Source organism: Streptomyces sp. NPDC039424, assembly GCF_055639495.1.
The window spans coordinates 1-111,034 of sequence record NZ_JBVKAI010000008.1; the positions used below are offsets into that span (position 1 = coordinate 1).

Below are 111,034 nucleotides of genomic sequence, written 5' to 3' on the forward strand. Positions count from 1 at the left end.
TTGAGTTCCCGGTATGTGAGGGTGGTGTCGCCGCTGACCACGGCGACCGTGTCGGGCGTCTCGTCGGCCCGCGCCTCGAACAACCCCGGCAGGGTGGCCTCCGTCGCCGCAGGGACGGCCTCGGGCACGGCCAGTAGCGTCGCGCGCTCCTCGTCGGTGAGCAGGTCGATCCGGCCGATCGGCCGGGAGGGCTCCGACGCCGCGACGGCCCGCAGCACGGTGAGCAGACGCCGATGATGAGCGGCCAGCTCCTGTTCCGGGCAGATCTCGGGATGGGCGTTGAGGTCGACCGTCAGCCCGGTGCCGTCACGTCGGTCCCACACGGCGAGCGTGAGGTCGCCCACCAGGCCCGAGGAGAGGTTGTGCGCGGTGGTCGGCAGACCGGCGAACGTCACCGCGTAGTCGAAGGACATGACGTTGACGACCGGTGCGTACCAAGTGCCCACGCTGCCCGGCAGGTCGAGGTCCCGCTGCAGGTCCTCGGCCCGGTAGCACTGGTGGCTGCCGAGCTCCAGCACCCGCTCCCCGATCTGGCCGAGGAGCTCGCCGAGCGTCAGGTCCGGCCGGAGCGCGAGCCTGAGCGGGAGGACGTTGGAGGCCGTGCCGGGCGTCCGGCGCTGCAACTGGTCCAGGCGCGCCGTCACCGGCAGGCCCAGCACCACGTCCGGCGTACCGGTCATCCGGTGCAGATAGACGGCCGTGGTGGCGATGACCAGGTACGACCAGGGGGTCCGCGCCCGCCGCGCCGCGTCGCGCAGTTCCGTCAGTTCGGCAGGGTCCAGGGAAGCGGTCTGGCGGAGGTAGCGCTCCGGGGTGATCGACGGGCGTCCGACGATCCCGGTCGGCTCGGGGCGGTCGGCGAAGCGTTCGGTCCAGTAGGCCCGGTCGGTGGAGAACCGTTCCGAATCCCGGTACTTCCGGTCGGCGGCCAGCAGATCGTCCAGGGATCCGAACGGGCTGGGTCCCGCCGGGCGCCCCTGGGCGAGGGCGGTGTACACGTCCGCCACCCGACGGGTGATCAGCAGTGACCCGAAGGCGTCCATCACGGCGTGGTGGTAGCCCTGGTACCAGTAGAAGCGCTCGGCATCCAGCCGCAGCAGGGCGTACTCGAACAGTCGGTCCTCGGCGAGGTTCATCGGCCGGGCCACCGCGGCGTCCAGCCAGTCGAGGGCAGCCCTTTCGGGGTCCGGCTCCGCGCTGAGATCGACGAGTGCGGGCGACCAGTCGCCGAGTTCGTGGACCACCTGCCGGACCTCGCCGCGTTCCTCGACGAAGCGGACGTGCAGCGCGTCGGCCTCGGCGACGACCAGCAGCAGGGCCTGCTCGAACAGCACCGGGTCCACCCGTCCGTGGATCTCCAGGTACTCACCGACCCGGAAGACGTGGTTCGTTCCCTCCAGGCGCTGCTCGGCAATCCATATCTCGCGTTGGGCAGCCGTGACGGGCAGCGTGGCGCCAGCACTGACGGACAAGTCTCCACCTCCGAAAATTCCCCCGCGCGGACGGCCGGAGAGACAGGAATGAAAAACTCGCAATGGCCCGGAAAAAGCGTTGGAAATTCCACCGGGCGACAGAGGGACGGTGGCGTTCGCACAAACGGCGCGACGGGCCGTCATGCGCACCGAAATCGGGCACAACGGCCCGGAATCACAGTCAGGGCAACCTAACCCGGGAGCTCTTGAAGGGTCAAGGGAGATCAAACGGCTATGCCAGGCGCATGTCCGCCCGTTGTCCCGCCGGCGGGACAACGGTCCCGCTCCGCAGCCACGGCACGGAGGCGTCCGCCCCGGCCACGAAGGTGCACGGCAGGGACGGTGCCCTCGTGTCGCAGCGTGCTGCATTGATCGTCGGAGCGCTTGCCCGCCGTTTCGCGGCAGTGTTAGTTTCGGCATCGAACGTTTCGCGAACCTGTTTTCGCAAAAGGAAGCGTGTATGGCGAATACATGGTGGGGAAGTCATCTTCTGAACCGTGGCGCGGACGACGAGATGTGGGCCATTTCCAGCGCGCCGGTCACCCGGGGGCAGTTACGTACAGCGGTTGCTGATCTCGGGAGGCGTTTTCGGGAGCAGGGTGTGGGGGAAGGGAGCTCGGTTCTTCTGCGTATGAAGCCGAGTTTCACTTATCTCCAGGTGTTGTTCGCCCTGTGGAGCTGCGGCGCGCAGGTGGCGCTGGTCGACTTCCGGCTGAAACCGGCCGAGTACGAGCCGCTGGCCGAGCTGGTGCGCCCCCAGTACCTCGTCACCGCGGCCGGGGCGGACGGACCGGTGGCCGGATTCCGGCAGGAGTCCGGCTTCTCGGTCCAGCGGCTGCCCAGTGGCCGGCCGGCCCTCGAGGGCATCCGTCTCGTGCAGTTCAGTTCGGGCTCGACGGGCCGCCCCAAGGTGATAGGCAGGCCGGCCGACTCCGTGCTGGCCGAACTCGACCGGCACACCGCACTCCCCGGAGTCCCCGGCAGGGGCGACCGGCTGATGCTGCTGAACTCGGTCATGCACAACATGGGCCTGGTCAGCGGCGTGCTGCACGCACTCGCGGCCGGGGCGACGCTGATCGTCCCGCCGACGCTGCGCCCGGCCGAGGTGCTGCGGACGATGGCACGCACGGAGGCGTCCGCCGTGTACGGGACACCCGTCCACTACGAACTGCTGACCCGGATCGGCGGCCGGCCCGAACTGCCCGCGCTGCGCCTGGCGGTGTCCGGGGGCGAAGGGGTGCCGCAGGAGGTTTTCGAGCGGTTCGGCGCGCACTTCGGCCTGCCGATCAGTCAGGTCTACGGCCTCACCGAGATCGGGCTGATCGCGGGTGACCTCACCGGCACCTGCGAGCCCCCACAGGTGGGGCCCCCGGTGCCGGGCGCCGAGGTCAAGGTGGTCGGCGAGGAGCTCTTCGTCCGGATGGACCGATCGCCCTATCTGTACGGCGAGCACGCCGACCGGTTCACCGACGGCTGGCTGCGCACCTTCGACCGGGTGCACCAGGACCCGGTGACGGGGGTGCTGAGCATGCTCGGCCGGGCGGACTCACTGGTCGTCGTCGGCGGGCTGAAGGTCGATCTCACGGAAGTGGAGACCGTCCTGCTGGGCCATCCCCGGGTGGCCGAGGCCGTGGTGACCCATGGGGAGGTCATCGAGGCCTTCGTGGGCACCGACCAGGCACTCACCGCGCAGGACCTCACGGCCTGGTGCCGGGAGCGGCTCAGCCCGGTCAAGGTCCCCAAGCGCTTCCTCGTCACACGGCAGCTGCCACGGAACTCGATGGGAAAGCTGGTCCGCGACCGTGCGCTGATGCACGAGCGCATCACGCCGCACCCGTCGGCACGGGCATAGCCACAGCCACAGCCACATACACAGCTACAACCACCGCCACAGACACAGGGGGAACCGTGATCTCGAAAGACCACATCAGAGCGATCCTCTCCGAGAACGCGGGGCTCGGACCGCCCGAAGAGCTGTCGGACGACGCGGAGTTGGTGGTCGACTCGCTCACCCTGGTCGTCCTCCAGCACGGGCTGGAGGAGAGGCACGGCGTGGTCATCGACCCGCAGTTCGAGGACATGGCGCTCTTCACCTCGATCAACGGCATTCACAAGTACGTGACCAGGGTCCTGGAAGAGACGTGACCACCCCCTTTCCCCTCTCGACCCCTCTGCCCAGGGAGCATTGATGAGCAACCCCTTCGAGAACCCGGACGGCACCTTCCTCGTGCTGGTCAACGACGAGGGCCAGCACTCGCTGTGGCCCGCGTTCGCCGAGGTGCCCGCGGGCTGGACCGTCGCCCTCGCCGAGACCGACCGCCAGACCTGCCTCGCCTACGTCGAGGAGCACTGGACAGACATGCGCCCGCTGAGCCTCGTTCGCCGATAGGAGACCGCGATGGACGACGTCGCATTTCAGCAGCTGCTGCTGAGCGAGGAGGATCTCGAGGAGTCGTTCTTCGGCGAGGAGCCGAGTGCCGCCTACGATCCCGTCTTCGTGTCCGGCCACGAGTCGGGGCGGGTGCTCGTCGACCTGACGAACATGCTCACGCACGGCACGCACCCCGAGACGACGCACCACGCCTCCGCGCTGTTCACGAACATCGTGGGGTCGGTGGTGTTCCACCATGTGGCGCAGTTCGGGAACGGAGCCGGCCGCGAGGTGTACCGGCAGCTCTTCGACGCGGTGCGCGACTGCGCGCACTACCGGATGGAGCTCAACGACGGTGTGCAGCTCGACATCACCAGGCTGAACGTGGGGCCGGTCGCCCTGGGCGACAGCGGATTCGTGGTGCGCTGGCTGTCCACCGTCGACCATTTCCGTATCGAGACCACCTGGGTGATCGTCACGAAGGGCGACATCCTCAACTTCATCAACACCCGCATCCCGGACGAGGCCGAGGTCCATCGGCTTGCACGCATCGCCGTGGACCGCGTCTCCGACCTGACGGGCACGTCATGACTCCCACCGCGACCCTCGTCGACTTCGCGTCCGCGCTCGATTCGGTGGACTCGTGGCTGACCGAGTACATCTCGGCGAACCACCCGGAGATCGGCCGCACGGGGCCGATCTGCCCGTTCGTGTCACCGGCCCGCAAGAACAGGACGCTGGAGATCCGGATACGACTGGTCGGTCATGCCCCGAGCCTCGAACTGGTCGAGGAGATCGCGCGCGGCAGTCTGCGCGAATACGAGCTGACGACCTGGCAGGGCAGGAATCCCATGCTGCAGGCCATGGTCGTCGTCCTGCCCGATCTCCGCGGCGAGGACACCGGACTGCTCGACCAGGCCCAGGAGCGTGTGAAGGACGACTTCGTGGCTCAGGGCCTCATGATCGGCCAGTTCCACGAGAACTGCGAGGTGACGGCGGCGCGCAACCCCCGGTTCGCGGTGAGCAGGGCGCCGGTGCCGGTCCTGGCGATCCGCGCCATCGCCCTGCACGACGTCTTCTTCCTGTCCGACCGGCCCCACTGGTTCGAGAAGTACCGGGAGAAGTTCGGCAAGTTCTTCGGACCCGACTCCACGGTGATGGACCCGCTCCTGGTGGAGCGCTATCGCCAGGGCGAGCAGGCCTACGGCTTCTCGTCCTGATCCCCGCCGATGCCTCTCACTCGGTAGCCGCCACTCCGATGCCGAGGGCGATGAAGAGGCAGCCGGTGACCCGTTCCCAGCGGCGGCGCCAGGCCGGGCGGCCCAGCACCGCCCGCAGTCGTGCGGCGACTCCTACCAGGGCCAGCCAGTAGGCGATGCCGATCACCACGTCGAGGAAGCCGAGCAGGAAGATCTGCCCGGTCAACGAGGTGCTCCGGTCGACGAACTGGGGCAGGACGCTGAGGAAGAACAGGGCCGCCTTGGGATTGAGGACGTTGGTGAGCAGCCCCTGGACGAAGCTCTCCCGGCGACTGTCGCGACGGGCCTCCGTCGGCCGTTCCTCGTACCCGCCGCCGACCTTGCGGGCGTTCAGCAGAGCTCGTACACCCAGGTACATCAGGTACGCGGCACCCGCCAGCTTGATCACGGTGAAGGCGTAGGCCGACCGCGCGGCGAGGACCGACAGCCCGAGGGCCGCGGCGCACATGTGCACGCACAGTCCCGTCTGCGCCCCCAGGGCAGCCGCCCGGCCCAGGGCGCGCCGCCGCGCCGCGGCCCGCACGACCACCAGGAAGTCCGGGCCGGGCACCAGGTAGGCGAGCACCACCACCCCGAAGAACCCCACGAGATCGCCCGACATGTGCCGCTCCGTCCCGTGTCCGACCGCCGGACATACCGTGCGAGTTCCACCGCTGCCTCACGTCATGCGGCTCCCCCGGTCACCTCCTGGTCGTCCCGGGCGCGGCCACCAGGCCCAGTTGCTGCGCGCGCAGGACGGTGCTGATGCGGTCGCGGGTGCCGAGTTTGCGGTAGATGTTCTCGATGTGCTTGTGCACGGTACGGGAGGAGATGCCGAGGCGGCGGCCGATCGCGGCGGCGGTGAGGGCGTCGGTGAGCAGGAGCAGCACGGCCGTCTCACGGGGGGTGAGGTCACCGGTCGCCGCGGGCTCGGGCGGGACGGCGGCCGTCGCCCGCCAGCGTTCCAGGAGTTGCCGCTGCTGGTCGACGGCTGCCAGCAGCGGTTGCAGATGCTGGGCGATCCGCAGGTGGTCGTCGGTGAAGTCCGTACCGGAGCGGTAGACGAGACATCCGGTGACCGGGGCGGCGGACCGCGGCAGGGGGAGTCCCAGTACGTGGTCCATGCCCATGGTGTCGGAGATCAGCCGGGCGGTCGGGCTCGACGGCCACGCGCGGCCCGCGGCCCGGCGCGCCGTGACAGGCGTCCGGTCGTCGTCGTCCGCGTAGTGGTGCGCGAACGGGTAGCCGGTGCGCAGCAGCCCCAGGGCCTCGTCCCCGAACCGGTCGAACTCCGCGGCGACGCCCGGTGACATGCCGACCGTGCCCTTGCCCTCGCTCCAGTCGTCCAGCTTGTAGATCAGCGCCTCTCCGCCGCACAGCCCGGGCAGGGCGGCGGCCATCAGGGGCCACAGGCGCTCGGGTTCACGCTCGTGGAGCGCCGCGACCGCGACCGCGAGCATGCGCTCGTAGGCTCCGTCCAGGCCGTGTGCCACTGTTCCTCTCCGGTTGTCCGTGTACGCAGTTGTACCCATACCCGCACGGCACCTCACCGTTCACACTTCAACCGGGCGACACCGGCACCGTTCGGATGTCTCCCACCATGGTGCGGGCCGCCGGTACGGGGGAGCGGCGGCCCGCACCATGTGGTGTGTCCCCATGGTGCCCTCACGCGCCCCACGCCGCGGCGCACAGGGCCCGGTCCACCTCTTCGGTGTAGAGCGCGGCGGCGAGCCAGGCGCGGGCGAAACGGTCCGTGTCGGCCGGGAGAAGGCGGCCGAAGGGGTCGCGGGAACGGTCGGCCGCGGCGGACCGGAGCTCGCCGAGCAGGTCGCCCGCCGTCGCCAGGCCGTGCTGCCGCAGGCGCCGACCGTCGACGCCGCCGTCCCCGGGGAAGGCCAGCACGCGCCGGCCACCGGAGGCGGCCTGGTGGACGCGGCGGCGCAGGAGATGCAGCGGGGCTTCGTCCGGGACGGGAACGGCGGGAACGGCGTGAACAGCGGGGACGGCGGGCGCGGATGCCTCGGCGGGCAGGTCGGCGCGCTGGAGACGGTCCAGGCCGAGGTCCACACGTGCCCCGGGATCGGTGGGGTGCTCGGTGGCGAGCAGCAGGGCGCGGGGCCGCGGGGCCGGGGCGAGGCGGGCGACGATCCGCAGCTTCCTGCCCCGTGCGGCGGCCAGCAGGCGGAGGTTGTCGCGGTGGGGGAGCGCGGGGTGGTCGTGGGCGGCGGCCAGCCGGAGCGTCAGTCCGTCGCAGTCGGCCAGCAGACAGTCGCCCGCCGCCTCGCGGACGGTGCCGGTGAGGGTGACGTCCAGGAAGAGCAGGTCGTGATCGCCGTCCAGGGCACGGCGGACCTGGTCGCCGATGGGCACGGCCCACAGCCGGTCGAGGGGCTCGCCGCCGAGGCCGGCGCCGGAGGCGCGTACCGCCCGTACCCCCGCGCCCGCCCCCAGCCGCCCCGTCGGCGAGACGGTGGCGCCGGACACCGCGAGGCCGGCCCGCGACAACTCGCGGTGCGTCAGTGCCGTGTCACCGATGCGTACGGCACGGTCGGCCGCGCCCACCGCCCGCCCGGAGCCGCCCGGGGCCACGTCCGAGACCGTGTAGAGGCGGCCGTCGGCATCGGCGGTCCAGGTGACGGCGCCCGCGTAGCCGGTCGCCGTCAGGACCGGTTCGGAGAAGACGCCGTACAGGCGCAGTGAGCCGTCCGGCGTGTACGGCTGCCGCACGGTGCCGCGCAGGGCGACCAGCTCCGGGCCGGTGGCGGACGGCAGGCGGTGGGCGACGGCCAGGACCTCGCGCAGCGCGGCGCCGAGGTCGTCGAGGCGGTACGCCGGATCGGCGGAGCGGGCTGCGCGCACCGCCGTGACCACGGAGACCGCCGAGGCGGCGGCCCGGGGCAGGCCCGCCAGCCGTGCGGTGTGCGCGGCCCGCAGCAGCTCCGCCTGGAGCACCGCGCCGGCGCCGTCCGTGCCGGCCTCCAGCACGGCCGCCGCCGCCTCGTGCACGGCCCGGGCGGCGGCGCGTTGCGCGTCGGTGGGCTGCTCGGGCTCCGCGACGGACTGTTGCCCCTCGGTGGGCTGTTGCTCCTCGGTGGCGGAGGGTGCTTCACCGGCGGAGTCGGCCGCGGCCTCGGCGATCGGCGCCGCCGAGGCCGCCGCGGCGCGGTGCAGACAGCCGGGGGCGAGCAGACAGCCGCACCGGATCGCGTCCGCGCGGGTCACCGAGCCACCGGGCGCGTGCAGTTCGAGGTGGGTGTCGTCGTCGACGGCGATGCGCACGGTGTCGCCGTCGACGACGACGGGCCGGGCGGCCAGCTTGGTGATGCCCGCGTCGAGCCGCTTGCGCAGCCGGGGCGAGAGCGCACCGACGAGTTCGGCGGTCACGGACGGGGCGACCGGAGGCAGGTCCGGGCTCATGCGATCTTCTCCCCTACCCAGCGGGCGAGTTCGAGCGGGCTGAGGGCGGCGACGGGCATCCCCGCGGCGACGAGCTGTCCCGCGACACCCGTGGAGTACCGCGGTCGGCCCGTGTCGTCGAGGCTCGCGCAGCCCAGGACGTGGCAGCCGGCCCCGACCAGGGCGCGGACCTCGGCGAGCAGTCCGCCGAGCGGGTAGCCCTCCTCGAAGTCGCTGACGACCACGACGAGGGTGCGGGACGGCACGGTCACCAGCTCACGGGCGTGCCGCAGCCCGGCCGCGATGTGCGTGCCGCCGCCGACGCTCACCTCCAGCAGCAGCGACAGCGGGTCCCCGACATGGTCGGTGAGATCGATGACCTCGGTGGAGAAGGCCAGGAAGTGCGTGGAGAGGGTCGGAACCCCGGCCAGCACCGAGGCCGTGAGGGCGGCCCAGACCGTGGACGCCTCCATGGACCCCGACACGTCGGTGACCAGGATCAGCCGCCAGTCGGCGGCCCGTTTGGCACGCGTGCGGAAGACCGGCCGCTCGGGGATCACCTGGATCGTGCCGTCCGGGCCGCGCCGCGCGGTCGCCAGGTTGGCCCGCAGTGTGCGGGGCAGGTCGAGACCGCCGCCCGGGCGCCGGCTGGGGCGCGGCAGGGCCGTGCCGTGCAGGGCGGGGCGCAGCCGCGTGGCCAGCTGCCGGGTCAGGGCGTCGACCAGGCGCCGCACGAGCGGGCGCAGCGCGGCCAGCCGGGCCTCGGGCAGGCCGCCCGCGTGCCGCAGCACACTGCGCAGCAGGTCGACCGAGGGCCGCACGCTGTCCGGGTCGAGCTCGGTGAACACGTCCCGGCGGCCCGCCGAGGCCGCCGCCGCCAGGACCTCCTCGCGGATGCCGGGCCCGAACAGGGCCGCCAGCTCCTGCGACCACTCCCGCACACCGGGGTACGGCGCCTCCCGCCCGCCGCCCAGGCCCGCGCCGGTGAGGTCGCCCCGGCTGCCCTCGCCGCGTCCACTGCCGTACAGCTCGTCCAGCGCGGTGGCCAAGGCCGCCGCCGACCGGGGCAGTCGGTCCGTGCGGCGGCCCAGCAGCAGGCGCCAGCGGTCGGCCGGGGCGAGCCGGTGTTCCTCACTGGATGCGCTGGATGCACCGGATGTCCCGAATACGCCGGTCGTGCCGTCTGTACCCGTGGTGTCGGACGTCTCGGTCGCGGTTGTGCCGGAGACCGGCCCGTCCCGCTCCTCGGTCCCGGGCGGGGGCAGCAGTCCCATCGTCCGCAGGACCTCCCGGGCCGCGAGGTCCGCGCGTGTCCAGGTGGCGAGGGCCGCGGGGTCGACACCGGCCGGGTCCGCCAGGTGGCCGGTGCCGAGGCGCTCCTCGACGCCGGACAGAAGCCGGTCGCGGGCGGCCGGGCTGAGCGTGTCGAACCCGCCCCTGAGTGCGGGCAGCCGGTCGAGGAAGTCCCGGTCGGACAGCTCCGACACGCGGGTGAGCAGCGGCTCCAGGGCAGGGGGCGCGGCCTCCAGGAGCTGGCCCGCGGCGGTCAGCAGCCCGGTGAGCCGGGCGGTCAGCGCGGACCGGGACTCCGGATCGCAGGCGCTGTCCACCCAGGACGCCACGCGCCCGCCGAGCGCCCGCGCGTCCTCGTGCCCGAGGAGCACGCGTACGGCCCCGGCGGCACCGCGCATCAGCGGGGAGCCGTCGGCGGCCAGACGGGCGAGCGCGTCGGCGAGCCGGATGCCGCCCAGCTGATCGGCGCGGTGGGCCAGGCCCAGCAGGGCGTGGGCGTCGGCGGGATCCTCCGAGCCGGTGAGCCCGTCCACCTGGCGCACCGCGGCGGCGGTGAGCAGCCCGGCCACGGCCGCCGTCCGGGCCGTACGGTCCTCCTCGGCGCCGAGTCCGGCCACATGGCCGGACCGCAGCCGGTCCAACAGGGCGAGGCCGGCGAGGAGTTCGGGCAGCGTGCCGGAGTGCGGCAGTACTTCGGCGGTGTCCTCGAGCCGTTCGTCCGCGAGAGCGGGCAGCCCGCACCCAGCCGCCTCTTCGAGACCGCGCAGGGCCTGCGCGGCGGTGGGGCCGCCCTCGTCCCGCTCCACGCGGCGCCGCTCGCGCAGCACGCCTTCGGCGGCCTGGGCCGAGGTGACCCCGCGCACCCCGGCCGTGGCAAGCATGGCCGCCGTGGCGGGCGTCCAGCGCACCTCCCAGCGCGAGGTCAGGGCCTCGGCGTTGCCCGCGCCGACGACCTCCTTCGCCTCCGCGTACGGCACGCCGCACACCGTCAGGCGGCGCAGCAGCAGTTCGCGGCGGCGGTCCAGGCCGGAGCGGAGCGGGTCGAGGCGCAGGTCCCGGGCGGCGCCGGACGCGCCGGCCTCCGGCCCGGGCAGGCCCAGCTCGGCGAGCTCCGCCTCCACCGCGGGGGCCAGGCCGCTGCGCGGTGCGCCGGGCGCGGGACGTCCGGCGCGCGTGCCGACGAGCACGCTCTCCATCGCCCGGGCGACGGCCCGGCCCCGGCCGTACGGCTCGCCCTGCGCCAGTACCGTCTGCACCGCCTCGACCAGCTCGCCCCGGCCCGCCGTGGGCAGCCCGCGCAACCGGGCGAGGTCTCCGGCGAGTCGGCTGATCTCGCGGGCGTCGGCGGGCCCCGACGGATGGCCGAGCGCCCGCAGCCGCGCGCACACCCGGACGGCCGCCCGGGTCAGTGCCTCCTCCAGCGCGGCCGGATCGCCCGCGGCCTCCAGCACCAGGTGCTGCCACTCCGGGTCGCGGATCCCCGCGGGGTAGCCGGAGCGTTCGTCCAGGAGGGCGTAGGTGTACGGGATGAACGAGGTCGTCCAGACGGGACGGGTGCCGGGGCGGGGCGTGTCAGCGCCCGCGGCGGCGGCCGAGGCCCCCTGCTCAGGCCCCGCGGGGGCCGGGAACTCCGGGCCTGCCCCCGCTTCCACGGGCGGGGACACCAGCGCCGGTGCGTGGAAGGCGCCGACGACCACCGCCGCCCGCCGGCCGTCGGCGGTGGCGTCGGCCAGACGGTCGCGCATCCACCGCTCCCGCCGCAGGTCCACCTCGGGGACCCCGCTGGAGGCCAGCGCGTCCTGGCGCAGCGCCCACCCCGCGAGCAGCGCGGCCCGCCGCACCGCCTCGGGCGGCGAGCCCGGTGCGGTCGCCTCGACGAGACGGTCCCACAGGTCGTCACCGGGGCGGCCGGTGAGTCGGGACCGCAGGGCGACGGCGAGGCCGGGCCGACCGGACGCATCGCCCCGGTCACGCCGGTCCGTCTCCCACGCCCGGTCCGCCAGCGGCAGGTCGCAGGCGACGACCGGGACGTCATGCCGGGCGGCCCAGCGCACCGCGGCGAGTTCGGGGGAGAAGTCGGCGAACGGGTAGAAGGCCGGCCCACCGCCTCCTCCGTCGCCGGGGGCGGCGGCGAGGGCGACCGGGGCCCGGGTCTCCTCGTGGCCGAGCCAGGGCAGCCACTCCTGCAGCTCGGCGGGGAGTTCGACGAGCAGCACGTCCGGCTCGGCCGCGTCCAGCAGCGCGGGTACGGCCGCGGCCAGCGAGGGCGCGTGGTGCCGTACACCGATGAGAAGTGGCGCCGCCGGGTCGGTGAGGGCCGCGAGGGCTTCGTCGGGGGAGAGGGGCACGGCCGTCAGCCCTCCAGGACCGTGCGCAGGTCCCACAGGGTGCGCCAGGTGGCGGAGCCCTGCTCGGCGCGGCGCCGCACGGGACCGTCCCAGTAGCCGCGCAGCCGGGCCGCGTCGGCCGGGTCGTCCTTGCGGACCACGCCGAGGAGGTGCCCGGGCAGCAGCCCGAGCACATCGCGGTCCCCGGGGAAGTAGGCCGCGGCCAGCCCCAGCGCGCCCGCGACGGACACGGCCTCCGCGGTGCTCATCACCGTGGAGGGCCGCTCCACCTCCCAGCCCTCCGCCGACCGGCCCTCCCGCAGATCGCGGAAGGCGGTGACGAGGGCCTCCAGGACGGCGTCGTCCACCTGGAAGGGCGCCCCGGCCCGCTCCACCGAGGCCCGCGCCTGGCCGCGCACCAGCGCGGTCTCGGCGTCCAGGTCCGGGATGGGGCCTACGGCCTCGAAGTTGAAGCGCCGCTTGAGCGCGGCGGACATCTCCGAGACGCCCCTGTCCCGCAGGTTGGCGGTGGCGATGAGGTTGAAGCCCAGCGCGGCGTGCGCCAGGGCGTCCTCGGTGCCCGCCAGTTCGGGGACCGCGATCCGCCGCTCGGAGAGCAACGACACCAGCGAGTCCTGTACTTCGGGGAGGCACCGGGTGACCTCCTCGACCCGGGCGATGCCCCCGCGGCTCATCGCCGTGAGCACCGGAGAGGGCACGAGCGCCTCCCGGCTGGGGCCCTTGGCGAGCAACAGGGCGTAGTTCCAGCCGTACTTGAGCTGGTCCTCCGTGGTACCCGCCGTCCCCTGCACGACCAGGCCGCTGGTCCCGCACACGGCGGCGGACAGCAGCTCGGACAGCATGGACTTGGCGGTGCCGGGCTCGCCGACGAGCAGCAGGCCGCGCTCACCGGCGAGGGTGACGACGCACCGCTCGACCAGCGCCCGGTCGCCGACGAACTTGCCCTCCACCACCAGCCGGCGCGGGACGCCGTCGGGCACCTCGGCGTTCTCGCGCAACCGCAGCGCCTCACCGCCGCTGCCCATGACGAACGTGACCACGGCACGCGGGGTGAGCCGCCAGGCGGGCGGGCGCGGCCCGTCGTCGTAGGCGGCGAGGAAGGCCAGCTCGGTGGCGTACCGGTCCTCGGGCGGCACGATCTGCCGGGTGGCGTCGGGGACGAGGGTGGTGGTCATCGGCGGGTGTCCTTCGGGGCGGTGGCAGGGATGGTGGTACGGGCGGTGGTCGGCGGCCGGTGTCGGCGGGCGCTCATCGGCGGCGCCCCTTCCGCGTGGCCCGCGTGGTCAGCTCCTCGTAGGCCGGCGCGTCCCCCGCGCGTACGCGGTCCCAGGCGCGGGCGAACAACTCCGGCACGGGGATCAGCGGTACGGCGTGGCCGTAGGTGGCAACCGGGTAGAGACCCTCCTTCCAGGTCTCCACCGGCAGCGCCGGGGACTTGAGGTCGTACCAGCCGCACGGCAGGAACAGGGTCCGCCCGGCGCGCGGGCGCTTGGCCTCTACGACCAGGTCGGTCGCGGCCAGTTCGGCCCGGGCCTTCTTCGTACGGGCGGGCTTCCAGCCGGTCCAGCGGGCGCAGTTGCGGTCCGTCGGGTCGGGCAGGGCCAGCAGCTGCAGATAGAGCGCCGCGGCGTCCTCGCCCAGGCCGTGCGACGCGGCGACCTCGGCCACCAGCGCGGGCACGCTGACCGTGGGGTCCTGGGCGTGGCCCGTGGGGCCTTCGGCGCCGGTGCCGGCCGCGAGGGCCCCTTCGAGTCCGTCGCCGAGGATGGTCCGCAGGGTTCCCAGGCCCTCGCCGCGGTGCGGCCCGACCAGGCCTTCGAGGAGCAGCAGGACGTCGTCGTCCGGGCCGGTGAGAGCGGCCGGCCGGATCAGCACGTTCTCGTTCTCGCCGTACCAGGGACGCAGCACGAGCGCCTCGCCGACCCGCGTCAGCCCGTGCGCGTCGGCTCCGCCGGTGGCGGGCAGCCCGTACGCCTTGCGGAGCTCGACCGCGGTCGCACCGCCCTTCTCCGCCCAGGCGACGTTCAGTTCGAGCAGCAGCTCCGGGTCGGCGAGGCGGCGGCGCAGCGCGGCCAGGCCCTCCGGCAGGGCGGCGCGCAGCGGGTGTCCGTACGGCAGGCCGTAGGCGAGCGCGGCGAGGGCGGAGACGGCGCCGGTCAGCTCGAACCGGCTGGGTATCGCGCTGGGGTCCGCCCAGGTCAGGTCGCCGTCCTTGTCGGGCCGCAGGACCGAGGTACGGCTGAGCCACGGGGTGCGGCCCGGGTTGAGCACCGCGTCGGCGGCGCCGGCGCCCACCGGGAGGCCGGCGGCGATGTCCTCGGGCAGGCGGACGAGCGAGCCGAGCCGCTCGGCCCACACCCGGCCCGCGGCCTCGGTGTCCGGCCCGTTCGTCCACAGGTCGGCCGGGTCCGCGGGCAGCAGGGCCCCGGCGAGCGCGGCCCGGTCGTCCGCGCCCAGGGAGCCCAGCATGCCGTCGCCGAAGTCCTTCTGCCGGGACTTCAGCCCGATCGTGGCGAGTGCCTGGGCGTCGGCGCGGTGCGGCAGACCGGCGAGCAGCACGGTGGTCTGGACCGGACCGAGGCCGCCCCGGGTCGCGGCCGTGAGCGCGGCGGGGGCCTCGGGCCGCCAGGGCGCGGCGCCCTTGTCCCGGATCAGCCGGGTGAGGGCGGCCAGCCGGTCGGCGGGCAGCGCGGGCGTGTGCCGGGTCTCCTCGTCCAGCGTGAAGTGGGCGATCGCGCCGAACACGCCGGTCGGGTCGTGGTCCAGGGCCAGCCAGTCCACGCGGTCGCGCTGGGTGTCGATGCGTCGGCAGCCGAGGACGACCACCGTGCGGCCCTCGCGGCGCAGCACCTGACCCGCGCGCTGCTGCTTGTCGTGCGGCTCGCTCAGCACGATCTCGCGGAGCGTGCCCCCGGCCGCGAGGAGCGGCCCTTCGGTGAGGACCTCGAACAGCACCAGCAGCGCCTCCCGTTCGGCGTCGGGCACGGCGGGCGAGGCGGCACGGTAGGCGAGCGGGCGCAGCGCGGACAGCACGGAAGGCCACACCATGCCGATGCCGGGGATGACGAACTCGTCGCTGCGCCAGCCGTCGCCGAGTGCGGCCAGCCGCTCGGCGGCCGGCAGGGGCTTGCCGTCGGCGGGCTTCCCGGACAGTACGTGGTTCACGGACCGGATCTGCCGCAGCACGCTCCACCGTTCGCCGCCCGACCACCCGCTCAGCCGGGCCAGTCCGCTGATCGCCGTGTTCAGCGCCTGGTCCTCGCCGAACTCGGGGCAGTAGTCGGCGAACATGCCCTTGGTCCGGCGGGGGTCCGACTGAGGCCGCTCCACCGACGGTGCCGCGAAGGCCGCGGCCGACTCGGCGATGCGCAGGGCGCTGCGGACGAGGGCGGCGACGCCGATACGCATCCGCTCGTCGGCGAGGCCCGGCAGGGCGCGGGAGACGGCGACCAGGGCGACCTGGTCCGCGGTCGGCACGGCGGGCTTGCCGTCGGCGCCCGACTCGCCCGCGGCGCGTGCCCGGGCCACCTGCTCCTGCCGCTCGGCCAGCGCCGCGGCCGTGACCCGCAGCACCTCGGTGATCTGCTCGTCGGTCAGGGCGCGCAGCACGGCGGACGACCGCTCGTCGCGGGGGCGCAGGGCGTGCCAGAAGGCGACCGGCGGCACGAACCGGGTGCCGGCGGCGAACTCGCCGCCCTGCTCCAGCGCGACCACCCGGCCCAGTACCCCGGAGGCGGAGGTGTCCTCGGCGGCGCACAGGAAGAACGTCATGGCGGCCTGTGCGACCACGGGTTCGGCGCCGCCGGGCAGGCGCAGCGCACCGAGCGGGACACGGCGCCCGGCCCCGTCCTCGACGGGCAGGCTGACGGTCCGCCCGTCCGGGGTGCCCGCGGTCCGCAGAGCCCCGGGGCCCTGGCCTTCCGCGCGCACCCAGCGACCGAGGACCGCGCCGTCGGTGCCGAAGGGACTGTGCTCCAGGCCGGGTTGCAGGGGCAGGACCTCGCAGTCCGAGGGCAGTAGGGACGCGTCCTCACGGATGCCGGAGCGCAGGAAGGCGGGCAGTGAGGCACGGCCGTGCGTGCCGGTCGCCGGGTCGTACTCCAGCCACATCGTGTGCCTGCCCTGCCTGCCTTCGCGCCAGTAGGTGGTGCCGTCGCCGATGACGGCCCGGCTGGGCGGCAGGACGGTGTCCCCGGCGTGCAGCGTGCGCCCGCCGGTGGCCCGGCCGCCGTCGGGCAGCGGGATGGAGGTGTTGCCGGTCTCGTGGCTGGACCAGTAGCCGGGCAGCTGCTCTCCGGTGAGCGGGAACACCTCGGACGGCCGGGCGGACCAGTATCCGAACTGCTTGCCGCCGTGCCGCCACATCACCAGCAGCTCCCCGTCGGTGTAGCGGAACCGGGGGCGCTGCCAGCGGTCGAGGTCGTCGGGGAGGCGCAGGTCGTGCTCGAGCAGGATCTCCTCGGGGCCGACGACGACCGCCTTGTGCGGGCGGGCCAGGATCAGCGTGGGCCAGGCCTCGGTGACGGTCAGGGTGTTGTCCTCGCCCTTGCGGGGCTTGCCGTCGAGCAGTCGCAGCCCCTGCTCCAGGGCGGGCCAGCCCAGCTCGTCCAGGATGCCCGCGCGCAGCGTACGGCCGAGCAGCGGCGCGATCGCGTGCTCCGCGACCCGGGCGACGGCGCCGGGGCCGACCTCGCGGGCGACCGTACGGAAGGGGCGCATCCGGTCCAGGGCCGCGCGGGCGCCGGGCAGTCCGACCGCGCGGGTGAACTCCGCCGCCGCCTCGTCCAGCCACTCGCGCAGCACCTCGCCGAGCACGGGGTGGACGGCGAGGGCGGCCAGCACCTCGGGCGTCGCCCGCTGCCCGTTCCCCAGCGTCCCCACGGACCGGTGCAGCAGACGCCGCAGGCCCGGGTCCGCCGCGGTCGCGACCAGATCGCGCCGGCCCGGCCTGGTGTCGGGCAGCCAGCGCTCCAGGGCCAGATACACGTTCACGTGCGGGGCGGGCATCGCCAGCGGGATGCCCTCCGCCACGCACAGGTCCAGCAGATCGAGGTCGGCCCCGGCGTGCCAGCGGCCGGCGAACAGGTCGACGGGCCGGCCGGCGGCGCGCAGCTTCGGCGCCATCCGCTCCACCAGCGCCAGGGTGGCCGCGGACGGCCGGGAGTAGGCGCTGCCGTGCTTGCGGTGCAGCGCCCAGCGGCTCAGCCAGTCGGCGGCGTCGACCCCCTGCCCCGCCTCGTCGTCCTCCCCGGTCAGCAGCCGGTCCGCGCCGCTCTCCGCGAGCAGCGTGAGCCAGAACTCGTCGTCCTCCACCTCGCGGCCCAGCCCGGCCGGCATGATCTCCAGCAGCCGGGCCCGGACGGCCGGTCGCCGCTCGGCGAGGACCGTGAGGGTGGCGCGGTAGGCGGTCCAGAAGGAGGCCGGGGCGCGCACGGCGGCGGGCGAGGCGAGCAGGTCGGCGACGAGGGCGCACTCCTCGGTGACCCGGTCCAGCCCGGCTGCCTTGATCAGGCCGCGGGCGTCCTGCGGCAGCGAGGCGTACGGCGGCATCCCGGCCGCACAGCGCTCCACCGTCAACTGCCGGAACTGCGCCCACGCCCGGGCCGGGTCGAGGCGCCGCGCGAGGTCCTTCACATGCTCCTTGAGGGCCTTGACCGTCAGCGCCCCGGCGAAGGCGAACTCCAGGAACACCGCCCGCTGCCGCTCCTCGTCGACGGCCAGCGCGTGCACCCGCTCGGCCTCGCGTGCCTTGCCGAAGAAGGCGGAGGCGTACGTGGTGTTCTCGTACTGGAGGAAGACCCGGGCGGCCTGTTCGTAGAACGTCGGCAGGAAGTGCGGCACGGTCCGGCCGAGCCGCACGCCGAGCGCCTCGAAGCCGTCCTTGGCGTTGCCGGGGCGGGACTTGGCCTGGCGCGCGAGCCGCTCGACGTCCTTGACCAGGGCCAGCGCGTGGTGCCCGTTGGCCGGGTCGTTGACCAGCGCCCAGGCGGGGAAGCCCAGGGTCTCCCGGCGCACCTGACCGACCTCGGGCGTCTCGGGCTCCCGGTCCAGGCCGAGGAACTCCAGCGCGAGGTCCTCCGCCTCACCGAGGGTGCCCGGCACGAGCCGGACCACGCGCCGGTCGTCCAGGGCGGGGTGGGTGTAGGTGCGGACGGTGAGGGTGTCGGCGTCCTCGCGCAGGGTGCTGCCCGGGGGCAGGACGGCGCCGGAGTCCAGCAGCGCGGCGGTGGTGGTCTCGTCGTACGTCGTCATGCCGCCCGCTCCTCGTCCTCGATGTCGCGTCCGGCGTACAGCGCGGCCGCCATGCGCATGCCCTCCGACCAGGCCACCGGCCCGACCTGACCGAGCTTCAGCACCCGGCCGGCGGTGTCGCTCCACAGCAGCGGGCCGGTCTCGGTCTCCTCGTAGCCGTCGTAGTCACCGATCCACACCCGGGCCTCGACCGCGCGGCCGTCCTCCAGCACGGAGCACACCGAGTTGCCGCCGCGCACGCGGTAGCCCAGCTGGCTCGCCCGGCCGTGCAGGAAGCGCAGTTCCTTGAACGAGCCGCCCGCGTACTCCTCGACCTGCGTGCCCTCGGCGTCTACGGCGGCCGGGCGGAGGAACACCTCCCGGAAGAGCTGCTGGGCCCGCTGCTCCACGCCGAGTTCCACGGCGAACTCCCGCAGGTCCGCCAGATCGTCCAGGAGCACCGGGTGCGGGATGCGGACCAACTCTGGGGACACGCGCACGGTGTCGCCGTCCAGGTCGACCAGACCGAGGCCGCGCTCGGGGTCGGCGTCCCGCAGGAATCCCGCGACCGCGCCGTCGGCGCCGGTGACGACGAGGTCGCGCAGGGCGGCCTGCCAGGCCGGGTCCGGCCACACCCGGGCGATGACGGCCAGGGGCACCGGGAGCGAGCGGATCATCCATCGCTCGACGTCGGCCAGGCACTGCCGCTCGTGCCGCTCCAGCCACTCGGTGAGCTGCCTGAGACCCACCACCGCCGGATCGTCGGCGAGCTTGGCGGGGACGGACTTCAGCCGCCGTCCGGACGTGTTGCGGCACACCACCTTCCCGCTGTCGAGGGCGACCTCGTAGTCGCCCGCCCGCACCCACCCCATACGTGCCTCCCCGCACCGCAGTGATCAAGTGACGGGAACTCTAGGACAGGGCACTGACAACGCCCCTTCGCCCCCTGGGGAGCTCTGGCGGGGGGCGGACGCGTTCACGTGACGCGGCTGCGACGGCTGTTCGAGGAGGATCGCGGGGACCCCGCAGATCGTGTCCGCGGCCGCGATCGCCAAGTCCCCCGCCCGCCCGGCCGAGGAGGCGACCGCTCGCGGACCACGGCCTCGGCCGAGGCCGCCGCAGAAGGAGACAGGTGATGGCACAGCCACTGAGCGCGTCGAAACTGCTGGAGATCCTGCGCGCCGAGGGTCTCACCGTCCACGAGGTGCGTGACTGGCGCAACCACAACCGCAACTCCAAGGGGCCGTGGGGCCCGGTGAACGGCGTCATGATCCACCACACCGTCACCTCCGGCACGGCCACCTCCGTCGACATCTGCTACAACGGCTACTCCGGCCTGCCCGGTCCCCTGTGTCACGGCGTCATCGACAAGCAGGGCCATGTCCACCTCGTCGGCAACGGCCGCGCCAACCACGCCGGCCTCGGTGACGGCGACGTCCTGCGCGCGGTCGTCGACGAGGCGAAGCTGCCGCCCGACAACCAGGCCGACACCGACGGCAACAGCCACTTCTACGGCTTCGAGTGCGTCAACCTCGGCGACGGCGAGGACCCTTGGCCCGAGGAGCAGAAAGAGGCCATCGAGAAGGCCGCCGCCGCGATCTGCCGCCACCACGGCTGGACCGAGCGGTCCGTCATCGGGCACAAGGAGTGGCAGCCGGGCAAGCAGGACCCGCGCGGCTTCACCATGGACGGGATGCGCAAGCGGATCGCCGAACGGCTCGCCTCACCGGCGCCCCAACCGAGGTACGAGCCGTTCCCCGGCAGCGGCTTCTTCCGCGCCGGGCGGAGATCGTCCCTCATCACGGCCATGGGCCGCCGCCTCGTCGCCGAGGGCTGCGGCCGCTACGAGTCCGGCCCCGGCCCCGAGTGGACCGAGGCCGACCGCAAGTCCTACGCGGCCTGGCAGCGCAAGCTGGGGTACAGGGGCGACGACGCGGACGGCATCCCCGGCAAGTCCAGCTGGAACAAGCTGAAGGTGCCGGCCCAGGACTAGGCCCCTGGGCGACCGTCACCAGCGGGGCAGCCGCGGCTCGTACTCCGGGTGGATCCGGCGCAGGGGCTGCCAGGGGAAGGCCTCGGCCGGCGCCCGGATCGCGGCTGTCTCCTCGTCGGGCGGGAGGACGCCGCATCTCACAGGGGCCGCACGCACAGCACGACGCCCCCACCGCCAGGGGATCGGCGGTGGGGGCGTCGGAGCCGTGCAGGTGGTGAGGGGCGCGGTTACTCGGCTCGCTCGGCGTTCTTCGCCTTGACGCGGGCCGCTTCCTTGCGGACCTCCGCCTGGGTGGCGCGCTCCTTCTGCAGCCACTCGGGGCTTTCCTGCTTCAGGGTCTCGATCTGCTCGGTGGTGAGGGCCTCGGTGACCCCGCCGCGCGCCAGGCCCGCGATGGACACGCCCAGCTTCGCCGCGACCACCGGGCGGGGGTGCGGGCCGTTTCGTCGCAGCTCGCGCAGCCACTCGGGCGGATCGGCCTGGAGCTCGTTCAGCTCGGCGCGCGAGACGACACCCTCCTGGAACTCGGCGGGGGTGGCGGGGAGGTACACACCCAGCTTCTTCGCCGCGGTGGCGGGCTTCATCGTCTGGGTGGTCTGGTGCGACTTCATGGGGTCCAGGGTATCGGCCGCGTTCGAGACGTCCGACCACGGCCGGTAACCTGGCGGCGTGACAGGCTCGCAGGAATCACCGTCGTTCCGGCTCGCGTACGTCCCCGGAGTGACGCCCGCCAAGTGGGTGCGGATCTGGAACGAGCGCCTGCCCGACATCCCGCTCACCCTCCTCCAGGTGACGACCGCCGAGGCGTCCGAGATGCTGCGCGCGGGGGAGGCGGACGCGGGTTTCGTACGGCTGCCGGTGGACCGTACGTTCTTCAGCGCGATCCCCCTCTACACCGAGACCACGGTGGTCGTCGTCCCCAAGGACCACCTGATCACGGCGGCGGACGAGGTGTCCCTGGCGGACCTCGCCGACGAGGTGCTCTTCCATCCCCTCGACGACGTGTTCGACTGGGACGGTCCCCCCGGTGAGGCCGCCTTCGAGCGTCCCGCCACGACGGCGGACGCCATCGAGCTCGTCGCCGCCGACGTCGGCCTCCTCGTCGTCCCCCAGTCGCTGGCCCGACTGCACCACCGCCGGGACCTCACCTACCGGCCGGTCGTGGACGCCCCCCAGTCGAGCATCGCCCTGTCCTGGCCGGAAGAGGCCACCACCGACCTGGTCGAGGACTTCATCGGCATCGTCCGTGGCCGCACCGTCAACAGCACCCGGGGCCGCACCGCCCAGCCCGATCCCCAGCGCAAACGCCCCGACACGCCCGCCGCCCGGAAGAAGCCCACCGCGGGCAAGACGACCGGCCGCACCCCGAAGCGGAGCTCCGGCGGCGCCAAGAGCCCGAAACGCGGCAAGCCTCGCCGCCGCTCCTGACCGAGGACACGGACGGGGCCGGGAGGCCACTGTCACGGCGCCTCGTCCGCCAGGGCCTGCCCGACCATTTCCCGCCTGCCTCGCGACACCCGGCACGCACTCTCCACGCTCTGTGCATCTCGGGGCAGCGCTGGTATCAGGTGAGGGCCGTGACCAGCAGGGTGAAGGCGGCGATGATGACGGCGACGCGGACGTAGTGAAAGCGTTCCCAGCGGTGCAGCTGCTGCTTCCAGTCGGCGGGCCGGTTGTCGGGGGTCCACGTCTTGTTCCGGTTGTTGATCGGGACGAGCAGCAGAATCGACATGACCACGCTGACGATCAGCAGGCCCGCGGCGGTGACGACGAGTCCGGCGCCGTGGTGGTGCCATCCGGCGATGGCCCAGATCGCGCTGAGGACGAGCGAGCCTATGTACCAGAACGGCATCAGGGCGCCGAGCATCCGGCCGCCGTGGGCGTGGCCGAGCTGGCCGCTGTCCTCGGGAAGCGCGTCCAGGATCCGGTTCATGATGAAGGCGACGGAGAACTCCACCCCCACCATCAGCCCGACGATGACGGTGGTGACGACCTCGAGTGCGTTGAGCATGACGATTCCTCCGTGAACTAGCGTTGCTAGCTGATGAGGCAACGCTAGTACTACTGCCGCTCGATTGTCTAGCGGTGCTAGGATCGAATCATGTCGGTACAGGAACGCAAGCAGCGCGAACGGGCGGAGCGTGAGCGCCTCATCGTGGCGACGGCCCGCGAACTCGCCGAGCAGCAGGGCTGGGACGCAGTCACCACCCGCCGGCTCGCCGAGCGCATCGAATACAGTCAGCCCGTCCTCTACAGCCACTTCCGCGGCAAGCGCGAGATCATCGGCGCCGTCGCCCTTCAAGGGGCCGCCGAACTGGCCGCAGCGGTGCGGGCCGCGACCTCCGCCGCGGACGGCCCGCGCGCCCGGGTCGCCGCCCTGGCCCGCGCCTACCTCGACTTCGCCGCACGCAACCCGGCGGTCTACGACGCCTTGTTCCAGCTCGACGGCGGCCTGGCGTACGCGCAGGAGGACACCCCCGAGCCGCTGAAGGACGCCTTCGCCGCGCTGATGGAGAGCCTCGGCGAGGTCGCCGGGGACGGCGTCGACCCGGGGCTGTTCACCGAGGTGTTCTGGGCGGCCCTGCACGGCCTTGCGACCCTGACCCGCGCGGGCCGCCTGCTGCCCGAGGACGCCGAGCCGAGGGTGGAACTGCTGGTGGACCGGCTCGCCATGGTCTGACACACCGTCCCGGCGGGCACGCAGCCGGGGCCCTCGCGCCCCGCCGCTGCCTGCCTGCGGCAACGCTTCCGGTCACTCGCGTCCACACGGCGCAGCCGCAGATCGCCGGGCCCCGCCCCCCGGACGGGGCACCCGCCTGGGAGGCCGCGATGCTCATTGATCACGAGCCGATACGCTCCCTAGCCCTCCGCGGAGCGCTCCCGCAGGTCGGCCACCGCCAGGGCCAGGCCCAGCAGGACGAACAGGAGGGCGGTCGCCAGGCCGATCTGGAGTGCGCCGGTGACGTGGCCGTAGGCGGCGAGGTGGGCGAAGTACACGGCTCCCACGGCGGCGATCCCGGCGGCGGAGCCGATCCGCTGGCCGGTCTGCAGCACGCCTCCGGCGGCCCCGGCGCGGCGGACCGGGACGCGGCCGAGGGTGAGGGTGGTGTTGGGGGAGACGGTGAGTCCCGAACCGATCCCGGCGACGAGCAGGGGCAGTGCGGCGGCCCACGCCACGTCCCGGTCCGGGACGAGCTGAACGGCCACGACGGCCCCGATGAGGCCCAGTGCGACACCGCACAGTCCGTAGACCACCAGCCTGCGGCCGTAACGGACGACCAGCCGCCCTCCGGCCAGGGCGGCGGCCGCCGAGCCGACCGCGAACGGCGTCGCGGCGATCCCGGCCGCGAGCGCGCTGTAGCCCAGGCCGTTCTGCAGGAACAGCGTGTAGACGAAGAAGACCGAGGTGAAACCGGCGAAGTACACAAGGCTCAGCAGCGCCCCGAGTGTGAACGACCGCCGGGTGAACAGCCTCAGGTCCACCAACGGCGCCCGCCCGCGCCGCCCCTGCCGCCGCTCCCACAGCCAGAACGCCGCCAGCAGGATCGCGGCCACGGGAACCAGCGCCCACTTACGCCGTCCGGGCCACTGCTGCTCCTGCACCAGGGGCAGCATCAGCGCGAGCGCACCGGAACCCAGCAGCAGCACGCCGGGCACGTCGAACCCCTCCCGCGGACCTTCCCGGGGCAGGGTCCGGGGCAGCAGCCGCAACGCCGCGGCGAACACCGCCACGCCGATCGGCAGGTTGACGTAGAACACCCAGCGCCAGCCGTCGTCGCCGCCGGACGCCTGGATCAGCAGACCGCCCGCCAGCGGCCCGACCGCGGTGGAGACGGCGACGACGCTGCCGAACATGGCGAACGCCCGGGCCCGCTCGGCGCCGTGGAACATCTGCTGCATCAGCCCCGAGCTCTGCGGTGCGATCATGCCCCCCGCCAGGCCCTGGAGCAGCCGGAAGATCACGAGCCATCCGGCGGCCGAGGTGAGCCCGCACGCCGCCGAGGCCAGCGTGAACAGCGCCACCCCGACGAGGAAGGCCCCCTTGCGGCCCCAGATGTCCCCCAGTCGGCCCGCCGGCACCAGCATCAGCCCGTATGTCAGGGCGTAGCCGGAGGCCACCCACGACAGGTCGGCCTGGGTGGCACCGAGCCCCCGGTGCATCGACGGCAGGGCCACGTTCACGATCGACGTGTCCAGGAGGGTCATGAACCCGGCGGTGAGGCACACCCCGAGAGCCTGCCAGCGCCGGTCATCGACGCTCGGCTCGGACGACCGTGCCTGGACTGTGGTCATGCGGCCACGCTAGGCAGCCGAGCCGCCCCTCGCACGGGGAGCGCGGCCGGGTGGTGGCGTCCCCGCCCCCGCGAGCCACTCGTAGGCGGCCCGCGCCGTGAACTCCGCCTGGCCGCCGCGCACGAGCAGACCGGCGGTGGCGAACTCCGGCGCGCCGGCCTGCGCGGCGACGTACGGGATCGCCACGCACCGCATCCCGGCCGCGTGCGCGGCGGCGGCGCCCGGTGCCGCGTCCTCCACGACCACGCAGTCCGCCGGGGCCGCCCGAAGGCGCCGGGCCGCCTCCAGGAAGACGTCCGGCGCGGGCTTGCCGCGGGCCACCTCGTCGGCCGAGACGACGGTGCGCAGGTGGGCGTCCAGGCCGGTGCCCGCGAGGATCGCCTCGATCGCCTCGGGGGAGGAGCCCGAGGCCACGGCCATCGGGACGCCCTCGGCGGCCAGCAGCTCCACGAACTTCCGCATCTCGGGGTACGCCCGCGTATCGGCCCGGGCCAGCTCCAGATAGCGCCGGTCGGTCGCGGCGAACAGCTCCTCCACGGGGGCGCGCAGCCCGTACCGCTCCTTCCAGAGGGCGGCCGTCTCCAGGGTGCTGATACCGACGTAGCTCTCGTGGTCCGCCCAGCCGAAGTCCCGGACGCCGTGCTCGGCCAGGGTCAGCCGGCCCGCTTCGTAGTAGTTCGGCTCGCTGTCCACGAGCGTGCCGTCGAGATCGAAGATGACCGCGATGTCGCCCAGGGTGCTCATGGCTTCCAGCATGCCAAGCGCTACGGGCGGCCGGCCCTGCCCAGCGACTCCACCAGGGGCAGCAGCCGGTGCGGGACGCGCTCGCGCAGGGCCACCTCCGTGCGGGTGCGCACCACGCCCGGCAGGCTGATCAGCTTCTGGATCACGTCCTCGAGATGGGCGTTGTCCCGCGCCACGACCCGGGTCAGCAGATCCCCGCCGCCCGTGATGGAGAACGCCTCCACGATCTCCGGAACGGCGGCCAGCGCGTCCCCGACATCGTCCAGGTGGCCCTGGGTGACCTCGATGTGCACGAACGCCAGCACCGGATGGCCGAGCGCGGCGGGGGAGAGCGAGGGGCCCGTGCCGGTGATCACGCCGTCCCGCTCCAGCCGGTCCAGGCGGGCCTGGAGGGTGCCGCGGGCGACGCCGAGGATGCGGGCGTACTCGCGCACGCTGGTGCGCGGCTGCTCCAGCAGCAGCCGCAGGATGCGGGTGTCGAGCTCGTCCACGGTCATGATGTACGACTGTACCAATGGCTCAGCGACGGCCGATCCAGATGTGCCGTCCGACCTGGTCCAATGGCCTGCCGACGGATGGGCGCCGGGATGCGATGATGCGCCAATGGCACAGTGATCCAGCGAACACTTGAGCCAGCGACCTCTGTGGTGCTCTCATGGGCATGTCGATGGCGCTGCGGATCCCCGCGGCGCCTTTTGTGTGCCGGTTCCGTACCGGTGTTCCCAGGGGTGGCAAGCAGTGCTGAAGAGGGTGTTCGTGGCTCCGGACCCGGGGCGGCTGCGGCTCAGGTTCGCCGCGCGGGCCGTACTCGGCGTCGGGTCGGCGGTCGTGGTCTGCGGTCTCGCCGGACACTCCCTCGTGGGCGCCGTCACCGGTGGGCTCGCCGCCCTGCTGGCCCTGTTCACCGTCACCGATGCCACCGTGCGGGGGCAGGCGGTCACGACGGCGCTGCTGCCCGTCGTGGGCCTGCCGGTGCTCACCGCGGCGGCCGAGCTGCACGACCACCCGGTGGCGCGGGACCTCGCGTTCCTCGCCGTGGTCGGCGCGGGCGTGTACGCGCGCCGCTGGGGCCCGCGTGGCCACAGCCTCGGCGTGTTCGCCTTCATGACCTTCTTCGTGGCCCAGTTCCTGCACGCCACCGCCGGGCGGCTGCCCGAGCTGTACGCCGCCGTCCTGCTGTCCGTGCTCACCGCGGCGGCGGTGCGCTTTCGGCTGTGGTGCTACGAGCGCCGGCTGCCCCCGGCCGCGGTGCCCGCCGCGCCCGGCGGGAGCGGACTGGCCCGGGTGACCACCCGGCAGGCGGTGCAGGCCACCGCGGGCGCCGGTTTCGCGCTCGTCGCGGGCCAGCTGGTGTCCGGGCAGCGCTGGTACTGGGCCGTCGGAGCCACCTGGTGGATCTTCGTGAACACCGCCTCGCGCGGCGAGACGCTGGTCCGCGGCTTCCGGCGGGTCCTCGGCACCGTCCTGGGCATCGCCCTGGGCCTGCTGGTCGTCGTCCCGCTGCACGGGTCGCCGCTCGCCACGGCCGTCCTCGTCGCCGCGGCGGTCTTCGGCATCTTCTACACGGCCGCCCTGTCCTACACCTGGATGATGCTCTGGGTGACGCTGCTCGCCGAGCTCCTCTACGGCCTCCTCGGCGTCCTCAGCCCCGGCCTGCTCGGTCTGCGCCTGGCGGAGACCGGCGTGGGCGCCCTCGGCGCCGTGCTGGCGGTGCTGCTCGTACTGCCCGTCACCACGCACACCACCACCGACGCCTGGATCCAGCGCGCCCTGCGCTGTGTGCACGCCTGCACGGCGGAGGCCGCCGCCCGCCTCGCCGGTACCGACGAGACGGCGGACCCTGCGCGCCGGGTCACCGAACTCGAACAGCTGCTCGGCCGGGTACGACTCTCGGTCGCCCCCCTGGTGCACCCCCTGAACCCCCTGCTCGGCCGCAAGCGGCGCGCCCGCCGGGTGCTCGCCCTGCTCGACGACTGCGCTCGCGAGATCCGCGGCCTGGTCGCGGTCGCCGCCGACCCGGAGGCCTCCCACGACGCCCGGCTCGCCGCCGCCTGCTGGCGGGTGGAGGCGGCGGTCGAGGCCCTCACCGAGGGCGGCCCCGGCCACGTCACCCACGCGGCCGAGCCGCCCGCCGAGCCCGCCCTGGCCCACCTCCACGGCCTGGAGCGCGCCCTGGCCGACCTGGCGGAGCCCCTGCGGACCCCGCCGGGGACGGGGCTGGTCGGAGCCTGAACAGCGGCGGCCCCGGCGTCCCCCCGGTCCGCCACGCCGTGGTCCTCCCGGTCCGCCGCGCCATGACCCCCCGAGTTGGTCTAGACCGCACGTGATCGACTGCTACCGTCGGCCACGCGGGCGACGGACGGGCGCGGCGAGAGGGGACAGCGGTGGCACACGGCGGAAGTCGGCGGCGGAGGGCGTTCATCGGGTCGTTCACGGCGGCGGGCGGGGCCGGGGTCGTGACGGCGGCGGTCCATCCGGACAGCGGTGCGCTGCACCTGCTCGGCAGCGTCGACGGCGTCCCCGACCCGTCCTACCTGGCCCTCTCGCCCGGCGGGGACACGCTCTACGCGGTCAGCGAGACGGCTGAGGGCGCCGTGGCCGCGTACCGAGTGCACGGCGACCAGCCGGAGCTCACCGGCCCCCCGGTGCCGGTCGGCGGCAGCGGACCCACGCACCTCAGCCTCTACGACGGGCACGTCCTGACCGCCAACTACGGCTCGGGCTGCGTCACCGCCGTCCCCCTGCGCGCCGACGGCACGCTCGCGGGCGCGCCCTCGGGCCGTCTCCAGCACACCGGTTCCGGCCCGCACGAACGGCGCCAGCGCAGGCCGCACGCCCACCAGGTGCAGCCCGCCCCCGGTGGCCGCTGGGCGGTCAGCGTGGACCTCGGCACGGACTCGGTCCGGGTGTGCACTCTGGAGGGCGGGGTCCTGGCGGTGCACCGCGAATTCGCGCTGCGGCCCGGCTCCGGCCCCCGCCACCTGGCCTTCCATCCCGACGGCCGGTACGCCTACGTCGTCAACGAACTCACCCCGACCGTCACCGTCTGCCGCTGGGAGGGCGACAGCGGCTCCCTGAAGCCGCTGATGGAGACGCCGGTCCTGCCCGACGTCCCGGCCGGCGACGCCTACCCCTCCGGCATCGTCGTCTCGCCCGACGGCCGCTTCGTGTGGACCGCGACGCGCGGCGAGGACGTGCTTTCCGCGTTCACCGTCGAGGGGGAGACGCTGCGGCTGATCGGCACGGTCCCCTGCGGCGGCCACTGGCCGCGCGCGCTGACCGAGTCCCGGGGTGTCCTCTACTCGGCCAACGAACGCTCCGGAGACGTCACCTGGTTCACGATCGACCGGGCGACGGGCATTCCGCGCTACGAGGGCTCGGTGGCGGTCCCCGCCGCGTCCTGCGTGGTGTTCGACTGAACCCGCCCCTCCGTCTCCCCGGCACGGCGAAGGGCCCGCCCCTCGGAGGGGAAAACGGGCCCTTCGCCATACCGCTCGTGCGGGTCGTGCGGGGTACAGGTCGTGCGGGTCGTGGGGGGAGGCGTCAGGCCGCGTCAGCGGACCGGCGCGCCCTGCGGCTGCTGCGGGGCGATGCCCAGCGCCGTCGTGTACTTGGCCAGGGCGAGCTTGCCGATCGCCGGGTAGGCGCCGAGCGGCTCCGCGATGGCGCAGCCCGCCTCCGCGGCGGCCGCCTGCAGCAGGCCCGCGTCGATCTCGGGGCCGATCAGATACGGCGCGAGCGCCAGCTGCTGCGAGCCGGAGGAACGCAGCTGGTCGGCGACGGAGGCGATCGAGCCCTCCTGGTCCAGGGCGGCCGCCATCACCGGCACGGCGAGGCGCGCGGCGAGCAGCATGCCCGTGATCCCGGCCGCCTGCACCGCCTCGTCGCCACCCACGGAGGCCAGGACGATGCCGTCCGCGGCGGTCGCCACGGTGAACAGACGGGCCCGGTCGGCACGGGCCAGGCCCGCCTCCGACAGGCGCACGTGCAGCGCCTCGGCGAGCAGCGGGTGCGGGCCGAGGACGTCGGTCAGCTCGGCGGCGACCCGGCTCTCCATGAGGGCCTGCCGGACCTGGCGCAGCAGCGCGCTGTCCGGACCGGCCAGCAGCGGGACGACCACGGCCACCGGGCCGTCGGGTTCCTTGACCTCGACGCCCGCGGCGCGGGCCTGCTCGTAACGGGCCGTGCGCTCGTCGGCGGTGTGCGCCAGCACCGACCTCAGGGCCGGGAACTCCGCGTCGTCCCCGTCCAGGTACCCGATCCGGGCGTCCAGGCCGGGCAGCTCGGAGCGGGCGATGCTCACGACCTCCTCGGCGAGGCTGCGCGTGGCGGCGCTGGGCGTGCCCGGCACCGCGAGGACGAGCGCGGGCGCGCCCTCGGGAGCCACCAGCGGTTCGGGGCGGCGGTGCCGTCCGGGCTGGCGGGGTCGCGGCATTCGTACTGGCAGGCCGGACTCGGGTCCAGTGGGGGAGCTCATGGCGCCGCATGTTACTGGTTTCCTGGGCTTCTCTGTTCGGGGAGGGTGCAGGTGAGCGGTTTCCGTCCTGTTTTGTCTGATGAGTTACGGGCGGATCAGAAGTGATCCCTGTACGTTCCGGACAGTTACTGCCCCGAGGGAAGCAATCCCGTTATGTCGTCACGGTATACAAGATCGCATCATCGCCGGGCAGGGTGAGCTGCCCGGCCGCCAGATCGGTCGCGAGCCGTACCGCGCCGTGCAAGGGATCCCCCTCGGCCGGGACATGACGCGCGTGCGGCAGCCGCCCGGCCAACTCCTCGCCCAGGGGTACGAGGAGCGGGGCGCCCATCCCGACCAGACCGCCGGTGACGGCCACTCGGGGCTCCCCGGCCGCCGGGCAGACCGCGGCGGCCGACTCGGCGATGTGCCGGGCCGCCGCGCGCAGGATGCCGGCCGCCACGGGGTCGCTCGCGGCGCAGGCGGCCACCCGGGGCGCGAAGGAGGCGAGCACGGCGGGGCGGTCCGCGCGCGGGTAGAGCATGCCGGGCAGGCCCGGCAGCGGACCGAACTGGTCCTCGGCGCACGCGTGCAGGGGGGCGGACCCGCCGTCCCGGCCGTCGTGGGCGCGCAGCGCGGCCTCCAGGCCCGCCCGCCCGATCCAGGCGCCGCTGCCGCAGTCGCCCAGCAGATGCCCCCAGCCGTCCGCCCGCCGCCAGCCCGTCAGATCGGTGCCGAGCGCGATCAGTCCCGTGCCCGCGGCGACCACGGCACCGGCCCGCGGCCCCAGCGCGCCCACATAGGCGGTGACGGCGTCGGCGGCGAGCGCGACGGCCCGCACGCCCAGTTCCCGGGCCAGGGCGGCCGGTAGCTCGGCGCGCAGCGCGTCGCCCAGGGACGCGAACCCGGCGGCGCCGACGACCGCCGTGTGCAGCCCGCTCACTCCGGCCTCGGCGGTCAACGCCCGGGCCATCGGCACGAGCTGCTCCATCAGATGCCCGGGGTCGATTCCCCGCGCGCCGATGCGCACCGGCTCCCGCGACTCCCGCCGCGCGGCCGGACCACGCCCTGGCACGCCCACGACGACCCGCAGGCCGGAGCCGCCCGAGTCGACGGCCAGGAAGCCGGGCCCGGCCCCCTGCCGGGTCATGGCAGGCGCCAGTCCACCGGCTGTCCCCCCTGCCGGATCAGCAGGTCGTTGGCCCGGCTGAACGGACGGGAGCCGAAGAAGCCGCGGTCGGCCGACATCGGCGACGGGTGCGCGGACTCCACCGACGGCAGGTCGCCCAGGAGCGGACGCAGATTGCGGGCGTCCCGGCCCCACAGGACGGACACCAGCGGCTTGCCGCGCGCGGCCAGCGCGCGGATGGCCTGCTCGGTGACCTCCTCCCAGCCCTTGCCGCGGTGGGCGGCCGGACTGCGCGGGGCCGTGGTGAGCGCCCTGTTGAGCAGCAGCACGCCCTGCCGCGTCCACGGGGTGAGATCGCCGCTGGACGGCTGGGACACCCCCAGGTCCGCGTGGAGTTCGCGGAAGATGTTGATCAGGCTGGGCGGCAGCGGGCGTACGTCCGGCGCGACCGAGAACGACAGCCCCACCGCGTGCCCCGGTGTGGGGTACGGGTCCTGGCCGACGATCAGGACGCGGACGTCGTCGAAGGGCTGCTGGAAGGCCCGCAGGACGTTCGGCCCGGCCGGGAGGTAGGTGCGTCCCGCCGCGATCTCCGCGCGCAGGAAGTCGCCCATCGCGGCGATCCGTCCGGCCACGGGTTCCAGGGCCTTCGCCCAGCCCGGTTCGACGATTTCATGCAAGGGTCGTGGTGCCACGGGCGTCACCCTACTGCCGTACGCGGTACGGCGATCACACGGTGGTCCGAGGCCGACCGAGGATGACCGAACCGTCGACACGGGTGACTTGAACCTCCTTCCTTCGCGGTCGTGTTCCTTGCCGCTGTGCTCCTCAGCCCACGACCGCGGCCCGCACACACAGCACGTCCGGCAGATGGGAGGCCAGCAACTGCCAGCTGTCACCGTCGTCGCCCGAGGCGTACACCTCGCCGTTGCGGTTGCCGAAGTACACGCCCGCCGGGTCCGCGTCGTCCGTGCGGAGCGCGTCGCGCAGCACCGTGCCGTAGTGGTCCTCCTGGGGCAGCCCGGCGGTCAGCGGCTCCCAGGTCTTGCCCGCGTCCGCCGTGCGGAAGACCCGGCAGCGGTGGTCCGCGGGCACCCGGTCCGCGTCCGCGTTGATCGGGAAGACGTACGCCGTGTCGCCGCGGTGCGGGTGGGCGGCCACCGCGAAGCCGAAGGTGGACGGCAGGTCCGCGCCGATGTCCGTCCAGTGCGCGCCCGCGTCGTCGCTGCGGTACACCCCCCAGTGGTTCTGCAGGTAGAGCCGGTCCGGATCCCGGGAATCCTGCGCGATCTTGTGCACGCACTGGCCGAACTCCGGGTTGGGGTCCGGCAGGAACACCGCGGACACCCCGGAGTTGGACGGTGTCCAGCTCGCCCCGCCGTCCGTGGTGCGGAACACCCCGGCCGTCGAGACCGCGACGGTCACCGCCCGCGGGTCGCGCTCGTCGGTGACCACCGTGTGCAGGCCCTCACCGCCGCCGCCCGGCACCCACTGCGCCCGGGTGGGGTGCTCCCACAGCGGGCGGACCAGCTCGAAGCTCTCCCCGCGGTCCTCCGAGCGGTACAGCGCGGCCGGTTCCGTGCCCGCGTACACCACGTCCGGCTCGGCGGCTGCCGGGTGCAGCTGCCAGACCCGCTCCAGTGAAGCGCCGGTGTCCTTGGGGAACTTGACGGCGGGCCGGGCCGGTTCGGTCCAGGTGCGGCCCAGGTCGTCGGAGTGGAACACCGACGGGCCCCAGTGCGCGCTGTCGCCTCCGGCCAGCAGCCGCGGGGTGCTTCCGCGGGTGTCGACGGCGACCGAGTAGACGGCCTGTGCGTTGAAGTAGGGACTTTCGTCGAACTGCCAGGCGCCACCTCGCCGCCGCCCGATGAACAGTCCTTTTCGGGTACCCACGGCGAGCAGTACCTCGGTCATGCCGATCACCTCCGGGACATCTTTGTCGCAGGTAGTTTTCAGACACCGGTCAGTCTGCACCCCGGCACTGACAGTCACCTCTGGAAGCGTCATCTCCGCAGGTCAGTGCGGTGGCGTGGGCCTGTCGCGGAGATCGCTTGGACGTGTTCCCGTCAGACGCCTGCACGGACCGGGACTCTCGTGCGACCGTCGAAGCGGGGGGCTTCGTGAGCAAGACGGGGACGCCCCCCGTATGGGAAGGCGGTCGGGAAGGCGGCCGGTCTGTCCGTGCGCTCGTGAGGAGGATGCCTTTGAAGGCGTTCCGTGGTCCGAAGGTGTGGCTCTGGCGCTGGCGGCGCAACCCGCTCAAACGCAGGGCCGACACGATGGAGGCCTGGCTGGTGCTGGGCGCCTGGCTGCTCACCGTCCTGGCCGGGGTCCTTTCGGGACTCGCGGCGGCAGGCTCGGTGGAGCACGGGCTGGCCCGGGAACGCGCCGAGTGGCGGCCGGTCGTGGCCCGGGTCACCGAGAAGGCCCCGGGGTCGGCGAACACCGGCGAGCAGGTATGGGCCAAGGTGCGCTGGACCGTGGCGGCCGGCTCCTCGCACACCGGCCAGGCCCGGGTCGCGCCCGGCAGCGAGGCGGGCACCCCGGTCACCGTGTGGACCGACCCGCAGGGTCACCTGGTCACCCACCCCGCCTCCGTCTCCCAGGCCCACCTGCGCGCCGGCCTGATCGGCACGCTCGTCGGCGTCAGTACCGCCGCCGTCCCCTTCGTCGCCGGCCTGGCCCTCCGCGGCCGGCTGGAACGCCGCCGCATGGCCGAGTGGGACGCCGAATGGGCCCGACTGGGGCCGCAGTGGGGCCGGATGACCGGCTGAGGAGCGGGGCCGTCCCCGGGAACGGGCCGGGCGGCCCCTCATCCTCCCGGTCCTCCCGACGGCACCCCTCTGCACACCCGGAGCAACTCCTCGTCCTTCTGAATGTCGTGGCTTCCGTACCCGCCCGCCCGCGCCGTGTGGCGCCGCGCCCCGGCCAGTTCGGCCCGCAGGAGGTCCCACAGCGGGGCGCCCGCCGGCCCCATGCCGGCGACACAGGCGGCGATCGTGCCGCGTGTGCAGGGGTTCTCGGCCCAGGCCGCGCGGAACACCGGGAGAACGGGGTCCGGATCCCCGGCTGTCCGCCACAGCGCGAGTGCGGCCGAGGTCCGTTCCCACACCCGGCTCGCCCCGGTCATGCGGTGCAGCGCGGGCAGCGCGGAGCGGGCCGCGGGCCCCAGCCGGGCCACTTCCCGGGCGGCCGCCCGCCGGCGTCCGGACTGCTCGTGCGCCAACTCCCCCAGCAGGACCGGAAGTACGACGGCCACGTCCTCGCCCGTCGACCACAGCGCCCCCGCTGCCGCCGCCGCGTACCCGCTGCCGAGCAGCCCCCGCAGCACCGGCGCCGCCTCCCGCGCGGCGGGCCCGAAGGCGTCCAGCGTGCGGATCGCGTACCCCACGGCGGTGTCCCCCGGCCCAGGACGCTCCGGCGCGGCGCGCAGCAGCCGCAGCACCTCGGGCACGGCCGCCGCGTCGCCCAGGGCCGTGAGCGCCGACAGCAGGGGCACGGCACGGCTCCTGCTCGCGGGCGAGTCGAGCGGGAGCCGCCCGAGCCGGCGCCGCAACGCGGGGGCGAGCGGGGCCGCGGCCCGTCCCAGGGGGCCGACCACGTGCCCCAGGTCGTCGGGCGGAAGCGGTCCCGCCAGCAGCTGGGCGAGGACGGGGACCACCCGTGCGTCCCCGCTGCGGGCGAGGGCCTTGAGCGGGCCGCCCAGCGCGGACGCGCCGCGCTCCCACCCGCGGACCCACAGGTCGGGCCGGGAGACGACGAGGGCGTGCAGGTGGTCGGCGGCGGGTGCGGCCAGGCCGAACAGCTCGGCCAGCACCGACACCGCCGCATCCCGTAACGGATCGTGTTCCTCGCTCAGTTGGGCGCCGAGCAGGGCCACGGGCCCGGTGTAGTCGGCGCGCCACTCGCGCAGCAGCCCCGCCGACATCCACACCGCGTTGCACCGGTCGACCGGGGCGGGGCTGGTCAACTGCCCGGTGAGCAAGGCGATCCGGTCGTCCACCCGGTCGTCCAGCGCGGTGTGCAGGGTCCGCAGCAGATACGAGCCCTCCTCGTCGGAGGGCCGCAGCCGCCGTATCCGGCCGACGAGGGTGTCCGTACCGGGGCGGTCCGGCTCCTCCGGCCGCCCCCCGGACCATTGTTCGGACCTGTCCCTGAGCAGCCGGACCACCGTCGGCACCAGGTCGGCCGGGAGCCGGCCGGGCGCCCCGAGCGCGAGCTGGCCGAGGGCCGCGAGCCGCAGCCCGGGCCCGTACGGCGGGGCGCTCTGCGCGGCCAGCAGGTCCACCGCCGCGGCGGCGTGCCCGGGATGCCGCCGTACGAAGAGGCCCAGGCCCTCGGTGAGGGCGAGCAGGACCCGGTCGTCCCGCTCGACGGTGATCCGCTCCCGCAACAGGCCCAGCACCTTCGCCGGATCGTCGAGGAACCGCACGAGCGCCGCCGGCGTGGCGCGCCGCACCCCGGCGTCCGGGTCCGCGGCCAGGGTGACGAACGCCTCGGCGCCGGAGCGCACCGCGGCACGCGCCGGCGTACCGCCGTCCTCGGCGTCCTCGCCCTCCGTGCCGATGCTCACCAGCAGCTCGACTATGCCGCCCCGGTCCGGCACCTCCGCACGGGCCGCGAGGGCGAACAGGAACGGAACGCAGGCGAGGGTGGAGTCGTACACGTTCCCCTGGTGGTGCACCGAGCCGTACATCCCGTCCAGCGCGCCCTCCCGCTCGGCCGGGTCCGCGGAGGCCAGCCCCCGCAGCAGTCCGGGCACGTCCTCCGCACTGCCGTGCGCATGCCGCAGCGAGGCCCAGTCGACCTCGTCGATCCCCGTGAACACGTTGTCCTCCCCAGACGAGTGCCACCTGATCGCGAGTCTGCACCACGGCACTGACAACGAAGCGGAATCAGGCGGCGACTGTGTGCGATCCGTCGGCTGTCACCGGCCACGGACCGCGAGCGGGGGAGGGGAGGAGAGAGGAAGGCGAGGGGAGAGGAGATGAGGGTCAGTGCTCGCCGGGCAACGCCCGTTCCAGGACCGCGCCGACGTCGGCCGTGCCGGGCAGTGTGCCGAAGGCGTACCCCCAGTCGCCGCCGAGCCGGGTGGCGCAGAAGGCGTCGGCGACCGCCGGCGGGGCGTGCCGGACCAGGAGCGAGGCCTGGAGGGTCAGGGCGGTCTGCTCGACCAGCCGGCGGGCGCCCGCCTCGTCGGCCTCGGCCAGGCGGTCCTTCAGCCGGGTCACGGCCGCGTCCAGCCGGGCGTCCGCCCCGCGCGCCAGGGCGAGTTCGGCGAACAGCGCCTCCGCGGTGGCGGGTTCCCGCCCCAGCGCCCGCAGCACGTCGAGCGCGTTGACGTTCCCCGAGCCCTCCCAGATGGACAGCAGCGGAGCCTCGCGATAGTGGCGGGGCATGCCCGACTCCTCCACGTAGCCGTTGCCGCCCAGGCACTCCAGGGCCTCCGCGGTGAACGCCGGGCCCCGCTTGGTCACCCAGTACTTGCCGACGGCGGTGGCGATCCGCCGGAAGGCCTGTTCCCCGGCGTCCCCGCGCACCGCCCGGTCCGCCGCCCCCGCCAGCCGCAGCGTCAGCGTCGTCGCGGCCTCCGACTCCAGCGCGAGGTCGGCCAGGACGTTGCGCATCAGCGGCTGGTCCAGCAGCCGGGCGCCGAACGCGCTGCGGTGACGCGCGTGGTGTCCGGCCTCGACGAGCGTCTTGCGCATCAGTGCCGCCGACATCATCACGCAGTCCAGCCGGGTGCAGTTGACCATCTCGATGATCGTCTTCACGCCCCGCCCCTCGGGGCCGACCAGCCAGGCCACGGTGCCGTCGAACTCGGGCTCGGAGGAGGCGTTGGACCGGTTGCCCAGCTTGTCCTTCAGCCGCTGGATGCGGAAGGCGTTGCGGGTGCCGTCGGGCAGCACGCGCGGCACCAGGAAGCAGGACAGGCCGCCGGGCGCCTGGGCCAGCACCAGGAACACGTCGCACATCGGCGCCGACGTGAACCACTTGTGCCCGCGCAGCGTGTAGAGGCCGGGTTCGGCGGTGGGCGTGGCCACGGTGGTGTTGGTCCGGACGTCGGAGCCGCCCTGCTTCTCGGTCATGCCCATCCCGGCCAGCAGGCCGCGCTTCTCGGTGGGCACCCGCAGTTCGGGCTCGTACTCACGGCCGGTCAGCAGAGGCTCGTACACCTTCGCCAGGTCCGGCTGGGCGCGCAGCGCGGGGACGGCCGCGTACGTCATCGACGTCGGGCAGCCGTGCCCCGCCTCGGTGTGCCCCCACACCAGCCCGCCCGCGCTGCGGGCCACATGGGCGCCCGGCCGGTCGTCCGCCCAGGGCGCGCCCGCCAGTCCCTCGGCGACCGCCGCCCGCATCAGGTGGTGCCAGCTGGGGTGGAAATCGACCTCGTCGACGCGGTTGCCGTACCGGTCGTGCGTGCGCAGCTCCGGCTCGTGCCGGTTGGCCAGTTCGGCCCACTCCTGCGCCTGAGCGCCGCCGGCGCGCGCCCCCAGCCGCCGGATGCCCTCCTCCGCCCAGTCCGCGCCCTCCCGGCGCAGCCCCTCCAGCAGGGCCGTGTCCTCGGCAGCGTCGTAGGGGGCCAGGGGCGGGGGCTGGTTGGTGACGAGGTGCGTGACGTGCTGCGGGTGCGCGGATGTCTCGGCCATACGCTCAGTGTTGCACTATTTCTACAGTCGCAGCAATGATGCAACATCAAGGCCGCCCGTACAGTACGTCTCCATGCACAAGAACGTCGGCGGGAAAGCGCCGGTCGGCTCCGGGGAGATCGACCTGCGCCCCCTGTCCGCCCGCTCGGTGGTCCTGAGCCTGCTGCTGGGCACGCACCCGCCCGAGCTGCCGGTGAAGGAGCTGGTGCGCGCGGTCGAGCCGTTCGGCGTGGGCGGCTCCACCCTGCGGGCCGCGCTCAGCCGGATGGTGGCCGCCGGGGACCTGCGGCGCACGGAGGCCGTCTACCGGCTCAGCGACCGCCTGCTCGGCCGCCAGCGGCGGCAGGACGAGGCCGTGCACCCGGAGATCCGGCCCTGGGACGGCGACTGGGAGATGGTGGTCGTCACCGCGACCGGCCGCGGCCCCGCCGAACGCGCCGAGCTGCGCGCCCGGCTGACCGGGCTGAGGCTCGCCGAGCTCCGCGAGGGCGTCTGGCTGCGGCCCGCCAACCTGCGCCGCGCCGGTCCCGGCGACCTCGGCGACGTGGTCCGGCACTTCACCGCCCGTCCCGAGGAGCCCGCCCGCGAACTGGCCGCGGCCCTGTGGCCGCTGGACGCCTGGGCCGGCACCGCCCGGGCGCTGCTCGCCCATGTCGCGGCCACCGACCGGCCGGCCGACCGCTTCACCGCCCTCGCGGCCGTCGTGCGCCACCTCCTGGCCGACCCCGTCCTGCCCGCCGGACTCCTGCCCGCCGACTGGCCGGGGGCCGAGCTGCGGGCCGCCTACACCGACTACCGGCGGGAGCTGACGGCCGCGACGCTCGGCGGGGCCGGGTAGCGGTGGAAAGCGGTCGTACGAAGCGCCGTCAGGTGCGCCTCGCACGACCGCCGTCGGGGAGGGGCGCTACTTGTACGTGATGTCGGACGACGCGTACTTGCAGTAGGTCCCGTCGGCGCCCGTGCCGTTCTTGCTCGGCTCCGCGCCCGTGTTGTTGCCGATGTACTTCTGGCAGGGAATGATCTTCTTGCCGGTGTCACCCACGATGGTGATCTTCTTCAGGGTCGCGCTGTCGCCGTAGTTGGTGTTGATGCCGACGAGCCGGCCGCCCTTGTAGGTCGCCTCGATGGTGTTGAGGTTGATCGTCCGTTTGTACTGGCCGCTCTTGCAGTTGCCGCAGGACCGGACGAAGGTGCCGAAGTTCTGCACCGCGAAGTTCGAGACGTTCAGTGTTCCGGCGCCGTTGAACTGGAACACCTTGTCGCCGGCCTCCTTCGCGCCACCGCCGGAGACGGTGTACACGTTGGACGACGAGGAGCCGAGGAACGTCGCGGCGTCCTCGCCGACGTCCTCCCACCAGACGTTCTGCAGCGTGCAGCTGCCCAGGCAGTGGACGCCGTCGGCGGCGGGGGAGCCGATGATGACGTTCTTCAGGACGGCGCCGGGGGCCAGTTCGAGGAGCGGTCCCTGGTCCTCGTCCTGGCCGCCGGTGCCCAGGTCGCCACTGCCGTACAGGCGCTTCATCCCGTAGTCCTTGGTGCCCGAGACCGGGATGGTGGAGGTGACCGCCTGGCTGCCGTTGGCGGTGGGCCAGGTCGCGGCGCTCGCCGGGGTCAGTGCCCCTTCCGTCATGATCATGGCAGCCGAGGGACCGATCGCGGCCAGTGCGCCGGTCAGGGCGTGCCCGTGGGCGCGCGGTCGTACCGAAGAAGTCATGTCCCGATTCCCTCTTCCTGGATGGGGGAAGCGCGCGGCCATGTGTATGAACGTTGTACGTCATGCGGAACTCCACGCGGGAACGAGTCACCGTATGGGCCCAATATCGGACCGCGCGGTCACGCTGTTGAACGGACCGTAGGATGCAAGCGCTTTCTAGTCAACGCTTCGCGCAGAACCTTTCGGGTCGGCGGAAGTGGTGTGGGAGCGCTTCCATGGCGGCCATGTCCATGCCACGATGCCCCGGATGCTTCCCTTACGAGAGGGGCGAGTCGATGAGGACTCCGCGCATGCGCACGCTCCTGGGCGGACTGGTCCTGCTGCTCCTGGCGGCCGTCACACTGACCGGACCGCCCGCGGCCGCCCGAGGCGGCGACGGTTCGCCACCGCGGCGGGCAGCCCCGTTGCCCGGCTCCTTCACCTGGTCCTCCAGCGGTCCGCTGATCGCACCCAAGCCGGACGCCACCCACCCGATCGTGTCCGTGAAGGACCCGACGGTGTTCCGCTACCAGAACCGCTGGCACGTCTACGCCACCACCGCCGACACCTCCGGTCGGTGGAGCCTCGAGCACACCAGCTTCGCCGACTGGTCGCAGGCCGCCGCGGCGCCGCAGACGTTCCTGGACACCAACCCCGACATCGGCACGCGCTACGCCGCCGCGCCGCAGGTGTTCTACTTCGCCCCCCAGAAGAAGTGGTACATGGTCTACCAGACCGGCCCGCCGTCCTTCTCCACCACCGACGACCCCGCCAAGCCCGGCAGTTGGAGCGCCCCGCGCACCTTCATGGACACCGAGCCGCCCGTCGTCACGCAGAACAAGGGCAGCAGCGGCGCCTGGCTGGACTTCTGGGTGATCTGCGACAAGACCGACTGCTACCTGTTCTTCTCGGACGGCAACGGCCACGAGTACCGGGCGCGGACCACGGTCGGCGAGTTCCCGAACGGACTGCGCGACACCACGATCGTGCTGTCCGCACCGAACCGCTTCGACCTGTTCGAGGCGAGCAACGTCTACCGGCTCGGCAACAGCGGCAAGTACCTGATGCTGGTCGAGGCCCTGGCCACCGGCTCCGACTGGCGGCGCTACTTCCGGGCCTGGACGGCCGACAGCCTGGGCGGCACCTGGACGCCCCTGGCCGACACCGAGGCGAACCCGTTCATCCGCGCCACCAACGTGACGTTCCCCTCCGGACAGTCCGCGTGGACCAAGGACTTCAGCCACGGCGAGATGATCCGCGACGGCGTCGACCAGACCCTCACCATCAATCCGTGCCGCCTGCGGTACCTCTACCAGGGGATGGATCCCGCCGCGAGCGGCGACTACTCCCAACTCCCGTGGCGCCTGGGTCTGCTGACCCAGACCAACTCCTCCTGCTGAACCAGGAAGGGACAAGGACATGCCCCCCACCGTGCCGTTACGCCGCACACTGACCGCCCTCCTCGCGGCGCTGCTCCCGCTGCTCGCGACGCTGTTCCTCACCGCGCCACCGGCAGCCGCCCGGACGGAGTCCCCCGCGGCCCTCCCCACGGCCACGCTCACCGAGGTCACCGGCTTCGGCGACAACCCCAGCAACCTGCAGATGTACATGTACGTGCCGAGCGGCGTCACCGCGCACCCGGCGGTCGTGGTGGCCGTCCACTGGTGCGGCGGCTCCGCGTCCGCGATGTACTCCGGCACCGAGTGGGCCTCGCTGGCCGACCAGTACGGGTTCGTCGTCGTGTACCCGTCGGTGACCCGGGCCAGCAAGTGCTTCGACGTCTCCTCCCCGCAGGCGCTGCGCCACGGCGGCGGCAGCGACCCGGTCGGCATCAGGTCCATGGTCGGCTGGGCGACCCGCACCTATTCGGCCGACACCGGCAAGGTGTTCGTCACCGGCATCTCCTCCGGCGCGATGATGACGAACGTCCTGCTCGGCGACTACCCGGACGTGTTCGCCGCGGGCGCCGCGTTCTCCGGCGTGCCCTTCGGCTGCTTCGCCACCACCGACGGCTCCGAGTGGAACAGCACCTGCTCCGGCGGCACCCTCACCCACACCCCGCAGGAGTGGGGCGACCTGGTGCGCGGCGCCTACCCCGGCTACACCGGACCCCGGCCGCGGATGCAGCTGTGGCACGGCACCGAGGACGACGTGCTGCGCTACCCCAACTTCGGCGAGGCGATCAAGCAGTGGACCAACGTCCTCGGCGTGAGCCAGACCCCGGCCGCCACCGACACGCCCCAGTCCGGCTGGACCCGCACCCGCTACGGCGCCACCGGTGACCAGGCCCCCGTCGAGGCCATCAGCCTCCAGGGCGTCGGCCACAACCTCTACGCCTACGGGATGGTGGCCCGCGCCCTGCGCTTCTTCGGCCTCGACGGCGGCGGCACCGTGCCCCCGGCCCCGGCCGGTGCCTGCAAGGTGACCGTCACCACCAACGCCTGGAGCACCGGACTGACCGCCTCCGTGACGATCACCAACACCAGCACGACGGCGGTGAGCGGCTGGAAACTGGGCTTCACCCTGCCCACCGGCCAGACCATCACCAACGGCTGGAGCGCCACCTACAGCCCGTCCTCCGGTGCGGTGACGGCCGCCAACGTCTCGTACAACGGCACCATCGCGCCGAACGCGAGCGTCAGCATCGGCTACCAGGCCACGCACACCGGCAACAGCGCTGCTCCGACCGCCTACACGCTCAACGGAACCGCCTGCACGGCCGGTTGACCGACCCGGGTGCGCGCCGGAGGGGAGTACGGCGCGCACCCGCCCCCCCCGTCCCCTTGTCAGGAAGGGCCCCGTGAAGCCGCCCAGACGAATCCCGCTCGCCCCGCTGATCAGCGCCTGCGTCCTCGCCCTCGCCCTCGTCGTGACGTCGTCGGCGGTGACGGCACTGGTCAGGAGCTCCAAACCACCCGCCCCGCCCGCCGCTTCGCACCCGCCCCCCGGCAGGCACTGGGTGAACACCTGGACCGCCATGCCGCAGCTCACCGAGCCCGCCAACCTGCCGCCCGCGCCCTTCACCGGGCAGAAGTCCGTCCTGGCCGACACCACCCTGCGGCAGACCCTGCGGGTGTCCACCGGAGGACACCGCGTCCGGCTGCGCTTCTCCAACGCCTACGGCGACACCCCGCTGCCGCTCACCGCGGTGACGGTGGCGCTGCCCCAGGACGGCCGGGTGGGCGTCAGCGCGATCGAACCCGGCAGCACCCATCCGATCACCTTCTCCGGGCACGCCGCCACGACCGTCCCCGTGGGCGCCCAAGTCGTCTCCGACCCACTGGACTTCGACCTGCCGGCCGGATCCGCCCTGACCGTCACGGCCTACCTCGCCCAGGGCCAGCCGTCGCTCGCGCTCACCTCGCACCCGGGCTCGCGCACCACCTCGTACCTCGTCGGCGGCGACCACACCCAGGACCAGGACCTGCCGGGCGCCACCCCGGTCAACCACTGGTACCTGCTGAGCGACGTCGAGGTGCTGTCACCCGGGACCACCGAGGCGCTGGCGGTCCTGGGTGACTCGCTGACCGACGGCCGCGGCTCCACCACCAACGGCAACGACCGCTGGACGGACCAGTTCTTCGACCGCCTCCGCACCCGCCCCGCCACCTCGGGCATCGCCGTCCTCAACCAGGCCGCCGGCGGCAACCGGGTCCTCAACGACGGGCTCGGCCCCAACGTCCTGGCCCGCCTCGACCGCGACGTGCTCGCTCGCAGCGGGGTCTCCTGGCTGATCGTCTTCGAGGGCGTCAACGACCTAGGCACCGCCGACGCCACCGCCGACGCCCAGCGCCGGGTCACCGACGACCTGATCGCCGCCTACCGGCAGATCGTCGTCCGCGCCCACGCCCAGGGCATCCGCGTCTACGGCGCCACCCTGACGCCCTTCGGCGGCAGCACCCTCTACGACGACCCGGCGGGCGAGCGCGAGGCCTCCCGGCAGCGCGTCAACGCCTGGATCCGCACCCCCGGTCACTTCGACGCGGTCATCGACTTCGACCGCGCGGTCCGGGACCCCGACAACCCGCGGCGCCTGCTGCCGACCCTGCACGACGGCGACTGGCTGCACCTGAACCCGACGGGCTACAAGGTGCTCGCCGCCGCGGTGCCGACGGGGCTGCTGCGCAGGCCCTGAGCTCGCATACCGCGTGCGAACGGGGCGCAGGGCCCTTCAGCTCGCCGGACCGGGGTGCGCAGCCTCCCCGCCCCCGGCGGGCAGGCCCTCCGCCCCGACGTCGGTGGCCGAACCGGACCGCGCCGGAAGGTGGTTGAACAGCAGGTTCAGTACGATCGCGGTCAGGCACCCCGCGCTGATGCCGCTGTTCATCACCGTCTGGAACCAGTCCGGGAACTTGGCGTACACGGTGGGCACCCCCACTGGCAGGACGCCGACGGCGACCGAGACGGCCACCACCGTCAGGTTGTGGTTGTCCCTGAAGTCGACCCGCGCCAGCGTCCTGAGGCCGCTCGCCGCGACCGTCCCGAACATCACCAGGCCCGCGCCGCCGAGCACCGGTGCCGGGATCGCCGCGACCACCGCGCCCAGCTTGGGCAGCAGACCGAGCAGCACCAGGATGCCGCCGGCCGCCGCGACCACCCAGCGGCTGCGCACCCGGGTCATGCCGACCAGGCCGACGTTCTGCGCGTACGCCGTGTACGGGAAGGTGTTGAACACACCCCCGAGCACGGTGGACAGGCCGTCGGCGCGCAGCCCGTCCGCGAGGGAGCGCGGCTCCACCTTCCGCCCGGTCAGCTCGCCGACCGCGATCAGGTCACCGGTGGTCTCCGTCATCGTCACCAGGGCCACCACCAGCATGGACACGATCGCGGACACCTTGAACGCCGGCGCCCCGAAGTGGAACGGGGTGCTGATGCCCAGCCAGTCGGCGTCCCCGACCCCGCCGAAGTCCGTGAAGCCGAAGGGCACGGCCACCGCGAGCCCCACCGCGATGCCGACCAGCACCGCGATCCGGCTCAGGAACGCGGGCGCGAACCGCTGGACGCCGATCACCACGGCCAGCACGAAGGCCGCGAGCGCCAGGTTCTTCGGCTCCCCGAAGTCCTTCGCGCCGACGCCGCCCGCCGCCCAGTTGCCCGCGACCGGCAGCAGCGAGAGACCGATGATCAGGATCACCGTGCCGGTGACCAGCGGTGGGAAGAAGCGCAGCAGCCTGCCGAAGACCGGCGCCAGCAGCATGATCGCCAGTCCCGCGACGATCACGGAGCCGTAGATGGCGGGCAGCCCGCCGCCCGTCGTCCCGATCAGCACCATCGGCGACACGGCCGCGAACGTACAGCCCTGCATGATCGGCAGCCGCACACCGAACCGCCAGAACCCGACGCACTGCAGGAGCGTCGCGATCCCGCACACCAGCAGGTCGGCGGTGATCAGGTAGGCCAGGTCCGCGGGCGACAGCTTCAGCGCCCCGCCCACGATCAGCGGAACCGCGACGGCGCCCGCGTACATCGCGAGGACGTGCTGCAGACCGAAGGCGGTCAGCTGCCGTCCGGGTGGGACCTCGTCGACGGGGTGTACGGGTGCGGTCGTGGCCATGGGCACTCCAGAGCGGCGGGTGGGGGGGCGACATCCGAACAGCACGAGACCGTAAACGGCTTGAACAGTTTGTTGATTTCGCGGCTGTTGCCGGTGTGTGTCCTGCCCACCCGGGCGCGCCCCACTCTGCTAGGAGGCCGCCGTCCGCGCCGCGGCCAGCAGGGAGTCCCAGTCGGCCAGCTTGACCACGCTGCGCCCGAGCGAGGCCCCGAGCTCCGCCTCGGCCCGCTCGATCGCCTGCCACCCCGCCCACGGCACGGGCTCGATCCCGGCCGCCCGCAGCACCGCGACGGGATCGTCCGGCACCGGCTTGCGTACGAGCACGGGGGCGTCCGCGAGCATGGAGAGCACCGTCTCCTTGGCGCACGGGCGGTTGGTGCCGATGACGCCTGTCGGGCCGCGCTTGATCCAGCCGGCCACGTACTCGCCCGGCGACACGACGGACCCGCGCACCACCCTGCCCTCGCTGTTCGGCACGGTGCCGCTCGCCGCGTCGAACGGCAGCCCCTCCAGGGGCACTCCGCGATAACCGACCGAGCGCAGCACCAACTGCGCCTCGACGACCTCGAAGAGGCCGGTGCCCTTGACGCCGCCCTGTCCGTCCGGAGCGGTCCGCTCGAAGCGCACCGCGCCCACGTGCCCTTCGTCGGCGAGAAGTTCGACGGGACGCAGATGGAAGCGCAGCCGGATGCGGCGCGCCGCGTCCTGGGCCGGCCGTGCCGCCCAGCCGCGCAGCACCTCCACGTTGCGCCGCTGCGCCGCGGGCAGCCCGGACGGGTCGACGTACGCCGGGTCGAGCGCCAGCTCCGCCGGGTCCACGAGGACTTGGGTGCCGGGCAGGGCGCCCAGCTCGCGCAGCTCCTTGGTGGTGAAACGGGCCTGCGAGGGGCCGCGCCGCCCCGCCATCTGGACCTCCCGCACCCCGCTCGCCGCCAGCGCGGTGAGCGCCGCCTGCGGCATGTCGGTCGGGCTCAGCTCCGCCACGCCCCGGGCCAGCATCCGGGTGACGTCCACCGCGACATTGCCCACGCCGATGACCACCGCCGACCGGACTCCCCGCAGGAAGCCGTGCTCGGCGGAGTCCGGATGCGCGCTGTACCAGGACACGAACTCGGTCGCCGACCAGCTGCCCGGCAGGTCCTCGCCGGGAATGCCGAGATGCCGGTCGGTGGCGGCGCCCACGCAGTACACCACCGCGTGATAGAGCTCCCTCAGCCGCTCGACCGGCAGCCCGCCGGGGCCGCCGACCCTTATGCCCCCGAGGAACCGCACCCGGTCGTCTTCCAGGACCGTGCGCAGGCTGCCCTGGAGCGACTTGATCTTCTCGTGGTCCGGGGCCACGCCGTACCGCACCAGGCCGTACGGGCACGGCAGCCGGTCCAGGACGTCGACGTGCACCTCGGGATCCAGCTGAATCAGGCTCTGGGCGGTGTAACACCCGCTCGGCCCGGAGCCGACGACGGCTACACGCATGGCTCCAGCATCCCACCGCACCGGCTCCACTGACAGGGGCCGGTGGGGTGATGTCCTCCGAAGGGGTGGCTCGTCGGCCGGTGGTGCTAGAGGGCGCCCGGCCCGTCGCCCGCCCGTCCGTCCGGCACGGCACCCGACCGCTCCTCCGTGGCGAAGAACCGCGAAAGATCCTTCTCGCACTCCCCCTCGGCCGCCGCCCCGGCCCCGGGCGGCACGCCCAGCTCCCAGTCGAGCCGGTAGCGTTTGAACAGCTCGTCCCGCAGGGTCGGAATCGGCATCGGCACCCCGGGCACCAGCGCCGCGTACACCGCCCCCATCAGGAGCGCGCGCAGCATGGGGTAGTCCGCCTGGACGTCCTGGGAGCCGTACCGGACGACGGTGTCGCTGAGCAGCTCGGACAGCCGCCGCTGTTCCGGGCACCGCACGAAGCCCTCGGCCTGGAGGAGTCCCGCCATGTGCTGGCGCATCAGCACGGGCCGGTCCCGGGCCAGGCCCAGGATCGCGTCGATCGCCCGCGCCAGCCGCTCCCGGCCGTCGTCGGTGCGCGGCTCGCGCTCCAGCGCCTCCTCCAGCGTGCGGTGCATCAGCCGGTGCACGGCGGACTGCAGGAGCTGGCGTTTGCCGGGGAAGTAGTACGACACCAGTCCGCGCGCCGAGCCCGCCCGGTCCGCGATGTCGCCCAGGGTCGTGGCCTCGTACCCGTGCTCGCCGACCAGCTCGACCGCCGCCTGGAGGAGCCGCTCCCGGGAACGCCTTCGCAACTCTTCGTTGACCGAGGCGCTGCGCGGGGACATGCTGTGACTCCTGCGTTGACTGGCTGCCAGCCAACTATACTCAACGCATCGGCCCCGGCTCCGCGCGGGGCCTGCTCAGGGCTGCCGTCCGCCTGGGGCGACACGGGGGATCGTCTCAGGCGGCCGGTCACCGGAACGGGGCTCAGCCCACCAGGTCCAGCACCGGCAGCAGCGCGTCCGGCCGCTCGGACACCGGCAGGTGGTCCACGAAGTGCACCCGGCAGCCGAGGGCCGCCGCACCGCCGTCCGCCGGCCTGCTGTCACCGACCATCAGCACGTCCCGCGGATCGACACCGAGCGCCGTACAGGCCGTGGAGAACAGCCGCGGGTCCGGCTTCTGGACGCCGTGTTCGTACGACAGCACGTACGCGTCCACGTACTCGTCGAGCCCGTGCTCGCGGAAGACCGGGCGCAGGTCCCAGCCGATGTTGCTGACCACGCCCACGCCGATCCCGCGCTCGCGCAGTGTGCGCAGCACCTCGGCGGCGTCGGGGTACGGCGACCAGGCCCGCGGGGACATGTGCCGCTCGTACAGCGCCTCGTGCAGCGCGGGATCGGGCAGCGGTACCCGACGGGACAGGCCGGTGTACGCGGCCCGGTGCAGCGCGGCGCTCTCGTCCCGGACCGCCCACACCTGAGCGAGCTCCGCCGGCGGTTCGACCGGTGCCACCCCGCCCGGCAGCACCCCGGCGGCCTCCAACGCCCGTGCGGCCTCCGCCAGTTCCGGCTCGGGGAGTTCCAGCGAGGACTCGGCCAGGACGGCGCGCAGCCAGGACTCGGTGGACTCGACGCGGAACAGGGTCCCGGAGAAGTCGAAGAGGACGGCAGCCATGCGGTGGACTGTACCCGGCGCTATGTCGCCCTTCCGTCCGGTGCGTGGCTGCTGTCGGTGCGCGTCAGTTCAGCGGGGCGGGCGGCGGGGTGCCGTAGAACCTGATGGCCGGCCAGCCTCGGGAGGTGACGAATTCGTTGAGCAGCTCGGCGACCTCCACGGGATCGATGACCTTCGCCGCCGGCGCCTGGTTCGTCTGGACGCTGAACCTGATCTGCAGGTCCGCGTCGATGTCCCCGATGGTGCTCTGGCCGGTGAAGAGCGTCCCCGGCTGGAACTCGGTCGACGCGGTCTCCGCCTGTGCTTCCTGGGCCTGGGCGGGCTGCGCGGACGCCGCACCGCCGATCGCCGCGCTCGCGGCGGCCGTCCCCGAGTATCCGAGCAGTGATCGTCTGGACATGCTGGACAAGGTTCCCCCATGCTCCGGTGGCCCTGCGGGCGTCTCCCGAGGGCGCCGCACGAGCGTATGCATGTTCGATGCGCGGCGGGGCTGAACCGGGTGGTCCGCTAGTGAGGATCGGCCCGGCCGCTCGGCGACCACCCGTACGCCAGCACGGCCACCGCCACGACCAGCCCCCCGAGCAGCCACCCTCCGAGCACGTCCGACAGCCAGTGCACGCCGAGCCACACCCGGGTCAGGCCGACCCCCACCACGGAGACCACGGCGACGGCGACGGCCGTACGCCACAGGGCGCGTCCGGCGCCGAAGTGGTGGAGCAGCCAGAGCAGGAGGCCGCACACCACCGCGGCGGTCATGGCGTGACCCGAGGGGAAGGCCGCGTAGTGCGCCGAGTCGACGGGGTCCGGCCAGACCGGGCGGGGGCGGGCGACGGCGGCCTTGACCGCCTGCTGCGCCACCGTGGTCAACGCGCAGGCCACCGCCAGCCACACGGCCGCCCGCCACGCCCCGTGGCGCCACACCAGCCACACGGCGACCGCCCCGCACACCAGGCGCATTGTCAGCGGGGCCCAGACCCAGTCGGTCAGGACGCGGAAGACATGGGTGAGGCCGCTTTCCTCCACCGCCCAGCGATGGGTGGTGCGGGCGACGTCCCCGTCCACGGCGATCAGCGGGTGCCATCTGGTCGCGACCAGCGTCAGCAGCAGTACGGAACACGGCGCGAGGACCCAGGCGGCGCGAGCGGCCGCGCGGTACTCCTGCGGGCGGGGCGGGGACTCGACGGACGGGTGGTGCATGCTGCGATCTTCTCCGACGCGCGGTACGGGAAACCAGCCCCGGGGCGTGAGTGGTCCGTCGCCGGGGTGGAGGCGCCCGCCGGAGGCACGCGTGCCGGTGCCTACCCCAGTGCTCGCAGGCTCGGTATGAACGCCACCAGTACCGGGATCACCGGGACCAGGGCCGCGGCGGCGGTCAGGCGCAGGCGGTGCATCGCGGTGAGGCGGTCCGGGGGAGTGAGGAGGCGGTGCACGCGCTGGGGGAGGTGGGCCTGCGGGGTGGGGCCGGGGCCGAACACACCGCGGTCCTCGTTGAGTTCCACGAGGGCCAGCGCGGTCGTGAGGCGGCCGTGGCGGCGGGAGGCCATGTCGTCGGCGGCCAGTTCGACCAGCCGGTGCATCTCGTCGCGGAACGCGGCGAACACCGGCACCTGCGGAAACCCGACAGCCAGCGCGCCCGAGCAGTGCAGCAGCCAGTCGTGCCGGGCCTGCGCGTGCCCCTGCTCGTGGGCGAGGACCGCGTCCAGCCGGCGCCCCTTCAGGCGGCGCAACGCGGCCGTGGTGATGACCAGTTGGGGCGTGGCACCCGGCAGCCACCAGGCGTCGGACCGCTCGCCCTCCAGTACGACCAGTCGGCCGCCCGCGGGCTCCTCCCCGGGCAACAGCGGCGCGCGTACGAGGAGTTCGGCCCGCCGCAGGCGCCGCCGCGTCCGGGCCCGCGCGACCTCGCGGACCAGCATCGCCGCGGTCCACAGCCCGCCGCACGCGAGCGTCACCGCGGTGGTCGCCGCCCATGGACCGGCCGTGCCGAGGGCGTAGGCGTCCACCACCGCCCGCGGCGCCGGCCCGAACACGTGCCCGCGCACCGCCTGCCAGGCCGCCGCCGCGCTGAGCGTCATCGACAGCGCGCAGCACAGCAGGACGGCCGCCACCACGCACTGCCACGCCCACAGGGCGACCACCGGTTCACGGTCCGGCCAGTCGGCCCGGGCGAGCAGCCGGGGGGCGACGACGGCGGCCAGGGCGCCGAGCAGCAGCAGTGCCGCGGGGACCATCATGGTCGGCAGCCTATGAGCGGTGGGCTACTCAGGGGTACGGTCCGGCACGGCAAAGTGACGCAGACAACGCTTGCCCGAGGGCCTGCGTCAGAGTGTCAGCAGCATGGCGACCATGGCGATCCCCATCGACAGCCGGCACGCCCGCGCCAGCTCCGGCCGGTCGCCCCACCGGACGGTCCTCGTACCGGTGACGGCGGCGGCTGGGACCAGCCGGACGCCGGAGAGCAGCACGTAACCGGTGAAGTAGAGGAGCAGCGCACCGGTCAGCAGGGGAACCCCCGTGCCGCCGTGCTCGTGGTGGGAGCCGGGGGAGCCGGCCATCGTGAGCGCCATGTACACCATGGCCGCGCTGCCCACCAGGTGGTGCAGATGGTGCGGGCTGCCGCGCGCGGTCCACAGGGCGCGCAACGCCGCCGCGCCGAACACGACGGCGTACAGCGGCCAGGCCCACGACGGCGGGCTGAACACCGTGCCGGGTACGGCCATCGCGGCCATGCCGAACCCCATGAGCGCCTCGCCCCCCGCGGCGCGCCGCTGCTCCTCGACCCTGCTGCGCATCCGCAGCAGGCAGTACGCCCCGGTCGCCGCGCACAGCACCACCAGGAGCCAGCCGGTCGACGCCGGTCCGTGCACGCGCACCTCCCCGCTCGACGGTCGGTCGAGGGATGCGATGCCCGCCCCTCGGGGCGCGCACGCGAGCGCAAGGGGGTGCACGGGAGCACGAGTGATGTTTTACATGTAAAACACGTGCTAAATTTGATGCCATGAGCAGTGCGACCCCCCACCGTCTCCCCCTCGCCGGCGTCCTGCGCCTCGGCCGCCCCTCCGACATCTGGTTCAAGCCCGCGCTGAGCGTGGTCGCCGCGGTCGCCCCGCCCAACCTGACCCTGCTGGCGCTCGGCCGCCTCGACCTGGCGATGTACACGATGGCCGGGTCGCTGTGCGCGCTCTACGGCCACAACCGCCCGTACGCGGCCCGGGCCCGCGCCCTGGCCTGGGTGGTGCTCGGCATGATCGGCGGGCTGGCCGTCGCCCTGCTCACCGCGTCGCTCACCACCGACGCCGTCGCCCTGGTCACCGTCGGCGCCCTCCTGGCCGCCGCGCAGAAGACGCTGTGCGACGCCACCCGCACCGGCCCGCCCGGGAACGTGGTCCTGACCTTCATCAGCTCCGCGTCCCTGTTCGTACCGCAGACCCTCGCCCAGGTCCCCGGTCACCTGGCGCTGGCCGTGGCGGCGGGCGCCTGGGCCTGGCTGGTCGGGATGGCGCCCGGCCTGCTCCGCCCGCACGGCCCCGAACGCCGCGCCACCGCGCAGGCGCTGAACGCCGCCGCCGCGTACGCCGCCACGCGCGGCACCGGCGACGGGCACGCCCGTACCCGGGCCGCCGCTGCCGCCGCCGTGCAAGCCGCCTGGCAGTCGCTGCTCTCCACCGGCGCCCGCGCCGACCGCACCCGCCGCGCCCTCGAACGCCTGCTCGTCCGTGCGGAGGTCGCCCTCGCCGCCCCCGCGGGCACCGACCCCGAGCGGCTGCGCGGCTGGGCGCGGGCCCTGCGCGGCACTGGCCCCGTCCCCCGGGCGGACGTCCCGCAGGCCGCCGACGCCGACGAACTCCTCGGCGTGGACGCCGAACGCGCCGCCCCGCACCCCGCCTGGTGGCGCGCCCTCGGCCCGCTCGCCCCGATCGCCGCCCGCACCGCGATCGGCTGCGCGCTCGCCGGATACGCCTCCCTCGCCCTCGGTGCCGGCCGCCCCTACTGGGCCCTCGTCACCGCCGCCTCCCTCTACCAGGCCAATGTCACCCTCACCTGGAGCCGGGGCGTCCAGCGCGTCGTCGGCAACCTGGTCGGCGTGCTGCTCTTCGCCGCGCTCGTCCCGCTGACCCATCCGCACCCGGCGGCCCTGGTGCTGTGCTGCCTCGCCCTCAACTTCGGCGCCGAGGCGCTGATCGCCCGCAACTACTGGCTCGGCAGCGTCTGCGTCACCCCGATGGCACTGCTCATCACCGAATTCGCCCGGACGCAGGACCCCCGCACGCTGATCACCGAGCGGATCGGGGACACCCTGGTCGGCGCGCTCGTCGGCTTCGTCGCCGCCGTGGCCGTCACCAACCGGCGGGCGGGCGACCGCCTCGCCCACGACCTGGCCGCCGCCGAGCGGGCCCGCGAGAGCGCCGCGCGCCTGCTCGCAGAACCCCACCCCGAGCCCCGCGCCCTCGAAACGGCCCGCCGCTCGCTGGCCGCCGCCCTGGTCCAGCTGCGCGCCACGGCCGACGCCGCGTCCGGCGAGTGGTGGCAGCGCGCCCTGCCCCAGGAGCGGGTCGTGCTCGCCGAACAGTCCGGACACCGTACGCTCGCCGCGACGGTACGACGCCAGGGGCTCCACCCCTCGGCTCAGACGAGGACAACGGAGGACGTACGGCCATGACGGCGACGAACGGACAGCCGGGGGCCGGGGGCGAGGCGGCGAGGGGCGACACCGTCGCCGCGGTCGTCCGGCAGTGGCGGGCCGTCCACCCCGAGCTGGACACCGGACCCATGGAGGTCATCGGCCGCATCAACCGTTGCGCCGCCCTCCTGCAGCAGGCCGAGGACGCGCCGCTGCGCCGCGCCGGCCTGAGCCGCCCCGAGTTCGATCTGCTCGGCGCGCTGCGCCGGACCGGTCACGAACTGACCCCGAGCGAGCTGGCCCGGGAGACCTTCTCCTCGGGCGCGGCCGTCACCAAGCGCCTCAAGCAGCTCACCGAGCGAGGCCTGGTCGAGCGCCGCGGCGACACCCGCGACCGCCGGGTCGCCCATGTCCGGCTCACCGACGCCGGCCGGGGCCTGGTGGACGGCATCCTCCCCGAGCAGCTCGCCTACGAGACGGCCGTCCTGTCCGTCCTGGCCCCGGAGGGCCAGGGGGAACTGGCCGGCCTGCTCGCCGAGCTGCTGACCCGCCTGGAGGGACGGATGGGCGCCCTGCGCGCGTGAGCGGCGGCTGTCGCGACCGTTGACGCGGGCCGGAGGTGATCCTTACGGTCAGTGCCGTTCGGTTCGCCGACTGGCGTACGAAATCACGAACAGGGGATGATGTCGTGACCGCCGCAGCCTCCGCCACCTCCGCCGACCAGGCGCTCACCGTCGACCTCGGCACCGACACCGGCCCCGTCCACGGCGGCGCGAGCGGCACCCTGTACGGGCTGTACGGCGACGGCGTGCCGAGCCGCAACGTCGTCGAGGGCATGTACGTCCGCACCGTCTCCACCAAGGCCCAGGACGGCACCCAGCACCCCGGCGCCGACGCCCTGGAGATCCTGCCGTCCTTCGTCGAGGCGGGCGGCCGGGAGGTGTACGTCTACATGACCGACATCTATCGCGGCTTCCCCTACGAGTGGCCCGGCGCCACGGGCGAGGAACGGCTCGCCGGCTTCCGGGCCCGGGTCCGCCGCCAGGTCGAACAGGTGCTCACGCTGGGCGCGCTGAAGTCCCACGTGGTCTATGTGCCGTTCAACGAGCCCGAGGGCAACATGTTCGGCACGGGGGAGTGGAGCTACGACACCGTCTCCTGGCGGGACGACCCCACCCGCTACTTCGCCGCCTGGAAGGACCTCTGCGAGCTCATCCGGGCCCTGCACCCCGACGCGCGCATCGCCGGGCCCAACACCAGCATCCTCTACGACGAGGTCCGGGGCTTCCTCGAGTTCGCCCGCGACAACGGCGTCCTCCCCGACGTGGTCACCTGGCACGAGCTGTCGTCACCGGACGAGATCCGGACGAACGTCGCCAAGTACCGCCGCATGGAGCGGGAGTTGGGGATCGGCCCGCTGCCGGTCAACATCAACGAGTACGCCCACAACTACCACTTGTCCGTGCCCGGCCAGATGATCCAGTGGATCGCCGCCCTGGAGGAGTCCAAGGTCGACGCCGACATGGCGTACTGGAACATCGACGGCAACCTCAACGACTCGGCGGTGGAGGCCAACCGGGGCAACGGGCAGTGGTGGCTGTTCAACGCCTACGGCCGGCTCACGGGCAGCACGGTCCGGGTCACCGCGCCGCGGCCCAACGTGCAGTACACCCTCCAGGGCGTCGCCGCACTCGACCGGGACAAGCGGCAGGCACGGGTGCTCTTCGGCGGCGGGAGCGGTGCCGCGGACCTCGTCGTCGAGGGCGTCGACCCGGAGCTGTTCGGCACGGCCGTGCACATACGGCTCCTGGAGATCCCCTGGACGGGACAGCTGGGCGAATCGGCGCAGCCGTCGCGGCTCGCCGACCTGGAACTCCCGGTGACCGACGGCAAGGTGACGGTGCGTCTGGAGGAGCTGGAGGAGATGTCCGCCTACCAGGCGATCCTGTCGCCCGGCGGCAACGGGAGCGCTCCGGTGCCGCCCTCGGTCGGCTGGCGGCGGGCGTACGAGGCCGAGGACGCGGCCCATACGGGTGACGGCCATGTCGTCCACGGGCCCGAGGGGTCCCCGGCCGACGTCGGCAAGTTCGCCACCTCCGGCGGCCATCACGTCGGCGGCCTGCGCACCGGCTCCGACCTGGTCCTCGCCTTCGACGTCGAGGTCCCGCGCGACGGGACGTACGACGTGCGTGTCCTCGCGAACTCCGACAACCTCGCCGAGGCGGTGCGCGAGCAGGGCCCCACCAATGTCTTCCTGCGGGTCGACGGTGAACGGCCGCAGGAACTGCGGCTGCCCCTCGGCTACAAGTGGGCGGTGTGGGGCCGCACCGACACCCGGGTGGAGCTGACCGCAGGCCGGCACACGCTCACCCTGGCCGCCCGCGACGCCGACCTGGGCGTCACCCGGGGCGACGCGGTCGTCGACCGGCTCGACCTCGCCCTCCGCGACGACCATGTGACGGCGCCCGCGCTGTACGACGCCGAGTACGCGTCCCTCGGCGGCGGGGCCCGGGTGAGCTACACGCACCGCGGCGCCTCCGGGCCCGGCGCGGTCGTCCTGCCGCGCGGCGGCACCGCCACCTTCTGGGTGCACGCGTCCGGCGACGGCGAGGCGACCGTCACCGTCGCTCTGCTCGGCCCCGGCGAGGGCCTGCTGACGGTCAACGGCGAGGAGACCGGCCCGGTCGAGCGCACCGCCGTACCCCTGTTCCTGGCCGGCGGCATCAACAAGATCACGGTCACCGGCGCGTCGGAGCAACTCGTCCTGGACCGGCTGCTGGTCGCGCCGTCCCGCGGCCTGCTGCCGACCGCCGCGTACCCGGCCGAGGAGGGCGTCCCGACCGGCCGGGCGCACGTCACCGGCGCCCACACCTTCGCCACCGGCGGCAAGGCGGTGGACGGCATCGGCGGCGGTCCGGCGAACGCCCTCACCCTCACCGTGACCGCCGAACGGGCCGGACGGCACGCGCTGACCATCCGCTACTCCAACGGCGAACAGGCGCCCGCGACCCACTACAACCCCGACCCGGTCTGCCGGCACGCGGACATCTCCGTCAACGCAGCCGCCCCCCGGCGCGTGCTGTTCCCCACCACCTTCCACTTCAACAACTTCTTCGAGCTGTCCGTCCCCGTCACCCTGCGCGAGGGCACCAACACCCTCACCTTCACCGCCGACGAACTCCCCGACCACGACGGCACCGGCCGCAACCCCTACGGCCAGCGCTCCGCGTACGCCCCGGTCATCGACCGGGTGACGGTGACACCGCTCGCGTGACGGACCCGGCCCCGCGCGCGCCTCAGCCCGCCTCGCCCACCCGGTGCACCCCGAACGCCGCGCCCTGCGGATCCCGCAGCACCGCGATGCGCGGGCCGTCCGGGACGGTCGACGGCTCCATGACGACGAGACCGCCCGCCCGCACCGCCACGTCCGCCGTCGCGTCCACGTCCGCCACCGCGAAGTACGGCATCCAGTGCGCCGGCACCTCGGGCGGGAACCGGTCGCCCATCGCCGCCATACCGCCGAAGTCCTCCCCGTCGACGCCCCACTGCGTGTACCACTCGGAGGCGTTGACGCTCCAGCCGAAGACCGTGGTGTAGAAGTCCCGGGCCCGCTCGGTGTCCCGGGTCGCCAGCTCCACCCAGCCCAGCGAGCCCGGCGCGTCGAACAGCCCGGCGCCCGGGAAGGTCCGCGCCTGCCACAGCTGGAAGGCGGCGCCGGTCGGGTCCAGGGCCACGGCGAAGCGGCCCACGTCGAAGACGTCCATCGGGCCGAGGACCACCGTCCCGCCCGCCTCCTCCACCCGCCGCGCCGCCGCGTCGGCGTCCGTCACCGCGAACGACACGTTCCACGCCACCGGCTGGGACTCCTGGTACAGCGGGGTGAGCGCGGCGACCGCCGCGTCCCCGAGGTGCGCGACCGTGTAGCCGCCCGCCTCCTGCCGCGGATCGGTCTCCGGACGCCAGCCGAACAGCTCCGTGTAGAACCGCTTGGCACCCTCCAGGTCACTGGTGCCCAGTTCCGTCCAGCAGGGTCCGCCGGTCACCGGCTTGTCGGCCTTCATGGCAGCACGCTAGCCCCGCCCCCCGGCCCCGGCCATCCGAAACCCCTCGCGCCCGCCCGTCCCGCGACGTACCCTCGTGCCCGTACCGCATCGCATGGCGGCCTCCCCTCACCCTTCCGACCGGAGGTCACGCATGCCCCAGGTACGCCCCTTCCACCGCGACGACCGCGACCAGTTGACGGAGTTGGTCAACGCGCACGTCGCCGCCGTCGTCCCCGGTGTCTCGGTCTCCGTGAACACCGTGCTCAGCGGCCTGGAGCGACAGCCGGAGGAGTTCGTCACGGACCCATGGGTGGGGGAGCGGGTCACGCTCGTCGCCGAGAGCCACGGTCACGTGGCCGCCGCCGCCCATCTCCTGCGCTACCGCGCCGACGCCGAGGTCGGCGAAGACCACCGAGACGCGGGCGAGATCGCCTGGTTCCTCTGGCATCCGCCCGCCTCCTTCCGGCCGCACACCGACCAGGCCGCCGACCTGCTCATGGCCGCCTGCCTCGCCCAACTCGCCCGCTGGCGCGTCCGGGTCCGCCACGCCTCGGGCGACCTGCCCGCCCCCGCCGTCTACGGCCTGCCCCGCAACTGGCCGCACGTACGGGCCGTCTACGAGCGCGCCGGGTTCCGGCACACCGGGCACACCGAGGTGATCCTCCTCGCGCCGGTGTCCGAGCTGCCCCGGCCGGAGCCCCGCCCCGGGATCACCGTCGAGCGCACGCTCGGGGAGTGCGGGACCCGCCTCACCGCGTACGCGGAGGGACACCCCGTCGGCTTCATCGAGGTCGACACCTCCCTCGCCCGCCCCGAACGCCACGCCCGCGCCGCCGGCCTCGCCGACATCGGCAACCTCCACATCGACCCCGCACACCACGGAGTCGGCTGGGAGCACCAGCTCCTGGCCCACGCCGCCGACTGGCTGCGCCTCTCCGGCGCCGACCGCCTCCTCGCCTACGAACACGCCGACGACACCACCCCACTCCACACACTGCGCACCGCGGGCTTCACCGAACTGACCCGAACCGACCGGGGCTGGCAGCACCGGCCACGTTGACGGCGCCGGGGCCCTGCCGCCGCGCAGGCCGCGAGCGGGGCCCTCGGCACGGCCCCGGACCGCCGGGCTCGGCCCGCGCCGGGGCCACCACCGCCCGTCGCCGCCCCCGGATGGTTCCGGTCGGTCCGGCCTGCCGGGCACCGGGCCCCGAGGCGGAGCCCACATGCGTGGGTTTACCTGAGCCGAGATGGTCGGCCGCATTGACGGTGCCGGAAGCCCTGCCGTCGTTCAGCCCACCGGTGCGGCGGCCCCGGCACGGTCCACGAACCGCCCGGCTCCGCTCGCGCCGGGGCCACCGCCCGTATCGGCGCCCGTCAGATCCCGGGCCGGTACCGCAGTGGATGTTCGTCGGGGATCTGCACCAGCACGATCGGGACGCCGTCCGGATCCGCGATCCACATCTCGACCAGTCCCCAGGGCTCGCGCACCGGTGGCCGGACGATCTCGACCCCCTTCGCGAGCAGTTCCTCGTGGGCCGCGGTCACGTCGGCGACCTGGAGCCACAGCCGCACGGACGGGGACGGCGGGGTCGGGGAGCGTCCGGAGACCTCCAGGAAGCCGCCGCCGAGGAAGTAGACGGTCCCCCGCTCCGGCCCCGTACCGAACTCGCGGTAGACGGCGAGTCCGAGCCGCTCGCCGTAGAAGGCCCGGGAGCGCTCGGGGTCGGTCGGGCGCAGAAGTGTCCGGCTGCTGAGTACGTGCACCATGCATCCGGAGAGTAGTGCCAGGGTTAGTCTCGTTCCTGCCCTGCCGCGCCAGAGATCGGAGACGTACACCCATGGACACCGCCGCTGCCGGACTGATCTTCCGCGATGCCACCGACGCCGACGTGGACGCGCTGGTCGCACTGATCGAGTCGGCGTACCGGGGAGACTCCAGCCGGGCGGGGTGGACCACCGAGGCGGACATCCTCGAGGGGCAGCGGACGGATCCGGAGGGGGTGCTGGCGGTCATAAAGTCGCCGGACAGCCGCCTGCTGACGGTGGAGCGCGACGGCCGGGTGGTCGCCTGCTGCCAGCTCGAACACCGCGGCGACCACGCCTACTTCGGCATGTTCGCGGTCAGCCCCGCGCTGCAGGGCGCGGGCCTGGGCAGGGTGATCATCGCGGAGGCGGAGCGGCAGGCCCGCGCGACCTGGGGCGTCACGGAGATGCACATGACGGTGATCTCCGTACGCGACGACCTGATCTCCTGGTACGAGCGCCGCGGCTACCGCCGTACGGGACGGATGACCCCGTTCCCGTACGGCGACGAGCGCTTCGGCATCCCGCAGCGCGACGACCTGCAGTTCGAGCTGCTGGTCAAGCCGCTCGCCTGATCGTCACGCCGTGAAGCGGCCGGTGCGCTTGATCTCGGGATAGTCGGTGGTCGCGCCGTCCAGACCGAGGGCGCGCACCAGCCGCAGATGGTCCTGGGTGTTGACCACCCAGCCGATGATCCTGAGGTCCGCCTCGCGGGCGAGTTCGACGACCTCCAGGGTGAGCCGGCGGATGTTGAGGCAGACGGTCGCGGCACCGGCAGCCACGGCCCGCTCCACCACGTCGGTGCCGTAGCGGCTGGCGATCAGCGCCGTGCGGACTCCGGGCACCAGACGGGCGATCTCGGAGATCGCCTCGTCGTGGAAGGAGGACACCTCCACCCGCGAGACCAGGTCCCGCTTGTGCATCACCTCGGCCAGCGCCCGCGCCGCGGCCACGTCCTTGATCTCGGCCTGCAGCGGCGTCTTCACGGCGTCCAGGACCTCCTCGAAGACCGGTACCCGCTCGCCCTGGCCCGCGTCCAGGGTGCGCAGCTCGGCGAGGGTCTTCTCGGCGATCGGGCCCGCGCCGTCGGTCGTGCGGTCCACGTCCGCGTCGTGCATGACGACCAGGGCGCCGTCCTTGCTCAGGTGCAGATCGAGTTCGATCAGGTCGAGGCCGGCCTGCTGGGCGGCGACGAAGGAACGAAGGGTGTTCTCGGGCTCGACACCCATGACCCCGCGGTGACCGATGGTAAGGAAGTTCAAGGTTCAACTCGCTTCCGTCGACGGCGGCTCGGCACGCGCGCGGACCGGAGGGACGTCGCTGTCCACGCGGCAGGCTCGCAGCCTAATGGCCTGGTCCCGGGTTGAACCCGCACGTACACGGGGGATCGGGGAGACGACCGAGGCGTACCGGGCCCGTACCCTTCGCGGCGGTCACCCGGGCGTGGGCGAGTCCTCCGGTGATTGACCGGCTGGATCCGGTCGGTCCCGGCTTCTACCCCGGTACGGCGTCGTCATGCCTCCGGCTGTAGCGGAAGTGTGCGTCCGTCGCATGTCCGGCAGGAAAAAGAGCGGTGACCAAGGGGGTGACGCAGGATAATTTCCGGAGCCTCCTCTTGCTGGGAGAAACCCCGTATGCGTACGGTGTCCTTACGCGAGCTTCTCCCGTGGAGGATGGGACATGACGGAAATTCTTGTGCAGGTGGGTGTGGAGGGGCAGATTCCTCCCGCGACCAGGGTGGTTGAGCACCCTGGGTGGCCCGTGCTCAAGGATGCCGTGGAGCAGATCCGGCCATGGCAGTCCAAGGACGGATCGATCGATTTCGACGCCGTCGGCGCCCCGGATCCGGCCGAGGCCGAGCTCGCCGTGCGCCGTGTGATCGACGCCGTCACCGAGCTGTCCCCGCTGCTCCCGCACGACGCCGCCTACCACGAGGCCCTCGTGACGGACCTGCGCCGCTGGGCCGACGGCGGCTTCGGGGTGCCGGACTTCCTGGACTCGCTGCTGGCCTTCCAGCCCGCCGCGCACCGCACGGACGGCCTGCAGCACCTGGTCGTCTTCCCGATGTACACGCAGAACGGCAACCCCGACCGCAACCTCGAGGCGGTCGTGCTGCGCATGGTCTGGCCGGACTGGCTGGCCGAGCTGGAGCGCACCCGCTACGACAACCCGCTGTTCTGCGGCATCAAGTTCGAGGACTTCACGTCCGGGTACGACACCAACTCCGCCGTCCTCTTCCCCGAGACGATCGCCGTGCGCGAGGCGCCGGAACGATTCTCCTGGGGCGGCATCTTCTGCGACCGCGAGGCCGCCCGCTTCCGCCGGGTGACCGACGCCGCCGTGGGCATCCTGGGCCTGGAGCTGCCCGAGGACATCGCCGCGATGGTCCACGACCAGAAGCGCTGCGAGGAGGCCTTCGTGCTGTGGGACATGGTCCACGACCGCACCCACAGCCACGGCGACCTGCCCTTCGACCCGTTCATGATCAAGCAGCGCCAGCCGTTCTGGATGTACGGCCTGGAGGAGCTGCGCTGCGACCTCACCGCCTTCAAGGAGGCCGTGAAGCTGCAGGCGGACGGCGTCCCGCAGGCCCGTGACGTGCAGTACGCGGTGCTGTTCGACCGGATGTTCCGCTTCCCGGTCACCGGTGAGCGCGTCCGCAACTACGACGGCCTCGGCGGCCAGCTGCTCTTCGCCTACCTGCACAAGCACGACGTGGTCCGCTGGACCGACAACAAGCTCTCCATCGACTGGGAGCGCGCCCCGCAGGTCACCAACCAGCTGTGCGCCGAGATCGAGCAGCTGTACAAGGACGGCATCGACCGCCCGAAGCTCGTGCACTGGTTCGCCGGGTACGGGCTGGTCTCCACCTACCTCGCCCCGCACCCCGGATCGAAGTGGGCCAAGGGCCCCGACGCCCTCGACCTGACCCAGCCGCCGCGCAAACTCGTCGATGACGTGCTTCCGGACGAGTTTCCGCTGAGCATGTTCTATGAGGCCCTGTCCAAGAAGCTGAAGAACGTGATCGCCTCCACCAAGGGCATCACCGCGGACGGCGCCGAGCGGATCGCCGCGTGAGCGGGCGCACCACCGACACAGCGAACACTGCTCAGCAGGAGGCGAAGATGGGGAACGGGAACGGGCCACTGAGCGGTGCGGTGATCGCGGTGGCCGGCGCGGGCGGACCCGCCGGCCGGGCGACGCTGCTCCGGCTCGCCGAGGCGGGAGCGACCGTCGTCGGGGCGGACAACGACCCGGAGCGGCTCTCGGAGGCCGTGGACGCGGCCCGGTACGCCTCCGGTGGCGCCACCGTCACCGGGGACACGGTCGACCTGCTCGACCTGCAGTCCACCCGCGACTGGGCCACCCACGTCGAGAAGGACTTCGGCCGCGTCGACGGCCTCGTCCACCTCGTCGGCGGCTGGCGCGGCAGCGAGACCTTCACCAAGACCAGCCTCGACGACTGGGACTTCCTGGAGCTGCTGCTCGTCAAGACCGTGCAGCACACCACCCTCGCCTTCCACGAGGCGCTGCAGCGCAGCGAGCGCGGCCGGTACCTGCTGATCAGCGCCGCGGGCGCGAGCAAGCCCACCGCGGGCAACGCCGCCTACGCCGCGGCCAAGGCCGCCGCCGAGGCCTGGACGCTGGCCCTCGCCGACTACTTCCGCAAGGCCGGGGGCCCCGAGGGGCCGACGTCGGCGGCTGCCATCCTGGTGGTGAAGGCGCTGGTGCACGACGCGATGCGCGCCGAACGCCCCAACGCGAAGTTCGCGGGCTTCACCGATGTCAAGGACCTGGCCGAGGCCATCACCGGAGTCTGGAGCAAGCCCGCCGCCGAAGTGAACGGAAACCGTCTGTGGCTGACCGAGAAGCCGTGAACCCTCCCAGGACCGACGCCCGTCGCCACCACGACCCGCAGGTCCGCGGTTTCGCCAGCGACAACTACGCGGGGGTCCACCCCGAGATACTCGCCGCCATAACCCTGGCCAACGGCGGCCACCAGGTCGCGTACGGCGAGGACGACTACACCGAGCACCTCCAGCGGATCATCCGCAGCCACTTCGGTGCCACGGCGGAGGCGTTCCCGGTGTTCAACGGCACCGGCGCGAACGTCGTCGCGCTCCAGGCGGTCACCGACCGCTGGGGCGCTGTGATCTGCGCCGAGAGCGCCCACATCCACGTCGACGAGGGTGGCGCCCCCGAGCGCATGGGCGGCCTCAAACTGCTCACGGTGCCCACCCCGGACGGCAAGCTGACCCCCGAGCTGATCGACCGGCAGGCGTTCGGCTGGGAGGACGAGCACCGGGCCATGCCGCAGGTCGTGTCGCTCGCCCAGAGCACCGAACTGGGCACCGTCTACACGCCCGACGAGATCCGCGCGATCTGCGAGCACGCCCATGCCCGCGGCATGAAGGTGCACGTGGACGGGTCCCGGCTGGCCAACGCCGCCGCGTCCCTGAACGTCCCGATGCGGACGTTCACCAACGCGGTCGGCGTCGACATCCTGTCGCTGGGCGGGACGAAGAACGGCGCGCTGTTCGGCGAGGCGGTCGTGGTCATCAACCAGGACGCCGTCAGCCACATGAAGCACATCCGCAAGATGTCCATGCAACTCGCCTCCAAGATGCGCTTCGTGTCGGTGCAGTTCGAGGCACTGCTCGCCAGGGACCTGTGGCTGCGCAATGCCCGCCACGCCAACGAGATGGCCGAGCGGCTGGCGGAGGGCGTGCGGGCGGTGCACGGGGTGGAGCTCCTCTATCCCGTCCAGGCCAACGGGGTCTTCGCCCGGCTCCCGCACGACGTGAGCGAGCGCCTGCAGAAGCGGTTCCGGTTCTACTTCTGGGACGAGGCCGCGGGCGTCGTGCGCTGGATGTGCTCCTTCGACACCACCGAGGACGACGTGGACGCGTTCGTGGCGGCGGTCAAGGAGGAGATGGCGCGCTAGGCGCTGCTCTTGCATAAGTATGCGGTCGCCCGAAAAGTCATTGACTGTCGGGTGATCGCATTCCTATGCTCTGCGGGCATGGAGCTGATCCAGGAAAACCCTGACCTGTCCGCGTATTTGGCCGCCGACGAGGCCATCGACCACCATCACCCGCGCGTCCGGGAGACGGCCGCACGTCTGGCGAGGGACGCCGAGGACTCGTATTCCTATGCGCGCCTGGCGTTCGAGTTCGTGCGCGACACCATCCCGCACTCACAGGACTCCGGCGACCCGCGGGTCACCTGGCGCGCCTCGGACGTGCTGGAGCGCGGCACGGGCATCTGCTATGCCAAGGCCCACGCGCTGGCCGCGCTGCTGCGGGCCGAGGACATCCCCACCGCGCTCTGCTACCAGAAGTTCGAGGTGGTGCACGGGCTGGTCGCCGTGCGCTTCAACGGTGCCTGGCACCGGCAGGACCCGCGCGGCAACAAGCCGGGTGTGGACGCCCAGTTCTCCCTGGACGGCGAGTGGCTGGCCTTCGAGCCGGACCCGGAGTCCAATGAGATGGACTACCCGGAGCTGTACGCTGAACCCCATCCGGTCGTGCTCGCTGCCCTGAAGGCCGCGCCCGACCGGGCGTTCCTGTGGAAGACGCTCCCCACCGCACTCTGAGGCGAGACAGATGACTCTCACGCTCACCGTGTCCGACGAGGTACGCGCCCTCGCGCCCGGCTTCACCCACGTCGCCGTCGAAGCGTCCGGCCTCGCGGGCGGACCGAGCACGGAGGCCGGTTCGGCGCTCCTGGACGACGCGGCCCGCCGGCTCGCCGTACGCCTGGACGGGCGCGCCCCGCACGAGGACCCGCACATGGCCGCCTGGCGCGAGGTGTACACGGCGTTCGGCTCCAAGCCGTCGCGCACCCGCAACTCGGCCGAGGCGCTGGCCAGGAGGGCGCTGTCCGACGCCGGTCTGCCCCGGATCAACCTGCTCGTCGACCTCTACAACGCCGTCAGCGTCGCCCACCTGATCCCGGTGGGCGGTGAGGACCTCGACCGCGTCGAGGGCGGGATGCGTCTGGTGCGCGCCACGGGCGAGGAGGACTTCGTGACCGTCGCCGGGGGTGAGGAGAGCGTCGAACACCCCGACCCGGGCGAGGTGGTGTGGCGCGACGACGCGGGGGTGACCTGCCGCCGCTGGAACTGGCGCCAGGGCCCGCGCACCCGGCTCACCGAGGCGACGGCCTCCGGCGTCTTCCTGCTGGAGAGCCTCGCCCCGATGCCGGTCGCCGAGGTGGAGGCGGCGGGCGCCGAACTCGCCGAACTGCTGGAGAAGTTCAGCCCCGGCGCGCGGATCACCCTCCACCCCGCTGTCTCGGCACGCACTCTGCCGCAGGAGTGATCGGCGGCGATCACCGCACCGGCGACGGCCACCGCCGTACCACTGCTCGGCCGGAGCCGTGTCGTCGCGCCGCCCGCACTGGCACGCCCTCGGGCTCTAGTGCGCCTCCGCCGCCCGCAGTTGCTCCTGTGTCGGGGCCGTGCCGCCCAGGTGGGCCGGGAGCCACCAGGTGTCCTCGGGGCCCTTGGGGCGGGCGGGGTAGGCGCGCTGGGCCGCGTCGAGGAGCTCCTGGACGCGTTCGCGCAGCTTGCGGGTGATCGCGCCCGCGTACAGGTCGCGGGAGGCCTCGATGGCTTCGCCGACGCGGATGGTGACCGGGGTGTGGCTGCGCTTGAAGTTGCGCGGGTGACCCTTGGTCCACAGTCGCTGGGTGCCCCACACCGCCATCGGGACGAGCGGGACGCCCGCCTCCTGGGCCAGGCGCGCGGCACCGGACTTGAAGCTCTTCAGCGTGAAGGACTGCGAGATCGTGGCCTCCGGGAAGACCCCGATGACCTCACCGGACCTCAGCGAGTCCAGGGCGTGCGCGTACGCCGCCTCGCCCTGGTTGCGGTCGACCGGGATGTGCTTCATCCCGCGCATCAGCGGACCGGAGATCTTGTGGCGGAACACGGCCTCTTTCGCCATGAACCGCACCAGCCGCTTCTGCGGAAGCGCCGCCAGGCCGTTGAAGATGAAGTCCAGATAGCTGATGTGATTGCTCACCAGCACGGCGCCGCCCGAGCGCGGGATGTTCTCCGACCCCTTGCAGTCGATCTTGAGGTCCCACGCCTTGAACAGGGTCAGGGCGAGGCCGACGACGGGGCGGTAGACCAGTTCTGCCATGGGCGGGGTGGGCCCTTTCTGCTCTGCCTGGGAAAGGGGGCTCCCGGCGGGAGGTTACGCAGCCGTAGGTTTACGGCGTCTCGCAGATCGTGCCCGAAGAACGGTCGGGTAGCCAGTCCTGGTGCCCCGCGGCGGCGAGATTCTCGTCACGTCGGCCTATGATCCACCTCGGTCTTTTAAGTCCCCTTTACTGCGCACGTACCGTCATCCGACGGACGAGCAGGAACATCTCGCAGCCCAGGCAGTACCCGAACGCCGCGTTCAGGAAGGCGGCGGCGAGCGCCGCGCCGGTGGCCGCGAGCCCCAGCCACTGCGGCCCGAGCGCGTACCCGACGAGCCCGAGGCCCGCGAAGACCAGCCCTACCGCCTGGGCGAACCGCGGCGGCTCGGGCGCCTCGAACTCGGTCGGCGGGCCGATCCGGGGGCGTACGGCCTTCCGGAACACCCACCCGTACGGCGACCGGCCCACACCCCCGGCCGCGCCCAGCGCGAACGCCAGGGTCTGCCAGGCCAGCAGCCACCCGCTCCCGGTGACCAGCACCGCCGCCAGTACGACCGCCGTCACGGCCGCCCCGAAGCGCGGCCCCCTCACGTCAATGTCCATGAATCAAGCATTCCGCAACGGAAACTCCTCAGGGAGGCGGGAATCCTTGCAGTCTCATGAATGCTTGTGCAGATGATGACCGGAGTGGTGGTGTGCGTGGCGGTGCTCGCTGTGGCGGGCGCCTACGGAGTGCTGCAGCGGCGGCGGAGCGGGAGAGTACGGGTGCGCGGGCGGGACGACGGCAAGCGGCTCGGGCCGGCGGAGCTGGGCGGGGAACTCGGCGAGCGGGCCACGCTCGTGCAGTTCTCCAGCGCCTTCTGCGCGCCCTGCCGGGCGACCCGGCGGGTCCTCGGCGAGGTCGCCGGTATGGTCCCCGGCGTCGCCCACGTCGAGATCGACGCCGAGGCCCACCTCGACCTCGTACGCGAACTCGCGATCCTCAAGACCCCCACCGTGCTGGTCCTCGACGCGGAGGGGCGGGTGGTGCGGCGCGCCACCGGCCAGCCGCGCAAGTCCGACGTGATCGCGGCACTCGGAGAGGCGGTGTGACGGCCGTGCCCATGACGGCGAGGCAGCTTCCAGATCCCGGACCGTACTTGACTGCGCGCACCACGTATCGTCAGCCTGACCGTATGCCTGAGGAACTCCTTCTCGTCGGACGGGCGCACGTCGACCTGGCCCGCACCGCGAGCGCGCGCTGTCCGGGCTGTTGAGCAGCGACGGACCGGCTTCTCGTCTCTCCCAGAAGGACAACTCCGTGACGGCCACGCCCGATCTCGCCACCTACCAGCTCGCCTCCCCCGACCTCCTGCGCTCCGTCTTCCGGCGGCATGCCGCGGGCGTCGCGGTGATCACCGCCCGCGGTGACGCCGGCCCGGTCGGCTTCACCGCCACCTCCCTCTCCTCCGTCTCCGCCGACCCTCCGCTTCTCTCCTTCGGCATCAGCACCGGCGCCTCCAGCTGGCCGGCGATATCGGAGGCCGAACACGTCGGCGTCCACATACTCGGCGAGCACCAGCGGGAGCTGGCCGCCACCTTCGCCCGCAGCGGCGCCGACCGGTTCGGCGCGCCCACGGCCTGGCGTGAGGGCCCGGAAGGCGTACCGGTGCTGGACGAGGTGCTGGCCTGGCTGGTCTGCCGGGTGATCGGGCGGGTCCCGGCCGGGGACCACCGCATCGTGCTCGCCGAAGTCGTCCTCGGCGACCCCACCGGGGCCGGGCGCCCGCTCCTCTACCACCAGGGCCGCTTCAACGGTCTGCGGGATTGATCACGCGGCGGCTCTCCTGCGGAGCCGTCGGATTCCGGTTACGCTGCGTTGCGAAGGTCACAGTTCAAAGCGCTTGCTTAGCGGGAACGAACTGGGTGTACTGACGAGTAATATTTCGATCGGAGCGCGCGGCCGCCCCGACCGGGATCGGCCGCTTCAGGCGCCTATGCTGCCTGCAAGAGGCAGCCCAGAAATGACGATGCAGTAGGAGAGCCGGCGTGAGCTTGAGGATCGTTGTCACTGTGAAGTACGTGCCCGACGCCACTGGCGACCGGCACTTCGCCGATGACCTGACCGTCGACCGGGACGACGTCGACGGTCTGCTCTCCGAGCTGGACGAGTACGCGGTCGAGCAGGCCCTGCAGATCGCCGAGGACGCCGACGACGCCGAGGTCACCGTGCTGACGGTGGGCCCGGAGGACGCCAAGGACGCGCTGCGCAAGGCGCTGTCCATGGGCGCCGACAAGGCGATCCACGTCGAGGACGACGACCTGCACGGCACCGACGCCATCGGCACCTCCCTGGTACTGGCCAAGGCCATCGAGAAGGCCGGCTACGACCTGGTGATCTCCGGCATGGCCTCCACCGACGGCACCATGGGCGTCGTACCCGCCCTGGTGGCCGAGCGCCTGGGTGTCCCGCAGGTCACCCTCCTGTCCGAGGTCTCGGTCGAGGACGGCACGGTCAAGGGCCGCCGCGACGGCGACGCCGCCAGCGAGCAGCTCGAGGCGCAGCTCCCGGCCGTCGTCTCGGTCACCGACCAGTCGGGCGAGGCGCGCTACCCGTCCTTCAAGGGCATCATGGCCGCCAAGAAGAAGCCGGTGGAGTCCTGGGACCTCTCCGACCTCGACATCGAGGCCGAGGAGGTCGGTCTCGACGGCGCCTTCACCAAGGTCGAGGCCGTGGCCGAGCGTCCCGCGCGCACGGCCGGCACGATCGTCAAGGACGAGGGCGAGGGCGGCAAGCAGCTCGCTGAGTTCCTCGCGGGCCAGAAGTTCATCTGAGCCCAGCAGTCGCTGACCGCCCCTCAACTTCGTTTCGCAGGAGAGCAATCCCATGGCTGAAGTCCTCGTCTACGTCGACCACGTGGACGGCGCCGTCCGCAAGCCCACCCTGGAGCTGCTGACCCTGGCCCGCCGCGTCGGCGAGCCGGTCGCCGTCGCGCTCGGCAACGGCGCCGCCGACACCGCCGCCACGCTCGCCGAGCACGGCGCGGTGAAGGTCCTCACCCACGAGGCGTCCGAGTACGCCGACTACCTGGTCGTCCCGAAGGTGGACGCCCTGCAGGCCGCCGTCGAGGCCGTCTCCCCGGCCGCCGTGCTGGTCCCGTCCTCCGCCGAGGGCAAGGAGATCGCCGCCCGTCTGGCGCTGCGCATCGGCTCCGGCATCATCACCGACGCCGTCGACCTGGAGGCCGGCGACGAGGGCCCGGTGGCCACTCAGTCGGTGTTCGCCGCGTCCTTCACCACCAAGTCCCGTGTCATCAAGGGCACCCCGGTCATCACGGTCAAGCCGAACTCGGCCGCCGTCGAGGCCGCCCCGGCCGCCGGTGCGGTCGAGGCCCTGTCGGTGTCCTTCTCCGACAAGGCGACCGGCACCAAGGTCACCGGCCGTACGCCGCGTGAGTCGACGGGCCGCCCGGAGCTGACCGAGGCCGCGATCGTGGTCTCCGGTGGCCGCGGTGTCAACGGCGCGGAGAACTTCTCGATCATCGAGGCGCTCGCCGACTCCCTCGGCGCGGCCGTCGGCGCCTCGCGTGCCGCGGTGGACGCGGGCTGGTACCCGCACACCAACCAGGTCGGCCAGACCGGCAAGTCGGTCTCGCCGCAGCTGTACATCGCCTCCGGCATCTCCGGCGCCATCCAGCACCGCGCCGGTATGCAGACCTCGAAGACGATCGTGGCGATCAACAAGGACGCCGAGGCCCCGATCTTCGACCTGGTCGACTACGGCGTGGTCGGCGACCTGTTCGACGTCGTCCCGCAGCTGACCGAGGAGATCAAGACCCGCAAGGGCTGACCCTCCCCGCATCCGTTCGAGGCCCCCGTGACCGCTCCGCCGGTCACGGGGGCCTCGGCTCATCCCAGGGTCACGGACGCCTGGACGGGAAGGTGGTCGCTGGGGAACCGGCCGTCGCGCGAGAAGGTGTTGACCGACGCCCGGTGTGCCGTGACGCCCCTGGCCAGGATCCAGTCGATGCGGTCGCCGTCCGGAACGAGTGCCTTGTAGCCGTGGAAGGTCCCGTAGAGCTTGCCGCGCTCGGCGGCCGAGTCCCAGGTGTCGGCGAGTCCGGCGCCGAGCAGAGTGTCGTGTACCGGGTTCTTGTGGGCGGCCGAGTTGAAGTCGCCGGTCACGAGCAGGGGTAAGGACCGGTCCAGCCCCGCGAGGTGCCGCGTGACGAGCGTCGCGGCACGCTCGCGTGCGTACTGGCTCGCGTGGTCCAGGTGGGTGTTGAGGACGTGGAACTCGCGGCCGCCCGCACGGCGGTCGCGGAAGCGGACCCAGGTGGCGATGCGGGGCAGGGCGGCGCCCCAGGTGTTCGAGCCGATCGTCTTCGGTGTGTCGGAGAGCCAGAAGGTGTCGTGCTCGTCCGGAGCCAGGCGCCGGGCGTCGTAGAAGACCGCCACGGACTCGTCGTGGCTGCCGCCCTCGCGGCCGGTGCCGATCCATTCGTAGTGCGGTCCGAGGTCGGCGGCGATGTCGCGCAGCTGTGGGTAGAGGCCCTCCTGGGTGCCGATGACATGGGGCGCCTCGCGGCGCAACAGCTCGCGCATCACTGGGCGGCGGGCCGCCCAGCTGTTGGGCTCGGCGGTGCTCGCGAAGCGCAGATTGAACGTCATGACGTCCAGCCGCGGGCTGTCCGGCTTGGCGGCGGACGCCGACACCGTGGCGGCCAGCGGCAGGGTGAGCGTGGCGGCCAGCGCCGTTCTCAGGCCCGTGCGACGCGTCACTCTGTGGGTCTCCGACATGTGAATCCCTCCCGAGGGGTCAGGATGAGGGTGTGAACCGGAGGATGAAAGAGGGCGTTGAGGTTCTCGGCAGCGCGAGTGAACCCGGTGGATCACGCTGTGGACGGGGTGTTGACCCGCGAGAAGCCGTCCGGATAACTTCGTTCTACGGATTGTTGATTCCGTACAGCGGAAAGTCGGAGGGCGTGGGATGGGTCAGGGCCGACAGGAGCAGGTGGCGACAACCCTCGCGGGCGCCGTCAGCGAGGAGATCAGCGCCTCCCTCGCACCGGTCGACGCCGAACTGGAGCGCCGCTACCCCGGAGACCCCGGCACCCGCCAGCCCGTCCACACCGTGTACGTCCCCGGCGACCTCTTCGCCGCCGACACCGTCCGCGACTGGGGCGACCGGGCCCTCGCGGCTCTCGACGAACACGCCCCGGACGCCGCCTCCTTCGCCGCAGTCCTCGGGCTGAGCGAGGAACTCGCCGCCCCCGTCCACGACCGCGTCCGCGCCAAGCTGGAGCGCGAGCCCGTGGAAGACCTCCGCGTCGACTTCGAGGACGGTTACGGCTCCCGCCCGGACGCTGAGGAGGACGAGGCGGCGGCCCGCGCGGCCCGGCTGATCGCCGAGGCGTACGAGAAGGGGACCGCGGCGCCGTACATGGGCATCCGTATGAAGTGCATGGAGGCCGCGGTGCGCGACCGGGGCATCCGCACCCTCGACATCTTCCTCACCGGCCTGATGGAAGCCGGCGGCCTGCCCGACGGGCTTGTGCTGACCCTGCCGAAGGTGACCTACCCCGAGCAGGTCACCGCCATGGTCCGGCTGCTCGAGGCGTTCGAGAAGGCGCGCGGCCTGGAGCCCGGCCGGATCGGCTTCGAGATCCAGATCGAGACCAGCCAGTCCATCCTGGCCACCGACGGCACCGCGACCGTCGCCCGGATGATCCAGGCCGCCGAGGGCCGCGCCACCGGACTGCACTACGGCACCTTCGACTACAGCGCCTGCCTCGGCGTCTCGGCCGCCCACCAGGCCAGCGACCACCCGGCCGCCGACCACGCCAAGGCGATCATGCAGGTCGCGGCGGCGGGCACCGGCGTACGCCTCTCGGACGGCTCGACGAACGTCCTCCCGGTCGGCCCCACCGAAAAGGTCCACGACGCCTGGCGCCTGCACTACGGCCTCACCCGCCGCGCCCTGGCCCGTGCCTACTACCAGGGCTGGGACATGCACCCCGGTCACCTCCCCACCCGCTACGCGGCCGTCTTCGCCTTCTACCGCGAAGGCTTCGAGCAGGCGGCGGCCCGGCTCGCCCGGTACGCCGACCGGGCCGGCGGCGACGTCATGGACGAGCCCGCCACCGCCAAGGCCCTCAGCGGCTATCTGCTGCGCGGCCTGGACTGCGGCGCCCTCGACCTCGCCGAGGTGGCCCGCCCGACCGGGCTGACCCGGTCCGACCTGGAGGGCTTCGCGGCGCCGCGCCGGTAGCGCGTACGTCAGCGGGGGCCGCCTCCGGGGACGTACCGTTCGAGTCCGGACGGCGTCACCCACTTGCGCTCGGCGAACAGCCGCGTGCCCCGCGCGCACAGCTGGGGGTCGGCCCGCGCCCGCGCGCTGAACTGCTCGGGCGTGACACCGAACAGTTCACGCAACTCGGCCGATCCCACCAGGAGTTCGGTGAGCAGCGCCCGCTGCCCCGGATGCCCGCGGGGCGCACCCGTGCCGTCGTGCAGGACACCGTGCCGGTTGACGTAGGCGTACGCGCCGGGCAGCGTCGAGCCGTCCGGCAGTTCGACGCGCACGTCCGGCGCGGGCAGCCAGGCGCGGTGGTAGTTGCCGTGCGGCAGGGGCACGCCCTCACTGGCGTCGATCACGGCCAGCTGCCGCGCGTCCAACCAGATGACGAACAGCTCCCGTGACGTGCGCGGTGCGCCGACGGGGGAGGCGGAGACGTAGCCCATGCGGCTGACGTGCGCGGAGACGCCCACGTCGAGTCCGGTCACCCGCGCCTTCACCATCGGCAGGGCGGTGCCGACACCGAACTCCGCCAGCTTGTGCCGCAGTTGCCCGGGGCAGGCGTTGGAGCCGATCGCCACGACCGGCGTCCGGTCCTCGTACACCAGGCGGTCCAGCGGCAGCATCCGGTCTCCGTGCAGCAGCCCGGAGTCGGCGGGCCAGGCGCCCGGATAGCTCAGCGGATGGTCGCGCGGCGCCTCGGCGAGACCGAGTTCCTCCAGGGTGAGGCCCGCCATCCGCCGCTCAGTCCGCCGGCGGCAGCTCGCCCGAGCCGCGGGTGATCAGCCGGGTCGGCAGCTCGATGCGCTCCGGGGTGACGAGGGTGCCGTCCAGCTGGCCGAAGAGACGTTCGGCGGCGGTACGGCCCAGGGCGGCGGAATCCTGGGCGACGACCGTGATACCCGGCTGGAGCAGGTCGGCGAGCTCGAAGTCGTCGAAGCCGACCAGGGCGACCCGGCGGGACTGTTCGGCCAGGACGCGGATCACGGTCACCGTCACCCGGTTGTTGCCCGCGAAGACGGCGGTGACGGGGGAGGGGCCGGTGAGCATCTCCTCGGCGGCCCGGCGGACCCGCCGCGGATCGGTGGCGCCCAGGGACATCCAGGGCTCCGCCACGGGTATCCCCGCGTCCTCCATGGCCGCCCGATAGCCGCGCAGCCGCTCGGCCGCGGTGTGGATGCGGGGCATGTCGCCGATGAACCCGATCCGGCGGTGGCCGTGGGCGATGAGGTGGGCGACGCCGTCCCGGGCGCCGCCGAAGTTGTCGGACAGCACGACGTCGGCGTCGATCCGGCCGGCCGGGCGGTCCACGAAGACGGTCGCCACGCCCGCCCTGATCTCCGGCTCCAGATACCGGTGGTCGTCCCCGGCCGGGATGACCACCAGCCCGTCCACACGCCGCGCGCACAGCGCCAGCGCCAGTTCCTGCTCACGCTCCGGGTCCTCCGCGCTGGAGCCGTTGATCAGCAGCGCGCCGTGGGTCCGCGCCACCTCCTCCACCGCGCGGCTGAGCGGGCCGTAGAACGGGTCGGCGAGGTCCTCCAGGACCAGGCCTATGCTGGCCGTGCGGCCCTTGCGCAGCACCCGGGCGCTGTCGTTGCGGCGGAAGCCCAGCGCGTCGATGGCCTCCTGGACACGGCGTTCCGTGTCGGGGGTGACCCCGGGCTCGCCGTTGACCACACGGGAGACCGTCTTCAGGCCGACACCGGCCCGTGCCGCCACGTCCTTCATGGTCGGACGGTTGCCGTAGCGGGTCCCGGAGAGGCTGTCTCCACGGCGGATGGTCTCGGGCACGATGCGCTGTCCTGTCCTGTCGTCCCTGTGGTCCACGGGGGTGGTGCGTCGGTCCATGGGGTTGTATGAGGATGTGGCGTCGAGCATAGAGCCTGGACAACGTTGTCAGCTGCGGGGGAGACTGTCCACCGCAATCCACGGCCCGCGCCCCCACCGCGACCGGCCGGCCCTTTCCCGCACGGCTGACGGAGATCCGACACTCATGCACACCGACCTAGTGGCCGCGCTCGACATCGGCGGCACCAAGATCGCCGGAGCGCTGGTGGACGCCCACGGCGCGATCCTGGTCCGAGCGCAGCGCGCGACGCCCGCGCAGGAGGACGGCGAGACCGTCATGCGGGCCGTGGAGGGGGTGCTCGGTGACCTGACGGGGTCGCCCCTGTGGATACGCGCGGGCGCCCTCGGTATCGGCAGCGCGGGGCCCGTGAACGCCTCCACCGGCACGGTGAGCCCGGTGAACGTGCCGGGGTGGCGGGACTTCCCGCTGGTGGAGCGGGTGCGGGCGGTGGGTGGAGACCTGCCCGTGGAGCTGATCGGCGACGGCGTGGCGATCACCGCCGCCGAGCACTGGCAGGGCGCCGCCCGGGGCCACGACAACGCGCTGTGCATGGTGGTCTCCACGGGCGTCGGCGGCGGCCTGGTCCTGAACGGGCGGCTGCATCCCGGCCCGACCGGGAACGCGGGCCACATCGGCCACATCAGCGTCGACCTCGACGGCGACGCGTGCCCGTGCGGTTCGCGCGGCTGCGTGGAGCGCATCGCGAGCGGTCCGAACATCGCCCGGCGCGCGTTCGAGAACGGCTGGCGGCCCGGTCCGGACGGCGACACCTCCGCCGCCGCGGTCGCCGCCGCCGCCCGCGCCGGTGACCCGGTCGCCGTGGCCTCCTTCGAACGTGCCGCGCAGGCCCTGGCGGCCGGGATCGCGGCGACCGCGAACCTCGTCGAGATCGATGTCGCGGTGATCGGCGGAGGCGTGGGCAAGGCGGGCGACATCCTCTTCGCGCCGCTGCGCGAGGCGCTCGCCGACTACGCCACGCTGTCCTTCGTCCGGCGGCTGACCGTGACCCCCGCGCAGATGGGCACGGACGCCGGGCTGGTGGGCGCCGCCGCGGCGGCGCTGGCCCGGAGGCCCGACCCGACCGCGGCGGGCGTCTGACGCCGGGCCAGGCCTCGGCGGGATCCTTCATCTGCGCGGCGGCCCCGGGTGGGACCCTGGATCACCGGAACTCGTGGACCACCTGGATCGTGCCGACGAGGTGGGCGTTGAACTCGTCCAGCTCCCCGGCGGGCACCCAGAGCTCCAGGATGGTCTCGCCGCCCGCCTGCCGGACCGGATACCGGCTCACGAACTCGGAGTCGACCTCGAAGCGGGTCACGAAACCGGCGCCGTCGTGCTTGACGTTCCAGTCGCGGGCGATCCTGATCGCGTAGTCCTCGTTCAGGACCGGATAGAAGATCGGCTGCTCGGGCAGCCGGGGCGGCCAGGCCCGCCAGTCCAGCTCGCGGACCAGATCCAGCTCCTTGGGGCCGGTGGGGCGCCACAGGGTGGTCGTCGGTCGCGTGCCGCTCATGGGAGTCGCTTTCGTCTCGTGGCCCGCGCCGGTTCCGGCAGGCCGTGGCCTCGGACGATACCGGCGGCGCGAGCACCCTTGCGAACCGTTTCCGCCGCGCCCTCCGGGGCCGCCGCGGGACCCCTGAGCGCCCTCCTGGCCGACGCCGTGGGCACGCCCTCTACTGGGCGTGGTTTCCGTGGCAGTGTGGAGCGGGCAAGCCACAGGGGGCCAACAGAAGAGGGGGAACTGTCCGTGATCGTCTGGATCAACGGCGCGTTCGGTGCGGGGAAGACCACGACCGCACGGGAACTGATCGAACTGATCCCGAACAGCACGCTCTTCGACCCCGAGGTCATCGGCGGAGCACTCAAGTACCTGCTCCCGCCCAAGCGCCTCACCGAGGTCGGCGACTTCCAGGACCTGCCGATCTGGCGACGGCTCGTGATCGACACCGCGGCCGCGATGCTCGCCGAGCTCGGCGGGACCCTCGTGGTTCCCATGACCCTGCTGCGTCAGGAGTACCGCGACGAGATCTTCGGCGGCCTCGCCGCCCGCCGCATCACCGTCAGGCACGTCCTCCTCGCTCCGGCCGAAACGATCCTGCGTGCGCGCATAGCCGGGCGGGAGGTCCCCCCGGACCTCCCCGACGGCGAGTTGCGGGTGCGGCAGTGGTCGTACGACCACATCGAGCCCTACCGTGCCGCCCTGGCCTCGTGGCTCACCGCCGACGCCCATCTGGTCGACACCAGCCGCCTCACCCCGTACGAGACGGCCGTCCGGCTGGCCGAGGCCGTCGGCAGCGGGGACGTGCCGGTCCGCGACATCGTGCAGACCCCGGAGCCCACCGCCGAGACCCTCGCCGCCGGGGTGCTGCTGTTCGACGAGCGGGACCGGGTGCTGCTGGTCGACCCCACCTACAAGGCCGGCTGGGAGTTCCCCGGCGGAGTCGTCGAACCCGGCGAGGCACCCGCCCGGGCCGGTATGCGCGAGGTCACCGAGGAGACCGGGATACGGCTGGACGACGTGCCGCGGCTGCTCGTCGTGGACTGGGAGCGGCCCGCACCCCCCGGCTACGGCGGACTGCGGTTCCTCTTCGACGGCGGACGGCTCGACTCCGCCCGCACCGGCCGGCTCCTGCTGCCGGGTCCCGAGCTGCGCGACTGGCGCTTCGTCACCGAGCAGGAGGCCGCCGACATGCTGCCGCCCGTCCGCTACGAGCGGCTGCGGTGGGCCCTGCGGGCGCGCGAGCGCGGGGCGGCGCTCTATCTGGAGGCGGGCGTACCCGTCGGCTGAGGCCGGTCGGCTCCCCTCGTCCGGGTAGGAGGTCGTCACGGCGAGCGGCGCGTGGTGCTCGACCGGTGCGGCGGCGGCCCGGGGGATCCTCTCGGGCCGCGTGCGGTCGTGGTCGGTTTGTCCGGCAAGGGCTGGGGCGGGTCGGGCAGGAGCCGCCGGTGGTGCGGCGGCGGGGCGCCCGAGGGCGCCCGGCCCGCGCCTGAGGCCGGTCGGCTCCCACCCGGCGGATGAAACGGCGCGGCCCGACTCCTCGTCCGGGTACGGGTCGTCATGGTGAGCGGCGCATGGTGCTCGACCGGCGCGGCGGCGGCCCGGGGGATCCTCTCGGGGCGCGCGTGGTCGTGGTCGGTTTGTCCGGCAAGGGCTGGGGCGGGTCGGGCAGGAGCCGCCAGTGGTGCGGCGGCGGGGCACCTGGGAGGCGCCCGGCCCGCGCCCAGTCCGTCGTCGGCGCCCCGTTTCACGGGCACCGGCGCCACCGGCGGTGATCCGTACGGCTCCGCAGCCGATGCCGTTGCCGAGGCGGACGCCCGCCGCGAGCCGCTCGAAGGGCTCTGCGGCGCCGAGCAGGCGGAGGGAGGCGGAGGTGCCGCCCCTGGGCCGCGAGGCGTGCGGGGGTGGATGTGCCGTCAGGATCGGCGCGGGGTGCCGTAGCCGTCCGCCGCTTTCCGCAGGACGGCCGACGCCTGCTCGGTCACCGGGTCGCCGTGGCCGAAGCAGGCCACGTCCGCGTCGAGGTCGGCCAGCCGGTGGAAGGAGGCGACGGCCTGGGCCCGGTCGAGGTTGAACACGCCGAGGATCACCGTCCCGGTGCCCGGAGCCGCGGCCACCGCGTCGCCGGTGAACAGCACGCGGGCCTCGGGCAGATGGACGGCGACGCTGCCGTGGGTGTGACCCGGGGCGTGGACGATCCGGGCGCCGCCGCCGAAGTCGAGCACGTCGCCGTCGGCGAGTTCGGTGACGTGCTCCGGCCGGACGGGCTCGCCCCGCGGCAGGTGCCGTACGGCCTCCGCGTGGATCGGCCGTTCCCAGTCCTCCAACACCGGTGGCGGGCCGGGGACTTCACCGCGGACGGCCGGCGCGTCCAGGCGGTGCGCCAGCACCTCGGCACCGGTCAGCGCCGCGAACTCGCCCGCCCCGCCCGCGTGGTCCTCGTGGAAGTGCGTCAGCACGATCCGCCGAACGGCCGACGGGGCCCGTCCCAGGGCCGTGACCGCGTCGGCGATCGCCCTGCCGGAGCCGGCCAACCCGGCGTCGATCAGTGTCAACTCGTCGCCGTCGCGCCAGAGATAGGCCTGGCCGACCGGGAAGCGCAGCAGATGGAGGCGCGGGAGGAGCTCTATGACGTCCATGCGCCGACCGTAGGCAGGGCCCCTGTCGGTGGACGAGGGCCTTCTGCCGTGGGCAGAGCGGTTCAGCCCGCCGCGTACCCGCGCAGGAAGTGCGCCTCCGCCACGGCCAGCCGCTCCAACTCCTCGGGGGAGACACTCTCGTTGACGGCGTGGATCTGCGCCTCCGGCTCGCTCAGCCCGATGAGCAGGATCTCCGCGCGGGGGTAGAGGGCCGCGAGGGTGTTGCACAGCGGGATGGAGCCGCCCTGTCCGGCGTACTGCATCTCCTGGCCCGGGTAGGCGACCGCCATCGCGTCGGCCATCGCCTGGTACGCCGGGCTGGTGGTGTCGGCGCGGAACGCCTGACCCTGGCCGACCTGCTCGACGCCCACCCGCGCGCCCCACGGCGTGTGCGCCTCCAGATGGGCCTGGAGCAGCTTGCCAGCCTCGGCCGCGTCGACGCCCGGCGGCACCCGCAGGCTGATCAGGGCGCGGGCGCTCGCCTGCACGGACGGGGTGGCGCCGACGACCGGCGGGCAGTCGATGCCGAGCACGGTGACCGCCGGGCGGGCCCAGATGCGGTCGGCGACCGTGCCGTCGCCGATCAGCCCCACCCCGTCGAGCACCTTGGCGTCGGCGCGGAACTGCTCCTCGTCGTACTGCAGACCCTCCCAGCCGGTCTCGGGGTCGAGCCCGTCGACGGTGGTCGAGCCGTCCTCGGCGCGCAGCGAGTCCAGGACGCGGATCAGCGCGGCCAGCGCGTCCGGGGCGGCGCCGCCGAACTGGCCCGAGTGCAGATTGCCCTCGAGGGTGTCGATCCGCACGCGGACCAGGGTCATACCGCGCAGGGTGGTGGTCACGGTCGGCAGGCCGACGCGGAAGTTGCCCGCGTCGCCGATCACGATGGTGTCGGCGGCCAGCAGCTCGGGGTGCTGCTCGGCGTACCGCTCCAAGCCGCCCGTGCCCTGCTCCTCGGAGCCCTCGGCGATCACCTTGACGTGCACCGGGACGCCGCCGTTCGCCTTCAACGCACGCAGCGCCAGCAGGTGCATGATCAGGCCGCCCTTGCAGTCGGCGGCCCCGCGGCCGTACCAGCGGCCGTCGCGCTCGGTCAGTTCGAAGGGCGGGGTGGTCCAGGCAGCCTCGTCCAGCGGCGGCTGCACGTCGTAGTGGGCGTAGAGCAGGACCGTTTTGGCACCCTCCGGGCCCGGCAGGTACCCGTACACCGACTGGGTGCCGTCCGGGGTGTCCAGCAGTGCCACGTCCTCGAAGCCCTCGGCCCGCAGCGCGTCGGCCACCCAGTTCGCGGCGCCCTCGCTCTCGCTCCTGGGGAACTGGTCGAAGTCCGCGACCGACCTGAAGGCCACCAGCTCGGTGAGCTCCGCCCTCGCCCTGGGCATCAGGGCGGCGACGGTCTCGGCGAGCGGATTCGACGACATGGGCACGCTCCTTGTGGGTGCGACGTTGTACCGGTGAGGCCGATCCTCCCACAGTGGCCTGCGGCGACGTCCGCCGTAGGATGCGGAGGACAGGTGCGGCAGACGGCTTGATCGGAGCAGCGGACCATCGTGAGCGGCGAGAACTCTTCGGCGGACGACGTGCAGCGGGTGTGGGACGTCGTCGTGGTGGGCGCGGGACCCGCGGGGGCCTCGGCCGCCTACGCGGCGGCGGTCGCGGGACGGCGCGTACTGCTCCTGGAGAAGGCGGAGCTGCCCCGCTACAAGACGTGCGGCGGCGGCATCATCGGTCCCTCGCGCGACGCGCTGCCGCCGGGCTTCGAGCTGCCGTTCCGGGACCGGGTGCACGCCGTCACCTTCTCCAGCAACGGGCGCTTCACCCGTACCCGCCGCTCCAAGCAGATGCTGTTCGGCCTCATCAACCGGCCCGAGTTCGACCAGCAGCTGGTCGAGCACGCGCAGAAGGCGGGCGCCGAACTGCGTACGGGCGCCACCGTGTCGCGGGTCGAGCAGCACGGCTCGGCGGTGCCGGACCGCCGTACCGTCGCCGTCGTCCTGCAGGGCGGCGAGACGCTGTTCGCCCGCGCGGTGGTCGGCGCCGACGGCAGCGCCAGCCGCATAGGGGCGCACGTCGGGGTGAAGCTGGAGCAGGTCGACCTCGGCCTGGAGGCGGAGATCCCGGTTCCGGAGACGGTCGCCGAGGACTGGAAGGGCCGGGTCCTGATCGACTGGGGGCCGATGCCCGGCAGTTACGGCTGGGTCTTCCCCAAGGGCGACACACTGACGGTCGGTGTGATCTCGGCGCGTGGCGAAGGCGCCGCCACCAAGCGGTACTTGGAGGACTTCGTCGCCCGGCTCGGGCTGGCGGGCTTCGAGCCCAGCATCTCCTCCGGGCATCTGACGCGCTGCCGTGCCGACGACTCGCCGCTGTCCCGCGGCCGGGTGCTGGTCTGCGGCGACGCGGCCGGGCTGCTGGAGCCGTGGACCCGCGAGGGCATCTCCTTCGCCCTGCGGTCGGGGCGGCTCGCGGGGGAGTGGGCGGTCCGGATCGCCGAGGCGCACGACGCCGTGGACACCCGCCGCCAGGCCCTGAACTACGCCTTCGCGATCAAGGCGGGGCTCGGGGTCGAGATGAGCGTCGGCAAGCGGATGCTGGCCGCGTTCGAGCGCCGGCCCGGCCTGTTCCACGCGGCCCTCACCGGCTTCCGCCCCGCCTGGAAGGCCTTCAAGGACATCACGCAGGGCTCCACGTCCCTGGGCGAGATCGTCCGCGGTCATCCCATGGCCCAGCGCGCCCTGACCGCGATGGACCGGCGGACCGCCGCGCAGGGGGACTCGGTCACTTCCTGACGGTGATCCGGAAGACGGGGTGGTCGGCGGCAGCCGCCGTGATCTCCTCGTCGGAGGACTTGGCCGTGACCCCCTTGAAGTACTGGTTGACCTCCCAGCCCCACTTCTCCAGGTAGGTCCGCAGGACCGGGAGCTTCTCCGCGTCGGGAAGCTCCACCGCGGTGAACTCGCGGACCCTGCGTCCCACGCGCAGTTCCCCGCCGCCGGCCGCGCGCATGTTGCGCACCCACTGCGAGTGCCCGCGGGCGGAGACGAGGTACCGCGCGCCCTCGTAGGTGTGGGGGTTGACGGGGATGCGCTGCATCTGACCGCTCTTGCGGCCCCGCACCGACATCTCCGCGGTGCCGGCCAGGCTCAGGCCGTGCCGGGCCAGCCAGCCGATGACACTGTTGAGGCGGACGGCCATCGGGCTGCCCTTGAGGTAGTACGGCGCGGACGAGGACGACGACATGGTGACCCCCACGGATTGGGAGAGCGGTGCTCTCGCTTGATTCCAGTGTGCGGGAGATGGGTGCTCCAAAGCAAGAGCACCGCTCTCTTTTGTGTGCAGTGCTCTGTCTTCGTGTCACACTGCTGTCCATGAGCACCGCACAGGGCGCCCGCGCGCGGGCCAGGATCGAAGTCACCGCCGCCATCAAGGACGAGGCACGCAGACAGCTCGCCGCCGACGGCGCCGCCAAGCTCTCGCTGCGCGCGGTGGCCCGTGAGCTCGGCATGGTCTCCTCCGCGCTCTACCGCTACTTCCCCAGCCGCGACGACCTGCTGACCGCGCTCATCATCGACGCCTACGACTCCCTCGGGGAGGCCGCCGAGCAGGCCCGCGACGCGGCCTCGGACGCCCCGCCCGCGGCCCGCTGGACGGCCGTCTGCGAAGCGGTGCGCGGCTGGGCGCTGGCCCACCCGCACGAGTACGCGCTGATCTACGGCTCACCGGTCCCCGGCTACTCCGCCCCCGAGACCACCGTCCCCTCCGCCTCCCGCGTCGGCCTCGTCCTCATCGGCATCGTCCGCGACGCCCACCAGGACCCCGGCCTCGCCGGCCTCCCGCTCCCCGCCGAACTGCGCCCCGAGGCCGCCCGCATGGCCGCCGACCTCGCTCCCGGCCTTCCCCCCGAGGCGGCGGTCGCGCTGGTCGCGGCCTGGGCCCAGCTCTTCGGGCTGGTCGGCTTCGAGCTGTTCGGGCAGTTCAACCGGGTGGTGGAGGACCGGGAGACGTTCTTCCGGCATGCGGTGACGGGGCTGGCACACGGGGTGGGGTTGCGTTAGACCCCGTACGGGGACGAGCGCCGTACTCCCCGGGGAGTACGGATGATCACCCCGCTCGGCTGACGCTCTCCCCGGGCGGCGGCGTCTAGCGTGGCCGTCATGGAACAGCAGCGCGGGCGCCGCGTCCGGTCACGGCGGGGGGACGGCCGCAGACGGCGGTACGGGCCCGTGCGGTGGCACGGCCCGGACGACGCCGAGGCCCGCGGCCTTCACTGGCCCTGGCGTTCCACCGTGCTGATCACCGCCTTCGTACTGATCGGCTCCACCTTCGCGGAACACCAGCAGCCGGGCCGCGAGACGCTGGACGCCCCCGGGCGCGTGCTGCTGCTCGTGGCCTCGGGGCTACTGCTGTGGCGGCAGCGGTACCCGGTGTTCGTGGCGTTCGCCACCGCGTCGGCCGCCCTGGTCTACCTGGTCGCCGGCTACCCGTACGGGCCGGTCTTCCTGGCCGTCGCCGTGAGCTGCTTCAGCGCGGTCGTCACCGGGCACCGCCGGGCCGCCTGGACGTCCATCGGGCTGCTGTGGGCCGGACACGTCCTGGTCGCGCTCTGGCTGTACCGCCGGCTGCCGCCGCCGCACGACAGGGGAGCGGGCATCGGCCAGGAGATCGTCGTCGCCACCTGGGTACTGGCCGTCGTCGCGCTGTCGGAACTGGGCCGGGTACGGCGCGAGCAGCGGGCCCGGGAACGCGCCGACCGCGCCCAGGCCGCCCGGCGGCGCGCCGACGAGGAGCGGCTGCGCATCGCCCGCGAACTGCACGACGTCCTCGCGCACAGCATCTCCGTCATCAACGTGCAGGCGGGCATGGGCCTCGCGCTCCTGGACACCGATCCGGAGCAGGCGCGCACGGCGCTCACCACCATCAAAGCCGCCAGCAAGGAGGCGCTCGGCGAGGTGCGCCAGGTCCTCGACACCCTGCGCGCTCCGGGGGACGCCCCGCGCGCCCCCGCGCCCGGCCTGGACCGGCTGCCGGAACTGGTGGAACAGGCGGCGAGCGCGGGCCTCACCGTCGAGGTCGAGGGCGAGCCGCCGCGCCTGCCGCCGGGCGCCGACCTCGCCGCCTTCCGCATCGTCCAGGAGGCCCTCACCAACGTCGTACGCCACTCGGGATCACGGCACGCGCGCGTGCACCTCGGGCAGGAGGGCGGCGTACTGCGGCTGCGGATCGACGACGACGGGCCCGCGACCGGCGCGGAAGCGGGCGGCAGCGGGAACGGGCTGGCGGGAATGCGGGAGCGGGCCGCCGCGCTGGGTGGCACGATCGAGGCGGGCCCGCGCCCCGGCGGAGGCTTCCGGGTGCTCGCCGTACTGCCCTTGCACCCCAGGGAGGATCAGTGATCCGGGTACTGCTCGCCGACGACCAGTCGTTGGTGCGGGCCGGTTTCAGGGCGCTGCTCGACGCGCAGCCGGACATCGAGGTGGCCGGCGAGGCGGCAGACGGCGCGGCGGCCCTCAGCGAGGTGCGCGAACTGCGCCCGGATGTCGTCCTGATGGACATCCGCATGCCCCTGCTGGACGGCCTGGCCGCGACCCGCGGCATCACCGGCGACCCGGAGCTGAAGGACGTCAAGGTGGTCATGCTCACCACCTTCGAACTGGACGAGTACGTCTTCGAGGCGATCCGCTCGGGCGCCTCCGGATTCCTGGTGAAGGACACCGAGCCGGACGAACTCCTGCGCGCGGTACGGGCGGTGGTCCAGGGCGACGCGCTGCTGTCGCCCGGCGTGACCCGCCGCCTGATCGCCGAGTTCGCGGCCCGCTCCAAGGAGCCCGCCGCGGCCGACGCCCTCGCCGCGCTCACCGAGCGGGAACGAGAGGTGATGGCCCTGGTCGGCATCGGCCTGTCCAACGAGGAGATCGCCCGCCGCCTGGTGGTCAGCCCGCTCACCGCGAAGACCCATGTGAGCCGCACCATGGTCAAGCTGGGCGCCCGCGACCGGGCCCAACTGGTCGTGCTGGCCTACGAGTCGGGGCTGGTCCGGCCCGGCTGGCTGGGCTGAGCCCGCTGCTGGAAACGCACCAGCACGCTCACCGTCCGGGCGACGAAGACCAGGACCGCGAGTGCCCAGCCCACGCGCAGCAGCCCCGCCGACACCGAATGCGGCAGATCGAAGAGCAAGGCCGGCCCGCCGATCGCCCCGAACAGGACCGCCGCCGCGAACACCGCGCTGACCAGCGCGTATCCGATCTCCACGGTCATCGCGTCCTGCTCGGCCCTGGTCCGCCGTCCCCCGTACCCGTCCATCCCCCCAGTCTCACAGGCGTGCGCCCGGCGGAGCAACCAACTCCGGCCGGGCACACGCTGGACACGACCTAGTCGCGGACCGCTGCCACGGGCTCCGCGCCCGCCTCCTCCACAGCGGACCGGGCGACCACCACGGTGTGCTGGTCGGCGCGACGGCCGCGCAGCCCCGTGAGGGTGATGAGGAGTCCGGCGAGGGCGATGCCCGTCACCACGAGCAGACCGGGCCGGTAACTGTCGAGTACGGCCTGCGGGGTCGCGTGGGCGGGGGAGTGTGCGGTGACCACCGCCGTGACGACGGCCAGGAAGATCGCGCCGCCCACCTGGACCGAGGTGTTGAGCAGTCCGGAGACCATGCCCTGCTCGTGGTCCTCGACCCCGTTGGTGGCCTGGATGTTGAGCGAGGGGAAGACCAGCGCGCAGGCCGCGCCGATCAGCAGCATCGACGGCAGGATGGCCGCCGCGTACACCGGGTCGAGGTCGACGCGCAGGAACAGCGCGTACCCGGCGACCATCAGCGCGAAGCCCGCCGCGATCAGCCGCTGGGTGCCGAACCGGTCGACGATCGAACCGACCTTCGTGGAGGACACCGCCACCAGCGCACCGGCGGGCAGGAAGGCGAGCGCCGTGTGCAGCGCGGACCAGCCGAGCAGCGACTGCATGTACAGCGTGACCAGGAACTGGAAGCCGACGTAAGAGCCGAAGAACGCCATCGCGCCGAGCTGCGCCCGCACTTGATGGCCGGAGCGCAGTACACCGAGCCGGATCAGCGGCCCGGGCGAGCGCCGTTCCACCAGTACGAACACGGTCAGCAGCACGGCGACGGCGAGGAAGGACAGCAGCGTACGGGCCGACGCCCAGCCGGCCTCCGGCGCCTGTACGACGGTGAAGACCAGCAGCAGCATCGAGGCGGTGCCGATGACGGCGCCGGGAATGTCGTACCCGTCGTGGTCCTTCTCCCGTGCGCTGCGCGGCAGCAGCTTCAGGCCCGCGAGCAGGGCGGCGAGCGCGATGGGCGCGGGCAGCAGCATGGTCAGCCGCCAACTGGCCTCGGTGAGCAGGCCGGAGAGCACCAGGCCCATCGAGAAGCCGGTCGCCGCGCAGGTGGTGTAGATCGACAGGGCGCGGTTGCGCAGCGGGCCCTCGGGGAAGGTCGTGGTGATGATGGACAGGCCGGCGGGCGCGGTGAACGCCGCGCTCAGTCCCTTGATGAAGCGGCTGGCGATCAGCAGCGGCCCGGAGTCGACGAGCCCGCCGAGCAGCGAGGCGAGCGCGAACACGCCCAGGGCCACCAGGAACACCTGGCGTCGGCCGAGCAGGTCGGCGGTCCGGCCGCCGAGGAGGAGCAGCCCGCCGTATCCCAGGATGTAGCCGCTGACGATCCATTGCAGCGTCGACGTGGACAGGTCGAGGTCGGAGCCGATGGAGGGCAGGGCCACGCCGACCATCGACACGTCGAGCGCGTCCAGGAACATCGCGGCGCAGAGCACCAGCAGGGTGCCCCACAGCCGGGGAGTCCAACGCCCCTGGGACGCGGAGGTGGTGAGCGGAGAGGTCATGCGGAAGACACTACATGCACACGCATGAGATGCAAACGCATTTAATTCCGATGCAATAAATTCGTTTCTCTGCTACGGTGCCGCCCATGGCGGCGAAGAAGGCCGAGCAGGAGCTCGTGAACCAGTGGCGGGACATGCTGGCGCTGCACGCCCGCACCCAGTGCGAACTCGACCGCGCCCTGCACGGACACGGCCTGTGCGCCAGCGACTTCGAGGTCCTCGACCTGCTCGCCGAGGGCTCCGCGGCGGACGGTGGCTGCGCCTACCGCGTACAGGAGATCGGCGACCGGGTCCACCTCAGCCAGAGCGCGCTCTCCCGCCTGATCGCCCGCCTGGAGAAGGACGACCTCCTCCAGCGGGCCATGTGCGCGGAGGACCGGCGGGGCGTGCGGGTGGCCCTCACCGAGAAGGGGCGCGCGCTGCACGGCGAGGTGCTGCCCGTGCAGCGCGCGGTGCTGACCCGGATGCTGACCGAGCCGGACGGCTGACCGGCGAGGTCAGATCGTCGATTTCTCGCGCCACAGCGCGGCGAGCGCGGCGTCCCCGGTCACCCTGGGCACGGGCAGCCGGTTCCACAGCGCGAGGTACAACCGGTCGGCGGGGCCGGCCAGTTCGGCGTCGGCCTCACCGGTTTCGTCCCGGCTGGTCACGGGTGGCTGATCGGACAGCCGTACGGTCCACGCCGCATCCCCCTCCACGTCCAGGGCGCGCACCCTGAGGACGCGCGGCGCGTCGGTGCGGACCCGGCTCCTGGGGCGGGCGTGGAAGCCGCGCAGCAGTTCGTCGATGCCGTCCACGGCGAAGTCCGGGGCGATCGCGGACGCCGTGCCGCCGAGCGCCGACTCCGCGTCGTAGCGGTGGACGGCCGTCTCGTGCGCCTGCCGCCGGGTCCAGAAGGCCAACGGCGAGGCGACGGGCGCCGAGTGGAAGGTGAAGCACACCACGTCGGGCGGCGCGGCGGCCAGCGTGTCGACGAGCCGCCGGTGACTGTCCCGGTACCAGGCCACCAGTGCGTCGCCGTCGAGGTCGGGGGCGTCACCCAGCGGACGCGGCTCACCGTGCCCCTCGGCGACGAACCCCGCCGCCCAGCGGTGCACCGTGCCCGTGTGCCGCAGCAGATCCCGCACCTGCCACTCCGGGCAGGTCGGCACCTTGGCGTCGGTGCCCGCCTCGGCCGCGGCGGCGGCCAGCAAACGGCCCTCGCGGTCCAGGAACTGAAGGTACTCGGCTGTGTCCATGCTGATGAGTGTGCCGGACGCGGGTGGGGCGGCGGGCGCGGGAATGCCGTGATCCGTCCTCCCCGCGGGGATTCCGGCGTGCGAACGCACGGCGCCGAGGAAAAACCCGGTGACCGCGCCGCCGCACGTCAGGACAATGGACCACCACGGCGCCGGTTTCGACGCGCGGGCCTCGCGCACCGCTGCCGTGAAGGGGCTCGGCCGCCGCGCGGGCCCACATCACCCAGCACCAGGAAGGCGGCCGACCGTGACCGTCCCGAACACCCTGCTGTCCGGCATCGTCGGCTCGACCGCGTACGGGCTCGCCCACGAGGGCTCCGACGTGGACCGCCTCGGCATGTTCGCGGCGCCCACCGAGGCCCTGCACGGCCTGCACACCCCGAAGGAGTCCCACGTCACCACGGCTCCGGACCGCACGTTTCACGAGGCCGCGAAGTGGTGCCGGCTCGCCCTCGGCGGCAACCCGACCGTCACGGAACTCGTGTGGCTGCCGGCGGACCTGTACGAGGTGCGGACGCCGCTCGGCGACGAGCTGATCGGCATCCGCACGTCGCTGCTGTCCGCCAAGCGGGTCCGGGACGCCTACCTCGGCTACGCCACCCAGCAGTTCCGGCGGCTCCAGGCCCGCGCCGACGCCTCGGACTCCGTGGACACCCGCAAGCGCACCGCCAAGCACGCCCGCCACCTCAAGCGGCTGTGCCACCAGGGCCTGGAGCTCTACGCCACCGGACGTCTGACGATCGGCGTCGAGAACCCGCAGCAGTACCACGACTTCGGCGACCGCGTCGCCGCCGACGCCTCGGCGGCACTGCCCCTGCTCCAGAGGTACGAGACCGCCTTCGCCGAGACCCGCACGGTACTGCCGGACCGGCCCGACGAGGCCGCCGTCGACGCATGGCTGCGCCGCGTCCGCGCCCACTTCTACGCCCCGCACACATCGCGGGCCTCGTCCTCCGGTCCAGCGGCTGATCCCGTCGCGCTTCCCTAGGAGGGGCCTGCTGCGCACAGGGGCCGCGTTCGTCACCCACGACTGCCCTGCCGCGAACCGGCGTGCCGTCAGCCCACGGTCACCCGGTGCGTGAAGACACCGATCACCGCCGCCAGTCCCGCCAGCACCGCCACACTCGTGAGCGCGACGGGCAGCGAGGACCAGTCCGCCATGAAGCCGATCGCGGGCGGCCCGAGGAGCATGCCGCCGTAGCCGAGGGTGGAGGCGGTGGCGACGCCGGAGGGGCCGGTCAGGGCGCCGGCGCGTTCCACGGCGACGGGGAAGAGGTTGGCGAGTCCGAGACCGGTGACGGCGAAGCCGATCAGGGCCGCCCAGGTGGCGGGGGCGAGTGAGCCGAGCAGCATTCCGGCCGCCGCGGTGCCGCCGCCGGCGATCACGGTGGGGGTGCGGCCGAGGCGTTCGAGCAGGGCTGTGCCCGTGAGCCGGCCGAGGGTCATGGCGAGCGCGAAACACGAGTAGCCGACCGCCGCGACCCCGGCCGAGGTGTGCAGGTCCTGTTCGAGGTGGAGCGCGCCCCAGTCGGCCATGGCTCCCTCGCCGTACGCGGTGCACAGCGCGATCAGGCCGAAGACGGCGACGAGCCGGCGGGTACGACGGTCCGTGGGGTCTGTGCGGTCCATGCGGTCCATGCGGTCCATGCGGTCCATGCGGTCCATGCGGTGCTGAGTGCCGTCGCCGGAGACAGGTGCGTCCGGTGGCGCCGGGGGTTCGTGACGCAGCAGGGCGCGGCCGGCGACCGCGGTGACCAGCAGGCCGATGAGGGACAGGCCGAGCAGGTGGCGGGTGGGGGAGAGGACGCCCGCGACCAGCCCGCCGAGGCCCGCGCCGAGCATGCCGCCCAGGCTGAAGGCGGCGTGGAAGCTGGGCATCACCGGTCGCCGCAGCGCGGCCACCAGGTCTACGGCGGCACTGTTGAAGGCCACGTTGATACCGCCGTACGCCGCTCCGAACAGCAGCAGCACGCCGCCGAGCGCGGGCGCCGAGTGGGTCAGCGGGGGCAGTGCGACGCTGAGGGAGAGCAGGACGGCGCAGACCACGGTGACGGGGTGGCTGCCGTAGCGGCGGCAGAGCCGGCCGATGAGCATCATCGTGACCACCGCGCCGGCGGAGACACCGAGGAGGGCCAGGCCCAGGGCGCCGGTGGAGGCGTGGGTCTGGTGCTTGATCGCGGGGATGCGGACGACCCATCCGGCGAAGACGAAGCCGTCGAGGGCGAAGAAGACGGTGAGGGTGATGCGGAGTCGGGTGAGGTGGCTGCCGGTGCCCGGCACGGCGTTGTGCGTTCGGGTTTTGTTTATTAGCGGCACAAAGTCAGGGTAGGAGAGTGACCAGGGGCGGGCAAGGGGATGCGCACGTCAGCCCGGTGGCGCCGCCGTGCTGTGCCTGATCACCAGACTGGTCGGCACGAGATCGGTTCCGGGCCGGGAGCCGTCGAGGGTGCGGATCTGCCGCAGGGCGCCCTGGACGCAGCGGCGGCCCACCTCGGCGAAGTCCTGGTGCACGGTGGTGAGGGGCGGTACGAAGAACGCGGCGTCGGGGATGTCGTCGAAGCCGACGACGCTGATGTCGTCGGGGACGCGCAGGCCGCGTTCGTGGAAGGCGCGCAGCAGCCCCAGGGCCATCTGGTCGTTGGCGGCGAACACCGCGGTGCAGTCGGCTTCCCCGGCCAGCGCGAGGCCGGCCGCATAGCCCGACTCGGCCGACCAGTCGCCGTGCAGGGGCGGCGGCACCGGGCGTCCCGCCTCCTCCAGGACCGCGCGCCAGGCCTGGGTCCGGCGCTGGCCGGCGAAGGACGTCTGGGGTCCGGTGACATGCCATACGGTCCGGTGGCCCAGGTCGAGCAGGTGCCTGACGGCCTTCCGGGCACCGTCGGCCTGGTCGGTGTCGACCACGCTGTAGCGGTCCCCGGCGTCGGAGTCCACGACGACGACGTGCACGCCGGGCGGCAGTTGCACCGTGGCGGTGTCGAGCAGATGGATCTCCATGATGACGATCACGGCGTCGACGGCCAGCTCTCCCATCCGGGTGAAGGCCCCCAGCACGTTGTCCTGCGTCGGGACGTCGATCGGGATCAGCGTGATCGCGTAACCCTCGGCCGCGGCGTGCGTGGCGATCGCCTCCACGGTGCGGCTGTTGCCCGTCGAGGACAGGCTGAAGAGGATCACGCCGATGGTGTTGAACCGGCCGTACCGCAGGGCGCGGGCGGCGCTGTTGGGCCGGTAGCCCAGCTCCCGCATGGCCGCGAGCACCTGCTCCCGGGTCGAACTGATCACCCCGGGATGGCCGTTCGAGACCCGGGAGACCGTCTGGGACGAGACGCCCGCGAGCTTGGCGACATCGGCCATGGACACGCGCTGCTTGCGGCGCTCCCCGGGCACGCCCGAGCCGCCCCGCCGGGCCCCGCCGAAGGGCGCGGGCACCCGCTCGTCCCGTTCGTTCAGGGTCATCGCTCCACCACTCCCGCCTCCCTCGTCGCACCGGATGTTACGCGTGGGAAACCTTGACGACCGCTGGAGCGGATGCCACGATTCCGACGCCTTCGAGTTTACGTAAACATCGCCACGGAACCAGCCTGGGCGGAGATCCCGTCACCTCTTGCCCTCCGGGTCATGTTTACGTAAACACGCCGTCGTGGAGGGTGAGCACGTCAAGGGCGGTGAGCCGAGACCGCCCGTCCGGCCCGGTACACCTCCCGGGGCCGCTCATCCGCGCGAACTCCCCCGCGCCGAGCCGTCATCTCCTGAAAGGGCAAGTCGATGAGCAAGACCCCGGCCCGAACCCGCCGCACCCCCCGGCTGCGTGCCGCGTTCGTGGCGGTCGCGATCGCCGCGATCACCGGCACGACCGTCACCGGCACCCCCGCCTCCGCCGCGCCGAGCACGGGCACGACCCAGTTCAAGGGCGTCAACTGGGCCGACCCCCGCGACAACTTCGCCGACGACCCCGTAGTGCTGTCGGGCCTGTCGCTCTCCGACAGCTACGCCCAGACCTACGCCAAGGCGAGCCGGATCATCTCGGCGTTCCGCGCCAACCTCGGTGCCAACACCGTCCGGCTGCCCATCAACCCGTACACCGTCAACGGCCCCTACTGGAAGTCGTACCGCGGGGTCATCGACGCCGCGACGGCCAAGGGCTTCAAGGTGATCGTCTCCTACTGGGAGGGCACGGGCGCCCGCAAGGACGGCTTCATCGACGACCCCGCCACCTTCTGGCCCATGTGGGACACCGTGGTCAAGGCCTACAAGGGCAACTCGCGGGTCTACTTCGAGCCGATGAACGAGCCGCACGGCTACACCGACACCGACTGGGCCGACATCGCCGCGAAGTGGCTGGACACCTACCCGTCGGTCCCCCGCGACCGGGTGTTCGTCAGCGGCGCCGGCTACAACGACCATGTCACCTCAGTCTGCGCCGACCCGCGTCTGAAGGGCACGTACCTGTCGCTGCACCACTACGGGTTCTGGAAGGACTACGCCACCTACGACCAGTGGGTGTCCGACCTCAAGGTGCGCATCGGCGACTGCGCGAGCCGGACGGTCGCCGACGAGTTCGGCGCCCCGATGACCACGGGCCTGGACTACAACAAGCCCACCCCGGACAACAACTTCATCAACTACGTCCAGGCGGTCACCGACACCTTCCGCCAGCTCAAGATGGGGTCCGTCTACTGGCCGGGCCTGCGCACCGACGACACGTACTCGCTGCAGACCCTGACCGGCGACCCCGCCCGGCCCTGGCTGGCCACCACCAACCAGTCCGGCGCCGACCGGCTCGCCTGGGGCTGGGGACGCGGCAAGCCCGTCCGGCCCTGACCGGAGCCGGGGCACGGACGCCGGCCGGCCGCGGTGCACGCGCACCGCGGCCGGCCGCTGGTGCTGGAAGGGGCGGTGGTCACGTCACCCGCCGGAGCCGCAACCGGCCCCACGTCGTGGGCCACGCGGGCGAACTCCCGGCCACGACTGCCGCCGCCGGGGACCGCCGCGCGGGCATGTTCGTCTGGCGCCGCACACCGGCGCCTCGTGCCCCGTCCAAGGAGAGGCCCATGCCCCGACTCCCACGCCTGGCCGGTGCCGCCACGGCCGCCGCCGCCCTCAGCGTGCTCGCCTCAGCTCCCGCGCTGGGCAACGACCTGCCCGTGTCGGATCCCCACATCGTCGCCCACTTCGACCGCGCCGCGGGGCAGACACCGGAGAACATCGCGCTCGAACCCGGCGGCTCGGCGTACCTGACCTTCGCGGTGGCCCGGCAGGTCGCCCATGTCACCCAGGACGGACACACCGAGATCCGCGCCACCCTGCCCCCGGTGGCGAACCCCAACACCCCGATCGTGCGCGACGCGGTGGTCACGGGCATCGCCCGCGCCCACGACGGCACGCTCTACGTCGTCTACGCCACCGGCACCGACGCGACCGGTGTCTGGCGCATCGCGGCGGACGGCAGCGGCCCGACGCGGATCGCGCAGCTTTCGCCGAACGGGTTCCCCAACGGCCTCGCCCTCGACGAGCGCCGCAACGTGCTGTACGCCGCCGACTCGGCGCTGGGCAAGGTCTGGCGCGTGCCGTTGAACGGCGGCGAGCCCACGGCCTGGGCCAGGGCGGGCGCCCTCGAAGCGGCCAACGCCGGAGCCTTCGGCGCGAACGGCATCAAGGTCCACCGCGACGCCGTGTGGGTGACCAACACCGACCGGGGGACGCTGCTGCGCATCCCCGTCCGCGACGACGGCTCCGCGGACGCGATCGAGACCCGGGCGACCGGGCTGGAGGGAATCGACGACTTCACCTTCGTCGGCCACGGGAGCACCGTCCTCGCGGCGGTGAGCGCCGGCAGCCAGGTGGCCGTGGTGCGCCCGGACGGCGGCCACACCGTCGTCCTCACCGAGCGGGACGGCCTGTCCAACCCGTCCTCCGTGGCCGTGCAGGACCGGACCGTCTACGTGCCCAGCACGGCGTTCGTCACCCAGCGCGACCCGAACCTCCTCCTGGCCCGCCTCCACCACCGCCTCCGGTAGCCGGCCTCAACTCGCCGTCGCCCGGCGGCGCGTGGCACGCATGAGCACGGCCACCAGCACCGCCAGATCCACCGCCCCCTCCGGGTCGTCCGCGTACCGGGTCGTCTGCAACGGCCCGACCTCGTCCAGCCGCACGCCCTCCAGGTCCAGCACATGGGCCAGGGCCAGCAGGGCCAGGCGGGCGTTGCCGTCCGTGAAGGGATGGAAGAAGGCGACGTCCAGGTATGTCCGGGCCGCGCGGGCGGCGAGGGGGACGGCGGGGTCGGTGCTCTGGCGCAGACAGGCCGCGAAGTCGGGCCAGGTGCGCGGGGTCAGGCCGTAGCGCTCCCGGCCGCCCTTGGCGAAGGCGTCGCCGTCGCGCGGGGGTGGCACCTCGGGCAGGCCGAGGACGAGCCGCTGCCAGGCGGCGAGGAGGCCGGGAGTGAGCGGTTCGCCCCGGGCGGCGTCGGCGCGGGCGCGGGACAGCGCCGCGAGCAGGCGGTCGGCGCGCTCCGGGTCGCGGCGCCGGACCGGGCCGTCGTACCAGGTGGCGAGGCCGTCGATGGACGGCCGCACGGGGGACGCGGTTTCGGTGGGCACCGCCGAGGACCAGTCGACCCGCAGTCTGACCCGGCACCAGGTCGCCAGCGCGTCGGATGTTCCGTATGTCTCAGAAGTCACGGTACGGTTTCCGGTCCGTCAGCCCGACCGCCAGGTCCTCGCCCACCGAATCCACCAGGGTCTGCCGGGGCCGCGTCCAACTGGCGAACCGGCCGCCGATCGCGGCGTCGACCGCCCGTGCGGACTCTTCCGGTGACATCCCGGTCGAGGTGAGGAACCAGGTGAGCACCCTCCGGCACGTGCCGTACCAGCCGCACTCGGCCTGCGTACGATCCACGACCAGGGTCACCAGCCGGGTCGCCGCCCGCTCGAGATGCCAGCTGCGGTCCTCGGCGGAGGCGTCGGGCGGTGGGGCGAGCCGGGCGAACCGCTCGGCCAGGCCCTCCAGCCAGTCGCGCCATTCCAGGAGCGAGTCCACGACACGGGCGGCCGTCGGCCCGGGCTCCTTCACCGAGTGGGACACACAGCACCAGCTGCCGACCACACCGCCGCCGCCACCCTCGCCGACCGAGCAGTCCCAGCCACACGCCCACCGGCCGTACCTGGCCACCAGCAGTTCGGTGACCTGGCCGACGAAGTGCCACTTCGAGTCCTCCCCGTCCTGCGCGGCGTTCGCCAACGAAGTGATCAGCGCGGTCAGTTCGGCCTCCTCCTCCGCGTCCCAGGAGAAGGGATGGGTCTCCGGGTCCATCTCGGACCAGCTCAGCCGGTAGTGGTACAGCTCGGGATCGCGGAACGTGACATACCTCCGGGGTGAGCGGTGTGCGGGTGCGGCCGACCGATGATCGCCGACCCGCGCGGCCTTGTCATCCGGATTTCCGGGGCGGGAGACGACCCCGAAAGCGGTCAAGTCGGCGATACGGACCGGTTAATGCTTGCTCACGAGCTGGTTGCGGGAGGGTGAGCGCGTCATGATGGGCCCATGACGTTGGCCTCGCGCGCGCTCGCGCAACTGGCGACCTGGCCGGACCTGAGACAGGCCGCGCCGAGCTGCGGCCTGGGAGAGGCGGTGAGTTCGGCCCGTGGCGAGATCGCCCACTTCCACTCGGACCGGGATGTCGACCTGCGTCTGACGGACCGCGCCATTCGGCGTTTCGCCAAGGACCTCAAGGGCTCGGGGGCGATCCGCATCGTGCCGGGCTCGCAGTGGGTGACGATACGCCTCGACGCCTCGAGCGACGTCGACCTGTTGCTGACCCTGGTGAGCGTGGCCCTCCAGGCCCAGCAGGCCGGCCCGGACCCGGCCGACCGGCCGGCGGTCGGCTGCAATGACCAGCGGGGCGCGGGGTTCATCCGGGCCGCTCCGGGCGGGATCTGAGGCGGTGCGGCGCGGTCACACGGTGACGACCCGTACCCCCGCCTCCTCGAATCGGCGCACGGTGTCCTGTCCCACCGCCGTGTCCGTGACCAGCGTGTCCACCGACTCGGCCGCGCAGATACGGGCGAAGGCCCGCTGACCCAGCTTGCTGGAGTCGGCGGCGACGACCACCCGCTCGGCGCGCTCGCACAGCAGCCGGTTGATCGCGGCCTCGGCCTCGTCGTGCGCCGCCGCGCCGTGGGTGACGTCGAAGGCGACCACCCCGAGCACCGCCACGTCGACGGTGATCTGGCCGAGCACGCCGTCCGCGAGCGGGCCGACGAGCTCGTACGACTGCGGGCGCGCGACCCCACCGGTCACCACGATCTTGAACTGGGGCCGTACGGCGAGCTCGTTGGCGATGTTGAGCGCGTTGGTCACGACGGTCAGCGCCGGCGAGCCGGAGGAGAGATCACCGCGCACGGCGAGGGCACGGGCCACCTCCGTGGTGGTCGTGCCACCGGTCAGGCCCACCGCCTCGCCCGGCGCGACGAGGTCCGCGACCGCCTTGGCGATGCGCTGCTTCTCGGAGGCGCGGCGGGCCGTCTTGTAGCGCAACGGCAGCTCGTACGACACCCCGTGGACCACCGCACCGCCCCGGGTGCGCACCAGCATCTGCTGCTCGGCGAGGCGGTCGAAGTCCCGGCGGATCGTCGCGGCCGACACCGCCAGCTCGGCCGCCGCCTCCTCGACCTCCAGCCGACCGCGTTCGACGAGCAGTTCCAGCAGCGCTTTCCAGCGGGCGTCGCGCGACATCGGCGGCCTCCGTTCCTCGATCTCTTCGCGACCCTAACGCAATCCGCTTGGGCCTGAATGCTTGATTGTGCTTGAAAGCTGGCTCTACCTTGCAAGAACAAGCAGACAGGTGGCGCGTCTGGGAGGGGTACGGCATGACCCATGTCGAGGACGAGCTGAACAGCCAGCCCGAGTGCTGGATACGGGCGGCCCGGGAGGCGGCCCGGTACGGCGGGGTGCTGCCGGTGCCGGGGGAGAGGGCCGCGATCGTCGGCTGTGGCACCTCGTACTTCATGGCGCGGGCGGCCGCCGCCCTGCGCGAGGGCGCCGGGGCGGGCGAGACGGACGCCTTCACCGCGTCCGAGTTCCCGCACGGACGCCGGTACGACCGGGTCGTCGCCCTCACCCGGTCCGGCACCACGACCGAAGTGCTGCATCTACTGCGGCAGTTGCAGGGGCAGGCCCGCACCACCGCGATCACCGCCGATCCGGACACGCCCGTGACGGCGGTGGCCGACGACCTCGTCGTGCTCGACTTCGCGGACGAACGGTCCGTCGTCCAGACCCGGTTCGCCACCAGCGCCCTCACCCTGCTCCGGGCCCACCTCGGTCTGCACACCGACGCGGTGGTCGCCGACGGCCGCACCGCGCTGTCGACTCCCCTGCCCCCAGGTCTCGTCGAGTGCGCGCAGTTCACCTTCCTGGGCCGCGGCTGGACCGTCGGGCTCGCGCACGAGGCCGGGCTGAAGATGCGCGAGGCCTCCCTGTCCTGGACCGAGGCCTACCCGGCGATGGAGTACCGGCACGGCCCCATCAGCGTCACCACCCGGGGCACGGCCACCTGGATGCTCGGCGCGGCCCCCGACGGACTCGCCGAACAGGTGCGCGGCACCGGTGCGTTGTGGATCGAGGGCCGTCTCGATCCGCTCGCCGAACTGGTCCGCGCCCAGCGCCTCGCCGTCGCCGTCGCCGCCGCCCGCGGACTCGACCCGGACCGGCCCCGCCACCTCACCCGCTCGGTGATCCTCGCCCCCTGACGGAAAGGACCGGCCGTGCCCCTCGCAGCCACCGGTGAGCTGGTCACCCGCGCGGCCGCCGCGCGCTCCGCCGTCGCCGCCTTCAACATCATCACCCTCGAACACGTCGAAGCCGTCATCGCCGGCGCCGAGTCGGCCGGCGCGCCCGTGGTCCTCCAAGTCAGCGAGAACGCCGTGAAGTTCCGCTACGGACGGCTGCTCCCGCTGGCCCGCGCCGCCGCCGTCGCCGCCGAGCGCGCCCGCGTACCGGTCGCCCTGCACCTCGACCACGTACAGAGCGACGATCTGCTGAGGCAGGCGCCGGGCGCCGGGTTCAGCTCCGTCATGTACGACGCGGCGCGGCTGCCGTACGCCGAGAACCTGGCGGCGACCCGGGCGGCGGTCGACTGGGCGCACGCCCAAGGGCTCTGGATCGAAGCCGAGTTGGGTTCCATCGGCGGCAAGTCCGGGCCGCCGCTGGACGCCCACGCCCCCGGCGCGCGCACCGATCCCGACGAGGCCCGGACTTTCGTCGCCGGCACCCGCGTGGACGCCCTGGCCGTCGCCGTCGGCAGCGTCCATGCCATGACCACCCGCACCGCCGCCCTCGACCACGACCTCCTCGGACGCCTGTCCGCCGCCCTGTCCGTCCCGCTCGTGCTGCACGGCTCCTCCGGAGTACCGGACGAGGGCCTGGTCGAGGCGGTCGCGGGCGGCATCGCCAAGGTCAATGTCGGCACCGCCCTGAACATGGCGATGACCGGCGCGATCCGGGACTTCCTCGCGGCCCACCCGGAGGCCGTCGACTCCCGCAAATACCTCACTGTGGGCCGGGAGGCGATGGCCCGGGAAGTCACGCGGATCATCGGTGTCCTGGCCCGGCCCGGCGCCCGCTCGGCTACCCCCGCTTCACCGCACTGAGCACCACGAACTTCGGGTCGCTCGCGACCAGTCGGCTGTTGCCGAACAGGCGCCGCAGCTTCACGTGGTACCCCAGGTGCCGGTTGCCGATCACCCACAGCTCGCCGCCGGGCCGCAGCGCTCGCCGCGCCCCGGTGAACATCCGCCAGGCCGTCGCGTCGGTCGTCGCCTGGTGGGAGTGGAACGGAGGGTTGTTGAGGACCAGGTCCACACTGCCGGGCGCCACCCCGGCCAGCCCGTCCCCGACCCGGAACTCGGCGTGTCCGGGGACCCCGTTGGCCTTGTACGTCGCCTCCGCCGAGGCCACCGCCTGGAACGACTCGTCCACGAACAGCACCTCGGCGGCCGGATCGGCCAGCGCCACCGCCGTCCCGACGACGCCGTTGCCGCAGCCCAGGTCCACCACCCGGCGCGGCCCGTCGGCGGGCGGCAGATGCTTCAGGAAGAACCGGGTGCCGATGTCGAGCCGGTCGGCGCAGAACACGCCCGCGTGGTTGACGACCGCGCGCCCGGAGATCGCGCCGATGCCGTCGGGAAGGGCGTAGGCGTAAGGCCACGGGTTGGCGGGGCGCGCCGACGACGGGTCCGGGGAGCAGAAGATCAGCCGGGCCTTCTGCCGGGCCGGCGAGGTCCGGGTCGGGCCGAGGATCCGCTCGAACAGCTGGAGCGTCGAGGTGTGGATCTCCTTCACCATGCCGGTGCCGACGACGACCGTGCCCTCGTGCACGGCGGGCGCCAGCCGCAGCAGCTGGTCCTCCAGCAGCGCCAGGCTCTTCGGCACCCGGACCAGGAGCACGTCGACGCGCTCCGGCGGCGGATCCTGGGTGGTCAGCAGGCGCACCGCACCGGCCTCCACACCGGCCCGCGCGAGGTTCGCCCGGGTCGCCTCCTGGCTGAGGTACGAGTCGGTGATCTGCGTCGGCCGGTGCGCCGCGAGCGCCGTGACCAGTGCTCCCCAGCGGTCGCCGAGCACCACGACCGTGCCGGTCAGGGGGATCCGCTCCTCGGCCAGATGCCGGAGCAGATACACGTCGGAGGCGTCCCAGGCCCGCAGCCGGTCACGCGGATCCTCGGGGAAGCGGGACAGCTCGAGCTCGCCCCACGGAGTCGTCATACGGTCGTTCATCGTGCGTCCAGGCTAGCCGAGCCGCATCTCACGGCCCCTCGGGCAGGATAGGAGCATGGAGGCGGAGCTGTTCCCCAGGGGGCGCACCCGGGTCGCGCCGGGCGCCGTGCACGTCCCGGACTGGCTGGACACCGACGCGCAGCGCGAGCTGCTCGCGGCCTGCCGGGAGTGGGCACGCCCACCGGCCGGCCTGCGTACCGTGCGCACGCCCGGCGGCGGCACGATGACCGCCCGGCAGGTCTGTCTGGGCTGGCACTGGTACCCGTACGCCTACGCCCGCACGGTCGTCGACGGTGACGGCACCCCCGTGAAGCCCTTCCCGGACCGGCTCGGCGAGCTGGGCCGGCGCGCGGTGGCCGACGCGCTCGGTCCGGAGGCGGCCACGGCGGCGCCGTACGACATCGCCCTGATCAACTTCTATGACGGTGACGCCCGCATGGGCATGCACCGCGACGGCGACGAGAGGTCCGACGCGCCCGTGGTCTCGCTGAGCCTCGGCGACACCTGTGTCTTCCGCTTCGGCAACACCGAGACCCGCGCCAGGCCGTACACGGACGTCGAGCTGCGCAGCGGCGACCTGTTCGTCTTCGGGGGACCGTCCCGGCTCGCGTACCACGGCGTCCCACGGGTGCACCCGGGCACCGCGCCGCCCGCGCTCGGGCTGACCGGGCGGCTGAACATCACCCTGCGGGTGAGCGGCTTCTAGGAGCTGCCCGGCCGGTCAGCGGATCATGGGAGACTCGCCCTCATGAGCGGCAAGGCGGACCCCCGGGCGGCGGGGGAAGGGACCACCTCCAGGACGCGGCTGGACCGGGGGCGCGGTGCGCTCGGGCCCGCGTTGGAGCTCGTGCACACCGGACGTGCGCCGACCCGGGCCGTGCTCACCGCCGAACTGGGCGTCACCCGGGCGACGGCCGGCGCGGTGGCCGCCGAACTGGAGGCGCTGGGCCTGATCCGGGTCGACGCCCGGCCCGGCGCGGCGGCCGGCTCGCAGGGACGGCCCTCGCACCGGCTGGAGGTCGCCGAGGACGGGCCGGTCGTGCTGGCCGCGCAGGTGCACGCCGACGGCTTCCGGGCGGCGCTGGTCGGACTCGGCGGCCGGATCGTGGCGACCGCGCCCGGCTGCGAGACCGTCGACGCCGACCCCGCGAAGGTGCTCGGTTCCGTCGTGGAGGCGGGCGCCGAGCTGCTCCGCGACACGGGCCGGCGCTGTGTCGGCGCGGGTCTCGCCGTGCCGTCGGCGGTGGCCGAACCGGACGGCCTGGCCCTCAACCCGCTCCACCTGGCCTGGCCCGTGGGCGCGCCGGTCCGCCGGATCTTCGCCGAACGCGTGCGCGCGGCCGGCCTCACCGGCCCCGCCTTCGCGGGCAACGACGTCAACCTCGCCGCGCTCGCCGAGCACCGGCACGGCGCGGGCCGGGGCGCCCGGGACCTGCTGTGCGTGGCCACCGGGCACCGGGGGGTGGGCGGCGCCCTGGTGCTGGACGGCCGTCTGCACACGGGCAGTTCGGGCCTCGCCCTCGAAGTCGGCCACCTCACCGTCAACCCCGAGGGCCGCCCCTGCCACTGCGGCAGCCGCGGCTGTCTCGACGTCGAGGCGGACCCGCTGGCGCTGCTCATCGAGGCGGGCCGCGACCCCGGACCCGAGGTGTCCCTGCTCCAGCAGGCCAACGACCTGATCCGCCACCACTACGCCGACCTGACCGTGCGCACCGCCGCCGAGGCCCTGATCGACCGCCTCGGCCTGGGCCTGGCGGGCCTGGTCAACATCCTGAACCCCGACCGCATCATCCTCGGCGGCCTGCACCGCACGCTGCTCGACGCCGACCCCGCCCGGCTCCGCGCGGTCGTCGCCGACCGCAGCCTGTGGGGCCAGAGCGGGGGTGTCCCCATCCTGCCCTGCACGCTCGACCACAACAGCCTGGTCGGCGCGGCCGAGCTGGCCTGGCAGCCGGTGCTGGACGATCCGCTGGGGGCGCTGCGATGACCGCGCCGTCCGCCGTGGAGGTCCTGCGCACCCACCGCGTCCGTCTGGTCGAGACGGCTCCGCCCGAGCTGTCCCCGGAGGACCGGTCGGCGATGAACCGCGTGTGGGACGAGGCCGTCCAAGCCAACCCGGCACTCTTCGACGGTCCCGTGGCCGCCCTCACGGGCGTGGAACGGGAAGAACCGCACGGCCTGGTCCTGTCCTGGACCCGCACCACGTACCGGGCCCGCGCCCTGCGCCAGGTCCCGGGCGCCACCTCCTGGCTGCCGTCCCTGTTCGTCTCCGTCGTGCGGCCGACCGACGACGGGCGCCTGCTCGTGGGCCGGATGGCACCGTGGACCGCCGCCCCGGGCCGCTGGCAGCTGCCGGGCGGCTCCGTCGAACCGCCGGACCCGCCCACCGACTTGGACCTGCCCGCCCTGCGTCGGCACGCGGCACGCGAATTGGCCGAGGAGACCGGCGCGGACCCCACGCCGGACGAGCTGACCCTGCGGCTCGCCACCCGCGGTCACCACGGATCCGTCGGCGTCCTGTTCCTCGCCCCACCGCTCCCGGAGTCGCTGCTGCGTGAGCAGTACGCGGCGCTCGTGGCCACCGAGACCGCTCAGGGCGGTGAACCCGAGTTCGACCGCATCGCCCTGGTCCGCTCACCGGAGGATCTGGCGGCCCTGCGCGGCCCGCACGTGGACTACCTGGAGCCGGTCGTCCGTCACTTCGCGGGGGCGAACGCCTGATCCGTCGCGGGCGAGGAGCCTCACCGCGGGCCGCGAACCTCACCGCCAGTCGACGGCGAACGCCCGGGCGGGGTTGTCCCTGAGGATCCGCTCCACCGACTCCTCGCCCAGCACCGCCTCCAGGCGGGGCCGCACGCGGCGCAGCAGGTACGGCATCCCGGGCCCGCCGTCGACCGACCGCGCCCCGGCGACCACGGTGTCCCCGCCGAGCAGCAGCCGGTGCCCGAACCCGGCCTCGGCCAGGGCGCGCATGGCTTCCGGCATCCGCCAGTCCGTGGCGTGATGGGCGCGGGACGGGCCGTCGAACGCCAGCCAGCAGCCGGTCCCGGCGGCCTGCCGCTGCACCACGGGGTCGGGGGAGCGGTTGAGATGCCCGAGGATCACCCGGTGCGGCGGCACCTCCAACTCGCCGCAGAGCAGGTCCAGTACGTCGAGCGCGCCGGTGCCGAGCTCCAGGTGCACGGCGATCGGCGCGCCCGTCGCGTGGTGGGCCTCGGCCGCGGCGGTCATCGTCCAGCGGGCGTGCGTGTCGAGGGCATGGAAGCCGCCCGCCACCTTGATGAGCCCGGCGCGGACCCCGGACGTGCCGATGCCCTCGGTCAGTTCGGCGACGAAGACCTCGGCGAGCCGGCCGCGCAGTCGGTGCGGCAACTCCGGGGGATAGTGGGCCGCTTGGTGCAATCCCGTCGCGCAGACCACGTGCACCCCGGCGGCCCGGGACAGCGACGGCAGGTCCGCGGCCCGGCGCCCCAGCCCGTACGGCGTCCACTGCACCACGCTCGCGCCGCCCGCCGCGCGGAACTCCTCCAGTTCGGCGCGCGCCGCGGCGGCGTCGTTCAGCTCCTGGCCGGGCAGCTGCGGACTGCCGAAGAAGAGGTGGTCGTGCGCGTCGCACACGCCGAGTTCCCCCGGGGGCAGGTCACCGAGCACCGTACGGACGGCGGCGCTCACCACTGCCGCCCACGCGGCAGCCGGTCCCTGCCCGGTGCCGACAGGTGCAGCACCTGGAAGACGTCCCCGGGCGCCTTGGGCGTGTCGTGCTCCCAGAGCGAGAAGTGGACCAGCTCCCAGTGGCGCGTGTCCACGGCGACCGCCGCCAGCACGGCACCGTCCCCGGCGGCCAGCCGTCCGGCCTCGCCCACCGCGTCCGCCATCACCCCGGACAACTCCGCCCCGTCCGGCACCGGTGCGCGCCGGCGCACGGCGACGGCCGGCGGGGCACCCGCGGCGGCGCCCTCCTCGTACGCCACCCCCGACCACTGCCGTGCCGCCGGCCGCCCGAAGTCGTCGACGACCCCCTGGAAGGCGCCGCCCCACAGGAAGCGGTTCAGGCCCTCCACGGTGTTCCAGAGGTAGAACGGCGCGTACTGGTTGACCGGCGAGCCGTGCACACCGCGCTCGCGCATCAGGTAGGCCTTGATACCGAGGCCGTCCCAATCGTCGAGCTGGTGTCCGACGCGGGCCACCCGGCCGCGGATGATCTCCATGTCGTAGTCGGCGGGGAGCGTCAGCTCGTACTGCAGCGCGTGCATGCCGGGGTCCTTCCTCAGGCCGGATAGTCGTCGGGGGCCACGTGCGCGTCCCACTCGGTGGTGGTGCCGTCCTCCGCGGCCTCCACGACCGCGAGGTGCGTCATGAAGGTGCGGGGCGCGGCCCCGTGCCAGTGCCACTCGCCGGGTTCGATCCACACGGTGTCGCCCGCGCGGATCGCCTCCACCGCACCGCCCCTGCGCTGGACCAGCCCCTCGCCCTCCAGCACGTGCAGGACCTGCCCGTGCGGGTGCCGGTGCCAGGCGGTGTGCGCGCCCGGCGCGAAGTGCACGTTGAACATCCGCAGCCGGGACGGGGACGCGGGCGCGGCCACCTCGTCGAGCCACACCGTGCCGGTGAAGTTCTCCGCCGGGCCCGGCAGGGTGTCGGGGCGCCTTCTGGTGATGTGCACGTGCGTTGACTCCTAACGGGGGAAGGTGGTGGGGGCTCACTGCCGCGGGGCGAGCAGTGCGAGCAGTCCGCGCACCGCGGTGTCGAAGGCGGCGGGAGAGCCGGAGGCACGGGCGAGGACGTACCCGCCCTGCACGGTCGCGATGACGGCCGCGGCGATCTCCGCGCCGTCCAGCGAAGGCGCGAACTGGCCCTGTTCCTTGCCCTCTTCGACGATCCCGGCGATCCGCTCGCGGATCCGGTCCAGCGTCTCCTCGACCGGTGCGCGCAGCTCGTCGCTGGCGATCACGTCCGGATCCATCGTCAGCCGGCCGACCGGGCAGCCGCGCAGCACGTCACGCTCGCGGAGCAGATACGCCTCGATGCGCTCGTACGGCGTGCCGGGCCCGCCGAGTACTCCCTCGGCGGTGGCCCGCAACTCCTCGGCGGTCCGCCGGATCGCGGCCAGGGCCAGGTCCGGCTTGCCCTTGAAGTGGTGGTACATGCTGCCCTGGCCGGCGCCCGCGCGCTCCAGGATCGCCTTGGGGCTGGTGCCCACGTACCCGCGCTCCCACAGCAGCCCGCGGGTGGACTCGATCAGTCGCTCCGAGGTGCTCATGCCGCCACTGTACATACTAGTAGTTACAGAATCCAGTGCTGAGCGAGTACTCCAGTGCTGAGCGAGTACTACGGAGGAGGTACGCCCACTGCCGCTGCCCGTACGACGACCCCGCCCTCTCCCCCGGGCCAGTCTCTGAGCGTCACCGCAGCACACCTTCGACCGGGGAGATGAACCGAGATGCAGACTCTGGCGAACTGGGACGGCGGGCCCGGCCCGTGGATCCTGTTCTTTCCGCTGATCTGGGCGGCCGTCGTGATCGCCGCCGTGGCCCTCCTGCGCCGCGCCGCCTGGCGCGGGCGCGGCGGACCCTGGCGGGCGATGAACGGCTCACGCCCGGCGGGCGACTCGCCGATCGCCGTCCTCGGCCGCCGCTTCGCCTCCGGCGAGATCGACGAGGACGAGTACTGGCGCCGGCTCTCCGTCCTGGAGGAGCAGTTCGGCCGGATCGGCAAGGGCGGTGCCGCGTGACGGATCTAGGTCAAGAACCGACCTACTCGCCTCCTGCGGTCGCCCCATGACCCCTTCCGCGAACCGTCCCGCATCCCTTCCAGGCGAACACGGCGAACTGCTGCGCGCACTCGCCGAGCAGCGGGAACTGCTGCTCATCACCGTCCGCGGCATCACCGACGAGCAGGCCGTGCGGCGTACGACGGTGAGTGAGCTCACCCTGGGCGGCATCGTCAAGCACATGGCCCGGGGCGAGCGGGTGTGGACGCGGATCCTGGTCAAGGGGGACGGAGAGCTTCCGGACGGCATGCTCGACACCGGGCAGTACCGCATGGCCGAGGGGGAGACGCTCGCGGAGCTGCTGGACCTGTACGCGGTCGCGGCGAGGGGGCTGGAGGAAGCCGTGAGCGCGCTGCCGGACCTCGGCAGGACCGTGCTCCTGCCGACGACCCCTTGGTCCCCGCCGGAGCCGGTCCACTGGCCGGTGCGCCGGATCCTGCTGCACCTGATCAGGGAGACGGCCCAGCACGCCGGGCACGCGGACATCATCAGGGAGACACTGGACGGGGCCGGCACCACCGCCCAACGCTGACGGCGCACCCGCACCCGCCCGGTCACCCCGCGACGACCGACCGGGCGGGTGCGTGGGCCGGAGCGGGGGCGCAGGCCGCGGGCTCCACCTCGACCTCCTCGAAACGGTGCGCGGGCGCCTCGGTGGTCGCACGACGTGGCGGCCGGGCCGGCTGCTTGTCGGTGGCCGAGGGTGCGGGGAGCGTGAACCACACGACCTTTCCCTTGTCGCCGTCCGGCCGCACCCCCCAGCTCTCGCTCACGGCGGCCACCATGGCGAGCCCGCGCCCGCAGGTGGCCAGCGGGCCGATGTCCTGGATGTTCCCGACCACCGGCAGGCGCGGATCGTGGTCGCGCACCGACACCTTGAGCCGGTCGAGGAGCAACTCCATCTCCACCGTGCACGACTTGTCGGGCTGGGCGTGCCGGTGGACGTTGCTCAACAGCTCCGTCACACCGAGCGAGGCCCGGTCGATCAACGGGTCCAGATGCCAGTAGCGCAACTGCGCAGATACGATTCTGCGGACCTGGCCGATCCGCGACGGCAGGGCTTGGAGCTCCACCGTGCAGTGCCTTGGCTGACTGATCACGGCTGCGACTCCCCGATGTGAGGTCCGGACGAACCCGGAGGAACACGGAGAACGGATCCAGCAGGGTGCTTGCGTCCAAACGTCCGCCTGCTGTCGTGGCCGGCGGGCTGGTTCGCAGCGTTATCGCCGGTAAACCCAGAGTGACGTGTCACCAGCGTGACGCAGGGGGTGCGGTCCCGCAACTCGCTCCGTTCAGCCGCCGTGCCCGGCGGCCCGGCGCACGGCCTCGATGAACCGGCGCGCCGCGGGCGGCCCCGTCTCGCCCGGAGCGGGGTCGTGGCCGCCGAGGGTGAGCAGGTACCGCTTGCCGTTGAGGTCGGCCAGGGCCCGGTCGTCCGGGGCGAACCAGGGCTTGGAGGCACGCACCGCCTGCACCGGCGCGCTGTCGATCTCGCTGCCGTAACTGGTGAGCAACTCGAGCCTGCCGTCGTTGATCCGGACCTGTCCGGCCCGGGTGAGCGAGCGCAGCCGCTTCCCGATCCGTACGCCCGTGGCCGTGAACTCCGGCTCCGCCATCCTCGCCGCCCCCTTGTGCGCGTCGCGCGCCGGACCCGATCCCCTCCGGGTCGTGATCCAGCCCTGCCCTTCGTGCTTCCGTGTGACCCAGTGTGCGCCCCCGTGCGGACCCCGGGGTGCTGTCCCGTCCGTGCGGTGCAGTCTGCCCGCGTGCGGCGCCGAGCACCAGTACGCACGGGGGCGCGTGCGACCGGCGCCCGGAGCACTGTCGCAAATGCGCCCCATCGCCCGCACCCCGTTCGCACAGGCGTGCCCCAGGGCTGCCTTTGGGTGGCTCAAAGTAGCGTTTATGCAGGTGAGAAGCGGTACGGAAGCTGCCTATGATCGGTGTGTCGGCCGCGTGAAACGCCGTCGGCGCGCAGCGTAAGGAGCCCTGCCGTGAGCACCACCCCACAGATCCGGACCGGCGCCACCCTCGACGTCGACCGCAGCGACACCGCCTACCGCGACTGGCTGAAAGAGGCCGTCCGCAAGGTCCAGGCCGACACCCAGCGCTCGGCCGACACGCACCTGCTGCGCTTCCCGCTGCCCGAGCGGTGGGGCATCGACCTGTACCTGAAGGACGAGTCGACCCACCCGACCGGCAGCCTCAAGCACCGCCTCGCCCGCTCCCTGTTCCTGTACGGCCTGTGCAATGGCTGGATCCGTCCGGGCCGCCCGGTGATCGAGGCGTCGAGCGGCTCGACGGCCGTCTCCGAGGCGTACTTCGCCAAGCTGATCGGCGTCCCCTTCGTCGCGGTGATGCCGCGCACGACGAGCGCCGAGAAGTGCCGCCTCATCGAGTTCCACGGCGGGCGGTGCCACTTCGTGGACGACTCCCGGAAGATGTACGAGGAGTCCGCACGCCTGGCCGTGGAGACCGGCGGCCACTACATGGACCAGTTCACCTACGCCGAACGGGCCACGGACTGGCGCGGCAACAACAACATCGCCGAATCCATCTTCCGCCAGCTGGAGTTGGAGCGGTTCCCGGAGCCGGCCTGGATCGTCGCCACCGCGGGCACGGGCGGCACCTCGGCGACCCTCGCGCGCTACGTCCACTACATGCAGTACGACACCCGCATCTGTGTCGCCGATCCGGAGAACTCGTGTTTCTTCGAGGGCTGGACCACCGGCGATCCGGACGTCAGCTGCGACTGCGGCTCGCGCATCGAGGGCATCGGCCGCCCGCGCATGGAGCCCAGCTTCGTGCCCGGCGCCGTCGACCGCATGATGAAGGTCCCGGACGCCGCCAGCGTCGCCGCCGTGCGCGCCCTGGAGCGGGCCATCGGCCGCAAGGCGGGCGGCTCCACCGGCACCGGTCTGTGGAGCGCCCTCAAGATCATCTCGGAGATGGTGGCCGAGGGCCGCACGGGCAGCGTCGTCACCCTGCTGTGCGACCCCGGCGACCGCTATCTCGACAAGTACTACTCGGACTCGTGGCTGGCCGAGCAGGGCCTGGACATCACCCCGTACACCGCGGCGATCGAGTCCCTTCTCCTCACGGGCATGTGGCCGGAGAGGCCCTAGCCGGTCAGCCGCCGGTCAGCCGTCGGTCCAGTGCCGACACCGCCGTGCGGAAGGCGCGGCCCACGCCCGGGCGGGCGAGGGCGCACGTGAGGCGGAACGGGGGCGTTCCGTCGAGGGCGAAGGTCATCCGTATCCGGGTTCCGGTGCCGGCCGGGGTGAGCCGCCATTCCTCGACCCAGGCGCGCGCTCCGGGCACGTTCGCCGTGTCGACGCGGTAGGCGTACACCTCGGGCGCCTCGGCAGCCAGCACCGACTCCTCGAAGCGGGTGCCGCCCCTGAGCCGGATCTCCCGCCCGTCCTCGGTCGGCCGGGCGGAGGTCACCGCCGAGAACCACTGCGACCAGCCGGGGACGTCCTCGGCGAGCGCGCGGAAGACCGCCTCCGGCGCGGCGGCCGTTTCCCGCGCGAACACCAGCCGTACGGGAGCGGTCTCGACGAAGTCGATCCCCACCGGTCGCAGACGGTGAGCCATGGGCGACAAACCCCCTCGTGGAACCCCGGGAGGACACGGAAACGGCCGTTGGCCGGTCACCCTAGCTGACGGGCCGTCAGATGTCTGTGTCCTCGTCGGGCTCGCCCGCCACCACCAGCCGCCGCAGATGCTCGGCTATCTCCGCCCGCGCTCCGGCGGGCAGGCCCGCGTCCGTCACCAGCGTGTCGACCTGCTCCAGCGCGGCGAAGGAACTCAAACCCACCGTTCCCCACTTGGTGTGGTCGGCGACCACCACGACCCGCCGCGCCGACTGCACCAGCCGCCGGTTGGTCTCGGCCTCCGCGAGGTTCGGCGTCGACAGCCCGGCCTCCACCGATATCCCGTGCACTCCGAGGAACAGCAGGTCGAAATGGAGCGCCGCGATCGCCTGGTCGGCGACCGGCCCCACCAGCGAGTCGGACGGGGTGCGCACCCCGCCGGTCAGGACGACCGTGGCCGCGCCCTGCCGGGGACCGGAGGTGCGCTGCGCCGCGTGGAAGACGTCGGCGACCCGCACCGAGTTCGTCACCACGGTCAGGTCGGGCACCTCGACCAGGTGATGCGCCAGCGCGAAGGTCGTCGTACCGCCGGACAGCGCGATCGCCGTACCCGGCGTGACCAGTTCGGCGGCGGCCCGCGCGATGTCCTCCTTGGCGGTCAGCTCCAGACCCGACTTCGCCTCGAAGCCGGGCTCGTGCGTACTCGCCTCGACCACCGGCACCGCGCCGCCGTGCACCTTCTCCAGCACCCCCTGGCGGGCCAGGGCGTCCAGGTCGCGGCGCACGGTCATGTCCGACACGCCGAGCTTGCGGGTCAGCTCGTTGACCCGCACGCCACCACGGCGCCGGACCTCATCGAGGATCAGGGCGCGCCGCTGCTCCGCGAGGAGGTTCTGATTCTCACTCACGTACGCTCTCCGGTCCTTTCGCGTCAGCCGTCCGCCACGCCCTTCGCAGCTGCTCCGACCAGGACGTTCCATCTGTCCCGGGGTGCGCGGGCGTCCCATCTTGTCACGGGACCGCCGCTGGGGCGCCACCCCCCGCACCGACGCGCACATGTCATCCAGGCATCGTGCGCCCCGCCGCGTTCACACGGATCGGGGAGTTTCCGTCAGAAGTGGTGTGCGTCACACCGTCAACCGCCATCCTGGTGCACGCACGGAGACACATGCCGTCGGCGCGTCACGGGGGAAGTGCGATCACAGTGGAGCGTGCACAGGAACGTGCCGCCGCGAGCGGAGCGAACGGCCTCGCCGCGCGGCCCGAGGACACCGAAGCCGCCCTGGAACTCCTGGTCCACGGAGTCGGGGGCACCACACCCGAGCAGATGCTCGGAGATCCGCGCACGGTGCGGATCACGGGCGACGACACCGCGGCCGTCTTCCGGCGCGCCGAGGACGTGGACGCGGAGACGAGACCCGGCGACCACCGGGGCGGACCCGTCCCGGAGGCGTACGTCTGGTGCAACCTCACCTCCGGAAACGGCGCCCGCGCCCTGTGGCTGTTGCTGCTGCCGTTCATGGTGGTCAACCTCGCCCACTGGATGCGCCCCGCCGCACCCGGCCGGACCCGGCTGGTGCGCCTCTACGGGCTGCTGGTGCGACTCGCCGGCCTCACCCTGACGGCCCTGCTGGTGGCGGCGGCCTGCGAGGTCGCCCTGGACCTGGCCGCCTGGCAGTGCGCGGGCGTCGCCCCCTGCGCCCGGCGCCACTCCTGGCTGGGCTTCCTCTCGCCCGCCGTCTCCGGCGGCGGCTGGTGGAGCGCGCCCGGGCGGCGGCTCGCCGTGGCGGCCCTGGTCCCCACCGCCCTCACCGCCCTGCTCTGGTACCTCTCGCACCGGACCTGGAGCGCGTACGAGTCCCAGAAGCCGCTCGACCGCGCCCCCGAGCCCGACGAGGAGACCGGTCCCACCTCGCTGGGCCGCCCCGGCTTCTGGTACGGGCGCCGCCTGGTGGCCCGGCTGCGCGCCGCCCACACCGCCGCGGGCCTGCTGACGGTCGCCGCGGCGGTGCTCACCCCGGCGGCCCGCTTCGACCGGGGGCCGGGCGGACCCGCCGCCCTGGACACGCTGGGCCGGCTGCTGACGGCGGCGCTGCTCGTCTGGGCGGCGGCGGTGGTGGGGGTGGTCTGCCGCCGGGGCCGCAGCGAGAACCGCCTCGACCAGGAGCTCGACGAGCACCTCGTACGACGGCTGCCGCTCGGTGCCGTCCTGCTGCTCGGCCTGACCCTGCTGTACGTCGGCTGGTCCCGGCCGGGCTGGCACTCCTCCGGTCGGCTGCCGGGCGACCCGGCCTTCGCGGGCCTCGCCCTGACCCAGGGCCTGCTGGTCGTCGCGCTCGGCGTGGTGGCCCGCCTGCTGCACCGCACGGCACCCGATCCACGCGCGGCGATGCGCGGCCTCGGCGGCCCGGCGGCCGCGCTGCTCGCCTGCGCGCTGGGCGGCGTGATCTCGGGCGGCGTCGCCCAGCGCGTGGCCGACTGGCTGGACGGCACCCGCGCCGCCATCGACGGCCCGCCCGTGCTGCTGACCTGGCAGGCGTCCGTGATCCCGCTCCTGCTCCTGGTACTGCTGGCGGTGGCCGCCCGGCTGGCCCGGCGCACCCACCGCAACGCCCGGGCCGAGCGGAGCCGGGTCGAGCGGGAACACGGGGGAGAACCCGAGGACAGCGCACGCACCCGCCGTATCGCGCGCGCCCGGGCGATGGCCGCCCTCACCGACCGGGCACCCCTGATCGTCGGCGTCCTCTCCCTCGCCACCCTGTTACTGGGCGCCGGGGCCCTGGTGGGCGCCCGGCTGACCGACCGGACCCCCGGCGAGGCCACGCGGCACACGTACGCCGTGGTCCGGGGTGCCGCCGAGACCTCGCAGGCGCTGGGCTCCTGGCTGGTCGGCCTCGGCTTCATACTGTTCGTGACCTGGGGCCGTCGCGCCTACAAGGACGCCTCCGCCCGCCGCACCATCG

107 protein-coding genes and 1 pseudogene (1 of these 108 cut by a window edge) are annotated in these 111,034 nt (G+C 73.2%); 50 read left to right on the top strand and 58 right to left on the bottom strand.

The features are described from left to right. Positions 1-1,472: condensation domain-containing protein (locus tag ACZ7L0_RS21075; RefSeq protein WP_471244013.1), on the bottom strand; the 1,472-nt coding region annotated here is incomplete at its 3' end. Between the two features lie 514 nt (positions 1,473-1,986). Between ACZ7L0_RS21075 and ACZ7L0_RS21080 the strand changes: the two genes are divergently transcribed. From ACZ7L0_RS21080 to ACZ7L0_RS21100, 5 genes are read left to right on the top strand one after another with little or no spacing between them, the layout of a single operon-like run. Beyond that, complete coding sequence (locus tag ACZ7L0_RS21080) at positions 1,987-3,324, top strand: class I adenylate-forming enzyme family protein (protein ID WP_471244314.1); 1,338 nt, start codon at positions 1,987-1,989, stop codon at positions 3,322-3,324. Positions 3,325-3,380: 56 nt separating this feature from the next. After that, positions 3,381-3,617, top strand: coding sequence for an acyl carrier protein (locus ACZ7L0_RS21085; protein WP_471244014.1), 237 nt, complete (start codon positions 3,381-3,383; stop codon positions 3,615-3,617). Between the two features lie 43 nt (positions 3,618-3,660). After that, positions 3,661-3,861 carry an MbtH family protein gene (locus ACZ7L0_RS21090; RefSeq protein ID WP_099505831.1) on the top strand — a complete coding sequence of 67 codons (201 nt, stop codon included), beginning with the start codon at positions 3,661-3,663 and terminating at the stop codon, positions 3,859-3,861. Between the two features lie 9 nt (positions 3,862-3,870). Further along, positions 3,871-4,434, top strand: a complete 564-nt coding sequence (locus ACZ7L0_RS21095) for a hypothetical protein (RefSeq protein ID WP_471244015.1) — start codon at positions 3,871-3,873, stop codon at positions 4,432-4,434. Next, complete coding sequence (locus ACZ7L0_RS21100; protein WP_471244016.1) at positions 4,431-5,063, top strand: DUF6875 domain-containing protein; 633 nt, start codon at positions 4,431-4,433, stop codon at positions 5,061-5,063. Before ACZ7L0_RS21095 ends, ACZ7L0_RS21100 begins: the two co-directional genes overlap by 4 nt. Before the next feature lie 16 nt (positions 5,064-5,079). Here ACZ7L0_RS21100 and ACZ7L0_RS21105 read toward each other — a convergent pair whose 3' ends face one another. The 7 genes from ACZ7L0_RS21105 to ACZ7L0_RS21135 all read right to left on the bottom strand — a co-directional run bounded on the left by ACZ7L0_RS21105 (position 5,080) and on the right by ACZ7L0_RS21135 (position 19,221). Continuing rightward, entirely contained in the window at positions 5,080-5,703 is a 624-nt protein-coding gene (locus ACZ7L0_RS21105) for a LysE family translocator (RefSeq protein WP_471244017.1), read from the bottom strand. A 79-nt stretch (positions 5,704-5,782) separates the two neighbouring features. Next, entirely contained in the window at positions 5,783-6,541 is a 759-nt protein-coding gene (locus ACZ7L0_RS21110) for a helix-turn-helix transcriptional regulator (protein WP_471244315.1), read from the bottom strand. A 205-nt stretch (positions 6,542-6,746) separates the two neighbouring features. After that, positions 6,747-8,498 carry a hypothetical protein gene (locus tag ACZ7L0_RS21115; protein WP_471244018.1) on the bottom strand — a complete coding sequence of 584 codons (1,752 nt, stop codon included), beginning with the start codon at positions 8,496-8,498 and terminating at the stop codon, positions 6,747-6,749. Further along, complete coding sequence (locus ACZ7L0_RS21120) at positions 8,495-12,118, bottom strand: vWA domain-containing protein (protein ID WP_471244019.1); 3,624 nt, start codon at positions 12,116-12,118, stop codon at positions 8,495-8,497. Before ACZ7L0_RS21120 ends, ACZ7L0_RS21115 begins: the two co-directional genes overlap by 4 nt. Positions 12,119-12,123: 5 nt before the next feature. Continuing rightward, positions 12,124-13,293: an ATP-binding protein gene (locus ACZ7L0_RS21125; protein WP_471244020.1), complete on the bottom strand. Its 1,170-nt coding sequence runs from the start codon at positions 13,291-13,293 to the stop codon at positions 12,124-12,126. 73 nt (positions 13,294-13,366) lie between these two features. Next, positions 13,367-18,370 carry a hypothetical protein gene (locus ACZ7L0_RS21130; protein WP_471244021.1) on the bottom strand — a complete coding sequence of 1,668 codons (5,004 nt, stop codon included), beginning with the start codon at positions 18,368-18,370 and terminating at the stop codon, positions 13,367-13,369. Beyond that, positions 18,367-19,221 (bottom strand): DUF4132 domain-containing protein, encoded by an 855-nt coding sequence (locus ACZ7L0_RS21135; protein ID WP_471244022.1) that lies wholly within the window; start codon positions 19,219-19,221, stop codon positions 18,367-18,369. The genes ACZ7L0_RS21130 and ACZ7L0_RS21135 overlap by 4 nt, the downstream gene beginning before the upstream one ends. Before the next feature lie 263 nt (positions 19,222-19,484). On the opposite strand from ACZ7L0_RS21135, the gene ACZ7L0_RS21140 reads away from it, so the two are divergent. Next, positions 19,485-20,342, top strand: a complete 858-nt coding sequence (locus ACZ7L0_RS21140; protein WP_471244023.1) for a peptidoglycan-binding protein — start codon at positions 19,485-19,487, stop codon at positions 20,340-20,342. A gap of 15 nt (positions 20,343-20,357) precedes the next feature. On the opposite strand, the gene ACZ7L0_RS21145 is transcribed toward ACZ7L0_RS21140, so the two are convergent. Both ACZ7L0_RS21145 and ACZ7L0_RS21150 read right to left on the bottom strand, forming a co-directional pair. Next, complete coding sequence (locus ACZ7L0_RS21145; protein ID WP_471244024.1) at positions 20,358-20,498, bottom strand: hypothetical protein; 141 nt, start codon at positions 20,496-20,498, stop codon at positions 20,358-20,360. Positions 20,499-20,569: 71 nt separating this feature from the next. Further along, entirely contained in the window at positions 20,570-20,953 is a 384-nt protein-coding gene (locus ACZ7L0_RS21150) for a DUF5997 family protein (RefSeq protein WP_471244025.1), read from the bottom strand. Between the two features lie 58 nt (positions 20,954-21,011). On the opposite strand from ACZ7L0_RS21150, the gene ACZ7L0_RS21155 reads away from it, so the two are divergent. Further along, positions 21,012-21,770 carry a LysR family substrate-binding domain-containing protein gene (locus tag ACZ7L0_RS21155; protein ID WP_471244026.1) on the top strand — a complete coding sequence of 253 codons (759 nt, stop codon included), beginning with the start codon at positions 21,012-21,014 and terminating at the stop codon, positions 21,768-21,770. 136 nt (positions 21,771-21,906) lie between these two features. Here the strand turns inward: ACZ7L0_RS21155 and ACZ7L0_RS21160 are convergent, their stop codons facing one another. Next, positions 21,907-22,353 (bottom strand): anthrone oxygenase family protein, encoded by a 447-nt coding sequence (locus tag ACZ7L0_RS21160; protein ID WP_471244027.1) that lies wholly within the window; start codon positions 22,351-22,353, stop codon positions 21,907-21,909. A gap of 90 nt (positions 22,354-22,443) precedes the next feature. On the opposite strand from ACZ7L0_RS21160, the gene ACZ7L0_RS21165 reads away from it, so the two are divergent. Beyond that, positions 22,444-23,022 (top strand): TetR/AcrR family transcriptional regulator, encoded by a 579-nt coding sequence (locus ACZ7L0_RS21165; RefSeq protein ID WP_471244028.1) that lies wholly within the window; start codon positions 22,444-22,446, stop codon positions 23,020-23,022. A gap of 179 nt (positions 23,023-23,201) precedes the next feature. Here the strand turns inward: ACZ7L0_RS21165 and ACZ7L0_RS21170 are convergent, their stop codons facing one another. The 3 genes from ACZ7L0_RS21170 to ACZ7L0_RS21180 are packed head-to-tail and all read right to left on the bottom strand — an operon-like array spanning position 23,202 to position 25,876. After that, entirely contained in the window at positions 23,202-24,635 is a 1,434-nt protein-coding gene (locus ACZ7L0_RS21170) for an MFS transporter (RefSeq protein WP_471244029.1), read from the bottom strand. Between the two features lie 9 nt (positions 24,636-24,644). Further along, positions 24,645-25,379: an HAD family hydrolase gene (locus ACZ7L0_RS21175; protein ID WP_471244030.1), complete on the bottom strand. Its 735-nt coding sequence runs from the start codon at positions 25,377-25,379 to the stop codon at positions 24,645-24,647. A gap of 20 nt (positions 25,380-25,399) precedes the next feature. Beyond that, positions 25,400-25,876 (bottom strand): Lrp/AsnC family transcriptional regulator, encoded by a 477-nt coding sequence (locus ACZ7L0_RS21180; protein WP_471244031.1) that lies wholly within the window; start codon positions 25,874-25,876, stop codon positions 25,400-25,402. Positions 25,877-26,117: 241 nt separating this feature from the next. Between ACZ7L0_RS21180 and ACZ7L0_RS21185 the strand changes: the two genes are divergently transcribed. Beyond that, positions 26,118-27,611, top strand: a complete 1,494-nt coding sequence (locus ACZ7L0_RS21185; RefSeq protein ID WP_471244032.1) for an FUSC family protein — start codon at positions 26,118-26,120, stop codon at positions 27,609-27,611. A 152-nt stretch (positions 27,612-27,763) separates the two neighbouring features. Beyond that, positions 27,764-28,798 (top strand): lactonase family protein, encoded by a 1,035-nt coding sequence (locus ACZ7L0_RS21190; protein ID WP_471244033.1) that lies wholly within the window; start codon positions 27,764-27,766, stop codon positions 28,796-28,798. A 134-nt stretch (positions 28,799-28,932) separates the two neighbouring features. Here the strand turns inward: ACZ7L0_RS21190 and ACZ7L0_RS21195 are convergent, their stop codons facing one another. The 4 genes from ACZ7L0_RS21195 to ACZ7L0_RS21210 form a co-directional block, all read right to left on the bottom strand. Then, entirely contained in the window at positions 28,933-29,856 is a 924-nt protein-coding gene (locus tag ACZ7L0_RS21195; protein WP_471244034.1) for a sirohydrochlorin chelatase, read from the bottom strand. 151 nt (positions 29,857-30,007) lie between these two features. Continuing rightward, the gene (locus ACZ7L0_RS21200; RefSeq protein ID WP_471244035.1) at positions 30,008-30,985 is read right to left on the bottom strand and encodes an N-acetylglucosamine kinase; all 978 of its coding nucleotides are present in this window, start codon (positions 30,983-30,985) and stop codon (positions 30,008-30,010) included. Further along, positions 30,982-31,659, bottom strand: a complete 678-nt coding sequence (locus ACZ7L0_RS21205; protein ID WP_471244036.1) for a uracil-DNA glycosylase — start codon at positions 31,657-31,659, stop codon at positions 30,982-30,984. The genes ACZ7L0_RS21200 and ACZ7L0_RS21205 overlap by 4 nt, the downstream gene beginning before the upstream one ends. Positions 31,660-31,792: 133 nt before the next feature. Then, positions 31,793-32,878: a WD40/YVTN/BNR-like repeat-containing protein gene (locus ACZ7L0_RS21210; protein WP_471244037.1), complete on the bottom strand. Its 1,086-nt coding sequence runs from the start codon at positions 32,876-32,878 to the stop codon at positions 31,793-31,795. Positions 32,879-33,162: 284 nt separating this feature from the next. On the opposite strand from ACZ7L0_RS21210, the gene ACZ7L0_RS21215 reads away from it, so the two are divergent. After that, positions 33,163-33,738 carry an Rv1733c family protein gene (locus ACZ7L0_RS21215; protein WP_471244038.1) on the top strand — a complete coding sequence of 192 codons (576 nt, stop codon included), beginning with the start codon at positions 33,163-33,165 and terminating at the stop codon, positions 33,736-33,738. Between the two features lie 38 nt (positions 33,739-33,776). Here the strand turns inward: ACZ7L0_RS21215 and ACZ7L0_RS21220 are convergent, their stop codons facing one another. Both ACZ7L0_RS21220 and ACZ7L0_RS21225 read right to left on the bottom strand, forming a co-directional pair. Beyond that, on the bottom strand, positions 33,777-35,792 hold the full coding sequence (locus ACZ7L0_RS21220; protein ID WP_471244039.1) for a HEAT repeat domain-containing protein: 2,016 nt from the start codon (positions 35,790-35,792) through the stop codon (positions 33,777-33,779). A 166-nt stretch (positions 35,793-35,958) separates the two neighbouring features. Beyond that, positions 35,959-37,614, bottom strand: a complete 1,656-nt coding sequence (locus tag ACZ7L0_RS21225; RefSeq protein ID WP_471244040.1) for a DNA alkylation response protein — start codon at positions 37,612-37,614, stop codon at positions 35,959-35,961. Positions 37,615-37,687: 73 nt separating this feature from the next. Between ACZ7L0_RS21225 and ACZ7L0_RS21230 the strand changes: the two genes are divergently transcribed. Then, positions 37,688-38,452, top strand: coding sequence for a PaaX family transcriptional regulator C-terminal domain-containing protein (locus ACZ7L0_RS21230; protein ID WP_471244041.1), 765 nt, complete (start codon positions 37,688-37,690; stop codon positions 38,450-38,452). 66 nt (positions 38,453-38,518) lie between these two features. Here ACZ7L0_RS21230 and ACZ7L0_RS21235 read toward each other — a convergent pair whose 3' ends face one another. Next, positions 38,519-39,328, bottom strand: a complete 810-nt coding sequence (locus ACZ7L0_RS21235; protein ID WP_471244042.1) for a pectate lyase — start codon at positions 39,326-39,328, stop codon at positions 38,519-38,521. A gap of 290 nt (positions 39,329-39,618) precedes the next feature. Between ACZ7L0_RS21235 and ACZ7L0_RS21240 the strand changes: the two genes are divergently transcribed. The 3 genes from ACZ7L0_RS21240 to ACZ7L0_RS21250 all read left to right on the top strand — a co-directional run bounded on the left by ACZ7L0_RS21240 (position 39,619) and on the right by ACZ7L0_RS21250 (position 43,442). Beyond that, the gene (locus ACZ7L0_RS21240; RefSeq protein WP_471244043.1) at positions 39,619-40,707 is read left to right on the top strand and encodes a glycoside hydrolase family 62 protein; all 1,089 of its coding nucleotides are present in this window, start codon (positions 39,619-39,621) and stop codon (positions 40,705-40,707) included. A gap of 19 nt (positions 40,708-40,726) precedes the next feature. After that, positions 40,727-42,034, top strand: coding sequence for an extracellular catalytic domain type 1 short-chain-length polyhydroxyalkanoate depolymerase (locus ACZ7L0_RS21245; RefSeq protein ID WP_471244044.1), 1,308 nt, complete (start codon positions 40,727-40,729; stop codon positions 42,032-42,034). Positions 42,035-42,107: 73 nt separating this feature from the next. After that, on the top strand, positions 42,108-43,442 hold the full coding sequence (locus tag ACZ7L0_RS21250) for an SGNH/GDSL hydrolase family protein (protein WP_471244045.1): 1,335 nt from the start codon (positions 42,108-42,110) through the stop codon (positions 43,440-43,442). Positions 43,443-43,478: 36 nt separating this feature from the next. Here the strand turns inward: ACZ7L0_RS21250 and ACZ7L0_RS21255 are convergent, their stop codons facing one another. From ACZ7L0_RS21255 to ACZ7L0_RS21290, 8 genes are all read right to left on the bottom strand, one after another. Further along, positions 43,479-44,861: a nucleobase:cation symporter-2 family protein gene (locus ACZ7L0_RS21255; protein WP_471244046.1), complete on the bottom strand. Its 1,383-nt coding sequence runs from the start codon at positions 44,859-44,861 to the stop codon at positions 43,479-43,481. A 129-nt stretch (positions 44,862-44,990) separates the two neighbouring features. After that, positions 44,991-46,334 carry an FAD-dependent oxidoreductase gene (locus ACZ7L0_RS21260; protein WP_471244047.1) on the bottom strand — a complete coding sequence of 448 codons (1,344 nt, stop codon included), beginning with the start codon at positions 46,332-46,334 and terminating at the stop codon, positions 44,991-44,993. An 86-nt stretch (positions 46,335-46,420) separates the two neighbouring features. Further along, positions 46,421-47,128 carry a TetR/AcrR family transcriptional regulator gene (locus ACZ7L0_RS21265; protein WP_471244048.1) on the bottom strand — a complete coding sequence of 236 codons (708 nt, stop codon included), beginning with the start codon at positions 47,126-47,128 and terminating at the stop codon, positions 46,421-46,423. 142 nt (positions 47,129-47,270) lie between these two features. Next, positions 47,271-47,960, bottom strand: a complete 690-nt coding sequence (locus ACZ7L0_RS21270; protein WP_471244049.1) for an HAD family hydrolase — start codon at positions 47,958-47,960, stop codon at positions 47,271-47,273. Positions 47,961-48,024: 64 nt separating this feature from the next. Continuing rightward, complete coding sequence (locus ACZ7L0_RS21275) at positions 48,025-48,360, bottom strand: twin-arginine translocation signal domain-containing protein (RefSeq protein WP_471244050.1); 336 nt, start codon at positions 48,358-48,360, stop codon at positions 48,025-48,027. Between the two features lie 107 nt (positions 48,361-48,467). Next, a complete protein-coding gene (locus tag ACZ7L0_RS21280) occupies positions 48,468-49,157 on the bottom strand; it encodes a phosphatase PAP2 family protein (RefSeq protein WP_471244051.1) in 690 nt (229 codons plus the stop codon). Positions 49,158-49,258: 101 nt separating this feature from the next. Further along, positions 49,259-50,194: a M56 family metallopeptidase gene (locus tag ACZ7L0_RS21285; RefSeq protein WP_471244052.1), complete on the bottom strand. Its 936-nt coding sequence runs from the start codon at positions 50,192-50,194 to the stop codon at positions 49,259-49,261. A gap of 87 nt (positions 50,195-50,281) precedes the next feature. Continuing rightward, positions 50,282-50,827 carry a DUF5134 domain-containing protein gene (locus ACZ7L0_RS21290; protein ID WP_471244053.1) on the bottom strand — a complete coding sequence of 182 codons (546 nt, stop codon included), beginning with the start codon at positions 50,825-50,827 and terminating at the stop codon, positions 50,282-50,284. Between the two features lie 629 nt (positions 50,828-51,456). On the opposite strand from ACZ7L0_RS21290, the pseudogene ACZ7L0_RS21295 reads away from it, so the two are divergent. The 3 genes and pseudogenes from ACZ7L0_RS21295 to ACZ7L0_RS21305 form a co-directional block, all read left to right on the top strand. After that, positions 51,457-52,518 (top strand): annotated as a pseudogene (locus ACZ7L0_RS21295) (FUSC family protein); the annotation flags it as partial. After that, a complete protein-coding gene (locus tag ACZ7L0_RS21300) occupies positions 52,482-53,165 on the top strand; it encodes a MarR family winged helix-turn-helix transcriptional regulator (protein WP_471244054.1) in 684 nt (227 codons plus the stop codon). The pseudogene ACZ7L0_RS21295 and the gene ACZ7L0_RS21300, both read left to right, overlap by 37 nt. A 104-nt stretch (positions 53,166-53,269) precedes the next feature. Continuing rightward, entirely contained in the window at positions 53,270-55,855 is a 2,586-nt protein-coding gene (locus ACZ7L0_RS21305) for a cellulosome protein (protein ID WP_471244055.1), read from the top strand. 22 nt (positions 55,856-55,877) lie between these two features. Here ACZ7L0_RS21305 and ACZ7L0_RS21310 read toward each other — a convergent pair whose 3' ends face one another. Beyond that, complete coding sequence (locus tag ACZ7L0_RS21310; protein ID WP_471244056.1) at positions 55,878-56,642, bottom strand: VOC family protein; 765 nt, start codon at positions 56,640-56,642, stop codon at positions 55,878-55,880. Positions 56,643-56,775: 133 nt separating this feature from the next. Here ACZ7L0_RS21310 and ACZ7L0_RS21315 point away from each other — a divergent pair, with 133 nt between their 5' ends. After that, a complete protein-coding gene (locus ACZ7L0_RS21315) occupies positions 56,776-57,684 on the top strand; it encodes a GNAT family N-acetyltransferase (RefSeq protein ID WP_471244057.1) in 909 nt (302 codons plus the stop codon). Between the two features lie 314 nt (positions 57,685-57,998). Here the strand turns inward: ACZ7L0_RS21315 and ACZ7L0_RS21320 are convergent, their stop codons facing one another. Then, on the bottom strand, positions 57,999-58,391 hold the full coding sequence (locus ACZ7L0_RS21320; RefSeq protein WP_471244058.1) for a VOC family protein: 393 nt from the start codon (positions 58,389-58,391) through the stop codon (positions 57,999-58,001). Between the two features lie 71 nt (positions 58,392-58,462). Between ACZ7L0_RS21320 and ACZ7L0_RS21325 the strand changes: the two genes are divergently transcribed. Further along, entirely contained in the window at positions 58,463-59,002 is a 540-nt protein-coding gene (locus ACZ7L0_RS21325) for a GNAT family N-acetyltransferase (RefSeq protein ID WP_471244059.1), read from the top strand. A 3-nt stretch (positions 59,003-59,005) separates the two neighbouring features. Here ACZ7L0_RS21325 and ACZ7L0_RS21330 read toward each other — a convergent pair whose 3' ends face one another. Next, entirely contained in the window at positions 59,006-59,689 is a 684-nt protein-coding gene (locus ACZ7L0_RS21330) for a glycerophosphodiester phosphodiesterase (RefSeq protein WP_471244060.1), read from the bottom strand. 418 nt (positions 59,690-60,107) lie between these two features. On the opposite strand from ACZ7L0_RS21330, the gene ACZ7L0_RS21335 reads away from it, so the two are divergent. From ACZ7L0_RS21335 to ACZ7L0_RS21355, 5 genes are all read left to right on the top strand, one after another. Then, positions 60,108-61,505 (top strand): DUF6421 family protein, encoded by a 1,398-nt coding sequence (locus ACZ7L0_RS21335; RefSeq protein ID WP_471244061.1) that lies wholly within the window; start codon positions 60,108-60,110, stop codon positions 61,503-61,505. Positions 61,506-61,552: 47 nt separating this feature from the next. Beyond that, positions 61,553-62,305, top strand: a complete 753-nt coding sequence (locus ACZ7L0_RS21340; RefSeq protein ID WP_471244062.1) for an SDR family NAD(P)-dependent oxidoreductase — start codon at positions 61,553-61,555, stop codon at positions 62,303-62,305. Further along, positions 62,302-63,372, top strand: a complete 1,071-nt coding sequence (locus tag ACZ7L0_RS21345) for a threonine aldolase family protein (RefSeq protein ID WP_471244063.1) — start codon at positions 62,302-62,304, stop codon at positions 63,370-63,372. The genes ACZ7L0_RS21340 and ACZ7L0_RS21345 overlap by 4 nt, the downstream gene beginning before the upstream one ends. A 78-nt stretch (positions 63,373-63,450) precedes the next feature. After that, on the top strand, positions 63,451-64,023 hold the full coding sequence (locus ACZ7L0_RS21350) for a transglutaminase domain-containing protein (protein ID WP_471244064.1): 573 nt from the start codon (positions 63,451-63,453) through the stop codon (positions 64,021-64,023). 10 nt (positions 64,024-64,033) lie between these two features. Then, complete coding sequence (locus ACZ7L0_RS21355; RefSeq protein ID WP_471244065.1) at positions 64,034-64,750, top strand: B3/B4 domain-containing protein; 717 nt, start codon at positions 64,034-64,036, stop codon at positions 64,748-64,750. A 96-nt stretch (positions 64,751-64,846) separates the two neighbouring features. Here ACZ7L0_RS21355 and ACZ7L0_RS21360 read toward each other — a convergent pair whose 3' ends face one another. Next, on the bottom strand, positions 64,847-65,575 hold the full coding sequence (locus ACZ7L0_RS21360) for a lysophospholipid acyltransferase family protein (protein ID WP_471244066.1): 729 nt from the start codon (positions 65,573-65,575) through the stop codon (positions 64,847-64,849). A 187-nt stretch (positions 65,576-65,762) separates the two neighbouring features. Then, complete coding sequence (locus ACZ7L0_RS21365) at positions 65,763-66,179, bottom strand: DUF4395 domain-containing protein (RefSeq protein WP_471244067.1); 417 nt, start codon at positions 66,177-66,179, stop codon at positions 65,763-65,765. A gap of 75 nt (positions 66,180-66,254) precedes the next feature. Between ACZ7L0_RS21365 and ACZ7L0_RS21370 the strand changes: the two genes are divergently transcribed. From ACZ7L0_RS21370 to ACZ7L0_RS21385, 4 genes are all read left to right on the top strand, one after another. Continuing rightward, complete coding sequence (locus tag ACZ7L0_RS21370; protein WP_471244316.1) at positions 66,255-66,668, top strand: TlpA family protein disulfide reductase; 414 nt, start codon at positions 66,255-66,257, stop codon at positions 66,666-66,668. Between the two features lie 208 nt (positions 66,669-66,876). Continuing rightward, positions 66,877-67,386 (top strand): flavin reductase family protein, encoded by a 510-nt coding sequence (locus ACZ7L0_RS21375; protein WP_471244068.1) that lies wholly within the window; start codon positions 66,877-66,879, stop codon positions 67,384-67,386. Between the two features lie 218 nt (positions 67,387-67,604). Beyond that, a complete protein-coding gene (locus ACZ7L0_RS21380; RefSeq protein WP_471244069.1) occupies positions 67,605-68,390 on the top strand; it encodes an electron transfer flavoprotein subunit beta/FixA family protein in 786 nt (261 codons plus the stop codon). A gap of 52 nt (positions 68,391-68,442) precedes the next feature. Beyond that, positions 68,443-69,405, top strand: a complete 963-nt coding sequence (locus tag ACZ7L0_RS21385; RefSeq protein WP_471244070.1) for an electron transfer flavoprotein subunit alpha/FixB family protein — start codon at positions 68,443-68,445, stop codon at positions 69,403-69,405. Between the two features lie 59 nt (positions 69,406-69,464). On the opposite strand, the gene ACZ7L0_RS21390 is transcribed toward ACZ7L0_RS21385, so the two are convergent. Continuing rightward, positions 69,465-70,355, bottom strand: a complete 891-nt coding sequence (locus ACZ7L0_RS21390; protein WP_471244071.1) for an endonuclease/exonuclease/phosphatase family protein — start codon at positions 70,353-70,355, stop codon at positions 69,465-69,467. A gap of 190 nt (positions 70,356-70,545) precedes the next feature. Here ACZ7L0_RS21390 and ACZ7L0_RS21395 point away from each other — a divergent pair, with 190 nt between their 5' ends. Beyond that, positions 70,546-71,826 carry a DUF6986 family protein gene (locus ACZ7L0_RS21395; protein WP_471244072.1) on the top strand — a complete coding sequence of 427 codons (1,281 nt, stop codon included), beginning with the start codon at positions 70,546-70,548 and terminating at the stop codon, positions 71,824-71,826. An 8-nt stretch (positions 71,827-71,834) separates the two neighbouring features. On the opposite strand, the gene ACZ7L0_RS21400 is transcribed toward ACZ7L0_RS21395, so the two are convergent. Further along, positions 71,835-72,590, bottom strand: coding sequence for a hypothetical protein (locus ACZ7L0_RS21400; RefSeq protein ID WP_471244073.1), 756 nt, complete (start codon positions 72,588-72,590; stop codon positions 71,835-71,837). Positions 72,591-72,597: 7 nt separating this feature from the next. Then, positions 72,598-73,704 (bottom strand): LacI family DNA-binding transcriptional regulator, encoded by a 1,107-nt coding sequence (locus ACZ7L0_RS21405; protein WP_471244074.1) that lies wholly within the window; start codon positions 73,702-73,704, stop codon positions 72,598-72,600. A gap of 145 nt (positions 73,705-73,849) precedes the next feature. Here ACZ7L0_RS21405 and ACZ7L0_RS21410 point away from each other — a divergent pair, with 145 nt between their 5' ends. Next, positions 73,850-74,803: an ROK family protein gene (locus ACZ7L0_RS21410; RefSeq protein WP_471244075.1), complete on the top strand. Its 954-nt coding sequence runs from the start codon at positions 73,850-73,852 to the stop codon at positions 74,801-74,803. Between the two features lie 61 nt (positions 74,804-74,864). On the opposite strand, the gene ACZ7L0_RS21415 is transcribed toward ACZ7L0_RS21410, so the two are convergent. Next, positions 74,865-75,218 carry a hypothetical protein gene (locus tag ACZ7L0_RS21415; protein WP_471244076.1) on the bottom strand — a complete coding sequence of 118 codons (354 nt, stop codon included), beginning with the start codon at positions 75,216-75,218 and terminating at the stop codon, positions 74,865-74,867. 234 nt (positions 75,219-75,452) lie between these two features. Here ACZ7L0_RS21415 and ACZ7L0_RS21420 point away from each other — a divergent pair, with 234 nt between their 5' ends. Further along, positions 75,453-76,493, top strand: a complete 1,041-nt coding sequence (locus tag ACZ7L0_RS21420) for an NUDIX hydrolase (RefSeq protein ID WP_471244077.1) — start codon at positions 75,453-75,455, stop codon at positions 76,491-76,493. A 626-nt stretch (positions 76,494-77,119) separates the two neighbouring features. Here ACZ7L0_RS21420 and ACZ7L0_RS21425 read toward each other — a convergent pair. Beyond that, positions 77,120-77,842 (bottom strand): MBL fold metallo-hydrolase, encoded by a 723-nt coding sequence (locus ACZ7L0_RS21425; protein ID WP_471244078.1) that lies wholly within the window; start codon positions 77,840-77,842, stop codon positions 77,120-77,122. Positions 77,843-77,904: 62 nt separating this feature from the next. Continuing rightward, positions 77,905-79,260 carry a M20/M25/M40 family metallo-hydrolase gene (locus ACZ7L0_RS21430; RefSeq protein ID WP_471244079.1) on the bottom strand — a complete coding sequence of 452 codons (1,356 nt, stop codon included), beginning with the start codon at positions 79,258-79,260 and terminating at the stop codon, positions 77,905-77,907. A 129-nt stretch (positions 79,261-79,389) separates the two neighbouring features. On the opposite strand from ACZ7L0_RS21430, the gene ACZ7L0_RS21435 reads away from it, so the two are divergent. After that, positions 79,390-80,628, top strand: a complete 1,239-nt coding sequence (locus tag ACZ7L0_RS21435) for a geranylgeranyl reductase family protein (protein ID WP_471244080.1) — start codon at positions 79,390-79,392, stop codon at positions 80,626-80,628. Here ACZ7L0_RS21435 and ACZ7L0_RS21440 read toward each other — a convergent pair. Next, entirely contained in the window at positions 80,618-81,079 is a 462-nt protein-coding gene (locus ACZ7L0_RS21440; RefSeq protein ID WP_471244081.1) for a nitroreductase family deazaflavin-dependent oxidoreductase, read from the bottom strand. The genes ACZ7L0_RS21435 and ACZ7L0_RS21440 overlap by 11 nt on opposite strands. Before the next feature lie 128 nt (positions 81,080-81,207). On the opposite strand from ACZ7L0_RS21440, the gene ACZ7L0_RS21445 reads away from it, so the two are divergent. The 3 genes from ACZ7L0_RS21445 (at position 81,208) to ACZ7L0_RS21455 (ending at position 83,894) form a co-directional block, all read left to right on the top strand. After that, positions 81,208-81,894 carry a TetR/AcrR family transcriptional regulator gene (locus ACZ7L0_RS21445; RefSeq protein WP_471244082.1) on the top strand — a complete coding sequence of 229 codons (687 nt, stop codon included), beginning with the start codon at positions 81,208-81,210 and terminating at the stop codon, positions 81,892-81,894. A gap of 99 nt (positions 81,895-81,993) precedes the next feature. Continuing rightward, positions 81,994-83,232 carry a sensor histidine kinase gene (locus ACZ7L0_RS21450; RefSeq protein ID WP_471244083.1) on the top strand — a complete coding sequence of 413 codons (1,239 nt, stop codon included), beginning with the start codon at positions 81,994-81,996 and terminating at the stop codon, positions 83,230-83,232. Next, on the top strand, positions 83,229-83,894 hold the full coding sequence (locus tag ACZ7L0_RS21455) for a response regulator transcription factor (protein WP_471244084.1): 666 nt from the start codon (positions 83,229-83,231) through the stop codon (positions 83,892-83,894). The genes ACZ7L0_RS21450 and ACZ7L0_RS21455 overlap by 4 nt, the downstream gene beginning before the upstream one ends. On the opposite strand, the gene ACZ7L0_RS21460 is transcribed toward ACZ7L0_RS21455, so the two are convergent. Together ACZ7L0_RS21460 and ACZ7L0_RS21465 are read right to left on the bottom strand one after the other, a co-directional pair. Next, the gene (locus ACZ7L0_RS21460) at positions 83,855-84,139 is read right to left on the bottom strand and encodes a DUF6332 family protein (protein ID WP_471244085.1); all 285 of its coding nucleotides are present in this window, start codon (positions 84,137-84,139) and stop codon (positions 83,855-83,857) included. The two genes, ACZ7L0_RS21455 and ACZ7L0_RS21460, sit on opposite strands and share 40 nt — an antisense overlap. A gap of 68 nt (positions 84,140-84,207) precedes the next feature. After that, positions 84,208-85,695: an MFS transporter gene (locus ACZ7L0_RS21465; RefSeq protein WP_471244086.1), complete on the bottom strand. Its 1,488-nt coding sequence runs from the start codon at positions 85,693-85,695 to the stop codon at positions 84,208-84,210. A gap of 86 nt (positions 85,696-85,781) precedes the next feature. Here ACZ7L0_RS21465 and ACZ7L0_RS21470 point away from each other — a divergent pair, with 86 nt between their 5' ends. Then, on the top strand, positions 85,782-86,183 hold the full coding sequence (locus tag ACZ7L0_RS21470; protein ID WP_471244087.1) for a MarR family winged helix-turn-helix transcriptional regulator: 402 nt from the start codon (positions 85,782-85,784) through the stop codon (positions 86,181-86,183). A gap of 9 nt (positions 86,184-86,192) precedes the next feature. On the opposite strand, the gene ACZ7L0_RS21475 is transcribed toward ACZ7L0_RS21470, so the two are convergent. Further along, the gene (locus ACZ7L0_RS21475; RefSeq protein WP_471244088.1) at positions 86,193-86,933 is read right to left on the bottom strand and encodes a maleylpyruvate isomerase family mycothiol-dependent enzyme; all 741 of its coding nucleotides are present in this window, start codon (positions 86,931-86,933) and stop codon (positions 86,193-86,195) included. Between the two features lie 247 nt (positions 86,934-87,180). On the opposite strand from ACZ7L0_RS21475, the gene ACZ7L0_RS21480 reads away from it, so the two are divergent. Continuing rightward, positions 87,181-87,921, top strand: a complete 741-nt coding sequence (locus ACZ7L0_RS21480) for a nucleotidyltransferase domain-containing protein (protein WP_471244089.1) — start codon at positions 87,181-87,183, stop codon at positions 87,919-87,921. Positions 87,922-87,989: 68 nt separating this feature from the next. On the opposite strand, the gene ACZ7L0_RS21485 is transcribed toward ACZ7L0_RS21480, so the two are convergent. Further along, positions 87,990-89,213: an MFS transporter gene (locus ACZ7L0_RS21485; protein WP_471244090.1), complete on the bottom strand. Its 1,224-nt coding sequence runs from the start codon at positions 89,211-89,213 to the stop codon at positions 87,990-87,992. 84 nt (positions 89,214-89,297) lie between these two features. Continuing rightward, the gene (locus ACZ7L0_RS21490) at positions 89,298-90,389 is read right to left on the bottom strand and encodes a LacI family DNA-binding transcriptional regulator (RefSeq protein ID WP_471244091.1); all 1,092 of its coding nucleotides are present in this window, start codon (positions 90,387-90,389) and stop codon (positions 89,298-89,300) included. 309 nt (positions 90,390-90,698) lie between these two features. Here ACZ7L0_RS21490 and ACZ7L0_RS21495 point away from each other — a divergent pair, with 309 nt between their 5' ends. Continuing rightward, positions 90,699-91,754 carry a glycoside hydrolase family 5 protein gene (locus ACZ7L0_RS21495; protein WP_471244092.1) on the top strand — a complete coding sequence of 352 codons (1,056 nt, stop codon included), beginning with the start codon at positions 90,699-90,701 and terminating at the stop codon, positions 91,752-91,754. Positions 91,755-91,984: 230 nt separating this feature from the next. Beyond that, positions 91,985-92,950 carry a hypothetical protein gene (locus ACZ7L0_RS21500; protein ID WP_471244093.1) on the top strand — a complete coding sequence of 322 codons (966 nt, stop codon included), beginning with the start codon at positions 91,985-91,987 and terminating at the stop codon, positions 92,948-92,950. Between the two features lie 6 nt (positions 92,951-92,956). Here ACZ7L0_RS21500 and ACZ7L0_RS21505 read toward each other — a convergent pair whose 3' ends face one another. Beyond that, positions 92,957-93,610 (bottom strand): Fic family protein, encoded by a 654-nt coding sequence (locus ACZ7L0_RS21505; RefSeq protein ID WP_471244094.1) that lies wholly within the window; start codon positions 93,608-93,610, stop codon positions 92,957-92,959. Beyond that, positions 93,600-94,400 carry a hypothetical protein gene (locus ACZ7L0_RS21510; RefSeq protein ID WP_471244095.1) on the bottom strand — a complete coding sequence of 267 codons (801 nt, stop codon included), beginning with the start codon at positions 94,398-94,400 and terminating at the stop codon, positions 93,600-93,602. The genes ACZ7L0_RS21505 and ACZ7L0_RS21510 overlap by 11 nt, the downstream gene beginning before the upstream one ends. A gap of 72 nt (positions 94,401-94,472) precedes the next feature. On the opposite strand from ACZ7L0_RS21510, the gene ACZ7L0_RS21515 reads away from it, so the two are divergent. Then, complete coding sequence (locus ACZ7L0_RS21515) at positions 94,473-94,868, top strand: luciferase domain-containing protein (protein WP_471244096.1); 396 nt, start codon at positions 94,473-94,475, stop codon at positions 94,866-94,868. Positions 94,869-94,883: 15 nt separating this feature from the next. Here the strand turns inward: ACZ7L0_RS21515 and ACZ7L0_RS21520 are convergent, their stop codons facing one another. Further along, a complete protein-coding gene (locus tag ACZ7L0_RS21520; protein ID WP_471244097.1) occupies positions 94,884-95,663 on the bottom strand; it encodes a DeoR/GlpR family DNA-binding transcription regulator in 780 nt (259 codons plus the stop codon). Between the two features lie 134 nt (positions 95,664-95,797). Between ACZ7L0_RS21520 and ACZ7L0_RS21525 the strand changes: the two genes are divergently transcribed. Together ACZ7L0_RS21525 and ACZ7L0_RS21530 are read left to right on the top strand one after the other, a co-directional pair. Next, positions 95,798-96,679, top strand: coding sequence for an SIS domain-containing protein (locus ACZ7L0_RS21525; RefSeq protein WP_471244098.1), 882 nt, complete (start codon positions 95,798-95,800; stop codon positions 96,677-96,679). A 15-nt stretch (positions 96,680-96,694) separates the two neighbouring features. Next, positions 96,695-97,579 carry a class II fructose-bisphosphate aldolase gene (locus ACZ7L0_RS21530; protein ID WP_471244099.1) on the top strand — a complete coding sequence of 295 codons (885 nt, stop codon included), beginning with the start codon at positions 96,695-96,697 and terminating at the stop codon, positions 97,577-97,579. Here the strand turns inward: ACZ7L0_RS21530 and ACZ7L0_RS21535 are convergent. After that, on the bottom strand, positions 97,557-98,693 hold the full coding sequence (locus ACZ7L0_RS21535) for a methyltransferase (RefSeq protein ID WP_471244100.1): 1,137 nt from the start codon (positions 98,691-98,693) through the stop codon (positions 97,557-97,559). The genes ACZ7L0_RS21530 and ACZ7L0_RS21535 overlap by 23 nt on opposite strands. A gap of 67 nt (positions 98,694-98,760) precedes the next feature. On the opposite strand from ACZ7L0_RS21535, the gene ACZ7L0_RS21540 reads away from it, so the two are divergent. From ACZ7L0_RS21540 to ACZ7L0_RS21550, 3 genes are read left to right on the top strand one after another with little or no spacing between them, the layout of a single operon-like run. Further along, complete coding sequence (locus ACZ7L0_RS21540) at positions 98,761-99,411, top strand: alpha-ketoglutarate-dependent dioxygenase AlkB family protein (RefSeq protein ID WP_471244101.1); 651 nt, start codon at positions 98,761-98,763, stop codon at positions 99,409-99,411. A 42-nt stretch (positions 99,412-99,453) separates the two neighbouring features. Continuing rightward, positions 99,454-100,692 (top strand): ROK family protein, encoded by a 1,239-nt coding sequence (locus ACZ7L0_RS21545; protein ID WP_471244102.1) that lies wholly within the window; start codon positions 99,454-99,456, stop codon positions 100,690-100,692. Continuing rightward, positions 100,689-101,426, top strand: a complete 738-nt coding sequence (locus tag ACZ7L0_RS21550; RefSeq protein ID WP_471244103.1) for an NUDIX hydrolase — start codon at positions 100,689-100,691, stop codon at positions 101,424-101,426. The genes ACZ7L0_RS21545 and ACZ7L0_RS21550 overlap by 4 nt, the downstream gene beginning before the upstream one ends. Before the next feature lie 39 nt (positions 101,427-101,465). Here ACZ7L0_RS21550 and ACZ7L0_RS21555 read toward each other — a convergent pair whose 3' ends face one another. Genes ACZ7L0_RS21555 through ACZ7L0_RS21570 form a run of 4 tightly spaced genes read right to left on the bottom strand, consistent with a single transcriptional unit; the run spans position 101,466 to position 103,980 of the window. After that, positions 101,466-102,377, bottom strand: coding sequence for a phosphotriesterase family protein (locus ACZ7L0_RS21555; protein ID WP_471244104.1), 912 nt, complete (start codon positions 102,375-102,377; stop codon positions 101,466-101,468). Next, on the bottom strand, positions 102,374-102,958 hold the full coding sequence (locus ACZ7L0_RS21560) for a DUF4865 family protein (protein WP_471244105.1): 585 nt from the start codon (positions 102,956-102,958) through the stop codon (positions 102,374-102,376). Before ACZ7L0_RS21560 ends, ACZ7L0_RS21555 begins: the two co-directional genes overlap by 4 nt. 14 nt (positions 102,959-102,972) lie before the next feature. Next, the gene (locus tag ACZ7L0_RS21565) at positions 102,973-103,368 is read right to left on the bottom strand and encodes a (R)-mandelonitrile lyase (protein ID WP_471244106.1); all 396 of its coding nucleotides are present in this window, start codon (positions 103,366-103,368) and stop codon (positions 102,973-102,975) included. A gap of 36 nt (positions 103,369-103,404) precedes the next feature. Beyond that, the gene (locus ACZ7L0_RS21570; protein WP_471244107.1) at positions 103,405-103,980 is read right to left on the bottom strand and encodes a TetR/AcrR family transcriptional regulator; all 576 of its coding nucleotides are present in this window, start codon (positions 103,978-103,980) and stop codon (positions 103,405-103,407) included. Between the two features lie 165 nt (positions 103,981-104,145). On the opposite strand from ACZ7L0_RS21570, the gene ACZ7L0_RS21575 reads away from it, so the two are divergent. Both ACZ7L0_RS21575 and ACZ7L0_RS21580 read left to right on the top strand, forming a co-directional pair. After that, positions 104,146-104,436 carry an SHOCT domain-containing protein gene (locus ACZ7L0_RS21575; RefSeq protein ID WP_471244108.1) on the top strand — a complete coding sequence of 97 codons (291 nt, stop codon included), beginning with the start codon at positions 104,146-104,148 and terminating at the stop codon, positions 104,434-104,436. A gap of 46 nt (positions 104,437-104,482) precedes the next feature. Further along, on the top strand, positions 104,483-105,007 hold the full coding sequence (locus tag ACZ7L0_RS21580) for a DinB family protein (RefSeq protein ID WP_471244109.1): 525 nt from the start codon (positions 104,483-104,485) through the stop codon (positions 105,005-105,007). Positions 105,008-105,029: 22 nt separating this feature from the next. On the opposite strand, the gene ACZ7L0_RS21585 is transcribed toward ACZ7L0_RS21580, so the two are convergent. Then, positions 105,030-105,575, bottom strand: a complete 546-nt coding sequence (locus ACZ7L0_RS21585) for an ATP-binding protein (RefSeq protein WP_471244110.1) — start codon at positions 105,573-105,575, stop codon at positions 105,030-105,032. Positions 105,576-105,767: 192 nt separating this feature from the next. After that, complete coding sequence (locus ACZ7L0_RS21590; RefSeq protein ID WP_471244111.1) at positions 105,768-106,091, bottom strand: hypothetical protein; 324 nt, start codon at positions 106,089-106,091, stop codon at positions 105,768-105,770. A gap of 378 nt (positions 106,092-106,469) precedes the next feature. Between ACZ7L0_RS21590 and cds1 the strand changes: the two genes are divergently transcribed. Beyond that, positions 106,470-107,600: an L-cysteine desulfhydrase Cds1 gene (gene cds1 / locus ACZ7L0_RS21595; protein ID WP_471244112.1), complete on the top strand. Its 1,131-nt coding sequence runs from the start codon at positions 106,470-106,472 to the stop codon at positions 107,598-107,600. A gap of 4 nt (positions 107,601-107,604) precedes the next feature. On the opposite strand, the gene ACZ7L0_RS21600 is transcribed toward cds1, so the two are convergent. Both ACZ7L0_RS21600 and ACZ7L0_RS21605 read right to left on the bottom strand, forming a co-directional pair. Beyond that, complete coding sequence (locus tag ACZ7L0_RS21600; RefSeq protein ID WP_471244113.1) at positions 107,605-108,072, bottom strand: SRPBCC family protein; 468 nt, start codon at positions 108,070-108,072, stop codon at positions 107,605-107,607. A gap of 76 nt (positions 108,073-108,148) precedes the next feature. Then, positions 108,149-108,979 (bottom strand): DeoR/GlpR family DNA-binding transcription regulator, encoded by an 831-nt coding sequence (locus ACZ7L0_RS21605; protein WP_471244114.1) that lies wholly within the window; start codon positions 108,977-108,979, stop codon positions 108,149-108,151. Between the two features lie 296 nt (positions 108,980-109,275). On the opposite strand from ACZ7L0_RS21605, the gene ACZ7L0_RS21610 reads away from it, so the two are divergent. Beyond that, on the top strand, positions 109,276-111,034 hold the 5' portion of the coding sequence (locus tag ACZ7L0_RS21610; protein ID WP_471244115.1) for a hypothetical protein. It continues 605 nt past the right edge of the window; 1,759 of the gene's 2,364 nt are visible here — the first part of the coding sequence; its start codon is at positions 109,276-109,278; the stop codon falls past the right edge of the window.

Excerpts from the sequence above, each read along its gene's own strand:
- ACZ7L0_RS21080 (WP_471244314.1), top strand. The coding sequence starts at position 1,987 with ATGTGGGCCATTTCCAGCGCGCCGGTCACCCGGGGGCAGTTACGTACA.
- ACZ7L0_RS21090 (WP_099505831.1), top strand. The coding sequence starts at position 3,661 with ATGAGCAACCCCTTCGAGAACCCGGACGGCACCTTCCTCGTGCTGGTC.
- ACZ7L0_RS21095 (WP_471244015.1), top strand. The coding sequence starts at position 3,871 with ATGGACGACGTCGCATTTCAGCAGCTGCTGCTGAGCGAGGAGGATCTC.
- ACZ7L0_RS21100 (WP_471244016.1), top strand. The coding sequence starts at position 4,431 with ATGACTCCCACCGCGACCCTCGTCGACTTCGCGTCCGCGCTCGATTCG.
- ACZ7L0_RS21105 (WP_471244017.1), bottom strand. The coding sequence starts at position 5,703 with ATGTCGGGCGATCTCGTGGGGTTCTTCGGGGTGGTGGTGCTCGCCTAC.
- ACZ7L0_RS21110 (WP_471244315.1), bottom strand. The coding sequence starts at position 6,541 with ATGCTCGCGGTCGCGGTCGCGGCGCTCCACGAGCGTGAACCCGAGCGC.
- ACZ7L0_RS21115 (WP_471244018.1), bottom strand. The coding sequence starts at position 8,498 with ATGAGCCCGGACCTGCCTCCGGTCGCCCCGTCCGTGACCGCCGAACTC.
- ACZ7L0_RS21125 (WP_471244020.1), bottom strand. The coding sequence starts at position 13,293 with ATGACCACCACCCTCGTCCCCGACGCCACCCGGCAGATCGTGCCGCCC.
- ACZ7L0_RS21130 (WP_471244021.1), bottom strand. The coding sequence starts at position 18,370 with ATGACGACGTACGACGAGACCACCACCGCCGCGCTGCTGGACTCCGGC.
- ACZ7L0_RS21135 (WP_471244022.1), bottom strand. The coding sequence starts at position 19,221 with ATGGGGTGGGTGCGGGCGGGCGACTACGAGGTCGCCCTCGACAGCGGG.
- ACZ7L0_RS21140 (WP_471244023.1), top strand. The coding sequence starts at position 19,485 with ATGGCACAGCCACTGAGCGCGTCGAAACTGCTGGAGATCCTGCGCGCC.
- ACZ7L0_RS21150 (WP_471244025.1), bottom strand. The coding sequence starts at position 20,953 with ATGAAGTCGCACCAGACCACCCAGACGATGAAGCCCGCCACCGCGGCG.
- ACZ7L0_RS21160 (WP_471244027.1), bottom strand. The coding sequence starts at position 22,353 with ATGCTCAACGCACTCGAGGTCGTCACCACCGTCATCGTCGGGCTGATG.
- ACZ7L0_RS21165 (WP_471244028.1), top strand. The coding sequence starts at position 22,444 with ATGTCGGTACAGGAACGCAAGCAGCGCGAACGGGCGGAGCGTGAGCGC.
- ACZ7L0_RS21170 (WP_471244029.1), bottom strand. The coding sequence starts at position 24,635 with ATGACCACAGTCCAGGCACGGTCGTCCGAGCCGAGCGTCGATGACCGG.
- ACZ7L0_RS21175 (WP_471244030.1), bottom strand. The coding sequence starts at position 25,379 with ATGAGCACCCTGGGCGACATCGCGGTCATCTTCGATCTCGACGGCACG.
- ACZ7L0_RS21180 (WP_471244031.1), bottom strand. The coding sequence starts at position 25,876 with ATGACCGTGGACGAGCTCGACACCCGCATCCTGCGGCTGCTGCTGGAG.
- ACZ7L0_RS21195 (WP_471244034.1), bottom strand. The coding sequence starts at position 29,856 with ATGAGCTCCCCCACTGGACCCGAGTCCGGCCTGCCAGTACGAATGCCG.
- ACZ7L0_RS21200 (WP_471244035.1), bottom strand. The coding sequence starts at position 30,985 with ATGACCCGGCAGGGGGCCGGGCCCGGCTTCCTGGCCGTCGACTCGGGC.
- ACZ7L0_RS21210 (WP_471244037.1), bottom strand. The coding sequence starts at position 32,878 with ATGACCGAGGTACTGCTCGCCGTGGGTACCCGAAAAGGACTGTTCATC.
- ACZ7L0_RS21215 (WP_471244038.1), top strand. The coding sequence starts at position 33,163 with ATGCCTTTGAAGGCGTTCCGTGGTCCGAAGGTGTGGCTCTGGCGCTGG.
- ACZ7L0_RS21225 (WP_471244040.1), bottom strand. The coding sequence starts at position 37,614 with ATGGCCGAGACATCCGCGCACCCGCAGCACGTCACGCACCTCGTCACC.
- ACZ7L0_RS21230 (WP_471244041.1), top strand. The coding sequence starts at position 37,688 with ATGCACAAGAACGTCGGCGGGAAAGCGCCGGTCGGCTCCGGGGAGATC.
- ACZ7L0_RS21235 (WP_471244042.1), bottom strand. The coding sequence starts at position 39,328 with ATGACTTCTTCGGTACGACCGCGCGCCCACGGGCACGCCCTGACCGGC.
- ACZ7L0_RS21240 (WP_471244043.1), top strand. The coding sequence starts at position 39,619 with ATGCGCACGCTCCTGGGCGGACTGGTCCTGCTGCTCCTGGCGGCCGTC.
- ACZ7L0_RS21245 (WP_471244044.1), top strand. The coding sequence starts at position 40,727 with ATGCCCCCCACCGTGCCGTTACGCCGCACACTGACCGCCCTCCTCGCG.
- ACZ7L0_RS21255 (WP_471244046.1), bottom strand. The coding sequence starts at position 44,861 with ATGGCCACGACCGCACCCGTACACCCCGTCGACGAGGTCCCACCCGGA.
- ACZ7L0_RS21260 (WP_471244047.1), bottom strand. The coding sequence starts at position 46,334 with ATGCGTGTAGCCGTCGTCGGCTCCGGGCCGAGCGGGTGTTACACCGCC.
- ACZ7L0_RS21265 (WP_471244048.1), bottom strand. The coding sequence starts at position 47,128 with ATGTCCCCGCGCAGCGCCTCGGTCAACGAAGAGTTGCGAAGGCGTTCC.
- ACZ7L0_RS21270 (WP_471244049.1), bottom strand. The coding sequence starts at position 47,960 with ATGGCTGCCGTCCTCTTCGACTTCTCCGGGACCCTGTTCCGCGTCGAG.
- ACZ7L0_RS21275 (WP_471244050.1), bottom strand. The coding sequence starts at position 48,360 with ATGTCCAGACGATCACTGCTCGGATACTCGGGGACGGCCGCCGCGAGC.
- ACZ7L0_RS21280 (WP_471244051.1), bottom strand. The coding sequence starts at position 49,157 with ATGCACCACCCGTCCGTCGAGTCCCCGCCCCGCCCGCAGGAGTACCGC.
- ACZ7L0_RS21285 (WP_471244052.1), bottom strand. The coding sequence starts at position 50,194 with ATGATGGTCCCCGCGGCACTGCTGCTGCTCGGCGCCCTGGCCGCCGTC.
- ACZ7L0_RS21310 (WP_471244056.1), bottom strand. The coding sequence starts at position 56,642 with ATGAAGGCCGACAAGCCGGTGACCGGCGGACCCTGCTGGACGGAACTG.
- ACZ7L0_RS21315 (WP_471244057.1), top strand. The coding sequence starts at position 56,776 with ATGCCCCAGGTACGCCCCTTCCACCGCGACGACCGCGACCAGTTGACG.
- ACZ7L0_RS21320 (WP_471244058.1), bottom strand. The coding sequence starts at position 58,391 with ATGGTGCACGTACTCAGCAGCCGGACACTTCTGCGCCCGACCGACCCC.
- ACZ7L0_RS21325 (WP_471244059.1), top strand. The coding sequence starts at position 58,463 with ATGGACACCGCCGCTGCCGGACTGATCTTCCGCGATGCCACCGACGCC.
- ACZ7L0_RS21335 (WP_471244061.1), top strand. The coding sequence starts at position 60,108 with ATGACGGAAATTCTTGTGCAGGTGGGTGTGGAGGGGCAGATTCCTCCC.
- ACZ7L0_RS21340 (WP_471244062.1), top strand. The coding sequence starts at position 61,553 with ATGGGGAACGGGAACGGGCCACTGAGCGGTGCGGTGATCGCGGTGGCC.
- ACZ7L0_RS21350 (WP_471244064.1), top strand. The coding sequence starts at position 63,451 with ATGGAGCTGATCCAGGAAAACCCTGACCTGTCCGCGTATTTGGCCGCC.
- ACZ7L0_RS21355 (WP_471244065.1), top strand. The coding sequence starts at position 64,034 with ATGACTCTCACGCTCACCGTGTCCGACGAGGTACGCGCCCTCGCGCCC.
- ACZ7L0_RS21360 (WP_471244066.1), bottom strand. The coding sequence starts at position 65,575 with ATGGCAGAACTGGTCTACCGCCCCGTCGTCGGCCTCGCCCTGACCCTG.
- ACZ7L0_RS21365 (WP_471244067.1), bottom strand. The coding sequence starts at position 66,179 with ATGGACATTGACGTGAGGGGGCCGCGCTTCGGGGCGGCCGTGACGGCG.
- ACZ7L0_RS21370 (WP_471244316.1), top strand. The coding sequence starts at position 66,255 with ATGACCGGAGTGGTGGTGTGCGTGGCGGTGCTCGCTGTGGCGGGCGCC.
- ACZ7L0_RS21385 (WP_471244070.1), top strand. The coding sequence starts at position 68,443 with ATGGCTGAAGTCCTCGTCTACGTCGACCACGTGGACGGCGCCGTCCGC.
- ACZ7L0_RS21390 (WP_471244071.1), bottom strand. The coding sequence starts at position 70,355 with ATGTCGGAGACCCACAGAGTGACGCGTCGCACGGGCCTGAGAACGGCG.
- ACZ7L0_RS21395 (WP_471244072.1), top strand. The coding sequence starts at position 70,546 with ATGGGTCAGGGCCGACAGGAGCAGGTGGCGACAACCCTCGCGGGCGCC.
- ACZ7L0_RS21400 (WP_471244073.1), bottom strand. The coding sequence starts at position 72,590 with ATGGCGGGCCTCACCCTGGAGGAACTCGGTCTCGCCGAGGCGCCGCGC.
- ACZ7L0_RS21405 (WP_471244074.1), bottom strand. The coding sequence starts at position 73,704 with ATGGACCGACGCACCACCCCCGTGGACCACAGGGACGACAGGACAGGA.
- ACZ7L0_RS21410 (WP_471244075.1), top strand. The coding sequence starts at position 73,850 with ATGCACACCGACCTAGTGGCCGCGCTCGACATCGGCGGCACCAAGATC.
- ACZ7L0_RS21415 (WP_471244076.1), bottom strand. The coding sequence starts at position 75,218 with ATGAGCGGCACGCGACCGACGACCACCCTGTGGCGCCCCACCGGCCCC.
- ACZ7L0_RS21425 (WP_471244078.1), bottom strand. The coding sequence starts at position 77,842 with ATGGACGTCATAGAGCTCCTCCCGCGCCTCCATCTGCTGCGCTTCCCG.
- ACZ7L0_RS21430 (WP_471244079.1), bottom strand. The coding sequence starts at position 79,260 with ATGTCGTCGAATCCGCTCGCCGAGACCGTCGCCGCCCTGATGCCCAGG.
- ACZ7L0_RS21440 (WP_471244081.1), bottom strand. The coding sequence starts at position 81,079 with ATGTCGTCGTCCTCGTCCGCGCCGTACTACCTCAAGGGCAGCCCGATG.
- ACZ7L0_RS21445 (WP_471244082.1), top strand. The coding sequence starts at position 81,208 with ATGAGCACCGCACAGGGCGCCCGCGCGCGGGCCAGGATCGAAGTCACC.
- ACZ7L0_RS21450 (WP_471244083.1), top strand. The coding sequence starts at position 81,994 with ATGGAACAGCAGCGCGGGCGCCGCGTCCGGTCACGGCGGGGGGACGGC.
- ACZ7L0_RS21460 (WP_471244085.1), bottom strand. The coding sequence starts at position 84,139 with ATGGACGGGTACGGGGGACGGCGGACCAGGGCCGAGCAGGACGCGATG.
- ACZ7L0_RS21465 (WP_471244086.1), bottom strand. The coding sequence starts at position 85,695 with ATGACCTCTCCGCTCACCACCTCCGCGTCCCAGGGGCGTTGGACTCCC.
- ACZ7L0_RS21470 (WP_471244087.1), top strand. The coding sequence starts at position 85,782 with ATGGCGGCGAAGAAGGCCGAGCAGGAGCTCGTGAACCAGTGGCGGGAC.
- ACZ7L0_RS21475 (WP_471244088.1), bottom strand. The coding sequence starts at position 86,933 with ATGGACACAGCCGAGTACCTTCAGTTCCTGGACCGCGAGGGCCGTTTG.
- ACZ7L0_RS21490 (WP_471244091.1), bottom strand. The coding sequence starts at position 90,389 with ATGACCCTGAACGAACGGGACGAGCGGGTGCCCGCGCCCTTCGGCGGG.
- ACZ7L0_RS21495 (WP_471244092.1), top strand. The coding sequence starts at position 90,699 with ATGAGCAAGACCCCGGCCCGAACCCGCCGCACCCCCCGGCTGCGTGCC.
- ACZ7L0_RS21500 (WP_471244093.1), top strand. The coding sequence starts at position 91,985 with ATGCCCCGACTCCCACGCCTGGCCGGTGCCGCCACGGCCGCCGCCGCC.
- ACZ7L0_RS21515 (WP_471244096.1), top strand. The coding sequence starts at position 94,473 with ATGACGTTGGCCTCGCGCGCGCTCGCGCAACTGGCGACCTGGCCGGAC.
- ACZ7L0_RS21520 (WP_471244097.1), bottom strand. The coding sequence starts at position 95,663 with ATGTCGCGCGACGCCCGCTGGAAAGCGCTGCTGGAACTGCTCGTCGAA.
- ACZ7L0_RS21525 (WP_471244098.1), top strand. The coding sequence starts at position 95,798 with ATGACCCATGTCGAGGACGAGCTGAACAGCCAGCCCGAGTGCTGGATA.
- ACZ7L0_RS21535 (WP_471244100.1), bottom strand. The coding sequence starts at position 98,693 with ATGACGACTCCGTGGGGCGAGCTCGAGCTGTCCCGCTTCCCCGAGGAT.
- ACZ7L0_RS21540 (WP_471244101.1), top strand. The coding sequence starts at position 98,761 with ATGGAGGCGGAGCTGTTCCCCAGGGGGCGCACCCGGGTCGCGCCGGGC.
- ACZ7L0_RS21545 (WP_471244102.1), top strand. The coding sequence starts at position 99,454 with ATGAGCGGCAAGGCGGACCCCCGGGCGGCGGGGGAAGGGACCACCTCC.
- ACZ7L0_RS21550 (WP_471244103.1), top strand. The coding sequence starts at position 100,689 with ATGACCGCGCCGTCCGCCGTGGAGGTCCTGCGCACCCACCGCGTCCGT.
- ACZ7L0_RS21560 (WP_471244105.1), bottom strand. The coding sequence starts at position 102,958 with ATGCACGCGCTGCAGTACGAGCTGACGCTCCCCGCCGACTACGACATG.
- ACZ7L0_RS21570 (WP_471244107.1), bottom strand. The coding sequence starts at position 103,980 with ATGTACAGTGGCGGCATGAGCACCTCGGAGCGACTGATCGAGTCCACC.
- ACZ7L0_RS21575 (WP_471244108.1), top strand. The coding sequence starts at position 104,146 with ATGCAGACTCTGGCGAACTGGGACGGCGGGCCCGGCCCGTGGATCCTG.
- ACZ7L0_RS21580 (WP_471244109.1), top strand. The coding sequence starts at position 104,483 with ATGACCCCTTCCGCGAACCGTCCCGCATCCCTTCCAGGCGAACACGGC.
- ACZ7L0_RS21590 (WP_471244111.1), bottom strand. The coding sequence starts at position 106,091 with ATGGCGGAGCCGGAGTTCACGGCCACGGGCGTACGGATCGGGAAGCGG.
- ACZ7L0_RS21600 (WP_471244113.1), bottom strand. The coding sequence starts at position 108,072 with ATGGCTCACCGTCTGCGACCGGTGGGGATCGACTTCGTCGAGACCGCT.